This is a genomic window from Allobosea sp. UC22_33 (assembly GCF_042700715.1).
Lineage (GTDB): Bacteria > Pseudomonadota > Alphaproteobacteria > Rhizobiales > Beijerinckiaceae > Allobosea.
In genome coordinates this window covers 4531521-4643903 of sequence record NZ_CP170556.1, presented here as the reverse complement: position 1 = coordinate 4643903, position 112383 = coordinate 4531521, and the positions used below count along the sequence as shown (strand labels likewise).

110 protein-coding genes, 1 tRNA gene and 2 pseudogenes (2 of these 113 running past the window's edge) are annotated in these 112383 nt (G+C 67.4%); 58 read left to right on the top strand and 55 right to left on the bottom strand.

Annotation, left to right across the window (positions count from 1 at the left end; all coding sequences use genetic code 11):
- The 6 genes from ACFJGT_RS22470 to ACFJGT_RS22445 form a co-directional block, all read left to right on the top strand.
- Positions 1-625: the 3' portion of a CobW family GTP-binding protein gene (locus tag ACFJGT_RS22470; protein ID WP_377842707.1), read on the top strand. 338 nt of this gene lie to the left of the window's left edge; the window shows 625 of its 963 coding nt (coding positions 339-963); its start codon lies beyond the left edge, outside the window; it ends in the stop codon at positions 623-625.
- A 14-nt stretch (positions 626-639) separates the two neighbouring features.
- A complete protein-coding gene (locus tag ACFJGT_RS22465; protein ID WP_377842704.1) occupies positions 640-1650 on the top strand; it encodes a WD40 repeat domain-containing protein in 1011 nt (336 codons plus the stop codon).
- 5 nt (positions 1651-1655) lie between these two features.
- Positions 1656-1943 (top strand): hypothetical protein, encoded by a 288-nt coding sequence (locus ACFJGT_RS22460; RefSeq protein WP_377842701.1) that lies wholly within the window; start codon positions 1656-1658, stop codon positions 1941-1943.
- 110 nt (positions 1944-2053) lie between these two features.
- Complete coding sequence (locus tag ACFJGT_RS22455; protein WP_377849045.1) at positions 2054-3868, top strand: glucan ABC transporter ATP-binding protein/ permease; 1815 nt, start codon at positions 2054-2056, stop codon at positions 3866-3868.
- Positions 3869-3990: 122 nt separating this feature from the next.
- Positions 3991-5103 (top strand): calcium:proton antiporter, encoded by a 1113-nt coding sequence (locus ACFJGT_RS22450; RefSeq protein ID WP_377842699.1) that lies wholly within the window; start codon positions 3991-3993, stop codon positions 5101-5103.
- A gap of 101 nt (positions 5104-5204) precedes the next feature.
- Complete coding sequence (locus ACFJGT_RS22445) at positions 5205-5540, top strand: DUF1330 domain-containing protein (RefSeq protein ID WP_377842697.1); 336 nt, start codon at positions 5205-5207, stop codon at positions 5538-5540.
- Positions 5541-5546: 6 nt separating this feature from the next.
- Here the strand turns inward: ACFJGT_RS22445 and aroB are convergent, their stop codons facing one another.
- Positions 5547-6686 carry a 3-dehydroquinate synthase gene (gene aroB, locus ACFJGT_RS22440; RefSeq protein ID WP_377842695.1) on the bottom strand — a complete coding sequence of 380 codons (1140 nt, stop codon included), beginning with the start codon at positions 6684-6686 and terminating at the stop codon, positions 5547-5549.
- The gene (locus ACFJGT_RS22435; protein WP_377842692.1) at positions 6683-7282 is read right to left on the bottom strand and encodes a shikimate kinase; all 600 of its coding nucleotides are present in this window, start codon (positions 7280-7282) and stop codon (positions 6683-6685) included. The genes aroB and ACFJGT_RS22435 overlap by 4 nt, the downstream gene beginning before the upstream one ends.
- A gap of 177 nt (positions 7283-7459) precedes the next feature.
- On the opposite strand from ACFJGT_RS22435, the gene ACFJGT_RS22430 reads away from it, so the two are divergent.
- Together ACFJGT_RS22430 and ACFJGT_RS22425 are read left to right on the top strand one after the other, a co-directional pair.
- The gene (locus tag ACFJGT_RS22430) at positions 7460-7606 is read left to right on the top strand and encodes a histidine kinase (protein ID WP_377842690.1); all 147 of its coding nucleotides are present in this window, start codon (positions 7460-7462) and stop codon (positions 7604-7606) included.
- On the top strand, positions 7603-8532 hold the full coding sequence (locus ACFJGT_RS22425) for a site-specific tyrosine recombinase XerD (protein WP_377842688.1): 930 nt from the start codon (positions 7603-7605) through the stop codon (positions 8530-8532). Before ACFJGT_RS22430 ends, ACFJGT_RS22425 begins: the two co-directional genes overlap by 4 nt.
- A 150-nt stretch (positions 8533-8682) precedes the next feature.
- Here ACFJGT_RS22425 and ACFJGT_RS22420 read toward each other — a convergent pair whose 3' ends face one another.
- Entirely contained in the window at positions 8683-9381 is a 699-nt protein-coding gene (locus ACFJGT_RS22420; protein ID WP_377842685.1) for a carbonic anhydrase, read from the bottom strand.
- A 246-nt stretch (positions 9382-9627) separates the two neighbouring features.
- Here ACFJGT_RS22420 and ACFJGT_RS22415 point away from each other — a divergent pair, with 246 nt between their 5' ends.
- The 3 genes from ACFJGT_RS22415 to ACFJGT_RS22405 are packed head-to-tail and all read left to right on the top strand — an operon-like array spanning position 9628 to position 12750.
- The gene (locus ACFJGT_RS22415) at positions 9628-11121 is read left to right on the top strand and encodes an amidase (protein WP_377842683.1); all 1494 of its coding nucleotides are present in this window, start codon (positions 9628-9630) and stop codon (positions 11119-11121) included.
- Positions 11122-11165: 44 nt separating this feature from the next.
- Positions 11166-12425 (top strand): ABC transporter substrate-binding protein, encoded by a 1260-nt coding sequence (locus ACFJGT_RS22410; RefSeq protein WP_377842680.1) that lies wholly within the window; start codon positions 11166-11168, stop codon positions 12423-12425.
- Positions 12352-12750 (top strand): hypothetical protein, encoded by a 399-nt coding sequence (locus ACFJGT_RS22405; protein ID WP_377842678.1) that lies wholly within the window; start codon positions 12352-12354, stop codon positions 12748-12750. The genes ACFJGT_RS22410 and ACFJGT_RS22405 overlap by 74 nt, the downstream gene beginning before the upstream one ends.
- A 48-nt stretch (positions 12751-12798) precedes the next feature.
- On the opposite strand, the gene ACFJGT_RS22400 is transcribed toward ACFJGT_RS22405, so the two are convergent.
- Positions 12799-14394: a gamma-glutamyltransferase gene (locus ACFJGT_RS22400; protein ID WP_377842675.1), complete on the bottom strand. Its 1596-nt coding sequence runs from the start codon at positions 14392-14394 to the stop codon at positions 12799-12801.
- Positions 14395-14604: 210 nt separating this feature from the next.
- Entirely contained in the window at positions 14605-14895 is a 291-nt protein-coding gene (locus tag ACFJGT_RS22395; RefSeq protein ID WP_377842672.1) for a YggT family protein, read from the bottom strand.
- A gap of 119 nt (positions 14896-15014) precedes the next feature.
- Between ACFJGT_RS22395 and ACFJGT_RS22390 the strand changes: the two genes are divergently transcribed.
- Positions 15015-15090: transfer RNA gene (locus ACFJGT_RS22390), tRNA-Ala, on the top strand.
- A gap of 95 nt (positions 15091-15185) precedes the next feature.
- Here ACFJGT_RS22390 and ACFJGT_RS22385 read toward each other — a convergent pair.
- A complete protein-coding gene (locus ACFJGT_RS22385) occupies positions 15186-16256 on the bottom strand; it encodes an Ldh family oxidoreductase (protein ID WP_377842670.1) in 1071 nt (356 codons plus the stop codon).
- Between the two features lie 74 nt (positions 16257-16330).
- Positions 16331-17342, bottom strand: a pseudogene (locus ACFJGT_RS22380) (amino acid ABC transporter substrate-binding protein).
- A gap of 183 nt (positions 17343-17525) precedes the next feature.
- Between ACFJGT_RS22380 and ACFJGT_RS22375 the strand changes: the two are divergent.
- Genes ACFJGT_RS22375 through ACFJGT_RS22365 form a run of 3 tightly spaced genes read left to right on the top strand, consistent with a single transcriptional unit; the run spans position 17526 to position 20207 of the window.
- On the top strand, positions 17526-18326 hold the full coding sequence (locus tag ACFJGT_RS22375; RefSeq protein ID WP_377842668.1) for an HpcH/HpaI aldolase/citrate lyase family protein: 801 nt from the start codon (positions 17526-17528) through the stop codon (positions 18324-18326).
- A gap of 13 nt (positions 18327-18339) precedes the next feature.
- Positions 18340-19263, top strand: coding sequence for a hypothetical protein (locus tag ACFJGT_RS22370; RefSeq protein WP_377842665.1), 924 nt, complete (start codon positions 18340-18342; stop codon positions 19261-19263).
- An 11-nt stretch (positions 19264-19274) separates the two neighbouring features.
- A complete protein-coding gene (locus ACFJGT_RS22365) occupies positions 19275-20207 on the top strand; it encodes a DUF6282 family protein (protein WP_377842662.1) in 933 nt (310 codons plus the stop codon).
- Positions 20208-20272: 65 nt separating this feature from the next.
- On the opposite strand, the gene ACFJGT_RS22360 is transcribed toward ACFJGT_RS22365, so the two are convergent.
- The 5 genes from ACFJGT_RS22360 to ACFJGT_RS22340 form a co-directional block, all read right to left on the bottom strand.
- On the bottom strand, positions 20273-21259 hold the full coding sequence (locus ACFJGT_RS22360) for a Bug family tripartite tricarboxylate transporter substrate binding protein (RefSeq protein WP_377842658.1): 987 nt from the start codon (positions 21257-21259) through the stop codon (positions 20273-20275).
- A gap of 84 nt (positions 21260-21343) precedes the next feature.
- Entirely contained in the window at positions 21344-22147 is an 804-nt protein-coding gene (locus ACFJGT_RS22355) for a DNA-binding transcriptional regulator (RefSeq protein ID WP_377842655.1), read from the bottom strand.
- A gap of 91 nt (positions 22148-22238) precedes the next feature.
- Positions 22239-23222, bottom strand: coding sequence for an NAD(P)H-quinone oxidoreductase (locus tag ACFJGT_RS22350; protein WP_377842652.1), 984 nt, complete (start codon positions 23220-23222; stop codon positions 22239-22241).
- Positions 23219-23860: a fumarate hydratase C-terminal domain-containing protein gene (locus tag ACFJGT_RS22345; RefSeq protein WP_377842649.1), complete on the bottom strand. Its 642-nt coding sequence runs from the start codon at positions 23858-23860 to the stop codon at positions 23219-23221. The genes ACFJGT_RS22350 and ACFJGT_RS22345 overlap by 4 nt, the downstream gene beginning before the upstream one ends.
- Complete coding sequence (locus ACFJGT_RS22340) at positions 23857-24726, bottom strand: fumarate hydratase (protein WP_377842645.1); 870 nt, start codon at positions 24724-24726, stop codon at positions 23857-23859. Before ACFJGT_RS22340 ends, ACFJGT_RS22345 begins: the two co-directional genes overlap by 4 nt.
- Positions 24727-24960: 234 nt before the next feature.
- On the opposite strand from ACFJGT_RS22340, the gene ACFJGT_RS22335 reads away from it, so the two are divergent.
- Entirely contained in the window at positions 24961-26406 is a 1446-nt protein-coding gene (locus ACFJGT_RS22335) for an aromatic amino acid lyase (RefSeq protein ID WP_377842642.1), read from the top strand.
- A 4-nt stretch (positions 26407-26410) separates the two neighbouring features.
- Here the strand turns inward: ACFJGT_RS22335 and ACFJGT_RS22330 are convergent, their stop codons facing one another.
- Positions 26411-27094, bottom strand: a complete 684-nt coding sequence (locus tag ACFJGT_RS22330; protein ID WP_377842638.1) for a GntR family transcriptional regulator — start codon at positions 27092-27094, stop codon at positions 26411-26413.
- 321 nt (positions 27095-27415) lie between these two features.
- On the opposite strand from ACFJGT_RS22330, the gene ACFJGT_RS22325 reads away from it, so the two are divergent.
- The 10 genes from ACFJGT_RS22325 to ACFJGT_RS22280 are packed head-to-tail and all read left to right on the top strand — an operon-like array spanning position 27416 to position 38752.
- Positions 27416-28948: an ABC transporter substrate-binding protein gene (locus ACFJGT_RS22325; protein WP_377842635.1), complete on the top strand. Its 1533-nt coding sequence runs from the start codon at positions 27416-27418 to the stop codon at positions 28946-28948.
- Entirely contained in the window at positions 28945-30717 is a 1773-nt protein-coding gene (locus tag ACFJGT_RS22320; protein WP_377842632.1) for an ABC transporter permease subunit, read from the top strand. The genes ACFJGT_RS22325 and ACFJGT_RS22320 overlap by 4 nt, the downstream gene beginning before the upstream one ends.
- A gap of 33 nt (positions 30718-30750) precedes the next feature.
- Positions 30751-31575 (top strand): creatininase family protein, encoded by an 825-nt coding sequence (locus ACFJGT_RS22315; protein WP_377842629.1) that lies wholly within the window; start codon positions 30751-30753, stop codon positions 31573-31575.
- 53 nt (positions 31576-31628) lie between these two features.
- The gene (locus ACFJGT_RS22310; RefSeq protein WP_377842626.1) at positions 31629-32684 is read left to right on the top strand and encodes an extracellular solute-binding protein; all 1056 of its coding nucleotides are present in this window, start codon (positions 31629-31631) and stop codon (positions 32682-32684) included.
- Between the two features lie 10 nt (positions 32685-32694).
- Complete coding sequence (locus tag ACFJGT_RS22305; RefSeq protein ID WP_377842623.1) at positions 32695-33744, top strand: ABC transporter ATP-binding protein; 1050 nt, start codon at positions 32695-32697, stop codon at positions 33742-33744.
- Positions 33741-34583: an ABC transporter permease gene (locus ACFJGT_RS22300; RefSeq protein ID WP_377842621.1), complete on the top strand. Its 843-nt coding sequence runs from the start codon at positions 33741-33743 to the stop codon at positions 34581-34583. The genes ACFJGT_RS22305 and ACFJGT_RS22300 overlap by 4 nt, the downstream gene beginning before the upstream one ends.
- Positions 34580-35368 (top strand): ABC transporter permease, encoded by a 789-nt coding sequence (locus ACFJGT_RS22295; RefSeq protein ID WP_377842619.1) that lies wholly within the window; start codon positions 34580-34582, stop codon positions 35366-35368. The genes ACFJGT_RS22300 and ACFJGT_RS22295 overlap by 4 nt, the downstream gene beginning before the upstream one ends.
- A gap of 12 nt (positions 35369-35380) precedes the next feature.
- On the top strand, positions 35381-36061 hold the full coding sequence (locus ACFJGT_RS22290) for an RraA family protein (protein WP_377842616.1): 681 nt from the start codon (positions 35381-35383) through the stop codon (positions 36059-36061).
- Between the two features lie 11 nt (positions 36062-36072).
- Entirely contained in the window at positions 36073-37749 is a 1677-nt protein-coding gene (locus tag ACFJGT_RS22285; protein WP_377842613.1) for a cephalosporin acylase I, read from the top strand.
- 37 nt (positions 37750-37786) lie between these two features.
- A complete protein-coding gene (locus ACFJGT_RS22280; protein WP_377842610.1) occupies positions 37787-38752 on the top strand; it encodes a phosphoglycerate dehydrogenase in 966 nt (321 codons plus the stop codon).
- Between the two features lie 21 nt (positions 38753-38773).
- On the opposite strand, the gene ACFJGT_RS22275 is transcribed toward ACFJGT_RS22280, so the two are convergent.
- The 6 genes from ACFJGT_RS22275 to pobA all read right to left on the bottom strand — a co-directional run bounded on the left by ACFJGT_RS22275 (position 38774) and on the right by pobA (position 44682).
- On the bottom strand, positions 38774-39490 hold the full coding sequence (locus tag ACFJGT_RS22275; protein WP_377842607.1) for an ABC transporter ATP-binding protein: 717 nt from the start codon (positions 39488-39490) through the stop codon (positions 38774-38776).
- Entirely contained in the window at positions 39477-40235 is a 759-nt protein-coding gene (locus tag ACFJGT_RS22270; RefSeq protein ID WP_377842604.1) for an ABC transporter ATP-binding protein, read from the bottom strand. The genes ACFJGT_RS22275 and ACFJGT_RS22270 overlap by 14 nt, the downstream gene beginning before the upstream one ends.
- Positions 40232-41239 (bottom strand): branched-chain amino acid ABC transporter permease, encoded by a 1008-nt coding sequence (locus tag ACFJGT_RS22265; protein WP_377842601.1) that lies wholly within the window; start codon positions 41237-41239, stop codon positions 40232-40234. Before ACFJGT_RS22265 ends, ACFJGT_RS22270 begins: the two co-directional genes overlap by 4 nt.
- A 1-nt stretch (position 41240) precedes the next feature.
- Positions 41241-42104: a branched-chain amino acid ABC transporter permease gene (locus ACFJGT_RS22260; RefSeq protein ID WP_377842597.1), complete on the bottom strand. Its 864-nt coding sequence runs from the start codon at positions 42102-42104 to the stop codon at positions 41241-41243.
- Positions 42105-42177: 73 nt separating this feature from the next.
- A complete protein-coding gene (locus ACFJGT_RS22255; protein ID WP_377842594.1) occupies positions 42178-43371 on the bottom strand; it encodes an ABC transporter substrate-binding protein in 1194 nt (397 codons plus the stop codon).
- A gap of 138 nt (positions 43372-43509) precedes the next feature.
- Positions 43510-44682 carry a 4-hydroxybenzoate 3-monooxygenase gene (gene pobA, locus ACFJGT_RS22250; protein ID WP_377842591.1) on the bottom strand — a complete coding sequence of 391 codons (1173 nt, stop codon included), beginning with the start codon at positions 44680-44682 and terminating at the stop codon, positions 43510-43512.
- A gap of 131 nt (positions 44683-44813) precedes the next feature.
- Between pobA and ACFJGT_RS22245 the strand changes: the two genes are divergently transcribed.
- Positions 44814-45689 (top strand): helix-turn-helix domain-containing protein, encoded by an 876-nt coding sequence (locus ACFJGT_RS22245; RefSeq protein WP_377842588.1) that lies wholly within the window; start codon positions 44814-44816, stop codon positions 45687-45689.
- A 6-nt stretch (positions 45690-45695) separates the two neighbouring features.
- Here ACFJGT_RS22245 and pcaD read toward each other — a convergent pair whose 3' ends face one another.
- The 5 genes from pcaD to ACFJGT_RS22220 form a co-directional block, all read right to left on the bottom strand.
- The gene (gene pcaD, locus ACFJGT_RS22240) at positions 45696-46877 is read right to left on the bottom strand and encodes a 3-oxoadipate enol-lactonase (protein WP_377842585.1); all 1182 of its coding nucleotides are present in this window, start codon (positions 46875-46877) and stop codon (positions 45696-45698) included.
- A gap of 10 nt (positions 46878-46887) precedes the next feature.
- Positions 46888-47985 (bottom strand): lyase family protein, encoded by a 1098-nt coding sequence (locus ACFJGT_RS22235; protein WP_377842582.1) that lies wholly within the window; start codon positions 47983-47985, stop codon positions 46888-46890.
- A gap of 38 nt (positions 47986-48023) precedes the next feature.
- A complete protein-coding gene (locus ACFJGT_RS22230; protein ID WP_377842580.1) occupies positions 48024-48686 on the bottom strand; it encodes a 3-oxoacid CoA-transferase subunit B in 663 nt (220 codons plus the stop codon).
- Positions 48686-49396, bottom strand: a complete 711-nt coding sequence (locus ACFJGT_RS22225; protein WP_377842578.1) for a CoA transferase subunit A — start codon at positions 49394-49396, stop codon at positions 48686-48688. The genes ACFJGT_RS22230 and ACFJGT_RS22225 overlap by 1 nt, the downstream gene beginning before the upstream one ends.
- Before the next feature lie 184 nt (positions 49397-49580).
- Positions 49581-50015 carry a PACE efflux transporter gene (locus tag ACFJGT_RS22220; RefSeq protein ID WP_377849044.1) on the bottom strand — a complete coding sequence of 145 codons (435 nt, stop codon included), beginning with the start codon at positions 50013-50015 and terminating at the stop codon, positions 49581-49583.
- Between the two features lie 94 nt (positions 50016-50109).
- Between ACFJGT_RS22220 and ACFJGT_RS22215 the strand changes: the two genes are divergently transcribed.
- Positions 50110-50997: a LysR family transcriptional regulator gene (locus ACFJGT_RS22215; protein WP_377842576.1), complete on the top strand. Its 888-nt coding sequence runs from the start codon at positions 50110-50112 to the stop codon at positions 50995-50997.
- 12 nt (positions 50998-51009) lie between these two features.
- Here the strand turns inward: ACFJGT_RS22215 and ACFJGT_RS22210 are convergent, their stop codons facing one another.
- Positions 51010-51882, bottom strand: a complete 873-nt coding sequence (locus ACFJGT_RS22210) for a MurR/RpiR family transcriptional regulator (RefSeq protein ID WP_377842573.1) — start codon at positions 51880-51882, stop codon at positions 51010-51012.
- Between the two features lie 96 nt (positions 51883-51978).
- Between ACFJGT_RS22210 and ACFJGT_RS22205 the strand changes: the two genes are divergently transcribed.
- From ACFJGT_RS22205 to ACFJGT_RS22170, 8 genes are all read left to right on the top strand, one after another.
- Positions 51979-53592 (top strand): ABC transporter substrate-binding protein, encoded by a 1614-nt coding sequence (locus ACFJGT_RS22205; RefSeq protein WP_377842571.1) that lies wholly within the window; start codon positions 51979-51981, stop codon positions 53590-53592.
- 84 nt (positions 53593-53676) lie between these two features.
- Positions 53677-54654 carry an ABC transporter permease gene (locus ACFJGT_RS22200; protein WP_377842569.1) on the top strand — a complete coding sequence of 326 codons (978 nt, stop codon included), beginning with the start codon at positions 53677-53679 and terminating at the stop codon, positions 54652-54654.
- Positions 54651-55559: an ABC transporter permease gene (locus tag ACFJGT_RS22195; protein ID WP_377842567.1), complete on the top strand. Its 909-nt coding sequence runs from the start codon at positions 54651-54653 to the stop codon at positions 55557-55559. The genes ACFJGT_RS22200 and ACFJGT_RS22195 overlap by 4 nt, the downstream gene beginning before the upstream one ends.
- A complete protein-coding gene (locus ACFJGT_RS22190) occupies positions 55556-56536 on the top strand; it encodes an ABC transporter ATP-binding protein (protein WP_377842565.1) in 981 nt (326 codons plus the stop codon). The genes ACFJGT_RS22195 and ACFJGT_RS22190 overlap by 4 nt, the downstream gene beginning before the upstream one ends.
- On the top strand, positions 56533-57564 hold the full coding sequence (locus tag ACFJGT_RS22185) for an ABC transporter ATP-binding protein (RefSeq protein WP_377842562.1): 1032 nt from the start codon (positions 56533-56535) through the stop codon (positions 57562-57564). The genes ACFJGT_RS22190 and ACFJGT_RS22185 overlap by 4 nt, the downstream gene beginning before the upstream one ends.
- Positions 57561-58436, top strand: coding sequence for an alpha/beta hydrolase (locus ACFJGT_RS22180; RefSeq protein ID WP_377842559.1), 876 nt, complete (start codon positions 57561-57563; stop codon positions 58434-58436). The genes ACFJGT_RS22185 and ACFJGT_RS22180 overlap by 4 nt, the downstream gene beginning before the upstream one ends.
- 198 nt (positions 58437-58634) lie before the next feature.
- Positions 58635-59276, top strand: a complete 642-nt coding sequence (locus ACFJGT_RS22175; protein ID WP_377842556.1) for an outer membrane protein — start codon at positions 58635-58637, stop codon at positions 59274-59276.
- 167 nt (positions 59277-59443) lie between these two features.
- Positions 59444-60127 carry a response regulator transcription factor gene (locus tag ACFJGT_RS22170; protein WP_377842550.1) on the top strand — a complete coding sequence of 228 codons (684 nt, stop codon included), beginning with the start codon at positions 59444-59446 and terminating at the stop codon, positions 60125-60127.
- A gap of 210 nt (positions 60128-60337) precedes the next feature.
- On the opposite strand, the gene ACFJGT_RS22165 is transcribed toward ACFJGT_RS22170, so the two are convergent.
- On the bottom strand, positions 60338-61666 hold the full coding sequence (locus ACFJGT_RS22165; RefSeq protein ID WP_377842547.1) for a sensor histidine kinase: 1329 nt from the start codon (positions 61664-61666) through the stop codon (positions 60338-60340).
- Positions 61667-61852: 186 nt separating this feature from the next.
- Between ACFJGT_RS22165 and ACFJGT_RS22160 the strand changes: the two genes are divergently transcribed.
- Positions 61853-62530: an EipA family protein gene (locus tag ACFJGT_RS22160; RefSeq protein ID WP_377842544.1), complete on the top strand. Its 678-nt coding sequence runs from the start codon at positions 61853-61855 to the stop codon at positions 62528-62530.
- 14 nt (positions 62531-62544) lie between these two features.
- On the opposite strand, the gene ACFJGT_RS22155 is transcribed toward ACFJGT_RS22160, so the two are convergent.
- From ACFJGT_RS22155 to ACFJGT_RS22140, 4 genes and pseudogenes are all read right to left on the bottom strand, one after another.
- Positions 62545-63006 carry a lysophospholipid acyltransferase family protein gene (locus ACFJGT_RS22155; RefSeq protein ID WP_377849043.1) on the bottom strand — a complete coding sequence of 154 codons (462 nt, stop codon included), beginning with the start codon at positions 63004-63006 and terminating at the stop codon, positions 62545-62547.
- Between the two features lie 328 nt (positions 63007-63334).
- Positions 63335-64459 (bottom strand): amino acid ABC transporter permease, encoded by a 1125-nt coding sequence (locus tag ACFJGT_RS22150; RefSeq protein ID WP_377842541.1) that lies wholly within the window; start codon positions 64457-64459, stop codon positions 63335-63337.
- A gap of 1 nt (position 64460) precedes the next feature.
- Entirely contained in the window at positions 64461-65633 is a 1173-nt protein-coding gene (locus ACFJGT_RS22145; protein ID WP_377842537.1) for an amino acid ABC transporter permease, read from the bottom strand.
- 84 nt (positions 65634-65717) lie between these two features.
- Positions 65718-66739 (bottom strand): annotated as a pseudogene (locus ACFJGT_RS22140) (amino acid ABC transporter substrate-binding protein).
- Positions 66740-66943: 204 nt separating this feature from the next.
- Here ACFJGT_RS22140 and ACFJGT_RS22135 point away from each other — a divergent pair.
- From ACFJGT_RS22135 to ACFJGT_RS22055, 17 genes are all read left to right on the top strand, one after another.
- Positions 66944-68482: a sensor histidine kinase gene (locus ACFJGT_RS22135; protein ID WP_377842534.1), complete on the top strand. Its 1539-nt coding sequence runs from the start codon at positions 66944-66946 to the stop codon at positions 68480-68482.
- Positions 68479-69084, top strand: a complete 606-nt coding sequence (locus ACFJGT_RS22130; RefSeq protein WP_377842531.1) for a response regulator transcription factor — start codon at positions 68479-68481, stop codon at positions 69082-69084. The genes ACFJGT_RS22135 and ACFJGT_RS22130 overlap by 4 nt, the downstream gene beginning before the upstream one ends.
- A gap of 123 nt (positions 69085-69207) precedes the next feature.
- Complete coding sequence (locus ACFJGT_RS22125; RefSeq protein ID WP_377842528.1) at positions 69208-69699, top strand: heme-binding protein; 492 nt, start codon at positions 69208-69210, stop codon at positions 69697-69699.
- A gap of 83 nt (positions 69700-69782) precedes the next feature.
- Positions 69783-70472 (top strand): ankyrin repeat domain-containing protein, encoded by a 690-nt coding sequence (locus ACFJGT_RS22120; RefSeq protein ID WP_377842525.1) that lies wholly within the window; start codon positions 69783-69785, stop codon positions 70470-70472.
- A gap of 141 nt (positions 70473-70613) precedes the next feature.
- Complete coding sequence (locus ACFJGT_RS22115; protein WP_377842523.1) at positions 70614-71393, top strand: sulfite exporter TauE/SafE family protein; 780 nt, start codon at positions 70614-70616, stop codon at positions 71391-71393.
- A 96-nt stretch (positions 71394-71489) separates the two neighbouring features.
- Complete coding sequence (locus tag ACFJGT_RS22110; protein WP_377842520.1) at positions 71490-72272, top strand: DeoR/GlpR family DNA-binding transcription regulator; 783 nt, start codon at positions 71490-71492, stop codon at positions 72270-72272.
- A 122-nt stretch (positions 72273-72394) separates the two neighbouring features.
- On the top strand, positions 72395-73384 hold the full coding sequence (phnD, locus tag ACFJGT_RS22105; RefSeq protein WP_377842517.1) for a phosphate/phosphite/phosphonate ABC transporter substrate-binding protein: 990 nt from the start codon (positions 72395-72397) through the stop codon (positions 73382-73384).
- Between the two features lie 38 nt (positions 73385-73422).
- Positions 73423-74241 carry a phosphonate ABC transporter ATP-binding protein gene (gene phnC, locus ACFJGT_RS22100; protein WP_377849042.1) on the top strand — a complete coding sequence of 273 codons (819 nt, stop codon included), beginning with the start codon at positions 73423-73425 and terminating at the stop codon, positions 74239-74241.
- The gene (gene phnE, locus ACFJGT_RS22095) at positions 74238-75044 is read left to right on the top strand and encodes a phosphonate ABC transporter, permease protein PhnE (protein WP_377842512.1); all 807 of its coding nucleotides are present in this window, start codon (positions 74238-74240) and stop codon (positions 75042-75044) included. Before phnC ends, phnE (ACFJGT_RS22095) begins: the two co-directional genes overlap by 4 nt.
- A complete protein-coding gene (phnE, locus tag ACFJGT_RS22090) occupies positions 75041-75871 on the top strand; it encodes a phosphonate ABC transporter, permease protein PhnE (protein WP_377842509.1) in 831 nt (276 codons plus the stop codon). The genes phnE (ACFJGT_RS22095) and phnE (ACFJGT_RS22090) overlap by 4 nt, the downstream gene beginning before the upstream one ends.
- A gap of 4 nt (positions 75872-75875) precedes the next feature.
- The gene (locus ACFJGT_RS22085) at positions 75876-76754 is read left to right on the top strand and encodes a TIGR01459 family HAD-type hydrolase (protein ID WP_377842506.1); all 879 of its coding nucleotides are present in this window, start codon (positions 75876-75878) and stop codon (positions 76752-76754) included.
- A 197-nt stretch (positions 76755-76951) separates the two neighbouring features.
- A complete protein-coding gene (locus ACFJGT_RS22080; RefSeq protein WP_377842503.1) occupies positions 76952-77713 on the top strand; it encodes a GntR family transcriptional regulator in 762 nt (253 codons plus the stop codon).
- Positions 77714-77732: 19 nt separating this feature from the next.
- A complete protein-coding gene (locus ACFJGT_RS22075) occupies positions 77733-78710 on the top strand; it encodes a 2-hydroxyacid dehydrogenase (RefSeq protein WP_377842501.1) in 978 nt (325 codons plus the stop codon).
- Positions 78711-78798: 88 nt separating this feature from the next.
- Positions 78799-79602: a transporter substrate-binding domain-containing protein gene (locus ACFJGT_RS22070; RefSeq protein ID WP_377842498.1), complete on the top strand. Its 804-nt coding sequence runs from the start codon at positions 78799-78801 to the stop codon at positions 79600-79602.
- A 140-nt stretch (positions 79603-79742) separates the two neighbouring features.
- Positions 79743-80402, top strand: a complete 660-nt coding sequence (locus ACFJGT_RS22065) for an amino acid ABC transporter permease (RefSeq protein ID WP_377849041.1) — start codon at positions 79743-79745, stop codon at positions 80400-80402.
- Complete coding sequence (locus ACFJGT_RS22060) at positions 80402-81055, top strand: amino acid ABC transporter permease (protein WP_377842495.1); 654 nt, start codon at positions 80402-80404, stop codon at positions 81053-81055. Before ACFJGT_RS22065 ends, ACFJGT_RS22060 begins: the two co-directional genes overlap by 1 nt.
- Positions 81036-81767, top strand: coding sequence for an amino acid ABC transporter ATP-binding protein (locus tag ACFJGT_RS22055; RefSeq protein WP_377842491.1), 732 nt, complete (start codon positions 81036-81038; stop codon positions 81765-81767). Before ACFJGT_RS22060 ends, ACFJGT_RS22055 begins: the two co-directional genes overlap by 20 nt.
- Positions 81768-81792: 25 nt before the next feature.
- On the opposite strand, the gene ACFJGT_RS22050 is transcribed toward ACFJGT_RS22055, so the two are convergent.
- From ACFJGT_RS22050 to ACFJGT_RS21990, 13 genes are all read right to left on the bottom strand, one after another.
- The gene (locus ACFJGT_RS22050) at positions 81793-82179 is read right to left on the bottom strand and encodes a RidA family protein (protein ID WP_377842487.1); all 387 of its coding nucleotides are present in this window, start codon (positions 82177-82179) and stop codon (positions 81793-81795) included.
- Between the two features lie 34 nt (positions 82180-82213).
- Entirely contained in the window at positions 82214-83014 is an 801-nt protein-coding gene (locus ACFJGT_RS22045; RefSeq protein ID WP_377842483.1) for a creatininase family protein, read from the bottom strand.
- Positions 83015-83024: 10 nt separating this feature from the next.
- Complete coding sequence (locus ACFJGT_RS22040) at positions 83025-84710, bottom strand: ABC transporter permease subunit (RefSeq protein WP_377842480.1); 1686 nt, start codon at positions 84708-84710, stop codon at positions 83025-83027.
- Complete coding sequence (locus ACFJGT_RS22035; protein ID WP_377842476.1) at positions 84707-85750, bottom strand: PotD/PotF family extracellular solute-binding protein; 1044 nt, start codon at positions 85748-85750, stop codon at positions 84707-84709. The genes ACFJGT_RS22040 and ACFJGT_RS22035 overlap by 4 nt, the downstream gene beginning before the upstream one ends.
- Positions 85751-85764: 14 nt before the next feature.
- Positions 85765-86796 (bottom strand): ABC transporter ATP-binding protein, encoded by a 1032-nt coding sequence (locus ACFJGT_RS22030; protein WP_377842472.1) that lies wholly within the window; start codon positions 86794-86796, stop codon positions 85765-85767.
- Positions 86797-86937: 141 nt separating this feature from the next.
- The gene (locus ACFJGT_RS22025) at positions 86938-87927 is read right to left on the bottom strand and encodes a LysR family transcriptional regulator (protein ID WP_377842469.1); all 990 of its coding nucleotides are present in this window, start codon (positions 87925-87927) and stop codon (positions 86938-86940) included.
- Positions 87928-88042: 115 nt separating this feature from the next.
- Positions 88043-89068 carry an SIS domain-containing protein gene (locus tag ACFJGT_RS22020; protein WP_377842466.1) on the bottom strand — a complete coding sequence of 342 codons (1026 nt, stop codon included), beginning with the start codon at positions 89066-89068 and terminating at the stop codon, positions 88043-88045.
- A complete protein-coding gene (locus ACFJGT_RS22015) occupies positions 89061-90008 on the bottom strand; it encodes a carbohydrate kinase family protein (protein ID WP_377842463.1) in 948 nt (315 codons plus the stop codon). The genes ACFJGT_RS22020 and ACFJGT_RS22015 overlap by 8 nt, the downstream gene beginning before the upstream one ends.
- The gene (locus ACFJGT_RS22010; RefSeq protein WP_377842459.1) at positions 90005-91081 is read right to left on the bottom strand and encodes an ABC transporter ATP-binding protein; all 1077 of its coding nucleotides are present in this window, start codon (positions 91079-91081) and stop codon (positions 90005-90007) included. The genes ACFJGT_RS22015 and ACFJGT_RS22010 overlap by 4 nt, the downstream gene beginning before the upstream one ends.
- On the bottom strand, positions 91081-92595 hold the full coding sequence (locus ACFJGT_RS22005; protein WP_377842456.1) for an argininosuccinate lyase: 1515 nt from the start codon (positions 92593-92595) through the stop codon (positions 91081-91083). Before ACFJGT_RS22005 ends, ACFJGT_RS22010 begins: the two co-directional genes overlap by 1 nt.
- 5 nt (positions 92596-92600) lie before the next feature.
- Positions 92601-93440 carry a carbohydrate ABC transporter permease gene (locus ACFJGT_RS22000; protein WP_377842453.1) on the bottom strand — a complete coding sequence of 280 codons (840 nt, stop codon included), beginning with the start codon at positions 93438-93440 and terminating at the stop codon, positions 92601-92603.
- Entirely contained in the window at positions 93440-94381 is a 942-nt protein-coding gene (locus tag ACFJGT_RS21995) for a carbohydrate ABC transporter permease (protein ID WP_377842450.1), read from the bottom strand. Before ACFJGT_RS21995 ends, ACFJGT_RS22000 begins: the two co-directional genes overlap by 1 nt.
- Positions 94382-94412: 31 nt before the next feature.
- Complete coding sequence (locus ACFJGT_RS21990) at positions 94413-95672, bottom strand: extracellular solute-binding protein (RefSeq protein ID WP_377842447.1); 1260 nt, start codon at positions 95670-95672, stop codon at positions 94413-94415.
- A gap of 165 nt (positions 95673-95837) precedes the next feature.
- Here ACFJGT_RS21990 and ACFJGT_RS21985 point away from each other — a divergent pair, with 165 nt between their 5' ends.
- Positions 95838-97073 carry an ROK family protein gene (locus ACFJGT_RS21985; RefSeq protein WP_377842443.1) on the top strand — a complete coding sequence of 412 codons (1236 nt, stop codon included), beginning with the start codon at positions 95838-95840 and terminating at the stop codon, positions 97071-97073.
- 16 nt (positions 97074-97089) lie between these two features.
- Here the strand turns inward: ACFJGT_RS21985 and ACFJGT_RS21980 are convergent, their stop codons facing one another.
- The 10 genes from ACFJGT_RS21980 to ACFJGT_RS21935 all read right to left on the bottom strand — a co-directional run bounded on the left by ACFJGT_RS21980 (position 97090) and on the right by ACFJGT_RS21935 (position 106640).
- Positions 97090-98247: an acyl-CoA dehydrogenase family protein gene (locus ACFJGT_RS21980; protein ID WP_377842440.1), complete on the bottom strand. Its 1158-nt coding sequence runs from the start codon at positions 98245-98247 to the stop codon at positions 97090-97092.
- Positions 98248-98379: 132 nt separating this feature from the next.
- Positions 98380-98721 carry a Rid family hydrolase gene (locus tag ACFJGT_RS21975; RefSeq protein WP_113584410.1) on the bottom strand — a complete coding sequence of 114 codons (342 nt, stop codon included), beginning with the start codon at positions 98719-98721 and terminating at the stop codon, positions 98380-98382.
- A 22-nt stretch (positions 98722-98743) separates the two neighbouring features.
- Positions 98744-99871 (bottom strand): NAD(P)/FAD-dependent oxidoreductase, encoded by a 1128-nt coding sequence (locus ACFJGT_RS21970; protein ID WP_377842433.1) that lies wholly within the window; start codon positions 99869-99871, stop codon positions 98744-98746.
- Positions 99868-101322, bottom strand: coding sequence for an FAD-dependent oxidoreductase (locus ACFJGT_RS21965; RefSeq protein ID WP_377842429.1), 1455 nt, complete (start codon positions 101320-101322; stop codon positions 99868-99870). Before ACFJGT_RS21965 ends, ACFJGT_RS21970 begins: the two co-directional genes overlap by 4 nt.
- The gene (locus ACFJGT_RS21960) at positions 101319-101627 is read right to left on the bottom strand and encodes a (2Fe-2S)-binding protein (RefSeq protein WP_377842426.1); all 309 of its coding nucleotides are present in this window, start codon (positions 101625-101627) and stop codon (positions 101319-101321) included. Before ACFJGT_RS21960 ends, ACFJGT_RS21965 begins: the two co-directional genes overlap by 4 nt.
- Positions 101608-102735 carry an NAD(P)/FAD-dependent oxidoreductase gene (locus tag ACFJGT_RS21955; RefSeq protein WP_377842424.1) on the bottom strand — a complete coding sequence of 376 codons (1128 nt, stop codon included), beginning with the start codon at positions 102733-102735 and terminating at the stop codon, positions 101608-101610. Before ACFJGT_RS21955 ends, ACFJGT_RS21960 begins: the two co-directional genes overlap by 20 nt.
- 5 nt (positions 102736-102740) lie before the next feature.
- Complete coding sequence (locus ACFJGT_RS21950; protein WP_377842421.1) at positions 102741-103541, bottom strand: ABC transporter permease; 801 nt, start codon at positions 103539-103541, stop codon at positions 102741-102743.
- Positions 103538-104404, bottom strand: coding sequence for an ABC transporter permease (locus ACFJGT_RS21945; RefSeq protein ID WP_377842416.1), 867 nt, complete (start codon positions 104402-104404; stop codon positions 103538-103540). Before ACFJGT_RS21945 ends, ACFJGT_RS21950 begins: the two co-directional genes overlap by 4 nt.
- Positions 104401-105444 carry an ABC transporter ATP-binding protein gene (locus tag ACFJGT_RS21940; protein ID WP_377842411.1) on the bottom strand — a complete coding sequence of 348 codons (1044 nt, stop codon included), beginning with the start codon at positions 105442-105444 and terminating at the stop codon, positions 104401-104403. Before ACFJGT_RS21940 ends, ACFJGT_RS21945 begins: the two co-directional genes overlap by 4 nt.
- A 161-nt stretch (positions 105445-105605) precedes the next feature.
- Entirely contained in the window at positions 105606-106640 is a 1035-nt protein-coding gene (locus ACFJGT_RS21935; RefSeq protein ID WP_377842408.1) for an ABC transporter substrate-binding protein, read from the bottom strand.
- A gap of 122 nt (positions 106641-106762) precedes the next feature.
- Here ACFJGT_RS21935 and ACFJGT_RS21930 point away from each other — a divergent pair, with 122 nt between their 5' ends.
- On the top strand, positions 106763-107668 hold the full coding sequence (locus ACFJGT_RS21930) for a LysR substrate-binding domain-containing protein (RefSeq protein WP_377842405.1): 906 nt from the start codon (positions 106763-106765) through the stop codon (positions 107666-107668).
- A 201-nt stretch (positions 107669-107869) separates the two neighbouring features.
- On the opposite strand, the gene ACFJGT_RS21925 is transcribed toward ACFJGT_RS21930, so the two are convergent.
- Both ACFJGT_RS21925 and ACFJGT_RS21920 read right to left on the bottom strand, forming a co-directional pair.
- Positions 107870-109015, bottom strand: coding sequence for a glycosyltransferase (locus ACFJGT_RS21925; RefSeq protein WP_377842401.1), 1146 nt, complete (start codon positions 109013-109015; stop codon positions 107870-107872).
- Positions 109012-109614, bottom strand: coding sequence for a MarR family transcriptional regulator (locus ACFJGT_RS21920; protein WP_248311376.1), 603 nt, complete (start codon positions 109612-109614; stop codon positions 109012-109014). The genes ACFJGT_RS21925 and ACFJGT_RS21920 overlap by 4 nt, the downstream gene beginning before the upstream one ends.
- Before the next feature lie 327 nt (positions 109615-109941).
- Here ACFJGT_RS21920 and ACFJGT_RS21915 point away from each other — a divergent pair, with 327 nt between their 5' ends.
- Positions 109942-111696, top strand: coding sequence for a type I secretion system permease/ATPase (locus ACFJGT_RS21915; protein WP_377842395.1), 1755 nt, complete (start codon positions 109942-109944; stop codon positions 111694-111696).
- Positions 111693-112383, top strand: partial view of an HlyD family type I secretion periplasmic adaptor subunit gene (locus ACFJGT_RS21910; RefSeq protein WP_377842392.1) — the 5' portion only. 668 nt of this gene lie beyond the right edge of the window; 691 of the gene's 1359 nt are visible here — the first part of the coding sequence; its start codon is at positions 111693-111695; the stop codon falls past the right edge of the window. The genes ACFJGT_RS21915 and ACFJGT_RS21910 overlap by 4 nt, the downstream gene beginning before the upstream one ends.

The window sequence follows — 112383 nt, the reverse complement described above, 5'->3', positions numbered from 1 at the left end:
TGTCGGCGATGCCACTCGCCTCGACGCGGTCGTGACGGTCACCGACGCCAAGTGGCTGAAGGACCGTCTGAAGGATGCGCCGGAGGCGAAGAACCAGATCGCTTTCGCCGACGTCATCGTCCTCAACAAGACCGATCTCGTCACGGCGGAAGAGCTGGCCGATGTCGAGGCCGCGATCCGCGCCATCAACCCCTATGCCAAGCTGCACAAGGCCGAGCGCGCCAATGTCGATATCGCAGCCCTGCTCGACCGCAACGCCTTCGATCTCGACCGCATCCTCGACATCGAGCCGGATTTCCTTGAGGCCGGCCACCATCACCATCATGCCGAGGACGTGCGCTCGATCTCGCTGACGATTCCCGGCGATGTCGATCCCGAGAAGTTCATGCCGTGGATCAACGACCTCACCCAGATCCAGGGGCCGAACATCCTGCGTTCCAAGGGCATCCTGGCCTTCAAGAACGAGCCGCGCCGCTTCGTCTTCCAGGGCGTGCACATGATCCTGGACGGCGACCTGCAGCGCGACTGGAAGGATGGCGAGAGCCGCGAGAGCCGCCTCGTCTTCATCGGGCGCGATCTCAACGAGAATGAGCTGCGCAAGGGGTTTGAAGCCTGCGCGGCCTGAGTTAAAGCCGCGTTATGACGACGATGACCCCACCCGTCTCGCTGCGCGAGCATGTCACCCCGATCGCTGCCGAGACGCATGTCGTCGCGGTCCACTGGCTGAAGCAGGGGCTCGTGCTCGCGCTCGCTGACGGGCGCGTGTTGCGCTGGCGCGACGGTGCCCTTGTCGAGAGCGTCGAGGCCCATGCCGGCGGCATCCTCTGCGCCACCGGCGACGGCGAGCGCCTGATCACCGGCGGCGATGATGGACGTGTCGTCGCGACCGGCTTTGAAGGCGAGCCGGTCGAGATCGCGAAAGACCCGAAGCGCCGCTGGATCGACGCGATCACCCTGTCTCCGTCAGGCAATCTCGCCTGGAACACCGGCAAGACCGTGCAGGCCCGCGACGAGAAGGGCCGCGTCCGCACGCTGGACGCCGCGAGCACACCGCAAGGCCTCGTCTTCGCGCCGAAGGGCTATCGCCTTGCCATTGCCCAGATGAACGGGGTCTCGCTCTGGTATCCCAACACCGAGGCGAAGCCGGAATTCCTGGAATGGAAGGGCTCGCATCTCGACGTGGCCTGGTCGCCGGACGGACGCTTCGTCGTCTCCTCGATGCAGGAGAACGCGCTGCATGGCTGGAAGCTCGGCGACAAGCCCGGCCATATGCGGATGACCGGCTACCCGGCCAAGCCCCGCTCACTGTCCTGGTCGCATGACGGGCTCTGGCTGGCGTCGAGCGGCGCGGATGGCGCGATCGTCTGGCCGTTCCAGGGCGACGGCCCGCAGGGCAAGGCGCCGCGCGAATGTGGTGTGCGCCACGCTCGCGTCACGCGGGTGGCCTTCCATCCGGGCGCGCTGGTGCTGGCGATCGGCTATGACGATGGCTGCATCCTGATGGTGCGATTGACCGACGGCTCCGAATTGCTGGTGCGGCCGGCCTTGCGCGGCAGCGGCATCAGCGCCTTCGCCTGGGACAAGGCCGGCAAGCGGCTCGCCTTCGGCGCTGAGGACGGCGCGGCCGGCGTGCTCGTCCTGCCGAGCTGAGCGCGATGCGTTTCGGCCTCTTCGGCAAGCCTGAGACCCGCAAGGGCGGCGATGCGAAGGCCGAAGCCAAGGCCCTGGCCGAGCGCATGAAGGTTCAGGTCAGGGAGCTTCTCGGCCTGCCCGAGACGGCTGCGATCGCCGTCAACGAGATCATTTGCGCCGATCCCGCCTGTCCGGGCAGCGAGACGGTAATCCTGGTGATGAAGCCCGGCGAGAAGACCCGTGCCTACAAGCTGCAGATGGCGATGGCCGAGGTGACGGCGGAAGCGCTGGGGGAAGCTCTGCGGTCTTAGGGCTTGAAGCCGTTCGGCAGGGCCGGCCCGAGGCGAACATGGCGCGGCCCTCTTGATACCAGCTGGATGACCGCTTGCCGTGCGCGCCGGTTCGGCTAAAGCTCGTCGTGATGTCTCTGTTCTCGCTCTATGCCCGCGTCCTCGGTGAACTCGGTCCCGAAAGGCGATTGGGCATCATCCTGGCGCTGGCCAATATCGCCCTGGCTGCGGTCGCCTTCGCCGAGCCCATGCTGTTCGGCGCGTTGATCGATCGGCTGACCACGATCCAGACCTCGGGCGGGACGCTGACCTGGGCCAGCATAAACCTCCTGATCGCCGCCTGGGTCGGTTTCGGCCTTGCGAATATCGCGATCGGCGTCTTCGTTGCGCTGCATGCCGACAGGCTGGCTCATCGGGCGCGCCTGACCGTGATGGCGCGCTATTTCGAGCATGCGCTCACCTTGCCGCTCGCCTACCATACCCAGACCCATTCCGGCCGCGTGCTCAAAGTGATGCTCGACGGCACCAATGCGATGTGGGGCCTCTGGCTGTCCTTCTTCCGCGAGCATTGCGCCTCGGCCGTCGCGCTCTTCGTGCTGCTGCCCTTCACGATCTGGAAGAACTGGCAGCTCGGGCTGCTCTTGGTCGCGCTCGTGGTGCTGTTCGGCTCGCTGACCGCCTATGTGCTGCGCAAGACCGACCGCCTGCAGAGCAATGTCGAGGCCTATCACTCGAATCTGGCGGAGCGGGCCTCGGACGCGCTCGGCAACGTGCCGGTGATCCAGAGCTTCACCCGCATCGAGGCCGAGGTGCGCGGCCTGCGCTCGACCATTGCCAATGTGCTGGCGGCGCAGTTGCCGGTTCTGTCCTGGTGGGCGGTCGCCAATGTCGCGACGCGGGCCTCGGCGACGCTGACGGTGCTGCTGATCTTCATCGTCGGCACCTGGCTGCTGATGCACGGCCAGACCACGGTCGGCGAGATCGTCACCTTCATGGGCTTCGCCACCATGCTGGTCGGGCGTCTCGAGCAGATCGTCAGCTTCGTGAACTTCATCTTCATGCAGGCGCCGAAGATGCGGGAATTCTTCGAGGTGCTCGACACGCTGCCGAGCGTGCGCGACCAGCCCGGTGCCCGCGATCCCGGCCGGTTCGAAGGCGCCGTCGCCTTCGAGGACGTTTCCTTCTCCTATGACGGCAAGCGCGCGGCGGTGCGCGACGTCTCCTTCGCGGTGAGGCCCGGCGAGACCATCGCCGTGGTCGGCTCGACGGGTTCTGGCAAGTCGACGACGCTTGGCCTGCTGCACCGCGCCTTCGATCCGCAATCGGGCCGGATCACCGTCGACGGCACCGATATCCGCGACATCTCGCTGCTCTCGCTCCGGCGCAATATCGGCGTCGTCTTCCAAGAGCCGATGCTGTTCGCCCGCTCGATCCGTGAGAACCTGCTCGTCGGCAAGCCGGACGCGACCGATGCCGAGATGATGCAGGCATTGGAGCGTGCCCAGGCAGCCGAGGTGATGGCGCGCCAGGTCGACGGGCTCGACACCCTGGTCGGTGAGCGCGGCCGCACCCTTTCCGGCGGCGAGCGCCAGCGCTTCTCGATCGCGCGCGCGCTGCTCAAGAACCCGCCGGTGCTGATCCTCGACGAGGCGACCTCGGCTCTCGACGCCGCGACCGAGGTCAAGCTGCAGAAGGCACTGGAAGAGGTGATGAAGGGTCGCACCACCTTCGTCATCGCGCATCGGCTCGCGACGATCCGCAATGCCGATCGCATCCTCGTCTTCGAGCAAGGGCAGGTCGAGGAGATGGGCACGTTCGACGAGCTCGTGGCCAAGGGCGGGCGCTTCGCGGCGCTGGCGCGGGCGCAGTATCTCGTCAGCGACAAACCCGCGGTGTCTTCCGAGGAAACGGCGAGTCCGCTCGCGCAAAAAATTCTTCCGGGCTGACAAATCGCGCTTTTTGAGCCGAGCCGGGGATCGCGGGCGAGATAAGGCGTTGCGCCGATGTCGCCTTTCCCGCTTATTGGGCGGAAGCCTTTCCCGCCGCGATCCTCGAGTGACGACGAACGATGATGATGCTCCGCCTTGCCTGTGCCTGGGCCTCGGTTGCCGCTTTCCTGCTGTTCGGCGACACCGTGCTCGGCCAGCTCGGCGCGCCCCTGCCGTCGCTGCTGGTCTTCCTCTGGCTGATCGGCGTCATCATCTGGTCCGCCTTCGGCGTGGTCCATGAGGCCGAGGATATCGCCCATCGACTGGGCGAGCCTTACGGTACGCTGATCCTGACGCTCTCGATCGTGATCATCGAGGTGGCGCTGGTCGGCGCCGTCATGCTCGGCGCCAAGGGCGCGCCGACGCTCGGGCGCGATACGATGTTCGCGGTGCTGATGATCGTGCTCAACGGCGTCGTCGGCATCGGCCTGCTGATCGGCGGACTCCGGCATTTCCAGCAGCGCTACAACCTGAAGGGCGCCTCGTCCTATCTCGCTGTGATCATCCCGCTGACGGTGATCCCGCTGTTCCTGCCGAACTTCACGACATCGACGCCGGATGGCACGCTGACGCCGTTCCAGGCGGTCGCCTTCTCGATCTTCACCGTGCTGCTTTATGGCGCCTTCCTCATCCTGCAGACCGGGCGACACCGCGCCTTTTTCCACGAGCCGGAGCCGGAAGACGGCAAGCCGGCACTGGCCGCCAGCGAAGAGGGCCAAACGGCCTCGCCCTCCTCGATGCGGGAGGTGCTGCCCCATGTCGCGCTGCTGCTCGCCAATATCCTGCCGATCGTCATCCTGTCGAAGGGCCTTGCGGCCGTGCTGGATTTCGGCATCGCCAAGCTCGGGGCGCCGGCGGCACTCGGCGGCATCCTGATCGCGATGGTGGTGTTCACGCCGGAATGCATCGCGGCGCTGCGGGCGATCACCTCGAACCAGCTCCAGCGGGCGGTCAATCTCTGCCTGGGCGCGGCGGCCTCGACGCTCGGCATGACCGTGCCGGCCGTGCTGCTGATCGGCGTCTTCACCGGCCAGCCGGTCGTGCTCGGCCTCTCGGCGACCAATATGGTCATCGCGGCGATGACGCTGCTGCTTTCGACGCTGACCTTCACCGGTACCCGCACCACCATGCTGGAAGGTGCGGTGCATCTGGCGGTGTTCTTCGTCTTCATCGTGCTGGTGTTCAGCCCCTGACGGCTGGGCGATTACCCCCGTGGTAATCGACCCCATTCGCTTCACGCGTCATGGTCCTCCGCAACGTACGGCCTCCCGGCCGTCCAATGCAGGAGAGAACCATGACCGCCTATGCCATCGCCCATCTGCAGGACGTCCGTGTCGGCGCCGAGATCATCGACTACATTGCGCGTATCGACGGGACGCTTGCGCCCTATGACGGCCAGTTCCTGATCCACGGCGCGACCCCCGAAATCGTCGAGGGGCCGTGGTCGGGCGACCTCGTCATCATCGCCTTTCCCGACATGGAGCGGGCGCGCGCCTGGTACGATTCACCGGCCTATCGGGACATCCTGCCACTGCGGACGGAAAACTCGCGCGGCGTCACGATGCTCGTGAAGGGCGTGGAGCCCGGCTATCGCGCAAGCGACTTCCTGACCAAGCTCGGCCTTGGCTGAGCGGGCTCAGGTTGCGAGCTCGTCCTCGATGAAGCCGCGGACCTCCTCGGCCGGGACGCCCGGCGCGATGAAGCTCTTGCCGATGCCGCGGGCGAGGATGAAGGTCAGCACGCCGCGCTTGACCTTCTTGTCCTGCGCCATGGCGTTGACGATCTCCTCGGCGCTGCCGGCCCCGCCCGGCACCTGCTGCAAGCGGCTGGGCAGGCCGACATGGTCGAGATGACGCGAAACACGGCCGGCATCCTGCCCCGAGCACAGATCCAGCCTCTGCGAGAAACGGAAGGCCAGCGCCAGGCCGATCGCGACGGCCTCGCCATGGACGAGGCGGGCTGAATCGTAATGCGTCAGCCGCTCCAGCGCATGGGCGAAGGTGTGGCCGAGATTGAGCAGGGCGCGGTCGCCCTCCTCGCGCTCGTCGCGGGCGACGATGGCGGCCTTGGCCCGGCAGGAAACGGCGACGGCATGGTCGCGCTCAGGGCCGCCGGCAATGACGCGGCTCCAGTTGGCCTCGCACCAGTCGAAGAAGGCGGGATCGTCGATCAGCCCGTATTTGACCACCTCGGCATACCCGGCCTTGAACTCGCGCTCGCTCAGCGTGTCCAACAGGGCGGTATCGGCGATGACCAGCGCCGGCTGGTGGAAGGCGCCGATCAGGTTCTTGCCGTGAGGTGAGTTGATGCCGGTCTTGCCGCCGACCGAGGAATCGACCTGGGCGAGCAGGGTGGTCGGCACCTGTACGAAGCGCACGCCGCGCCGCAGCACTGCCGCCGCAAAGCCCGTGAGATCGCCGACGACGCCGCCGCCGAAGGCGATGATGAGGTCATTGCGCTCGATCTTGGCCGCCAGCAGCGCGTCGCAGAGGGCGACGAACTGGGCATAGGACTTGGACGCCTCGCCCGGCGGGATGGTGATGCGGGTCGCGGCGATGCCTTCCTGCTGCAGGCAGGTTTCGAAGGCTGCGCCATGCAGGCTCGCGACGCTCTCGTCGGTGACGAGCGCGGCCTTGGCGCCGGGCGCGAAGGCCGCGATCAGGGCCGCGGCCTCGCAGAGCTGGTGGCGCCCTATATGGATGTCGTAGCCGCGGCCTTCGAGCGCGACGGGGACGACGATGCGGGCGCCGGTCTTGTCGGTCGTGGTGGCGTTCATGATGCTGTCGCTCCGGGTGCCGGCGCGAGATAGTCGCCCAATGCGGCAATGGTTTCGCCGACCACGACTTCGTGAGGCTCGTCGCTCGACTGGATGGTGATGTCGGCCAGCGCGTAGATCGGCTCGCGCTCTGTCAGCATCCGGCGCAATGTCGCCTCCGGGTCGGCGGTCTGGAGCAGCGGCCTTTTCGCGTTCCGGCGGACGCGGCGCATCAGCACCTCGGGCTCGGCCTTGAGCCAGATGGAGATGCCGAGTTCCTTCACCCTCGCGCGCGTCTCGGCATTCATGAAGGCGCCGCCGCCGGTCGCCAGCACCAGCGGCGCTCGGGTCGTCAGCACGCGGCTGATGACGCGACGCTCGCCCTCGCGGAATTCGGCCTCGCCGCGCTGCGCGAAAATCTCGGGGATCGTCATATGCGCGGCCGTCTCGATCTCGGTATCGGCATCGACGAAGGGCAGGCCGAGCCGCCCTGCCAGCCGGCGGCCGACCGAGCTCTTGCCGGAGCCCATCATGCCGACGAGCACGATCGCGCGCACACCCAGAAGGGCGCGCAGATCGGTCGTGTCGGGAGCAGCGATGGTGGCGGCGGCGGTCATGACAATCTGTTCCTCGGCACGGCTGTAGCACCGGGCGCCCGCTGCGTCATGCCCCTGTCATGCGCTTTGCACGAGGCTGTGGCCGGCCGGCTCTTGCGCCGCCCGGCTGCGATCGGGGATAACGGGGCAGGTGCCGGGATCGCGCGCACCTCAAGCGATTGCGAGAGTCCGCCCGACGTGCCGACGCTGTTCCGTTTCCTGGCTTTCATAGGGATCATCGCCGGGCTGATCTTCGGGGGCATGATCGCGCTCGTCACCTTCATCCAGCCGGTCCAGCGCGAGATGATCGAGATCGTGCCACCGGCCAAATTGCAACCGAAATGAGCCGGCTCGCGCGCCAGCGTCTGAACGCCTTCCTCGACATGCTGGCGGCCGAGCGCGGCGCGGCGCGCAACACGCTCGACGCCTATGAGCGCGACATCGCGGATTACCTCGAATTCCTGGGCGGCAAGGTGCCGAGCGATGCCACGGCCGAGGATATCCGCGGCTGGCTCGCCGATCTCGCGGCGCGCGGGCTCAAGGCCTCCTCGGCGGCGCGGCGGCTTTCCGCCGTGCGCCAGTTCCACCGGTTCCTCTACACGGAAGGGCTTGCGGGCATCGATCCTTCGGCTGCCATTGCCGGGCCGCGGTTGGGCCGGCCCCTGCCCAAGGTGGTGACGGTGGCGGATGTCGACCGTTTGCTGGAGGTGGCGCGGGCCGCTTGTGAGCGGGAGGGCATCACCAAGGCTGTCCGGTTGAAGGCCCTGCGCATGCGCTGCCTCGTCGAGATGCTCTATGCCACCGGCCTGCGCGTTTCCGAACTGATCGCGCTGCCTCTGTCGGCCGCGACGACGCGCGAGCGCTTTCTGATCGTGCGCGGCAAGGGCGACAAGGAGCGATTGGTTCCGCTGAACGACGCGGCACGCCAGGCGGCACGCGACTGGCTGGAGGCGTTGAAGGAAACCGGAGCAGCGGACGGCCGCTGGCTGTTCCCCTCGGAGGGCGAGAGCGGGCACCTGACGCGGCAGGTCTTCGCGCGGGATCTCAAGTCACTGGCCGGGGCGGCCGGACTTTCGACGGCGGCCTTGAGTCCGCACGTCCTGCGCCATGCCTTCGCCAGCCACCTGCTCCAGAACGGCGCCGATCTTCGGGTCGTGCAGGAATTGCTCGGCCATGCCGATATCGCGACGACGCAGATCTACACCCACGTTCTCGACGAGCGCCTGAAGAGCATGGTGCGCGACCTTCATCCGCTGGCGGATGAGGGGTGAGGCGGGATGTCATCCCGTACGCGCTGCGGCACGCAGTGCTGCTGCGCAGATACGGGATCGTTTGCAGAAAAGGCGCCCTTTCCGGAGCACGGTCCCGTGTCTGCGCAGCAGCGTTTCACGCTGCAGCGCGCACGGGATGACGCGCCGAATTCAGGCTTCGGAGCAGCGGATCTGCTGGACGCGCTTGGGCATCTCGCCGACGGCAGGGATGAACTGGCCGGTTGCGTTGTCGAGGATCATCAGCACGCCGGTGGCGACGGCGAAATAGGCGCCGTGCAGATGCAGGCGACCCTTGCTCTCGAGGATCTGCACGCAAGGGAAGGTGCGGAGATTGGCGAGCGACTGCTGGATCGAGGCCAGTTCCAGCCGCTGCAGGTAGTCCTCGAAGTTCTCGTTGCGTCCGCGCCCGCCGGTGCGTTCGGCGGCCGGGCCGATCAGCGTGATCCACTTGCCGATGAAGTCACCCGGCGAGAGCGCCTGCTGGCTGTCGTCGGCGAAGGCACGGATGCCGCCGCAGCGGCCATGGCCGAGCACGACGATATGCTGCACCTTGAGCGCCTGGATGGCGTATTCGAGCGCCGCCGAGGTGCCGTGGAGCTGGTCGTCCGGCTGGAAGGGCGGCACGAGATTGGCGATGTTGCGCGCAACGAACATCTCGCCGGGGCGCGCATCGAAGATCACTTCCGGCGAAACGCGCGAGTCGCAGCAGCCGATCAGCATGATCTTCGGCGTCTGGCCGTTTTCGCCGAGCTCTTCGTAGCGGCTCTGCTCTCGGATGAAACGATCGTCGAGGAAGGAGCGATAGCCTTCCGTCAGGCGCTGCGGGAATGGCTCAGCAGGCTTGTCCATGGCTCCTGTGGAATAGGAATCCGACGGTTTCGTCAAGTCGATGTTGCGGTGCGGTATCGCGCAACCCGTCTGCCGGGCTTCGCCCAAGCGTCTTTTCAGCGGCCGGCAGGGCGTTCACGAACCCGCGCAGGGGGAAGGGGCCGCATGCGCCGCCGGGTCATGGACATCTCGGTCCCCTCGCCTAGTCTGCGTTGCCCCGTGCGGCATGGCGCTTGCGTGGGGCGAAGCGCAACGGAGACATCTGCCTTGACCGAACCCTGCGACCTCAGTGCCGTTGCCGCGCGTGCCCTCATCGGCGCCAAGAAGCTCTCCGCCCGCGAACTGCTCGACAGCTGCATCCGCCGCATGGATGCGATCGACCCCGCCGTGAACGCGATGGTCGCGCGCGACGACGACAAGGCGCGCAAGGATGCGCTTGCGGCCGACGAGGCGACGGCGCGCGGCGATGCGCTCGGGCCGCTGCACGGCCTGCCGATCGGCATCAAGGATCTCGAGAACACCGCCGGCCTGCGCACCACCTATGGCAGCGCGCTCTATCGCGATTTCGTGCCGAAGGAGGACCAGCTTATCGTCTCCTGCGTGCGCAAGGCCGGGGCGATCGTCGCAGGCAAGACCAACACGCCGGAATGGGGCGCGGGCGCCAATACCCGCAACGCCGTCTATGGCGCGACCGGCAACCCGTTCGATCCTTCGAAGAGCGCCGCCGGCTCGTCGGGCGGTTCGGGCGTCGTGCTGGCAACCAATATGGTGCCGCTCGCGACCGGCTCCGACACGGGCGGATCGCTGCGCAATCCGGCCGCTTTCAACGGGATCGTCGGCTTCCGCCCCACGCCCGGCCTCGTGCCCAGCGAGAAGCGCCAGCTCGGCTGGTCGCCGCTGCCGGTGCTCGGCCCGATGGCGCGCAATGTGCCCGATCTCTGCCTGCTGCTCTCCGCCATCGTCTCCGATAACGGAGCCGACCCGCTGGCGACGACGATCGATGGCCGGAGCGTGCGCCGTCCGGAGGATTTCGCCCGGCCCGAAGCGATCGATCTCGCCTCGCTCAAGGTGGCGCTGACCCCTGATTTCGGCTTCGCCCCGACCGAGCGCCTGATCCGCGACACGTTCTTCGACAAGACCAAGGCCTTCAGCCAACTCTTCCGGGCCGCCGAGGAAGCGACGCCGGATTGCGAGGGCACGGACGAGGTCTTCGAGATCCTGCGCGCGAGCAACTTCCTCGCCGCGCATCTCGACAAGGTCCGCGACACGCCGGACATGGTCGGGCCGAATGTCCGCGCCAATGTCGAGGAGGGGCTCGGCTATTCCGCGCTCGACGTCACCCGCGCGATGAAGCAGCAGACGGTGATCTACCAGCGCTGGCAGCGCTTCTTCGAGAATTACGACGTGATCCTGTCGCCGGCGGTGACGCTGAGCCCGCGGCCCTGGACCGAGCTCTTCCCGTCCGAGATCGACGGCAAGCCGACCCGGACCTATTTCCACTGGCTGGCGGCGGCCTATGCCGTCACCATCGTCGGGCATCCCGCGATCTCGCTGCCGGTCGGGCTCGACCGTAACGGCATGCCGTTCGGCCTGCAGATCGTCGGGCCGCGCGGCGGCGATGCCAAGGTTCTGGCGGTGGCGGCGGCGCTGGAAGCCGCGCTCGCGGGCGATCCGCTGACCGCCCGGCCGGTGCCGGATCTCGCCAGGCTCGCCAAGGCCCGGCCGCTCAGCGAGAGCCCGAACTTCATGGGCTTCGCCTGACGCTCGGACTGCATTCCAAACCAACCATAATGGGGAGACGAAGAATGAAGCGTCGTGATTTTCTGATGGGGACGGCTGCGCTTGGCCTGGCCGGCCCGGCTTTGCCGCGGCTGGCGGCGGCACAGGCCAGCACAACGGTGATGAAATTCGTGCCGCAGGCCAATTTGTCGGCGCTGGACCCGGTCTGGACCACAGCGACCGTCACCAACAACCACGGCTACTATGTTTTCGACATGCTCTACGGGGCGGACGAGAACCTGAAGCCGCAGCCGCAGATGGCGGAGGGGCACGAGGTTTCCGCCGATGGCAAGACCTGGCGCATCAAGCTGCGCGAAGGCCTGAGCTTCCATGACGGCACGCCGGTCAAGGCGGTCGACTGCGCCGCGAGCCTGAAACGCTGGACGCAGCGCGACCCCTATGGCCAGCTGCTCGGCCGCGCGGTCGAGGACTGGGCTGCGCCGGACGAGCGCACCGTCGAGATCAAGCTCAAGCGCCCCTTCCCGATGATGCTGGACTGCCTGGCGAAATCCGACCAGCCGCCGATCATCATGCCGGAGCGCCTCGCCAAGACCGACGCGAATACGCAGGTGACCGAGATGATGGGCTCGGGTCCCTACAAGTTCGTCGCGGCCGAGTATGTTTCGGGCAGCAAGGTCGTCTACGAGAAGTTCGAGGGCTACAAGCCGCGCTCTGAGCCGCCCAGCCGCAATGCCGGCGGCAAGGTCGCGCATTTCAAGCGGATCGAATGGAACATCCTGCCCGATCCGGCGACGGCCGGGGCGGCCCTGACGCGCGGCGAGGTGGACTGGTGGGAGCGTCCGCTCACCGACCTCCAGCCGATGCTGGCCGGTAACAAGGACATCAAGCAGGAGGTCATCGACAAGGCCGGCCGCGGCGCGGTCATTCGCCTCAATCATCTGCAGGCGCCCTTCAACAATCCGAAGGTGCGCGCCGCTGTCCGCATGGCGGTGAAGCAGGAAGATTACATGCGCGCCGCCCAGGGCGACGACACCACGCTCTGGCAGACCTGCCGCAGCCTGTGGTGGCGCGGGCACGCCCTATTACGACGGCGAGCAGGAAGACCTGATGCCGCAGAGCCTGGAGAAGGCGAAGGCGGCGCTCAAGGAATCCGGCTACAATGGCGAGAAGGTCGTCATCATCAACCCGACCGACTTCCCCGATATCGGCCCGCTCGGCGAGGTGACCTTCGAACTGCTCAAGCAGCTCGGCATGAATGTCGAGATGGCGGCGAGCGACTGGGGCACCGTCGTGCAGCGTCGCGGCAGCCGGGAGTCGACCGATAAGGGCGGCTGGAGCATCTTCCACACCACGGGCTCGGCAACGAGCTGGGGCAACCCGGCCATGTCGACGCTGGTGCGCGGGCAGGGCGACAAGGGCTGGTTCGGCTGGTGGAAGAGCGATGCGGCCGAGGCCCTGGCCGAGGAATGGCTCTACGCGCCCGACGAGGCCGCGCAGCGCAAGAGCGCCAAGGCGCTGGCCCGCTTGGCACTCGAAGAGGTCGCGACCATTCCGCTCGGCCAGTTCGTCAGCCGCACAGCCTATCGCAAGGACATGACCGGGATGCTCGCGGGCTCGGCGCCCTATCCTTGGGGCCTTAAACGAGGTTGAGCGCAGAACGATATGGAAAAGGGCGGCCTCACGGCCGCCCTTTTTGATTCAGCGCGTCGCGGCCACCGCCGCCGACCAGGGCGAGGCGGCGTCGCTCGATCCTTCGGCGCCGTTCCTGTCGACGCGGACGAAGTTCGGGCAGGCGAAATTGATCGGCAGCACGCTGTGCTCGACGATCGCGGTCGGGCCCGCCGTTTCCAGCGCGGCAAGTGTCTCGGCCGGCAGGCGCAGGTCGGCGCTGGCCGAATCCGGGCCGGAGACGTCGATGCGCGGCTGATGCGCGGTCGCCTCGGTGCCCATGTCGAAATCGAGCTGCCAGGCCAGCGTCTGGTAGACGCTGGCGAGGATGCGGCGCCCGCCGGAGGAGCCCATCGCCTGGCGCGGCCAGCCGCCATCCTTTGGCGTGACCACGACCGGGCACATGTTGCAGAGCGGGCGGGCGCCCGGCGCGATCGCATTGGCACTGCCGGGGCGCGGATCGAACCACATCATGCCGTTATTCATCAGCACGCCGGTCGAGGGCAGCACGACGCGGCTGCCCATCGAGGAGAGCAGCGTCGTGGTGACGGTGACGAGATTGCCCTCGCCATCGACCACGGTGAGATGGGTCGTGCAGGTGTCGCCCGGCTCCTTTGCGGTCACGGCGGCGCCGAGGCCGTCGAGCCTTTCCTTGTAGGCTTCGCGCATCACGCGCGAGAGCTGCGCGAACCAGGCGGCGGAGGGGCCGTCGCCGTCGAGCGGGGCATCGGCCATGCCGGCGACGACGCGTTCCAGCGTCGGCGCGGCGGTGAGTCCGCCCGCGGTATGGATGAGGTGGCTGCCGCGCCAGTCGATCGTCGGGGCCTCGCGGAGCTCGGCCTTGCAGTCCGCCAGGTCCTGGGCATCGACCACGCCGCCGGCTTCGGCGATATCCGCCACGATCCGGTTCGCGACATCGCCGCGATAGAAGTCGTCGAGCCCGGCTTTTGCCAGACGCTCGATCGTGTCACCGAGATTCCCCAGCTTCATGAAGCCCGGAATGCCCTGATAGGGCGGTACCGGCGGCAAGCCGCCCGGGAGGTAGATGCGCGCGCTCTCCGCATAGAGGCGCAGGACCGAGGCCGAGGAGGCGATCTTCAGCGTCGTGTACCAGTCGGCCGGCAGGCCGCGCTTGGCGAGCGCAATGGCCGGCGCGAGGATGTCAGCGAGCGGCAGCTTCGAGCCGAAGGCCTCCTTCAGCTTCTTGTAGCCCGCGACGGAGGAGGGCGTGACGAAGGAAAGGGGGCCGTGAATGTTGCGGTCGTCAACCACTTCCGGCCAGGTGAAGAGGTCTTTCTTCATCTCGCCGGTCAGGGGGTAGTCGGCTGGATCGGCGCGGCGCGGCGCGACCGGCCCGAAATCGACCACCTGCGCGCGGGTTTCGCCGGCCTTGAGCACGACGGCGAAGCCGATGCCGCCGAGCCCGCTGTTCCAGGGCTCGACCGCGGCCAGCGCGAAGCACGCGGCGACGGCGGCATCGGCGGCATTGCCGCCCTGTTCGAGGATCGCGGTTCCGGCTTCCGCAGCCTCACGGCTCTGCGAGACGACGACGCCGTGCTTGCCGCGCGCGGCAGGTTTGGTCAGAGCCCAGTTCTGGCTGCGATAGGGGGGGGCGGCAGCGGCCATGCGGAAACCTCTAGGCGTTGGCGAGGCGGCCATACTGCATGCCGGTCAATGCAAGGTCGAATGCGTCGTGACGGATCGCGGGTCGCGCCCGGCGCAGAGCGCGAATGGACCGCTACATGCCCGACCGGGCGCAGAGCGGCGATCCATCTCCCGGCTTTGGCATCGGGGCCTGCGAAAAGTGCATTCCACCTTTCGGCCCGATGTCACGCTCTAGAACACGTTGGGGTAGATGTAGCGGACGATCACGCTCTGAATGAAATAGATGATCAGCAGCAGGATGATCGGCGAGATATCGAGGCCGCCGAGATTGGGCAGGCGCTCGCGAATCGGCCGCAGCGCGGGTTCGGTGACGCGGTAGATCGCGTCCCAGACGGTGGAAACGAACTGATTGCGCGTATTGATGACGTTGAAGGCGATTAGCCAACTCAGCACTGCCGAGGCGATCAGAATCCACACATAGATCTGCAGGGCGAGCAGAACCACGTCGAGAACGGCACGCATCGATCTTCCTTTTAGGCCTGTCCGGAACGGTGACGCGGAATATCCCCTGCTTGCGCCACAATCAGATGGCGGAAGTGATTGACATCCACGCGACGCACAGCCTAGAAGGCCAGCGCCTTGGGGCTGTAGCTCAGATGGGAGAGCGCTGCAATCGCACTGCAGAGGTCAGGGGTTCGAATCCCCTCAGCTCCACCAAGGCTTTTCATCACATGACAGGTTCGCGGCATCTTTTGTGATGCGGTTTGGTTTGCGGCTTGACGTCGCGTGCGGTGTCGGTGCGCTCCAAGCGTCTATTTCACGCCAGCATCGGCAAGGGCTGCGGGGATCGTGACGCCGAGGCGGCGGGCGTGACTCCGGAGCGCTTCGAGCGTGTCCTCCCCTAGGGATGTGAGGCCGCCGAAACCTTGGCGCGCCTGGGCTGCCCGGTCGCCGGGGATGCGGATTGCCGGGGCTCCCGGAGCGATCCGCGAGGTTCGGACCCGGTCGGCCAGGCCCGATGCTGCCGCCTCGAATTCCGCACGCGGCCGCAACCCGTCGATCCGGATCGCCAGGAACAGGTTTGCGCTGTCATAGGGGCGGGCCATGTCGCCATAGAGCGGCTGCACGGCCTCGCCCATGCCGCCGCCGGAGAGGCCGCCAGCGATGAGGTCGATCATCAAAGCTAGGCCGAAGCCCTTGGCTCCGGCTGCCGGCAGGAGCGTGCCCTTGAGCGCCTCCAGCGCGTCACGCGTCGGCAGGCCCTGCGCCGTCTGCGCCCAGCCTTCCGGGATCGGCTCGCCTTGGCCGGCCGCGAGCCTGATCTTGCCCATGGCACCGGCACTCATCGCGAAATCGAGGACGATGGGTTCGCCTTTGGTGGGAACCGCGATCGCGAGGGGATTGTTGCCGACGACCGCCTCCATTCCGCCGGGGGCGGGCAGCATCGGTCGGGTATTCGCCATGACGATGCCGATCTGCCCGGAGAGCGCGATCCTGCGGGCGAAGCGCCCGGCGGCGCCGAAATGGAAGGCGTTGCGGACGGCGACCAGCGCGATTCCATGGGTATCGGCGCGGGCGATGGCGATTTCGCAGGCGGCTTCCGCCGTGACCTGTCCCAGCCCGTTCCCGGCATCGAGTGTCAGGCGCGCGCCTTGATCGATGGCGATCTCGCCGGTGGCGCTGGGATCGACGGAGCCGCCCGCGATCCGGGCGAGATACATCGGCAGATGCAGCAGGCCGTGCGAGGGGAGGCCTTCGCTGTCGGCGTCGACGAGGGCTTCGGCCACGATGGCGGCGTTCTCGGACGGTGCGCCGGCTGCTTCGAGCAACGCGATGGCGAAGCTTTTCAGGACTTCCGCCGAATAGGTGTTCGAGACCGCCATTGGATTGTCCTTGATGCAAAGACGCCCGGCACGAAGGCCGGGCGTGGTCTCGTCAGGATCGTTGAGATCGGCGCTCAGCGGATCGGCGGGGCGTATTGCAGGCCGCCCTGGGTCCAGAGCCGGTTGAGGCCGCGTGCGATGCCGAGCTTCGAGCCGGTGCCGACATTGCGCTCGTAGACCTCGCCGTAATTGCCGACCTGCTTGACGATCTGCTGCGCCCAATCCGGCTTCAGCCCCATGGACTCGCCGAAATTGCCGTTGCTGCCGAGCAGGCGTTGAACCTCGGGAGAGCCGCTGGTCTTGAGCCCGTCGGCATTGGCGGAGGTGACGCCGAGTTCCTCGGCCACAATCATGCTGTAGAGCGCCCAGCGCACGATGCTGGTCCAGGCCTCGTCGCCCTGGCGCACGACGGGGCCGAGCGGCTCCTTGGAGATCAGGTCGGGCAGGATGACGTATTCGGCCGGGTTGACCAGCTTCAGCCGATAGGCGGAGAGCGCCGAGACGTCGTTGCTGAACACGTCGCAACGGCCGGATTCGAAGGCTTTCGCGACCTGATCGCCGGCTTCGAAGGCGACGCCCTCGTATTTCATGCCGTTCGCCCGGAAATAGTCGGCGATGTTGAGTTCCGTCGTGGTGCCGGTGGGCACACAGACCGAGGCGCCGTTCAGGTCCTTGGCCGAGGTGATGTTCGCGGACTTGCGGACCATGAAGCCCTGGCCGTCGTAATAGCCGATACCGACATAGCGCAGGCCCATCTGGGTGTCGCGCCCGAGCGTCCATGTCGCCTGCCGGGACAGGACATCGATCTCGCTGGTCTGCAACGCGACGAAGCGGTCCTTGGGGCTGAGCGGGGTGAAGCGCACCTTCTTGGCGTCGCCAAGCACGGCGGCTGCGACCGCGCGGCAGATATCGACGTCGAAGCCGCCCCAGAAGTCCCTTCTCGTCCGGCACGGAGAAGCCGGCCACGCCTGGGCTGACGCCGCAGACCAGCTCGCCGCGCGCCCGGACGTTCTCGAGCGTGCCGGCGGCGGCGGGCAGGGCGGTGGCGGCGAGCAAGCCGGCGAGCAGCAGGAGGCGCTTCTTCATTGCGATGGCCTTTCAGACGGTACGATCCGCCGTTTCGTTGATCCCGGCGCGATCCTGTCGGCTTTCTGACCCAGGGGCAGGCTTGCGTCGATGCATTTCGCAACGTGAAACGCGGTCAATTCCGGCCACGCCCGGCTGCACCTATGCCCATCATTGCGGCCATCGAAACCGGCAGGTCGCAGCATGCAGACTCCCGCACCGAACAGCTTCCGCCAGCGCCTGCTCGATGGCGCCTTCCTGGCCGGGAGCTTCATCAAGACGCCGACCGCCCATGCGACCGAAATCCTCGGGGCTTCCGGCTACGACTTCATCGTCGTCGACCAAGAGCATGCGCCGTTCGACCGCAATACGACCGATATCGCGCTGCTGGCGGCGCGGGCCGCCCGCATCGCCGGCGTCGTCCGCGTGCCCACGCTCTCGGCGGATGCCATCCTCTCGGTGCTCGATTGCGGCGCCGAGGGCGTGCTCGCGCCCCACATCGCCACGGTCGAAGATGCCGAGGCGCTGGTCGCGGCCTGCCGTTATCGCGGCGGCAAGCGCGGGTTCTCGGGCGTCACCCGTGCCGGGCGCTATGGCGGCTCGAAGATGTGGGACCTCGTCGATGCCTCCGACGCGGCCGTCGCCACCATTGCGATGATCGAGGACCCCTCCGCGCTGGAGCGGATCGACGCGATCCTCGCTGTCGAGGGGCTCGATGCCGTCTTCATCGGCCGCGGCGATCTCACGGTTGCCTTCGGAGCCCCGACCCGCGATGCGCCGGTCGTGCGCGACGCGGTCGATGCGATCTTCCGGGCCGCGAAGGCCGCCGGCAAGCCGGTCTGCGTGATGACGGATAATGGCGAGGAATCCGCCGCGTTTGCCGAGCGTGGCGCCAGCGCCTTCATCCTCTCTTCGGACCAGGGTTTTCTGCGCAAGGCCGCGAGCGACACCCTCTCACAGATGCAGGCCGCCCGGAGCCGGGTCGAAGCCGCCGCCAAGCGATAGGAGAACCGCACCCGTGTCCAGCTATCCTTCCAGCGATCCGCGCTCGCAACTGGCGGCACAGCCCGCCGCCAAGGCGCCGGCGGTCAAGGCCTATGCCGGGGCCGATTATGCCCGCTTCTATGCTGAGGAACCGCAGCAGGCCGGCAATGGGTTCAAGACCTGGATGGCGCGGGGACAGAACTTCATCGTCGCCTATTCCGATGTCGAGGCCGGTGCTGCGCTGGAACGCCCGGCGCAGCCCGACGAATATTGCCTGATCCTGCCCGAGGAGACGCTCGGCGCAACGATCACGGCCGGCGGCGAGACGGTCGAGGTTGCCGGCCGCTCGATCGTTTTCATTCCGCCCGGCGCATCGAAGGTGACGGTGGCCGGGAAGGGGCGCCTGATCCGCATCTTCTCCAGCGTGGCTCCCGATCTCGCCGCCGCCTGCTCGAATGCGGCCTCCTACGCAGCACCCCATGCCAATGTCGCGCTGCTCCAGCCCTGGCCGGAGCCGCGTGGGGGCTGGAAGATCCGTTCCTACAGCCTCGATGTCGATGCCGGCGGCACTGGGCGCTTCGGCAGCATCTTCCGCTGCACGACGCTGATGGTGAACATGCTCGATCCGCGTTTCGGCCTGCGCGACATCACCACGCTCTCGCCGCACCACCACGACGATTTCGAGCAGGGCTCGCTCGTGATCGACGGCGGCTATATCCACGACATCCGCTGGCCCTGGACGCCGGACATGCGCATCTGGCGCGAGGACGAGCACGAGCTGATGGCGGCGCCCTCGCTCACCGTGATCCCGCCGCCGTCGATCCATACCTCGCGCTCGGTCCTGCCGGGCCTGAACCAGATGATCGACATCTTCTCCCCGCCCCGCCTGGATTTCTCGCTGAAGCCGGGCTGGGTCATCAACGCCGCGGATTATCCGATGCCCGGCGAAACCGCGTGAGGGCCACGGACATGACCGCTACCGCCACGAATACCGACGCGCGCAGCCGCCAGATCGCCGATCTCCTGGTCGGCGCCGTCGACCTGCACTGCCATAGCGGCCCGGCCGCGATGCCGCGCATCCTCGACCACCACGAGGCGATGCTGGACGCCGCCGCGGCCAAGTTCCGCGCTGTCGTCTACAAGGACCATTTCTACCTTGGCACCGCGCACGCGATCCTGCTGGAGAAGCTTGTGCCGAATACCGGCGTGAGGCTGTTCTCCGGCATCGCGCTGAACAACGCCTCAGGCGGCTTCAACCCGCATGCGGTCGATCATGCGATCAAGCTCGGCGGCAAGATCGTCTGGATGCCGACGCTCTCGGCCAAGAACCATATCGACGTGCTCGCTTCAGGCGCGGTGAAGACCTTCCCCAAGACCGCGCAGAAGATGCTCGATCCGATTCCGCTGACGGCCTTCGGCCCTGACGGCAAGCTGATCGACGAGGTCAAGCAGATCCTCGACCTGATCGCCGAGGGCGACATCATCCTGGCCGGGGGCCATCTCTCGACCCCGGAACTCTTCGCCGTGTTCGAAGAGGGCAAGGCCCGTGGCGTGAAGAAGCTGCTCGTCAATCACCCGACCTACATGGTCAACCATTGCAGCGACGCGGAAATCCGCCACCTCGTCGACCTCGGTGCGGTGATGGAGCATTCGATCTGCATGTTCGTCGAGGGCAAATCGAAGAAGTTCGATCTGCCGGAGTTGCGCCGGGTGATCGAGGTCGCCGGCGTCGAGAACACCGTGCTCTGCTCCGATCTCGGGCTTACCGGCTCGCCGCGCCCGGTCGACGGCTATCGCGAGATCGTCGGCCACCTGCTCGACCTGCAGTTCACCGAAGCCGAGATCAGGCGGATGACCGGCGGCCATGCGGCGGAACTGCTGGGGTTAGATCAGGCCGCCTGAGGGCGGAACGAAAACGGCCCGGATCGCTCCGGGCCGTTCTGCTTTGGGTTGTGATTGCTTCGCGCTCAATCGAGCGAAATCCCCGCGGCCTTGATCACATCGGCCCAGCGGGCGATCTCCATGGCCTGTGCCGTCCGCATCGCCTCCCCGTCGCCGCTGCGGGCGCGCACGCCGATCACGGCAAGCTTCTCGCGCCCCTCTGCGCTTTCGACATAGGCGCGGGTGATCGCGGCGAGGCGCGACACCACCGGCTCGGGCAGGCCCTTGGGGCCGACGAGGCCGAACCACCCCGTTGTGTTCACATCCGGCAGACCGGACTCCGCGACCGTCGGCACCTCCGGTAATTGCGGCGCGCGCTGGTCGCTGGTGACCGCCAGTCCGCGGATCGCGCCGCTTTTGACATGGGGGATGTAGGCGGGGATGAAGTCGATCGCGACATTGACGACACCGGCCAGCAGGTCCGTCGCCAGCGGCGCAGAGCCGCGATAGGGCACATGCGTCATCTGGAAACCGGCCTTACGCTGGATCAGCTCGCCGATCATGTGGCCCATCAGGCCGAAGCCGGGGCTGCCGAAGGTGAGCTTGCCGGGATTGGCCTTGCCGTAGGCGACGAGCTCCGCAAAGGACTTGACCGGCAGCGAAGGATGCACCGCGACGATGCCCTGGACGTCGCCGAGCACGGCGATCGGCGAAAAATCCGCGAGCGGATCGAAGTTCAGCGTCTTGTAGAGCAGCTTGTTGGTCGCCAGCGGCCCGGAGGACGAGAACATCAGGGTGTAGCCATCCGGCGCGGCCCTGACCACGCTGGTCGCGGCGATGTTGCCGCCGGCGCCGGTCTTGTTCTCGACGACGAAGCCCTGGCCGAGCTCGCCGCGCAGACGCTCGGCCAGAAGCCTGGCGACCACGTCGGTCGAGGCGCCGGCCGGGAAGGGCACGACGATATTGGTGGCGCGGCTGGGCCAGGTATCGGCGAAGGCCGACCGGCTGCCTACCAGGACGCTTGCCCCGGCGATCCCGGCCATGAATCCACGACGTGAGAGCTGTCGCTCCATTGAATGCTCCTCCCCACGGCGTCACTGCGGACGCGTTGGGCGAAGACTAGGCGCGCGCCGTCGCGCGGCTGCGGAAATGGGGCGTCATTTCTCACCTTGAAACGCGACGCCCATGGATTGCGAGAGCGCTTCCAATTGCGCCTCGATGCTGGCGGCGGCCTTCTTCAAGGGATGGATGATGCGCGCCTTGTCCTCGGGATTGGCGACGGCCGTACGGAAGAAGGTGACGCCGAAGGTCGCGAGCACCCGTTCGCCGAGTTTGATCGGGACCGCGATCGTCGCCGAGTTGCGTGGCTCGACGGCGGTGTCCCGCTCGGTATAGCCGCGCCAGCGGGCCTGCGCGATCAGGCGCTCGATATCCTCGTCAGTCAGGCTGCTGTTCTCGCTGTCGGGAGAAGCGCGCATCGCGGCGAGCAGCACCGCGCGCTCCTCATCCGGGCAGAAGGCGAGATAGGCGCGCCCGAGCGCCCGCCCGCCGAGGCTCAGGCGATAGCCGAGCGTGGCATGGAAGGGCGAGATCGGGCTGTCGGGAATCGTGCTGAAGCGGACGATCACCGCGTCGTAATCGAGCAGGCAGACGGTGCAGGGCCACTTGATCTGGCGGGTCAGCGCCGTCGCCCAGGGGCGCGCGGCCTCGATCACCATCGGCGCGCCGTGGAAGCCCGAACTCAGTTGCGTGACCTGGGAGGTGACGAGATAGCCGCGCATGCGCTCGTCGCGGGTGACGTAGCCGGCGTCGATCAACGTTTCCAGCAGGCGCACGATGGTCGGCTTCGGCAGCCCGGTGCGGCGATGCAGTTCGCCCACGGTCGCCGGGCTGGAGCGATTGACCTCGGTCAGCAGGCGCAGCGCCTTGAGGACGGATTGAACGGGCGCGAAGGAGAACACTCTGCAGGTCCGGCGTGACGGCGACTAAGGCCGACACTAGTGCAGAACCCGCAGCGCTTGCTTGCAGTTTTTCAGGTCGCGCCTGCGACACTCAGCCCGGCATGGTCAGGACGACCTTGCCGATCTGCTCGCCGGCATCCATCAATGCATGCGCGTCGCGGACATCGGCCCAGTCGAAGGTCGCGCAGATATGGCTGCGGATCCTGCCGTCGGCGAGCAGCGGCCAGGCATGTTCCAAGAGCTTTGCCGCGATCCGGCCCTTATAGGCGGCGTCACGCGGGCGCAGCGTCGAGCCGGTCAGGGTCAATCGGCGGCGGACGATGTTGCGGACATTGACCTCCGCCGTCTGGCCGAGATGGCTGGCGATCAGGACAACGCGCCCGTCCGGCGCGAGGAGGCCGAGCTGCTTTTCGGTATAGGGGCCGGCCTGCGCGTCGAGCACGACATCGACCTTTTCCTTGCCGATCGCGGCCTCGATCTCGGCGACCCAGTCGGCGCGGTAATCGACGGCATGGTCGGCGCCGATCTCTAGGCTGACCGCGCGCTTCTCGGCCGAGCCCGCGGTCGCGATCACGCGGGCGCCCCGCAACTGCTTGGCGAGCTGGATCGCCGCCATGCCGACGCCGCTGGTGCCGCCCTGGACCAGCAGGGTCTCGCCCTCGGCCAGCCGGCCGAGCCAGATCACGTTGTTCCAGGCGGTGAAGAAGACTTCCGGCAGCGCGGCCGCCTGCTCGAAGGAGAATCCATCGGGCAAGGGCAGGCATTGCGAAGCAGGCACCGCGCAGAACTCGGCATAGCCGCCCCCGTTCGCGAGCGCGCAGACGCTGTCGCCGACCTTCGGCCATGTCACGTCGGCGCCGACGGCCTCGACCACACCGGCAACGTCGAGGCCGGGCAGGTCGGTCGCGCCGGGCGGTGGCGGATAGAGCCCGCGGCGCTGCTGGATGTCGGGGCGGTTCACGCCGGCGGCGCGGACGCGGATCAGCGCGTCGTTCGGGCCGAGTTCGGGCCGCGGGCGCTCGCCGAATGCCAGGACCTCGGGGCCGCCCGGCCGGGTGATTTCGATCACTTTCATCGCGATGTCTCGTCGTTGCCCGTCATGGGGTGAAGCGATTGAAGGATGTCGGGCATCCGCTCGCGCGCCGAAGCCATGAGGCGCTCATAGATCGAATTGCCGTGGGCATCGATGGCGACGATGACGGGCCCTAAGCCGTCGAGCCGGATGCGGTTCAGGCGGAACTGCATGATCAGGTCGGTCCAGGCGCAATCGGTCACGGCCTGGACGCCCTGGCTCAGCAGGGCCGAGGCACCGCCGACGAAGGAGAAATAGACGCAGCCGACCTCGCGCATCGCCTCGACGCTGTCGCGGCCGAGCCCGCCCTTGCCGCCGGTCGCGCTGAGACCCAGCGTCCGGATCAAGGTCGGCATCAGGTGGTCGAAGCGGCTCGACGTTGTCGGGTTGACGTAGTGCAGCGGGCCGGGGCCGTTTGCTGCCTCCTCATAGCTCACGCCCATATGGAAGAAGGCGCCGCCGCGCAGCGGCAGGGGCAATTCGCGGCCGGCCGCCAGCTCCGCGACCATGCGCTTCTGCGTGGGCATGCCGACGGTCGCGACCGCGTCGCCGTCGAGCAGCACGACATCGCCGAGCTTCAGCGATCGCGCGTCTTCGCGGGACAGGGGCAGGGTGAGGCGTCGGAGCGACGGGGTCGTCATTCGATCCGCTCCACCACGCCGGAATTATGGATGCGGGCCCGCGTGCGCCGGTTGATCCAGCAGTTGAAGGAGACCGCGACGGGGGTGAAGCCATGGCCCGAGGCGTATTCGATATGGACGCCGAAAGTCGTGGTCGAGCCGCCGACGCCCATCGGGCCGAAACCCATCCGGTTGACCGCGCGGGTCAGGCGCTCCTCCATCTCGGCGACCATCTGCTCGGGATTGCGCTCGCCGAAGGGACGCAGCGTCGCGTCCTTGGAGAGCTTGGCGGCGTGGTCGAAGGTGCCGCCGATGCCGACGCCGATGACGACCGGCGGGCAATGCTGGCCGCCCGCGCGCAGGACGAGTTCGAGGATGCAGCGCTCGATCTCCTCCAGGCTCGGGCTGACCAGCGTCTCGATCGCGGCCCAGCGCCCGCCGCCGAGCGCCTTGGGCGCGCAGGTGATGTCGAGATAGTCGACATCACCGATCAGCTCGCAGGAGACCAGCGGCATGTCCTTGCCGTGGAAGCTGCGCTCGTTCGTCAGCGGGTTGGTGACGAAGCGCAGGAGCGGCGGCTGGATCGTGCGGACGAGATCGGCGAAGCCGTCGACGATGGCCTGGCGGATATCGCCCTCCATGCGCACGCCGGAGCCGATCTTGAGCGTGTATGAGGGCACGCCGGCATCCGAGCAGAGGAACTTGCCGGTCTGCTCGGCGCGCTCGGCGCTGTCGAGCATGAAGGCCAGCGTCTGGCGGGCCTGCGGCTCGGTTTCGGTCGCGAGCGCCTTGCGGAATTCGGCCTTGGAGGATTCCGGGATACGGCGCAGCGACCAATCGTAGAGATTGGCGGTGACCTCCTTGACCAGATCGTAGGTGATCGCCATGCGCTCAAATCCGTTGCGATGGCGCCAAACTAGCCGATCCCGAGGGACCAGTCGGGCCGGCATACATCATTTCAATCCATGAAATGAAAGCGCTTCCCGACCGCATGCGCGTGCTTCCCGGCCATCACGGAATCGGTCAGAGCTGCGGAGCGCATGCGCGCTGAAGAACGAGCCGGGCGAGGGGAGTTGTCCAAACGCCGTGCGGTCTTGCTGGGGACGGAATTGCCATGAGCCATGTCGCTATTACCCGGTTTCGATCTGACGATCGATGGGCTCGTCCGCATTGCGCGTGACAAGGCACAGGTTTCCGTCACGGCGGAGGCGGTCGAGCGGATGAAGGCGGCCCGCGCCGTCGTCGACAATGCCGTGGCGCGTGGCGAAAAGGTCTATGGCGTCACCACCAGCGTCGGCGCCAAGACCGGCGTGCCGCTGGCGCCGGAGCGGATCGGTGAGTTCAACCGCCGCCTGCTGCTGACCCATAATGTCGCGCATGGGCCGCTCGCCCCGCATGAGGCGGTGCGGGCGATGATGGCGGTGCTGCTCAACGCGATGGCGAGCGGGCGCCTCGGTGTCCGGCCGCTGCTGGCCGAACGGCTGGCCGCTGCGCTCAACGAGGATCGCGGGATCGACGTCCATATCTGGGGTTCGATGGGCCAGAGCGACATGGCGCCGATCACCGATCTGGCGCTGGCGCTCTACTCCGATATCGAATTGCAGGCCGGAGAGGCGCTGGCGATGCTGAATTCGAGCGCACTCGCGCTCGGCACGGCGGCTCTGGCCATGGCCGATCTCCGCGACGTTCTCGACCAGTGGAGCCTGATCGCGGCGCTGAGCATGGAGGGCTTCGCCGCCAACCCCTCGATAGTCTCGAACGCCGCCTTGCAGTCGCGCCCCTTCGCGGGGCTGAAGCGGCACGGCGAGCGCATCCGGGGCTATCTCGCGGGCAGCTACATCTTCGCCAAGGGCGGGCCTCGCCATCTGCAGGACCCGCTGAGTTTCCGCTCGCTGCCTTTGCTCCATGGCACGGCAGCCGACAGCATGGCCTTCGCCTATGGCCAGGTCGAGGCGGAGCTGAGCGCCAGCCAGAACAACCCGATCGTCTCGATCGAGGAGCAGGCGCTGGTCTCGGTCGCCAATTTCGACACGGTCTCGCTGTCGATGGCGCTCGACATCGCGCGGCTCGGCTTCGCGCCGGTGATGACGAGTTCGGCCGAGCGTGTCGCCAAGCAGGTCGATTCCTTCTGGTCGGGGCTCACCGTCGGGCTGATCGAGGAGGATGGCGTCGGCCTGCCCGGCTTCAACGGGCTGGCGCAGTTCCACAAGGCGATCACCTCCGAGGCGCGCCTCGCGACGATGCCCGTCGTGCATGAACTCGCCAGCTCCAGCCATTCCAACGGGAATCTCGACCGGGCCGGCATGGCCGGGCTTGCGGCCCGCAAGACGGGGGAGGTCGCGGCGCTCTGCCGGTCGATCGCTGCAGTCGAACTGATGGTCGCGGCGCAGGCGGTTGATATCCGCAAGGCGACGCCGCTCGGTGCCGTCACCGGCAAGCTTCACGCGCTGGTGCGCGAGGCGGTGCCCTTCGCGGCGGCGGGCGACCGCGTGCCCCATCTCGACCCGTTGCTGCGGCATCTCGGGGAACGGCGCGGCACGATCCAGGCCATGCTGGACCCAACCTGACGCGTCAGGTCTCGCCGGCCTGTTCCGGCAGCCGCGAGATCACGCCGACGATCGGGCGCAGGTGCTGCTCGAGGATCGCCAGCGCCTTCTCCTCATCCCATTCGGAGAGGGCGGCGACCAGGGCGTGATGCTCTTTGCTGATGCGCGCGACGCGGGTCGGGTCGGTGCTGATCGCCGTCATCGCGACGCGCTGCTGGCGGGCGCCGAGCGACTGGTAGAGGTCCGACATCACGACATTGCCGAGCGCGGCGATCATGACGAAATGGAACTCGCGGTTCAGTTCGACGCGGTTGAAGTAGTCGCCCTGCGGCAGGCGCTCCAGCTCGGCGAGGATCGCGTGCATATCGGCGGGAAGCGGCAGTTCCTCGCGGCAGATGCGGCGGATCGCATGGCTCTCGATCATGCGCCGGGCTTCGTAGAGGTCGAGCAGCTCCTGCGCCGTCACCTGCCTGACGAGGGCGCCGCGGCGCGGCAGGAGATCGATGAAGCGCTCGGCTTCGAGGCGGTGGAAGGCCTCGCGGACCGGCGTTCGCGACACGCCCAGCGCCGAGGAAATCTCCTCCTCCTCGATGAAGCAGCCGCCGAGGAAGCGGCCACGCAGGATCTGCTCACGTACGTAGAGATAGACCCGTTCCCGGGTCGGCTTTCCGCGCAAGGCAGCCAGCTCGTCCTGTTCGATCATGGCCATCGACAACGCGCCCCTTTCGCTCTTCCATAGGGCTTTCGAGAGTAGACAACAAAAAATCCGCCACGTATACATGACGCATCAAGAGCGCGGCTCATCTGTTCGTCTACAGTGAAGCCGTGCCGGGGAACCGCATGACCGTGCACGCCACCATCATGACAGAGAGCCGGAAACCGGGCCGATCGGCCGGGTTCGCGGGGCCTTGTCGGATCGCTGGCGCGGTTATTGCTCGCGTCCGCCCGGCTCCGCCCTTCCCGCCATCGACGGGACGCGACAGGGCATAAAGCCCGCGGACAGCCGGACCCAGCAGCAGAGGATCAGCCGATGACCATCTCTCGCCGTTCCGTCCTTGGTGCCGGTCTTGCCGGCCCGCTGCTGGCCTCGCCTTTCCTGATCCGGCCCGCAAGCGCGCAACGCGCCGCGGGCATCATCCGCTACGGCCTCTCGGCGTTTCCGCCGAACCTGCAGCCCTGGGTCTCGACCGGCGCCTCGGCCGGCACCGTCAAGATGCTGATCAATCGCAGCCTTGTCTCCTACGATTCCAAGGGCGAGCTGCGCGGCGAGCTCGCCGAGTCCTGGTCGCGCGATCCCGAGGGCGCCTGGGTCTTCAAACTGCGCAAGGGCTGCGTTTTCCATAATGGCGAGCCGGTCACCGCCGACGACGTGAAATGGTCGATCGAGCAGATCGCCGGCGAGAAATCGACCGCCTATATGCGCACGCAGTTCCAGCTGATCGAGAAGGTCGAGATTCCCGATCCGCAGACGGTCCGCCTCGTCACCAAGGGGCCGCAGGCGACGCTGCCGAGCTGGTTCGCCAACTACAACACCTTCGTCATCTGGCGGAAATCCAACCCGAACGAGCCGATCGGCGCCGGCCCCTTCCGCCTGGTCGGGCAGGAGCGCGGCACCTCGGTGGAGCTGGCAGCCTTCGACAAGTTCTACAAGCCGGGCATCCCGAAGGCGAAGGGCATCAAGTTCATCGTCTATGCCGACGAGAACCTGCGCAATGCGGCGCTGATCTCGGGCGATGTCGACATGATCGAATACGTGCCCTGGCAGTCGATGGCGACGGTCGAGGCCGATCCGCGCCTGAAGCTCGACAACCAGGAGGGGCCGTTCATGGACGTGCTCTTCAACGGCTCCAAGCCGCCCTTCAACGACCCGCGCGTGCGCCGCGCCGTCGCCCATGCGGTGAAGCGCGAGGATATCGTCAAGGTCGCCTTCTTCGGGCGCGGCAAGCCGCTCGAAGGCGTGCCGATCGTCGAGGGCACGCCCTGGTACGACAAGGAGCTGGCGCATGGCTGGAATTACGATCCAGCGAAGGCCAAGGCGCTGCTGGCGGAAGCCGGCTTCGCCAACGGCTTCCAGACGACGCTGCTCGCCACCGCCCAGTTCGGCATGCACAAGGACACCGCCGAGATCGTCCAGCAATATCTCGCGGCCATCGGCATCCAGGCCGAGCTGCAACTGCCGGACTGGTCGACACGGGTGAGCCGCGGCACGCGCGGCCAGTACGACATGGCGATCCACGGCGTGTCCTCTGACAACAACGATCCGGACGGTCTGACCGTGGTGCTCGACACCTCGCTCTCGCCGACGCATGGGCGCTCCTTCAAGGTCGATGCGCCGCGCACGGTCGCCGCGCTCGCCAAGGGCCGGGCCGAGTTCGACCAGGCCAAGCGCGTCGAGATCTACAGGGAGATGCAGCGCGCCGCCCTGGAAGAGGTGCCGATGGTCGGCCTCGCGTGGCGCCAGCAGGGTTATGGCATGGACAAGAGCGTGCAGGGCTTCACCAACCTGCCCGGTGCGCTCTCGACCTCCTCCGGCAACATGCTCGAGGAGACGTATTTCGGATGAGCGCGGCCTGGCTCGGACGGCGGTTGATCATGACCCTGGCAATGGCCTGGGTCGTCGCGACGATCGTGTTCCTGGCGCTCCACATGGTGCCGGGCGATCCGGCCGAGCTGCTGCTTTCTACCTCCGGTGCCATGCCCGACCCGGCGACCGTGCAGGAATTGCGCGAGAAGCTTGGGCTCGACCGGCCGATCCTGGTCCAGTACGGCCATTTTCTCGCCGGTCTGGCGCGCGGCGATCTCGGCGCCTCGCTGATCGACGACTATCCCGTCATCCAGGAGATCGGGCTCCGGTTGCCGCGCACGCTGGAATTGATCCTGGCGGGAACGCTGATCGCGCTCGTGGTCGGCGTGCCCTCGGGTGTCTATGCCGCGGTCCATCGCGGCGGCACCTTCGACCGCGTCGCCTCCTGGATCACGGCGCTGCTACTGGCCGTGCCGGTCTTCGTCGTCGGCACGCTTCTGGTGCTGCTGCTGGCCCAGACGCTGCGGGTGATGCCGGCCGGCGGCTTCGTTCCGCTCACGCAAGACCCCGCGCAGCACTTCAAGCTCCTGACGCTGCCGGCCATCGCCATCGCCAAGGGGCTGGCGGCCGTGCTCTTCCGGATGACGCGGGCCGCGACGCTCGATGCGCTCGCGCATGACTATGTCCGCACCGCACGGGCCAAGGGCTTGTCGCCGCGACGGGTCCTCATCGTCCATGTGCTGCGCAACGCGCTGAACCCGGTCGTCACCGTGCTGGGTCTCCAGATGGGGACCTTGCTCGGCGGCACCGTGCTGGTCGAATACGTCTTCAACTGGCCGGGCCTGTCGACGCCGCTGCTGCGCGCCGTCGAGGGCCGCGACTATCCGATGGTGGTCGGCATCATCCTGACGATCTCGGTGCTGTTCCTGCTCATCAACCTTTCTCGTCGAACTGCTGCATGCGGCGATCGATCCACGGGTGCAGCACGGATGAAGCGGCGCGGCGTCAAGAAGCTCCTCCTGCCCGGTGGCGTGGTCGCGGCGATCCTGCTGATCGCCATCGCGGCGCCCCTTCTGCCGCTGCCCGATCCGGTGCGGCAGGATGTGGCGCGGCGCCTCGCCGGACCGATGGCAGGTTCCTGGCTCGGGCGCGACGAGTTCGGTCGCGACGTGCTCTCGCGACTGGTCTGGGGGGCCCGCACCAGCCTCTCCGTCGCTTTCGTCTCGGCAACCTTCGCCGGGCTCGTCGGCATCACGCTCGGGCTGATCGGCGGCTGGGCGCGGAGCTGGGGCGCTTTCCTGACGGTGCGCAGCGTCGAGATCATCATGTGCTTCCCGCCGGTGCTGCTGGCGCTGCTGGTCGTGACGCTGCTCGGACCCGGTGCGGCGACGCTGATCCTGGTGCTCTCCGTGCTCTACCTGCCCGGCTTCGCGCGGGTGACCTATGCCGAGGTGCTGGCGGTGAAGGGGCGGGACTATGTCGAGGCGACGCGGGCGCTCGGCGCCAGCCAGTCGCACCTGCTGTTCCGTACCGTGCTGCCCAATATTGCCGGGCCGCTGCTGGTGCAGTTCTCGCTCGCGGTTGCCGCCGCGGTGGTGATCGAGAGCGGCCTGTCCTTCCTGGGATTGGGCGTCGTGCCGCCGGCGCCGTCCTGGGGGCTGATGATCCGCGGCGCGCGCTCGACCATGGAGCAGGCGCCGCTGCTGCTGCTCTGGCCCTGCGCCGTGCTGACGCTGACCATTCTCGCGATGAACCTGCTCTGCGACGCGCTGCGCGACATTCTCGACCCGCGCACCAGCGAGCGCTGACGAACCAAGACGTTTCCAAGGAAGGACCAAGCCATGGCTACCAAGACCGATCCTCTCGTTCATATGGGCACCATCACGGGCGGGGAGGCGCGCGAGCTGCTGAAATCCAACCCCGTCATCCTGCTGCCGATGGGCAGCCATGAGGACCAGGGCCCGCATGCGCCGATGGGCGACTACCTGCTGGCCGAGAAGATCGCCGAGCTCGCAGCGCTGCAGGCGAGCAAGGCCGGCACGCGCACGCTGGTCGCGCCGGTGCTGCCCTATGGCGGCGCCGACTGGTTCGGCCCGATGATCGGCGGGATCGCCATCTCGCAGGGCACGCTGACGGCGGTGATCGCCGAAATGGTCGACTCGCTGCATCGCAACGGCCTGACCCGGATCATCGTGATCAATGGCCATGGCGGCAATGTCGGGCCGATCTCCGAGGTCGCGCGCGAACTCTACCAGCGCGAGCGCATCGTGCTGCCGAGCCTCTATCTCTGGCGCATCGCCTACGGCATGCTGCCGGGCATCGTCGGCGCCGAGAAGTCGGCGAAGGTCTCCGGCCATGGCGCCGATCCGCTGACCAGCCTCGGCCTGCACCTCTTCCCCGAGCTGATCCGCAAGGACTTCATCCCGGCCGGCAAGGCCATGAAGCGCGATCCCGTCCTCGACCTGCCCTTCACGGGCCTGGGCACCGCGAGCTTCGACGGCGCGGAGGTCGGAATGCCCAACGAGTACGACGAGGTCTATCATGACGGCGTCGGCAAGGGCGATCCGACGCTCTGCTCGGCCGAGACCGGAGAGCAGCTGGCTGAGAAGCTCAGCGATGTCTGCGCCCGCTTCATCGCTCATTTCGCGGCCAAAGTCCCGGCCTGAGCCGGCAGCGCGCCCATCAGCCGCCCGAGGCGGCGCCACAGCAGGAGATTGTCATGCTCACACGCCGCCTCGTCATCCAGTCCGGCCTCGCGACCATCGCGATGCCGGCCGTCCTGCGGGCCCAGACGCTCTCGGGGCAGATCACGCTGATGTCCTATGCGGGCATCTTCCAGGACAACTACACCAAGGCGGTGATCGAGCCGTTCCTGCAGGCGCATCCGGGCGTGAAGGTGAACTATGTGCCCGGCGGCACCTCGGCCCAGATGGTCGGGAGCGTCCGGGCCCAGAAGGCCGATCCGCAGACCGACGTCGCGATCATGGACGTCACCACCTCCAGCATCGGCAATCTCGAGGGACTGTTCGAGAAGCTCAGCCCCTCCGAGTTCCCGGTGCTGAACGAGCTTCTGCCTGAAGCGCGCGCGGCCGGCGGCGAGTTCGGCCCGGCCGTGACCTTCGATCATCTCGTCATCGTCCAGGACGCGGCGCTCAATCCCCAGATCGCCAAGCTCGCCGATCTCTGGCGCCCGGACCTCAAGGGCCATATCGCGCTGGCCGCCCCGCCGAACATCCAGGGCCTGGCGCTGACCGCGATGACAGAGAAGATGGAAGGCGGCGACTACCGCAAGTCGATCGACGCCGCGATGAAGAAGCTCAAGGAACTCGCGCCGGGCGTGAACACCTTCGATCCCAATCCGGACGGCTATTCGCTGATCCTGAACGGCGTCGCCAAGGTCGCGACCGGCTGGAACGCCCGCGCCCAGCTCTATTCCGACCAGACCAACGGCAAGATCAAGGCGCTGCTGCCCCCCGAAGGCTCGGTCTTCCAGGTCAACACCATCAACCTGACGGCCGGCTCGAAGAACCGCGCCGCGGCCGCCGCCTTCGTCGCGCATGCGCTGTCGCAGGACGCGCAGAAGGCCTTCACCGAGCGGATGTTCTACGCGCCGACCAACGCCAAGGCCGATGTCGACGCCAAGGCGCTGGCGCGCACCGCCGCCTCGCCGGAGAACCGCCAGCGGATGATACCGGTCGACTGGAACGAGGTCCTGAAGGTGCGCGACCAGTGGAACAACCGCTGGCGCCGCGAGGTCATCTCGGCGGCACGTTGAGCGGCAGGCGATGAAATATCTCGAACTCGCCGGGCTGCAGAAGCGCTACGGCAATTCCGTCGCGGTCGACGACGTCTCGCTCTCGGTCGAGCAGGGCGAATCCGTCGCGCTGCTCGGCGCCTCCGGCTGCGGCAAGACCACGACCCTGCGCATGCTCGCGGGGCTGATCGAGCCGAACAAGGGCACGATGACGCTCGACGGCAGCGAGATCACCCGGCTGCCGGCCCATAAGCGCAACATGGGCTATGTCTTCCAGTCCTATGCGCTGTTCCCGCATCTCTCGGTCGGGCGCAACATCGCCTTCGGCCTGGAGGAGCGCGGCGCCTCCCGCGCCGAGATCGACAAGCGTGTTCAGGAAGGGCTGGCGCTGGTCCGGCTCAGCGGGCTGGAGCAACGCCGCCCGAAGGAATTGTCCGGCGGCCAGCAGCAGCGCGTCGCCCTGGCCCGCGCGCTGGTGATCCAGCCTTCGGTTCTGCTGCTCGACGAATCCCTGTCCAATCTCGATGCCAAGCTGCGCGACGCGATGCGCCACGAGATCCGCTCGATCCAGCGCACGCTCGGCATCACCACGCTTTTCGTGACGCATGACCAGGTGGAGGCGCTGACCATGTGCGACCGGATCGCGGTGATGCATCGCGGCCGCATCGCCCAGATCGGCAATGCCGAGGATATCTACGACCGGCCGGCGACGCGCTTCGTGGCCGAGTTCGTCGGACGCGCCAATGTCCTGCCGCTGGCGCGCGACGCGCAGGGTCGCGCGACGGTCTGGGAACAGCCGGTGCCGGTCGAGCCCACTGAGAATGCCGATCTCTTCGTCCGGCCGCAGCGCATGCGCATCGTGCCGGTCTCCGAACCGGCGGGCGGCGATACAGCGCGGCTGACCGGTCGCGTGCTGCGCAGCGTCTTCGTCGGCGACCATGTCGAGGTGCTGGTGGAGGGCGCTGGCGGCCAGCTCACGGTCGAGATGCCATCGGGCTCGACGGCGCCGACCGAGGGGACCGAGGTCGCGGTCGTCTGGCCGCGGGCTGAAAGCCGCGTCTTCGCACGCGAGGCGACATGACCGCCTCGCGCCGCCTGCCATTGCTGCTGATCCCGGCGACGCTGCTTCTGCTCGTCGTCTATGTCTGGCCGTCGCTCGGACTGTTCCGCAACGCCTTCAACGAGGTCGGGCCGACGGGTGCGATGGTCGAGGCCTGGTCGCTGGCGACCGCGCGCGCGACCTTCCATGACAGCTTCACCTTCGAATTGACGCTGAACTCGCTCTGGCTCTCGGCGGTATCGACGCTGATCGCCTTATGCCTGGCCTATCCCGTCTCGCTCTTCCTGTTCCGCACCGATTCCCGTTTCCGCGGGCTGCTCGCGGTGGTCGCGATCATGCCGATGCTGGTTTCCGGCGTGGTGCGCGTCTTCGGCTGGCTCGCCATTCTGGGCGATCGCGGGCTGGTGAACACGACGCTGCAATCGCTCGGCCTGATCTCGACGCCGCTGAAGCTCGTCTTCAACTGGACCGGTGTCACCATCGGCCTCGCGGAAAGCATCATGCCCTATATGATCCTGGCGCTGCTCGCCGGCTTCGGCCGGCTCGACCGCACGCTGGAGGAGGCGGCGCGCTCGCTCGGCGCCTCGCCGTTCCGCACGTTCCGGCGCGTCACCCTGCCGCTCAGCCTGCCGGCGATCGCACTCGCGGCGGGCCTGGGCTTCGTGCTCTCAATGTCGGCCTATATCACGCCCAAGCTCCTCGGCGGCGGGCGCGTCTTCGTGCTGGCGACCGAGATCTTCGAGCAGGCGACGACCAATACCAACTGGCCGGTCGCGGCCGTGCTGGCGATCTACACGCTCGTCCTGCTGCTCGCGCTGCTGGTCGTCTCCAATCTGGTGGCGCGGAGGCTGCAGCGATGACCGGGGCGGGGCGCGTTCTCTCCAGCTTCGCGGCGCTGGTCTATGTGCTGATCCTGGCGCCGATCGTCGTCGTGGTCATGCTGTCCTTCTCGGCGGATAATTTCATCCTGTTCCCGCCGTCGGGCTATTCGCTGCGCTGGTTCAGGCAGCTTGCCGGCAACGGCCCCCTGCTGGCGGCTCTCTGGCTCAGCGTCCAGATCGCCGCGGTCGTGACCGTGCTGTCGCTCGCGGTCGGCGTGCCCGCGGCGCTCGCTCTGGCGAAGGGGCGTTTTCCCGGCAAGGATGCGCTGACCGGCTTCTTCCTGGCGCCGCTCCTGCTGCCCACGCTGATCACCGGCCTTGCGCTGCTGCTGTTCTTCTCGCCGCTCAGGCTGACCGCGACGCTGCCCGGCCTCGTGCTCGGCCATATGACGGTGACCGTGCCCTTCGTGATCCGGATGATGGCGACGGCGCTGGCCAACCTGCCGGATGATATCGAGGCGGCCGCCGCCACGCTCGGCGCCACGCCCTGGCGGGTGGTGCGGCGGGTGACGCTGCCCTTGGCAACGCCCGGACTGATCGCCTGCGCCTGCCTCTCCTTCCTGCTCTCCTTCGACGAGACGGTGATCTCTCTGTTCATCGCCGGCCCGCGCGCCTCGACCCTGCCGGTCGAGATGGTGCGCTATGTCGAAGGGCGCACCGATCCGCTCATCGCGGCCCTGTCCGTGGTGCTCATCGTCGCGACGCTTGCCGTCGTTCTCGTGGTCGAACGCCTCGTCGGCGTCGCCCGTGCCGTAGGAAAGTAGGAGAACCAGTCCATGCCCGATTACCGCATCGAAGCCATGCCCGAGCAGCTGCCGGCGGCGCTGGTCGAGAAGCTGCAGAAGGTCGAGACCGCGACCATCGGCCATTCCCAGCACTGGGGCTTCATGGATCGCGGCATCCAGCCGCTGCTGCGCGGCAAGCGCATCGCCGCGGCGGCGGTGACGCTGGCGATCCCCGGTCAGGATTCGACCCTGCTGCATCACGCGCTCGGCCTGCTGCGCCCCGGCGACATCCTCGTCGTCGACCGGCTCGGCGACGACAAGCACGCCTGCTGGGGCGGCGGTGTCACGGTCGCGGCCAAGGCTGCCGGCGCGGTCGGCGGCATCGTCGACGGCCCCTGCACCGACCTCACCGAGATCGAGGATTCCGACTTCCCGATGTGGTGCCGCGGCATGTCGCCGATCACGACAAGGCTCTACAATCTCGGCGGCACGCTGAACCTGCCGATCTCCTGCGGCAATGTCCCGGTCAAGGCCGGCGACGTCATCCTCGCCGACGAATCCGGCGTGCTGGTCCTGCCGCGCGCCGAGGCCGAGGCGATCGCCGACGCGGCAATAGCCCGGCAGGAGCGCGGCGAGAAGACGCAAGGCCGGGTGAAGGCGGGCGAGAAGCTCGGCGACATCTCCGGCGCGACCAAGATGGTGCTCGACGCCATCGCCGCGGCGAAGGGCTGACGAGGCCGGCCATGAACGCTCCCGTCTCCGTCCCGCGCGTCGCCGATTTCACCTGCGAGAAGAAGCCGGCAACCGGCTCGCGCGGCATGGTCGTCACCAACCATCCGCTCGCTTCGGCGGCCGGCGCGCAGATCCTGCTCGCCGGCGGCAACGCCATTGATGCGGCCGTCGCCTCGCTCTTCGCGCTGACGGTGGCCGAGCCGATGATGGTCGGCATTCTCGGCGGGGGCCTGAGCCATATCCGGCTCGCCGACGGGCGCCATGTCGTGATCGACAATCTCTCGACCGCGCCGGGCAAGGCGACGGCCGACATGTACGAGTGCCTCTCCGACGAGATCGGCAAGCAGCGCGACACGCGCGACCGCGAGAACGTCGTCGGGGCCAAGGCTGTCGCGGTTCCCGGCGCGCTCAAGGGCTGGTGCGAGGCGCTCGCGCGCTTCGGCACGCTGACGCTCGCCGATGTGCTGCAACCGGCGATCGGGCTGGCGGAGCGCGGCTTCGTGGTCACGCCCTATCTCTCGAACTGCATCACCGACAATACAGCCGACCTCGCCCGCGATCCCGGACTTGCGGCGATGCTGCTGCCGGGCGGGCAGCCACTCCAGCCGGGCATGCGGCTCGTCCAGTCGGACTATGCCGCGAGCCTGAAATTGATCGCGGCGGAGGGCCCGGACGCGCTCTATGGCGGGAAGCTCGGGCGGGCGCTGACCGACTACATGGCGAAAAATGGCGGACTGATCGATCAGGCCGATCTCGCGAACTACAAGATCGAACTGCGCGAGCCGATCCGCGGCTCCTATCGCGGCTACGAGATCATCGGCCCGCCGCCGCCCTCGTCCTCGGGCGTGCACATCGCGCAGATGCTCAACATCCTCGAAGGCTACGATATCGGCGCGCTCGGCTTCGGCTCGACCGATGCCGTGCATCTGCTGGCCGAGGCGCTGAAGATCGCCTTCGCCGACCGCGCCGTGGCGACCGCCGACCCGGCCTTCGTCAAGGTCCCGGTCGCGAAGCTGATCGACAAGGCCTATGCCGACGAGCGCCGCGCCCTGATCGAAATGGGGCAGGCGAAGAGCTGGACGGCTGGTTTGTCGGGCGGCGAGTCCGCCGATACGACCCATGTCACGGTCGCGGATGCGATGGGCAATGTCGTCAGCGCGACGCAGACGATCAACGGGCTGTTCGGCGCTTGCGTGCAGATCCCCGGCACGGGCATGATCGCCAACAACTACATGTACAATTTCGATCCGCATCCCGGCCGGGCGCTCTCGATCGCGCCGGGCAAGCGGGTCTTCACCTCGATGGCGCCGATGATGGCGGTGAAGGACGGCCGGCTCGCCTTCGCGCTCGGCCTGCCCGGTGCGTTGCGCATCTTCCCCTCGGCCTTGCAGGCGATCGTCAACCTGATCGACCACCGCATGAGCCTGCAGGAAGCCGTCGAGGCGCCGCGCGTCTGGACCGAAGGCGGCGTGCTCGAACTCGAGGAAGCCATCCCCGAGGCCGTGGCGCAGGCGCTGATCGCCCGCGGCCACAAGGTCGTGCGCTCGCCGCGCGTCGCTGGCGGCATGAACGCCATCGCCTTCAACCCGGACGGCACGCTGACTGGTGCCGCCTGCTGGCGCGCCGACGGCACGCCGGTCGCCATCTCCGGCGGACTTGCCCGCGCCGGCGCCCGCTTCACCATCTGACCCGATATCTCTTCCGATCCTGCGACTGGACCATCCCATGCCCGAGACCATCTGCCTCCTCGACATGACCACGCCCGAGCGGGCCGACCGCCTGCGCGAATTCCTGCCTGATGGCTTCGTTCTGACCCATGGCACCGCCCGTGGCGACGAGCACATGAAGCAGATCATCGCCGAGGCCGATTACGCGATTTCCGGCCAGGTCGGCGTCTCCGGCGATGTGCTGCGCGCCGCCAAGAAGCTGAAGCTCCTGCATAAATGGGGCGTCGGCTACGACAATATCGATATCGCCACCGCCAAGGAGCTCGGCATCAAGGTCGCGCGCACGACCGGCTCGAACGCTGTCGCCGTCTCCGAATTCGCTGTTGGCCTGATGATCTCGACGATGCGCCACATAGCCTATGGCAATGCCGAACTGAAGAAGGGCAATTGGCGCACCGGCCAGCTGCCGTCGGACACCTATACGCTCTCGGGCAAGACCGTCGGCATCGTCGGGCTCGGCGCGATCGGCAAGAATGTCGCGAAGCTGCTGAAGGGCTTCGGCTGCACCATCCTCTACAGCAAGCGCACCCCGCTCGATGCCGCCGAGGAGGCGTCTCTGGGCGTGAAGCATGCCTCGATGGAGGACATCCTGACCCAGGCCGATGTCGTCTCGCTGCATTGCCCGCTGACGCCGGAAACCAAGGACCTGATCGACCTTGCGGCGTTGAAAAAGATGAAGAAGACCGCGGTGCTGATCAATGTCGCGCGCGGCGGCGTCGTCAACGAGACCGATCTCGTCACGGCGCTGCGGGCGAAGGAGATCGCGGGCGCGGCGATGGATGTCTACGAGATCGAGCCGCTGCCGGCGGACAGCCAGCTCCTCACCCTCGACAACCTCGTGACCACGCCGCATCTCGCCGCCATGGCCTCCGATAATTTCGCGCCGGTGGTGAAGCGCATGTTCGCGAACATGCAGCACGTCTCGCGCGGCGAGCCGGTGCCGCCGCTCGATCTGGTGGTGTGAGCTAATGCCGGCGTCGGCGGCTCAGTGCAGCCCGCCGACGCCGATATAGCGTTCGAGTACATCGGCATCCGCGCGCAATGCGCCCGGCTTGCCCGACCAGACGATCCGGCCGCGCTCGAGGATGATGACGTCGTCGGCGAAGGCGAGCGCGCTCTCCAGCCGCTGCTCGACGAAGAGGATCGTCATCGCGCCGCTGGCGGCGAGGCGGCCGAACGCCTCCATCAGCATGTCGCAGATGACCGGAGCCAGACCCTCCAGCGGCTCGTCGAGCAGCAGTACGGAGGGCTGGCCGAGAATGGTGCGCGCCGTCGCCAGCATCTGCTGCTCGCCGCCGGAGAGTTGCGAGCCGAGATTGCGGCGCCGCTCCGCGAGACGCGGGAAGAGGGCGTAGGCCTCTTCGATCGCGCTGCGCGGACGGCCTTTCAGCCCGGCGAAGAGGTTCTCTTCCACCGTCAGGCCCTTGAAGATCTCGCGGGTCTGCGGGACGAGGCCGATGCCGCCATGGGCGCGGGCCGCCGTGCCGAGCGTGGTCACATCCTGCCCCGCGATGCTGATGCTGCCGGCGTAGCGGCGCGTCAGCCCCATCAGGCTCGCCATCAGCGTGGTCTTGCCCATGCCGTTGCGGCCGAGGATGGAGAGGCGCCCGCCGGCCGGCACCGCGAAGGAGACATCCTCCAGCACATGGGTCTGGCCGTAGCCGGCGCTGAGGTTGCGGACGTCGAGCTCAGCTGCCGGCATGGGCATAGCTCCCGAGATAGGCTTCGCGGACCTTGGCGTCCCTGGCGACCTCCGCCGGCAAGCCCTGGAAGATGAGCTCGCCCGCGGCCAGCACGACGACGCGCCTGGCGAAGCGGAAAACGAGGTCCATGTCGTGCTCGATCATCAGCACGGCGAGCGAGGCGGGCAGACTTGCCAGCGCCTCCTCGATGCGCGGCGTATCGCTGGAGGGCACGCCGGCCGCGGGTTCGTCGAGCAGCAGCACCTTGGGTCGCTGCGCCAATGCGATCGCGATTTCCAGCAGGCGCTGCTGGCCATAGGCGATCGTCGCGACCTTGCGGCGGGCGACCTCGGTGAGGCCCAGCGTGGCGAGGATTTCGGCCGCTTCGTCCGTGGCTGCGGAATCGCCATGGAACCGGGCGAGGATCCGTGTCGCGCGGCCGAGACGCTGCAGGATGGTCATGACGACATGCTCTTCCGGCGTCAGGTCCGGGAAGAGGCGGGTGACCTGGAAGGTGCGGACGAGGCCGCGGCGCACGCGCTTGACTGCACCCAGGCCTGTGATGTCCTCGCCCGCGAGATGGACTTGGCCCGCGCTCGGCGGAATGCGGCCGGTGACGAGGTTGACGAAGGTGGTCTTGCCGGCGCCGTTCGGGCCGATCAGGGCGAGGCGCTCGCCCTCATGCATCGTAAGCGAGATGTCGCTGTTGACCTTGAGCCCGCCGAACGCCTTGGAGAGGCCGGAGACTTCGAAGACCGGGCTCATCGGCCGGCTCCCCAGCGGTTGCGCGTCAGCAGGCGGGCGAGTTCGTCGAGCGTGCCGGAAAGCCCGCGCGGGGCGAAGAGCACGATCGCGATCAGCACGGCGCCGACCAGCGTCATCCAGTGGAACGGGTTGATCGCGGCGACGATATGCTCGAGCGCCATGAAGATTACCGTGCCGATCAGCGCGCCATAGAGATGGCCGATGCCGCCGAGCACCAGCATGACGAGAGCGTTCGCGGAAACCTCGAAGCTCACGCTGTCGAGCCCGACGACCTGCGTCGCGATGGCCGCGAGCGCGCCGCCCATGCCGGCCACGGTGCCGGAGATGACGAACATCTTGAGCAGGACCGGGAAGGCATAGATGCCGAGCGCGCTGATCCTGAGCGGGTCCTCCTTCAGGCCGCGGCAGATCATGCCGAAGGGCGAGCGCGTGACGAAGCGCAGCACGGCGAAGACGATCAGGAGCAGGCCGAGGCCGAAGAGATAGGCGCTGCGGCCCCAGAGATCGAACTCGAAGATGCCGAAGAGGGGGGCCGGGCTCATGCCGGAGAGGCCGTCGCTGCCCCCGGTGATCGAGGAGGCCTTGTTGGCGGCCTCGTGCAGGAGCTGGACGATGGCGATCGAGAGCACGAGCTGCGGCAGGCCATGGGCGCGCAGCATGATCGCGCCCATCAGGAGGCCCATGATGGCCCCCGCCGCGGCACCGATCAGGATGAGCAGGACGGGATCGGTGATGCCATGCACGCAGGCGATGCCGGCGGCATAGGCGCCTGCGCCATAGAGCGCGCCCTGGCCGAGCGAGGCGATGCCGCAATAGCCGACGATCAGGTCGAGCGAGAGCACGAGCAGCGCGACCGAGATCACGCGGGTCAGGAAGGCCAGGTTGTCGGGAAAGAGCCAGTAGCCGCCGAGGCCGACAAGCGCGATCAGGCCTAGACCGAGGAGATCGCGGCCGAGCGTGCGGCTTGCGGATGGGGCAGCGGGCAGGGGCGTCGCGAGTGCCATGCTACTGCGCCCGTCCCATCAGGCCGCGCGGGAAGGCGCAAACCACCAGGATCACCGCGAGATAGAAGAAGAAATTGCCGAAATCCGGCACGAGATAGCGCGCGGTGACGTCGATGGCGCCGAGCAGCAGGCAGGCGGCGAGCGCGCCGGGAATCGAGCCCGCGCCGCCGACGGAGACGACCACGAGGAAGGTCACCATGTAGCGCAGCGCGTAATAGGGCTCGATCGGCAGGAATTCGGCGCCGACCACGCCGCCGAAGGCTGCAAGCCCGATCGCCAGCGCGAAGCTCGCGGCATAGATGATCTCGGTGCGGATGCCGAGCGCGCGCGCCATCGGTGCGTTCTCGACCGCGGCACGCAGATGGATGCCGAAGCCGGTGCGCTCGATCAGGAACCATAGGCCCCCAGCGACGACGAGGCCGCTCGCGATGACGAAGAGCCGGTGGCCGGCGATGCTGCGGAAGCCGAGATCGACCGAGCGGGCGAGTTCTGCCGGCAGGGGTATCGTCTTCAGGGTCGGGCCGAAGAAGTAGTTGGTGATGCCGATGACGCAGAAGGTGATGCCGATCGTCATCAGCACCTGCGAAAGCTCGCTGCGGTCATAGATGCGGCGATAGAGCAGGCGCTCCAGCGGCACGGCGATGAGGACCGTGCCGATCATGGCGAGGACGATGCCGAAGGCATAGCCGAGGCCGAGATCGCGCGCCGCGTAGGAGGCGATATAGCCGCCGATCATGGCGAAGGCGCCATGCGCGAGATTCACCACCCGCATCAGGCCCATGGTCAGCGACAGGCCGATGCAGATGATGAACAGCGCCATGCCATAGGCCAGCGCGTCCACGGCGATGCTCAGCGCGGTCTGCATGTTCGCGGGCCTCGTCGAACGGGAGCAGGGGGCGGGAGCTTGATGCTCCCGCCGCGTTTCAGGCTTAAGGCCGTTACTTCGTCAGGCCGGAATCCTTCTGCTCCGGTACGCTGGCGATCTCCTTGTTGATCCAGCGGCCCTGCGCGTCCTTCGCGACTTCGCGCAGATAGATCGTCTGGGTGATGTGGCGGGTTTCGGGATCGATCTTGACCGGGCCGCGCGGGCTTTCCCAGCCGAGCCCCTTCACCGCCTCGACCGCTTTTTCGGCATCCTGCTTGCCGGCGGTGGCCGCGATCATCTTGGAGATCACGAACAGGCCGTCATAGGCGCCGACCGCCGGGAAGGAGAGGAGATCGGGCGCGCCGATCGCCTTTTCGCCCGCGGCGACGAAGCGCTTGTTGATCTCTGATTCATGCGAGACCGCATAGTGGAACGAGGTGATCAGGCCGGCCGCCGCCTCGCCCAAGGCCGGCAGGTCCGATTCCTGGGTCAGGTCGCCCGGCGCGAAGAGTTTCACGCCCGCCTTCTTCAGGCCGGTATCGCTAAAGGCCTTGACGAAGCCGAGCGTCGGCGGGCCCGACGGCAGGAAGGCGAAGACGCCCTCGGCCCCGGCATCGCGGATGCGCTGCATGATCGGGCTGAACTCGGTGGTGTTGAGGGGGATGCGGATCGCTTCCTTGACCTCGCCGCCGGCCGCCTCGATGGCCTTCTTGAAGGCGGTTTCGGCATCGACGCCCGGGCCGTAATCGCTGACGATCGAGACGAATTTCTTGACGCCGCGTTCCACCGCCGCCTTGCCGAGCGGTGTCGTGGTCTGAGAGAGGGTGAAGGAGGTGCGCACCACCAGCGGCGAGGAGGTCATGATCGCCGAGGTCGCGGCGTTGAAGATCACCAGCGGGACATTGCCCTGCTTCAGCAGCGGGGTGATCGCCATCGCGTCCGGCGTGAAATAGACGCCGCCGAGATACTGCACCTTGTCGCGCACGATCAGTTCCTGCGCCAGCGCGCGGGCCTGCTGCGGATTGGCCGTCGGCAGGTCGCGATAGACCAGCTCGATATCGTGGCCGGCGACGGTCTTGCCGTTCTGCGCCAGCCAGGCCTCAGCGCCGGCCTGGAAATTCTTGCCCTGCAGGGCGAAGGGGCCGGAGAACGGCCCGATGATGCCAACCTTGATCGTGTCCGCCATGGCGGAGGCACCGAGCGTGAGCGCCCCGGCGAGAGCCAGCGCGCCGGCCGGCAGCAATCTGTTCAGGAAACCCTTGGTCATTCCATCTCCTCCCGATCCTGCCTGCGATCCCGCAAATGCCTTGCGTGGGTCGAAGCTCTAGCTGCTCGGGCCGGTCGCCGCCATGGCGCCGGGCCTCTTGTTGTCACCAACGCAATTTTCTGCCGTGGGGCAATGCCCTCAATAAGGCAGGCCGACATAGTTCTCGGCGACGGCCGTCGCCGCCGCGCGCGAATGGACGAGGTAATCGAATTCCGCCTGCTGGATGCGCTGGTCGAAGCCGTCGCGCTCCGGAAAGCGATGCAGCAGGTTGGTCATCCACCAGGAGAAGCGCTCTGCCTTCCAGACGCGGGCGAGCGCGCGGGCCGAATAGCCGTCGAGCCCGGCCTGCGAGCCGTCGCGATAGTGCTCGCGGAAGGCGTCGAAGAGATAGCGGATATCGCTGGCGGCGAGGTTCAGACCCTTGGCGCCGGTCGGCGGCACGATATGGGCGGCGTCGCCAGCGAGGAAGAGCCGGCCGAAACGCATCGGCTCGGCGACGAAAGAGCGCAACGGCGCGATGCTCTTCTCCAGCGAGGGGCCGGTCTGCACGGCGTCGGCGATCTCTGTCGGCAGGCGGCGGCGCAACTCGTCGAAGAAGGCATCGTCCGACCAGTTCCCGACCTTCTCCTCCTGCGGGACCTGGACATAGTAGCGGCTGCGCTCGGACGAACGCATCGAGCAGAGCGCGAAGCCGCGCTCGTGATTGGCATAGACCAGTTCATGCGCGGCCGGCGGCCGGTCGACCAGCAGGCCGAGCCAGCCGAAGGGATAGACGCGCTCGAAATTCTGCACGGAATGTGCGGGGACCGAGGCGCGCGAGACGCCGTGATAGCCGTCGCAGCCGGCGATGAAATCGCAGCGCAACTCCTGGTCCTGCCCGTTCGCGCGGAAGGTCACGCGCGGTGCTGCGCCGTCGAAATCATGCAGCGTGACGTTCTCGGCCTCGTAGACCGTCGGGCGGCCCAGCGCTTGACGAGCCTCGATCAGGTCGCGCGTCACCTCGGTCTGACCGTAGACGGTGACCGTCCTGCCGCCGCTGAGGTCCTTGAGGTCGAGGCGGTGCAACGCGCCATGGAAGGCGAGCGAGAAGCCGTCATGGACGAGGCCTTCCTGATCGAGGCGCTCGCCGACGCCGGCTTCGTGCAGGAGATCGACCATGCCCTGTTCGAGCACGCCGGCGCGGATGCGCGAGAGCACGTAATCGGTGCTGCGCCGTTCTAGGATGACGTTGTCGATGCCGGCGCGCGACAGGAGCTGCCCGAGCAGCAATCCCGCGGGTCCGGCGCCGATGATGGCGACCTGCGTCCGCATTGTTCTTCTTTGCCTCCCGCAGAGCGATGGCTTGCACCGTTCGATCCGCGTGAGGAGGCTAAACCCTGAAACGCTGTTGACGGAATGGAGGAAACGCGCAGTGTCTTGGACAAATCGATCCCGAGGCCGGCATGCCCGCAACCATCGTCCCCGCCTATTGGCTCTATGGCGAGCGCCTGGCGGAACGCTTTCCCGATGCGCTCCATATCGAGCCGATCGTGGCGCGCAGCTCGCTGCATGGCTGGACGATCCAGCCGCACATGCATCACGACCTGTTCCAGTTCTTCCTGGTCACGCAAGGCGGAGGCCGGACGCGCGTGGACGGACGCGATCATCGCCTCGCGCCGGGGGCGGCGCTGCTGTTGCCGCCCTCGACCATCCATGAGTTCGCTTTCCTTGACGATACGGACGGCTTCGTCGCCAGCGCGGCGGCAACCTCGCTGAAGCGCCTGTTCGACAGCGAGCCGGAGGCGCGCGCGCTGCTCGGAGCGCCTGCGGTCTTGTCGATGGCCGAGGCGAGCCCGGAGATGGCGACGCTCGAAAGCCTGATGCAGCTCGCCATGCGCGAGTTTTCGGCGAACCTGCCGGCGCGGGAATTTTCGCTCGCCGCCTATGCCGATCTCATCGCCACCTGGTTCGTGCGCGCGATGCGCGGGGCGAGGACGCAGGGAGAGCCCGTCAAGGACCCGCGCGCCGGGCTCGTGCGCCGTTTCGTCGAGCGGGTCGAGACGCGCTTCCAGCATCACGATTCGCTTGAGGCTCACGCGCGCGAACTCGGCACCTCCGTGCCGCATCTCTCGCGCTCCTGCCGCGAACTGCTCGGCCGCTCCGCCGCGCGGGTGATCCAGGACCGGCTGATGATCGAAGCGCGGCGCGACCTCGTCTATACCGCGATGTCGATCTCGCAGATCTCGTTCCGGCTGGGCTTTGCCGATCCCGCCTATTTCTCGCGCTTCTTCGCCAAGCGGGCGGGGGTGTCGCCCTCGGACTATCGGGCGAAGGCCTGAGGTGGTTCAGCCGGCCGCCTCGATCTCCTTGATCACCGCGGCTGCCTCGGCGAAGGCGGTGTTGCCGGCTGGGACGCCGGCATAGATCGCCGTCTGCATCAGCACTTCCTTCAGATCGTCTTGCGTGAAGCCGCCGCGCGTCAGCCCCGCGCGGACATGCAGGCGGAATTCCTCCCAGCGGCCGAGGCTTGCGGTGATGGCGAGCACGAGCAGGCGGCGCGTACGATCATCGAGGCCAGGCCGGCTCCAGATCTCCTGCCAGGCGATGCGGGTGATCATCGCCTGGAACTCCGCGTTGAACGGGGTGCGATTGGCAAGCGAGCGGTCGACCCAGGCGTCGCCGAGCACGCGGCGGCGGTTCTTGAGGCCGGCTTCGAACAGGGCCTCCGCTGCGTCCTGCGTATCCGGGCCCGGCGCGAGGAAGGCGCGCAGGGCTCCAGCGAGAGCGGCGGGGGCTTCCAGCGGGGCGAGATGGGCGCAATCGAGCCGCTCAAGCGCAGCGCCGGGAATCGCGGCAATGAGGTTCTCGCCATGGCCGGTGAAGGGGGTCGAGGCGTCGCGCTCGCCGACTACGACCAGCGTCGGGCAGGCGATGGCTGGGATGCGGCTGATGAGCTCCATGTCGCGGATCGCGGCGCCGGCCCCGGCATAGCCTTCGCGGTTCATGGCGACGAGGTTGCGCCGGACGCTCTCCGTGACGGCGGGCTGCCCGGCGGTGAAGGCCGGCGAGAGGAAGCGCTGCATGGCGAGATCGGCGATCGCGGCCGTGCCCCCAGTGCGGACCTTGGTGATCCGGTCCTGCCAGGCCGCCTTGTCCATGGTCGCGGAGGTGCAGATCAGAGCCAGCGCCGAGACGCGCTCCGGCCGCGAGAGGGCGAGTTCCATCGCGATCATGCCGCCGAGCGAGACGCCGGCCACCGCGGCCTGCGCGATGCCGGCTGCGTCCATGACGGCGGCGACGTCGTCCGCCAGCATGGCGAGCGTGTAGTCGCCGTCCGGAGCATCGGAGGCGCCGTGACCGCGCGTGTCGAGGCGCAAGGTTCGGAACGAGCCGAGCAGGGCGGGCATGGCCGCGTCCCACAAGCCGAGATCGGTGCCGATCGAGTTCAGCAGAACGAGTGCCGGCCTGTCCTCGGTGCCTTCCAGCTTCCAGTAGATGCGGGCGCCGCTGCTCATCGCGAAAGGCATCGTGCGTTCCTCAGTCGTTCGGGGCGAGCAGCGCGGCAACCAGGGCCGCGCTCTCGCCGATATCGTTGCCAAGCCCGGCCGCCGCGAGATTGCGGGCGATGGCGGCCTCGTCGATCTCCAGCCCTTCGGCCACGGTCGCCATGGCCTCAGTCGCGCCGGCCGCGAGCAGGAAGAGATCGGCCAGCGCCGGGCCTTCCGCCTGCCAGCCGCCGAGGCCGCGCTCCTGCTCGGCCGGCAGGCCAGCGAGAATGCCGGCGACGAGGCCGGGGGCACGCAGGCTGGCGGAGAGTGCTATCTGGCAGCCCGTGGGATTGCGCTTATGGGCCATGGCGGAGGAGCCGCCGCGGCCGGGGATTGCGGGCTCGCGGGCCTCGGCGATGCCGCTCTGGGCCAAAAGCGAAACGTCGCGCGCCATCTTGCCGAGCGCGCCGATGACGATGGCGAGCGCCGTCGCGATACCGGCGATGCTGCCGCGGCGGGCATGCCAGGGTGGGGAGTCGGGCAGGCCAAGGGCTGCGGCGAGACGGGCGGACACGGCTGCTGCCTTACCGTCAAGGCCGGCGCGAGAGCCGGCCGCGCCGCCGAACTGCAGGACGGCACCCATTTCGACTTCGCGGGAGAGACGGATTGCGGCTTCCGAAATGCCAGCCTGCCAATGCGCGATGCGCAGGCCGAAACCGATCGGGAGCGCATCCTGCAGGAGGGTTCGGCCTATCGCAGGCGTTGCCGCATGACGCTGGGCGAGGGCGGCCAGCGCTGTCGTGATGCGGGCCAGCTCTGCGTCGAGCAGGCCGCCGGCAGCGCGGATCTGGCACGTCAGGATGGTGTCGGCGACATCCTGGCTGGTCGCACCCTTGTGCAGGGCCTTTGCGGCGTCGCCGCTCAGGGCGGCGCGCAAGCGCGCCACGAGCGGGATCGCCAGCGTGCCGGCGAGCGCCGCTTCCTCGGCCAGTTCGGCGGGATCGATCGCGATCGTGGCGCAGAGCGCGGCGATGGCTTCTGCCGCCTCAGTGCCAATCAGGCCCTCTGCCGCCTCGGCGCGTGCAAGCTCGGCCTCGAAGGCGAGGGCATGACGCAATGTGGCCGCGTCCGAGAACGCGGCCAGCATGGCTGGGGTCGTCGCCGGCCTTGCGCGGAGAAGGCCGCTCACGCTGCCTTTGCGAGGCTTGGCGCGACGCTGAAGGTGGCTTCCGTCTTTGCCTTGATCTCGTCGAGCGTGACGCCCGGTGCAATCTCGACCAGGGTCAGGCCGCCGCCATTGGCCTTGTCGCAGGTCATCACGCAGAGATCGGTGATGATCATGTCGACCACGCCCGCGCCGGTCAGCGGCAGCGAGCAGCGCTCCAGCACCTTGGATTCGCCCGCCTTGTTGGCGTGGTCCATCACGACGATGACCTTCTTGACGCCGGCGACGAGGTCCATCGCGCCGCCCATGCCCTTCACCATCTTGCCGGGGATGGTCCAGTTGGCGATGTCGCCGTTCGCCGCCACTTCCATGGCGCCGAGGATGGTCAGGTCGATATGGCCGCCGCGGATCATCGCGAAGCTATCGGCCGAGGAGAAGAAGCTCGAGCTCGGCAGCACCGTGATCGTCTGCTTGCCGGCATTGATCAGGTCGGGATCGGCCTCGCCCTCATAGGGGAAGGGGCCGATCCCGAGCAGGCCGTTCTCGGACTGCAAGGTGACGTCGACGCCCTCGGGGATATAGTTCGCCACGAGCGTCGGGATGCCGATGCCGAGATTGACGTAGAAGCCGTCCTTGAGCTCCTTGGCGGCGCGCGCGGCCACCTCCTCGCGGGTCCAGGCCATCAGGCTGCCTCCCTCTTGCGCTCGGTCAGCTTCTCGATGCGCTTCTCGTTGATCGTGCTCTTGATGACGCGGTCGACATAGATGCCGGGCGTGTGGATCGCCTCGGGATCGAGCGAGCCGACCGGGACGATCTCCTCGACCTCGGCCACGGTCACCTTGCCGGCGGTCGCCATGTTCGGATTGAAGTTCCGCGCGGTCTTCCGATAGACGAGATTGCCCGCGGTATCGGCCTTCCAGGCCTTGACGATCGCGACATCGGCGCGCAGCCAGGTCTCGCGGACATAGAGCTGCCCCTCGAATTCCTCGACCGGCTTGCCTTCAGCGACGACCGTGCCGACGCCGGTCTTGGTGTAGAAGGCCGGGATGCCGGCGCCGCCGGCGCGGATGCGCTCGGCCAGCGTGCCCTGCGGGTTCAGCTCCAGCTCCAGCTCGCCGGCGAGATATTGCTGCTCGAACAGCTTGTTCTCGCCGACATAGGACGCGATCATCTTCTTGATCTGGCGGGTCTGCAGCAGCATCCACAGGCCGAAGCCATCGGCGCCGGCATTGTTCGAGATCACGGTGATGTTCTTCACGCCGGAATCGCGAATCTGCGGGATCAGGCTCTCGGGATTGCCCGACAGGCCGAAGCCGCCCGACATGATCGTCATTCCGTCGAAAAGCAGCCCTTCGAGCGCGGCTGCCGGGCCGTCATAGATCTTTCCTGTCATCGTTCCTCCCAGGGCGCGGCCTGTTGCCGCGACATGCATTCGCGCCGGGACGGGCAAGCCGCCCCGGAGGTTCCGGGCGATCAGAATACGATCGTCCGCGAATGTCCATGGCTGCCGTAGCATAGACTGTCGGCTGCCGGGGAGGGCCTTGGGGGAGGGCGGTGGCGTCAGGCCGCGGGGAGCCTCAGGCGACGGCCAACTGCTGCTGCGCCGGGACGGGGAAGACCCGGTCATAGGCGAGATTGAAGAGGAAGGCGTAGACCACGTAGAAAACCACGATGGCGAGGTCCATCACGAAGGTCTCCCACAGGCCCATGCCGAGATACCAGGCCATCGGCGGCAGCAGCAGGACCAGCAATCCGCCCTCGAACAGCAGCGCATGCAGCACGCGCAGCTGCAGGCTCTTGCGGGTATGTCCGGCGAAGCGAAGCATCGCGTGGTCGAAGCCGAGATTGTAGACGAAGTTCCAGAGCGTCGCGACGGTGGCCGAGCCGACACCGATCACGCCCATATGGGTCGCCGGCAGGTTGAAGAGCATGGCGCCGCCGGGGATCACCAGCGCCAGCCCGATGATCTCGAACATCACCGTGTGGCGAACCCGATCGGGGAAGGAGCGCATGGACATCTAAAACACCTGTCGTTCTCGTTGACGCGCTGCTTTCTATCGCTAAATCTGGTTATCTAAAGTTAGATTATATCTGGATATCAGATAGATGAATCTCTCCTTCGAGCAGCTCGAGGCCTTCGTCGCGGCTGCCGAGCAGGGCTCCTTCTCGGCAGCGGGCCGGGCTTTGCGCAAGGCGCAGTCGGCGGTGAGCACGCAGGTCGCCAATCTGGAGGAGGATCTGGGTGTCGTTCTGTTCAGCCGGGCCGGGCGCAATCCGGTGCTGACCTTGGCGGGCGAGCGGCTGCTGCGCGAGGCGAAGGTGATCCTGGATCGCCGGGCGCATCTGATCGGCGTCGCCACGAGCTTCGAGAGCCTTGTCGAGACGCGGCTCGTCGTCGCCATCGACGAGCTCTATCCGGAGCATCTGCTGGGCGCGCTCTTCGCCGATTTCGCGCGGCATTTCCCGCATGTCGAACTGGAGCTGCTGTTTCCGCTGATGGAGGATGTCAGCCAGCTCGTCCTGGCCGGGCAGGCTGATATCGGCGTGATGTGGCGCCAGGAGGCGTTGCCACCGGAACTCGGCTTCCAGACGGTCGGCTGGGTGCCGATCAAGCTCGTCTGCGGCAAGGGCCATCCGCTGGCCGGCACGCGCGTCGACTGGGAGGATCTGAAGCGGCACCGCCAGATATTGGTTGCAGCGCGTGGCGACGGGCCGGAAAAGCAGCGCCTGCGCGTCGCGGCCGAGGTCTGGTGGGTCGAGAGTCACTGGGTGATCCTGCAACTGGTCAAGCAGGGCATCGGCTGGGCCTTCGTCTCCAGCTATGTCATCGCGCATTCGCCGGTGACGGCCGATCTCGTCACGCCCGATCTCCAGTTCGACGATTTCGACCTGCCGGTGGCGCTGGAGATGGTCTGGCACAAGCAGCGCCCCTGCGGGCCGGCGGCGCGCTGGCTGCGCGAGCGCTTCGCGGCGGCACGCATCGGAGCGGATTGAGCCTTCCGGCCGCTACTGGTGGAAGGTCCAGAGCAGGCTTTCGCTGAGCTCCTTGAGGGCCTCGACGGCATCCGGCCGTTCGCGTGCGACGGCGGCAATGAGCGCATCCGCCAGCGCGAAGACCGCGGTCGGCGAGTTCGGCAGCAGACGGCTGCGGGCGGGAGCGAACAGGGTGACGTCGGCGACGGGTGCGAGCGGCGAGGTCGGGCTGTCGGTCAGGGCGAGCAGCGAGGCGCCGCGCTTCTTGGCGAAGGTCGAAAGATCGAGCGTGGCACGGGAATAGCGCGGTACCGAGATCGCGACGACGAGATCGTCGGGCCGCGCCGACATCATGTGACGGATGGCGCGCTCCGGGCCGGTGCGCGATGACGCGAAGATCACGTCGGCATCGAGATAGAGAGCAAGCCCGTCCTCCAGGAAGGAGGCGACGTGGTGGCTGGCGCCCGAGGCCGCGATGAAGACGCGCGGCGCCTTCAGCAGCAGTTCGACAGCCTTGGTCACGGAAGCCTCGTCCAACCCATCGCGTGAGGCCTGGAGATTGGCGTTCTGGTCGGCGAGGGCCGCGGTGAAAGTCGCGAAGATCGAGCCGGCTGCGGAGCGGGCGCCGGCGAAGCTGTCGACCGGGTCATGGGCGAATTTCAGGGCGGCGGAGAGCCCCCCGCGGAATTCGCTGTAATTGGCGTAGCCGAGCGCCCTGACAAAGCGCGTCACCGTCGCGTTGGACGTGCCGCTGCCCTCGGCCAGCCCCTCAATCGTCATGGTCGCGACATCCAGCGGATGCTGCAGCACGAAATCGGCGGCGCGGCGATGGCCGCTGCTCAGCGACGGGTAGACCTGCGCGATCCGGTTCGAGAGATCCGTCGTCGGCTTCAGGCCCTGTGACATGCGCGGCTACCCGATTGACGTTCGAAAATTTTCATGTTTGCTACTAGACGAAAATAAAGCTGTCAAAAGCGGCTTCAACCGGGAGCGGACCCTATCATGCGTAAACCTGTTTTCCTTGCGGCTTTCGCGGCCGCCTGCCTCGCCGGCACGGCTGTCTCGGCGCAGACCCTGCGCATCGCTCTGTCATCCGAGCCGACGGCCGTCGATCCGCATTACCACGACCTCACCCCCAACAATGCGCTGGCCCAGCACATCTTCGACTCGCTGGTGCGCCAGGACGAGCAGCAGAAGCTGCATCCCAGCCTCGCGACCGCGTGGGAGAACGACGGCAAGAACCGCTGGACCTTCAAGCTGCGCGACGGCGTGAAGTTTACCAACGGCAAGCCCTTCACGGCCGAGGACGTCGTCTTCACCTTCTGCCGCACGCTGAAGAACGAGACCAAGGTCTCCGATTCCTTCGCCGACGTGACCGGCAATTTCGCCTCGGTCGAGACGCCCGACGCACAGACGCTGGTGATCAACACGAAGGAGCCCGAGCCGCTCCTGCCGAACCTGCTCTCGGCGCTTCCCATCCTCTCGGCCTCCATCGTCGAGCACGGCCCGATCAGCTACGACGTCGCCAAGAACTGTGGCGTGACCGGTCCGTGGCCGACCGTGACCGGCTTCAATGACGGCACGCTCGCCGTCGGCACCGGCCCCTACAAGCTGAAATCCTATGTCCGCGGTTCTGCGATCGAGCTCGAGCGCAACCCGACCTATTGGGGCAAGGCCGAGCCGTGGGCGACCGTGCGCCTGCTGCCCGTCACCAATGCCGGCCCGCGTCTCGCCGGCCTGCTCGCCGGCGACTACGACGTGATCGAGAACCCGGCGGCACGCGATCTCGGCCGGATCAAGGACGACAAGCGCTTCGGCCATGTCATCACCCCCTCGACCCGCGTCGTCTATTTCCAGCTCGACGTCGCCCGCGACCAGAGCCCCTTCGTCAAGTCCGAGGACGGCAAGAACCCGCTGAAGGACCTGCGCGTCCGCAAGGCGATGTCGCTCGCCATCAACCGCGACGCCATCGTCAAGCGCATCATGGACGGTGCCGCGGAGCCGGCCTACCAGTACCTGCCGACCGGCATGTTCGGCACGCGGGCGAATCCGCCGAAGCTGGCCTATGACCCGGCGCAGGCCAAGAAGCTGCTGGCCGAAGCCGGCTATCCCAAGGGCTTCCAGGTCACGCTCTCGACCACCAACGATCGCTATATCAACGACAGCCAGATCACCCAGGCCGTCGCGCAGTACCTGACCCAGGTCGGCATCAAGGCCGAGGTCGATGCGATGACCCGCGCGATCTACTTCCCGCGCCGCGCCAAGAAGGAATTCTCGGTGGCGATCGGCGGCTGGGGCTCCGGCACCGGCGAGGCAGCGTCGTTCCTGCGCCAGTGGCCGCCGACCCCGAACGAGGCCAAGACGATCGGCGGCTCGAACTATGGCGGCTACAAGAACGACCAGTTCGACAAGATCATCCGCGAGGCGATCTCGACTCTCGACGACGCCAAGCGCGCGTCGCTGCTGCAGGAAGCCGGCAAGATCGTCATCGACGACTACGCCTTCATCCCCCTGCACTTCGAAAGCGGGATCTGGGCCTTCAAGTCCGAGCTCGACGTCAAGGGCCGTGCCGACCAGTTCATGCTGGCGATGTCGGTGAAGCCGAAGGCCAAGTAAGTCGCCGGCCGACAGGCCATCGACAAGCCGGGCCGCCTCTCGCAGGGCGGCCCGCGAACCATTGAGCGGAGCCGGTCGAGCGTCATGAGCGCCTATGTCCTGCAGCGACTGATCCAGAGCGTGCTCGTGCTGCTCGCGGTCTCGGTCGTGGTGTTCTTCGCCGTCTACGGTATCGGCGATCCGATCGAGCTGCTCGTCTCGCCCTCGGCGAGTGCGGCCGAGCGCGAGGCGCTGGTCCGGCGGCTGGGTCTCGACCTGCCGGTCTGGCAGCAATATTTCGTCTTCATGGGCAATGCGCTGAAGGGCGATCTCGGCCGCTCCTTCGTGCATGGCGTGCCGGCGATCGAGCTCATCCTCGGCCGCCTGCCGGCGACGTTCGAGCTCGTGCTGCTCTCGATGACGCTCGCCATCGTCACCGGCGTGCCGCTGGGGCTCTATGCTGGACTCGATCAGGATAGCCGCCCCTCGCGCATCATCATGGGCTCAACCATCCTCGGCTTCTCGCTGCCGAGCTTCTGGAAGGGCATGATGCTGATCCTGCTCTTCGCGGTCGTGCTCGGCTGGCTGCCGACCGCCGGGCGTGGCGAGACGGTCTCGGTCCTGGGCATCCAGACCAGCCTGCTGACACGGGACGGGCTTAGCCATCTCGCCCTGCCGGCGATCAATCTCGCGATCCCCCAGATGGCCCTGATGATCCGGCTCGTCGCCGCCGGCACGACCGAGGCGATGACGCAGGACTACGTCAAATACGCGCGCGCCAAGGGCGTGAAGCCGCGCCGCGTCGTCGGCCGGCATGTGCTGCGCAACATCCTGATCCCGGTCGTCACCGTGGTCGGCATCGAATTCGGCAGCCTCGTCGCCTTCTCGACGATCACCGAGACGGTCTTCGCCTGGCCGGGCATGGGCAAGCTCCTGATCGACTCGGTCTACCAGCTCGATCGGCCGGTGGTCGTCGCCTATGTGCTGCTGGCGACGCTGCTCTTCGTCACCGTCAACTTCCTCGTCGACATTCTCTATGCCGCGCTCGACCCGCGGGTGAAGCTGACGGGAGATATGGCATGAACGCCCCAGCGAAAGCCCCGGCGATCCCGGATTATGCCGACACGCCGCTCCGCGAGAAGGTGCTGCGCCGCATCCGCAACCGGCCGACGACGCGTGGCGCCGCGATCCTGCTCGGCATCATGGTCGCGCTCGCCCTGCTCGCGCCCTTCATCGCGCCGCAGAACCCGCATGACCTCGCCGCGCTCAGCGTGATGGACAACCGCCTGCCGCCGGGCGAGACCGGCATGAACGGCATGACTTACTGGCTCGGCACGGATTCGCAGGGCCGCGACATGCTGAGCGCGATCCTCTACGGTTTGCGTACCAGCCTGATGGTCGGGCTCACCGCGACGCTCGGCGCGCTCTTCATCGGTATCTCCGCCGGGCTCGTGGCGGCGCAGTTCGGCGGCGTGGTCGATGCCGTGATCATGCGCGTCGTCGATTTCATGCTCGGCTTCCCCTCGATCCTGATCGCGCTCGTGCTGCTCGCCTCGATCGGGCGCGGGGTCGACAAGGTCATCCTCGCGATCGTCTTGGTGCAATGGGCGCAATATGCCCGGCTGATGCGCGCTTCCGCGCTGGTCGAGCGGCGCAAGGAATATATCGAGGCTGCGCTCAATTTCGGCCTGCCGACCCGGCACATCATGATCGCGCATCTGCTGCCGAACTCGGTCGGCTCCGTGCTGGTCGTCGCCTCGATCAGCATCGCCGGCGCGATCACGCTGGAGGCGACGCTGTCCTTCCTCGGCGTCGGCGTGCCGGTGACGCAGCCCTCGCTCGGCCTGCTGATCGCCAACGGCTTCGAGTTCCTGCTCTCCGGCGAATACTGGATCGCGGTCTTCCCCGGCATCGCGCTGGTGCTGCTGATCGGCTCGCTCAACCTCGTCGGCGACCGGCTGCGCCGCAGCTTCAATGTGCGCTCATGAGTGAACCCTTGCTCGATGTCCGCGGCTTGCGGACCGTCTTCCACGCACTCGACGGCGCCTGGCCCGCTGTCGACGGCGTCGATCTTAGCGTCTCGCGCGGCGAGGTGCTGGGCTTGGTCGGCGAATCCGGCTCCGGCAAGTCGGTGACCGGTTTCTCGCTGGTGCGCCTGATCGATCCGCCCGGCGAGATCGTCGCCGGCACGATCAGCTTCAGCGGAGAAGACCTGCGCGCCGCATCCGAGGAGCGTCTGCGCGACTTGCGGGGCGACCGCATCGCGATGATCTTCCAGGACCCGCTGATGACGCTCAACCCGGTGCTCAGCATCGGCGAGCAGATGAGCGAGGCGATCCTGGAGCATCGCGATTGCAGCCGCGAGGAAGCGCTCGGTGAAGCAGCCAAGGCGCTGGCCCGCGTCGGCATCTCCTCGCCGGAAGCGCGGCTCAAGCAGTTCCCGCACGAATTCTCCGGCGGCATGCGCCAGCGCGTCGCGATCGCGACCGCGCTGCTCAATGCGCCCGACCTGATCATAGCCGACGAGCCGACGACCGCGCTCGACGTCACCATCCAGAGCCAGATCCTGTTCGAGGTGCAGAAGCTCGCCCGCGAGACCGGCACGGCCGTGCTCTGGATCACGCATGACCTCGCCGTAGTAGCCGAACTCGCCGACCGGGTGGCGGTGATGTATGCCGGCCGCGTCGTAGAGATCGGGCCGGTTGACGAGGTGCTCGATCAGCCGCGCCATCCCTATACGCTCGGCCTGCTCCATTCCTCGGCCGCCAACGTTCTGCCTGGCGAGCGCCTGAACCAGATCGATGGCGTCGCCCCGCGTATCGATGCTCGGCCCAGCGGATGCCCGTTCCGGCCGCGCTGCCCGCGCGTCCAGCCGGTCTGTTCAGAGCGCGATCCTGAAACGACAGGCGAGGGCGCTCATCGCTTCCGCTGCCACAATCCGGTGCCGGTGGGAGAAGCGGCATGAGTGCTTCGACAAGTGCTTCGACGAGCGCCCCGATCATCGAGCTCAAGGGCATCACCAAGCATTTCCGCCGCAAGCCGACCTTGGCGGAACGCATCCTGATGGCGACCGGGCGCGGCAAGGCGCCGCCGGTGCTGCGCGCCGTCGACGGCATCGATCTCAGCGTCAAGCGCGGCGAGGTGCTCAGCCTCGTCGGCGAATCCGGCTGCGGCAAGTCCACGCTGGCGCGCGTCGTCACCGGCATCCTGAAGCCGACGACCGGCGAGGTGGTCTACGAGCAGCGGCCCGTGGTGGGGCTCAAGGGCCAGGAGCGGCTCGATTTCCTGCTGAAGGTCCAGATGATCTTCCAGGACCCTTACGCTTCGCTCGACCCGCGCATGAAGGTCAGCCGCATCGTCGGCGAGGCGCTCAGCGTTCACAAGCTGCTGCCGAAGGCTGAGATCGACGGGGCGGTCGACCAGGCGCTGAGCGAGGTCGGGCTCGATCTCGCCTATCGCGAGCGCTATCCGCACCAGTTCTCGGGCGGCCAGCGCCAGCGCATCGGCATCGCGCGGGCACTCGCCGTGAAGCCGGATTTCCTGGTCTGCGACGAGCCGGTCTCGGCGCTCGACGTCTCGATCCAGGCGCAGGTCATCAACCTGTTCATGGATGTGCGCGAGCGCCATGGCCTGACCTATCTCTTCGTCAGCCATGATCTCGGTCTCGTCCGCCATATCAGCGACCGCGTCGCGATCATGTATCTCGGCCGCATCGTCGAGGTCGGCACGGCGGCTGAGATCTTCGCCGAGCCGGCGCATCCCTATAGCGCGGCGCTGATCGCGGCGATCCCCTCGGCGGCGCGGCGCAAGCGCACCTTCCAGCCGCTCAAGGGCGAGTTGCCCTCTCCATTGGCGCCGCCGCCCGGCTGCCCGTTCCATCCGCGCTGCGACAAGGCGATGGCGGTTTGCCGCGAGGTCCGGCCGGTCCTCACCGAGGTCGCGCCCGGCCGCAGCGCCGCTTGCCATCTGCACAAGGCTCCGGAGGCCGCATGATCACGAAAACCCTGAACCCGCCGGTTGGGCGCAGCACGCTGCCCTTCATCGACGCGAGCCATCTGGACAAGCCGCTGGAGGTGAACTTCTACCGCCCGGCGCGGCACCAGCCGAACGATCCGGTCATCGTCGTGCAGCACGGCATGCTGCGCAATGGCGACGACTACCGCGATTTCTGGATCGATGCGGCCGAGAAGCACAACCTGCTGATCGTCGCGCCGACCTTCCCGAACGAGCCTTTTCCGAAGGCCGAGGGCTACAATAACGGGCTGGTGGTTTCGGCGGAGGGTACGATCGCGCCGCGCACCGAGTGGCTCTACGCGGTGCCCGGCCGCGTGCTCGATGCGCTGCGGGCCGCAGGCGTGATCGGCAAGCCGGTGATCCGCATCTTCGGGCATTCGGCCGGCGGCCAGTTCGTGCATCGCATGCTGGCGACGGAAGGCGGCGCGCTGTTCGAAGCGGCGATGGCCTCCAATCCCGGCTGGTACACCCTGCCGACGCCGGAGCGTCATTTCCCCGAAGGCCTCGGCGGGCTTGGGCTGGACGCGGCGGCGCTGACGCGCTGGCTCGCCTATCCGATGATCCTCTTCGCGGGAGACCGCGACATCGTCACCGACGATCCGAACCTGCCGGCGCAGCCCGAGGCGCTGGCGCAGGGGCCGCATCGCTATGGCCGCGCCCATTTCATGCTCGATTTCGGCAAGGCGGAAGCGGCGCGCCTCGGCGTGCCCTGCAACTGGCAACTGATCACGGTGGCCGGCATCGGCCATGACGGGGCGGCGATGTCGCGCGCGGCTGCGTCCTACTGGTTCGAGGGCGGCCGGATTCCGCCGGCCGAAGAGCTCGGCAAACAAGCCACTCCGGTTCTCTGATCGACTTCGATCAGGCCTCGCCCGTCTCGGGCGGGGCCTTTTTCGACATCGCCGCGCTCCGGCCGCCAGTGCCGCCGGAATGGGCAACCTTGCCGTAATCTTCGTCAGCAATCTGCGCATGCCGGCCCGCTCCGATCCACGGAGCCGAATCGGCTGGCAGATGTGTCGGCGGCGAGGAGCCCCCGCAAGGAGTCATCGATGTCTCGTATTCTTCCTCTGGCCGGCCTCGGCCTGATGGTCCTGTTCGCGTTGCCCGCACATGCGGCGGATCGTGCCCGGCAGCGGCCCCAGGAATGGCCGGCCTATTCGGCGCCGCGCGCCTATAACTGGAACGGCTTCTATGTCGGTGCCCATGCCGGCGGCGCCTTCGACCGCTTCAACGGCGTGAGCAAGAAGAGCCGCAACGAAATGCTGCTCGGCGGCCAGGTCGGCTACAACGTCCAGATGGGCACGATGCTGTTCGGCCTCGAAAGCGACATGTCGATGAACGGCTTCGGCAAGGGCTCGAAGCGCGGCGGCGGCACCTCTGCCGACATGCGCTATGTCGGGACGCTGAAGGCGCGCGCCGGTGTCACCTTCGATCGATTGCTGGTCTACGGCACGGGTGGTCTCGCCTATGGCAGCGTCAAGGCCAGCGACGGCCTCGTCTCCAAGACGCGCGGCAAGACCGGCTATGTCGTCGGCGCCGGCGCCGAATACGGCATCACCGACAATCTCTCCGCCAAGGTCGAATACAACTACGTCTCGCTCGGCAAGGACAATTTCCAGCTCGGCAACGGCCGCACGCGGGTGGGTGTCAACGAGCACCTGGTCAAGGCCGGCCTGAACTACCGGTTCTGATCGGCAAGGTTCCGGGCCGGCCCGTCAGCCGGCCCGGTGCGGGTTGCGGTATCGCGCGTGCGTCGCTGTCGCGCCGGCCGCAACCGGTCATGGGTGGAGCGTCATGTCTGGATTTGTCGCCCCTTCTCCGACATGACGTTCCATCCATGCATCACCACGGACGTGACATGCGCGCTTTGATTGTCGAGGACGAGCCGGAGCTCATGTCCTATCTCTCGCTGTTGCTCGGCAATGCGGGGATGGTCGTGGACCGCACGGATAGCGTGGAGACCGCACTCGCGGCCCTGCGGACGGCGCCGTTCGACATCGCCGTGGTCGACCGGCGCCTGCCCGATGGCGACGGGTTGTCGATCGTCAAGGCGATGGCCACGGCGGAGAACCGCCCGGCCTTCCTGATGCTGACGGCGCGCGACGCGAAGCCCGACGTGATCGAAGGGCTGAACGGCGGTGCCGACGATTATCTGGTCAAGCCGTTCGAGCCGGGCGAACTGATCGCACGAGTCCGCGTTCTCGCACGCCGGCGCAATCCCAAGCGTTCTCTTGTCCTCAGCGCCGGCAATCTCTCGCTCGACCTCGAAGGCCGCAATGCTTCGGTCGGAAAGGAGGCGCTCGACCTGCGCCGGCGCGAGGCGCTGATCCTCAAGGCATTGGTCCAGCGCACGGGCCGCGTCGTGACGCGCGACGTGCTGATCGAAGCGGTCTACGGCTTCGACGACCTGATCGAGTCGAACACGCTGGAAGCGCAGATCTCGCGGGTCCGGCGCAAGCTCCGCGATGCCGGCGCCGATGTCGAGATCACCTCCCTGCGCGGCATCGGCTATATCCTGAAGAAGGCCGAGCCGGCGCTTTAGCACATGGTTCGCACCGCGGTTGTCATTCCGGGGCGATCCGCAGGATCGAACCCGGAACCCACGACCGGGTGAGCCCGTCTGTCGCCAATTCGAAAGCGCCCACCCCGTCGTGGTTTCCGGGTTCTTCGCTGCGCGAAGCCCCGGAATGACAAGGGTGGTGCGAAGTCGCTGCGATCAGGCGTCGACAGCGTATCGCGTCGCTCAATCCAGCTACACGGTCCGGAAGGTCAACCGGATCGTCGTGCCGCCACCCTCCGTGTCGAGCAGATCGAGCGTGCCGCCATGGGCGGCCATGATGTCGCGCACGATCGTCAGGCCGAGCCCGGCGCCGGTCGAATGCGGCGACATCCGGTTGAACGGCTCGGTGACCTGCGCGCGCTTCGCGGCGGCGATGCCGATCCCATCGTCGCTGACCTCCAGCACGCTCCCGTCGATCACCTTGACCAGGATGGAGGAGCGCGCCTGCGCGTGGCGCAGCGCATTGTCGACGAGGTTGGCGAGCGCCGCGCGGGTGGTGGCCTCGTTGGCTGCGATCAGGACATCGCGCGGCCCTTCCTCTTCGAGTGCGATGCCGATGCCGTTGCTGAGCACGAGCGGGGCAAGATCGGCGAGCACGTCGCGGGCGAGCGCATTCAGCCGCAATGGCTCGAAGGGCAGCTCGGTGTTGTGCAGCCGGGCGAGCTGCAGCATCGAGGAGACGATGGTGGTGAGGCGGCTGACATCGGTCGTCAGCGCCAGGCGCTCGCCCTCGTCGGACAGCGAATCCACCTTGGTGCGCATCACCGCGAGCGGGGTGCGCAGTTCATGCGCGACATTGTTCATGAAGCGCCGCTGCACCTCCATATTGCCCGCGATCTGGTCCAGCGCCGAGTTCAGCGCCGTCGTCAGCGGCATCAATTCGACGGGTGTCTCCTCCGTCGGCAGCAGGCCGCGCGGCGCGCGCGGATCGATGCGGGCGGCGGCCTCGGCCGCGCTGCGCAGGCGGCTGGTGATATAGGACACCGACATGGCGATTGCCGCGGCGATCATGATCCCGAACACGACCGAGATCGCCGCGGCGGAACCTGCGATGGCACGCAGGAAATAGCCGAGGATGACGTCCCAGCCCGGCCGGCCGCCGCCGGTGGCGACGAGGATGCGGCTGCCGTCCTGCTCGGCGACATCGACCGAGAGCGCGTTGTCGCCGCCAACCCGCATCTGGGCCGCGATGGTCGGGCCGTCCAGCCGGATGTCGATCGGCAGGCCCGGCCGCAATTCTGGCGCATACTCGACGACGGAACGTCCATCGGAGACCAGATACCAGAGCAGCGGGCTGGCCTGCTCGATCTTGATCAGGCCCGGCGATTTCTCGACCTGCAGCGCCGCGCTGCCGGACGGGCGCACGCTTTGCCGAATGATCTGGGAGGTGACATCGTTGCGCAGGACGCCCGGGTCCTCGGTGATGAAGGTGAAGGCGAGCACGGCCGCGATGAAGGCGACGAACAGCACGATGCCGAGCAGCGTCAGCCGGATGGTGAGGGCGCGCGAGAGCGAGGTCATCGCCGGGCGCCCGTCAGCGGCCGCGCGCGTTTCGACGCAGGGGATATCGAAACGGTTTCAACGTTGCGGGTCGTCACGGAGCCTCTGTGCGGGTATGGCTTCTCGGGCCGGGGGCATCGCCCTGCCGGGCTCTGCATGGACCGTATCACCGTTGTCGTTCAACCCCCTCATGGACCGCCTCGCCTGATGCGTGCGCCGCGCGCCATGGCCGGACGATTCCGCCAGCGCCTGGCGCTGGCGGTTCTGCTCGCCGTCGCGCAGGTTCAGACGCCGGTCTTCGCGCAAGGCGTTCCCCAGCGAGACGATATCAGGCCCGGCCAATTGCCGACCGCGTCGCGCCATGACATCGCCAGGCTGGTCGATGGTGTGTTCGACACCGCGTCCAAGACGGTGAGCGTGCCGATCGAGCGCTCGCTGGCGCTGTTCGGCGAACCGAACGCCTATATCGTCGGCGGCGAGCTCAGCGGGTCTTTCGTGGTCGGCGGGCGGCATGGCAGCGGCGAATTGCGGTTCTCGGACGGGATGCCGATGCCGGTGATCTGGTCGGCGCTCTCGGTCGGCATCGGGCTCGGTGCCGATTACGGGCGGGTGATCATGCTGGTCTACGGGCTCGACCGGCAGGAGGATGTGTTCGGCACCTATACCAGCCTCGGCGGCAGCGCGCATTTCCTTGCCGGCGCGAATGCGACCATCCTCGCCTCCAGCCGGGCGCGGATCGTGCTGATCTCGTCCGGCCTGGGCTTGAGACTTTCGGGAGACCTTAGCCGGATTCGGATCGAGCCCGGCGGCGAGCCGGAGACGCTGCGCCCGCCCGCCGATATCTGCGGGGCGCCCGGCGGCTGCGCGCCGCCCGGCCGGCGCTGAGGCCGCGCGCAGGATCAGCGTTCGCGGCCGATATTGCGTTGAGCGACGGCATGGAGCTCGTCGAGGCGCTCCGAAATATCCATGGCGATCAGGCCGACCTCGCGGGTATCGGCGGCGCGGCGGACATAGAGCGGCTCGGACCAGAGGACGCAGCCGCGCCCGAAGGGCAGGGCGATGCTGGCGCGATCCCAGTTGTCGAGGTCGACACGCGCGCTGGTGACGGCCGCGAAGAGATAGATCGGTCTGCCGGTCACGCGGGCGAGCTGGACGGCGCCCTTGCCGGCGATGCGGGCAACCTTCGGCACATCGGCGGTGAGCATCAGGCTCGTGCCCTGGCGCAATGCGTCGCGCATCTCGAAGAAGGCCGGGACGGAGCGTTTCGCCATGATCTTTGCCGGGCTCTGCGTGCCGGAGCCGCGGATGCTGCGGAAGCCGGCGCGCTCGACCACAGAGCTGACGACCGCCCCGTCGAAAATGGAGTGAGGTCAGGACCGCGACGCGCGACGCCCCTTCCAGGGCGGCAAGGGTCAGCATCTGCTGGCCATGCCAGGTCAGGGCGATGAAGGGCTCGCGGTTGCGCTCCCAGGGCCGGGCGCCGGGAATGACCGGCTTGAAGCGCGTCGTCCGCTTGATCAGGTCGAGATAGGCGTGCAGGGCGCGGCCGGCGAGAGCCGCCGACCGGTCTGGGTTGAAGAGCATCGTCCGATCTCCACGATGAGAATCATCGGGAGTGGTCGGCGCGGCGGCTTGCTGGAACATTGCGCGGGCGCGAAAACGCCCATGAAATGGCCCCAAAGGCCCTTGTCAGTGCCGTCCGTGGCTGTGATCGGTCTTCAGGCGCCGTTCGATGAAGCGGCTATAGGAGCCCATGCCATAGCTGAACACGGCATAGACCAGCGCCGCGAAGATATAGCCCTCCAGCACCGCGATGCCCTGCCAGACCGGATCGCGCATCGCCGAGCGGACCGTGTCGAGGAAATCGAGCAGGCCGATGATGGTGACCAGCGTCGTGTCCTGGAAGAAGCCGATGAAGATGTTGACCAGCGGCGGGATGACGATCTTCAGCGCCTGCGGCAGCACGATCTTGCGCATCGACAGCCAGTAGCCGAGGCCGAGCGAAGCGGCCGCCTCGTGCTGGCCCTTTGGCACCGCCTGCAGGCCGCCGCGCACGGTCTCGGCGATATAGGCGCCGGCGAAGATGATGATCGCGACCTGGGCCCGCAGCAATTTGTCGATGGTCACGCCATCCGGCATGAACAGCGGCAGCATCACCGAGGCCATGAACAGGATCGAGACCAGCGGCACGCCCCGCACCATCTCGATGAAGACGACGGCGATGACCTGGATCGCGGGCAGCTTCGAGGAACGCGCCAGGGCCAGAAGCACGCCAAGGATGAAGCCGAAGGCGAGCCCGACCGAGGAGAGCATGAAAGAGAGCGGCAGGCCGCCCCAGTTTGTGGTGTTGACCACGCTGAGACCGAAGACCCCGCCATACATCAGCACGCCGCAGATGACGACGACGGCTAGCCAGAGCCAGAGCAGCCGGCGCGACCAGAAGCGCGGGATCATCGAGTAGATCATCGCGCCCAGGAAGAGCAGCACCGCCAGCGCCGGCCGCCAGTGTTCGTCATAGGGGAAGAAGCCGAAGATCATGAAGCGCAGCTTGGCCGCCAGGAAGGGCCAGCAGGCGCCGGCGCCGGCCGCGGCCTTGCAGGTCTGCGGCCCGCCCTCGACGATGGCGCGGGTGACGAGCCAGCCCCAGGCGCCGGTGACGAGCCGGTAGATCAGCCAGAGGCAGGCGAAGGTGACGACGGCATTGAGGGGCGAGCCGATATAGGGCTTGAGCAACGCGAACCAGCTGCGCGCCGGCCGCACCGGCCGTTCATCGGGGATGGCGGCGAGCGTGTTGAGCTGAGCGGTGTCGGTCATCTCAACGCTCCACCAGCGCGACGCGGGCGTTGTACCAGTTCATCAGCATGGAGATCGTGATCGACATGCCCAGATAGACCAGCATGAAGATCGCGATGCCCTCGATCGCCTGCCCGGTCTGGTTCATCGTCGTGTTGGAGACCATGACGAGATCGGGATAGCCGATGGCGATGGCGAGCGACGAGTTCTTGAAGGTCGAGAGGTAGGAGCTGGTCAATGGCGGGATGATCACGCGCAGCGCCTGCGGCAGCACGACGAGCCGCATGGTCTGGCGGTCATGCAGGCCGACCGCGCGCGCCGCCTCCCATTGGCCGCGCCCGACCGAGAGGATGCCGGCGCGCACGATCTCGGCGATGCCGGCCGAGGCAGAGAGAGCGAGCCCGACCAGCAGCGCGGTGAACTCGGGCGTGACCTGCAGGCCGCCGGTGATGCGGAAGCGCCCCTTCTCCGGCCAGTTCACCGCCATCTCGGGCTGGAAGACGAGCATGGCGAGAAGCGGCGGGATCACGAGCGCGAGCAGGACGAAGGGCCAGGCCATGCGGCTCTGGCCGGTGGCGACACGCTTGCGGCGGAAGGACGAGGCGATGACACAGGCGATGACGATGCCGAGCACGACGCCGGCCAGCACACCGGTATGGGCCGGCGACCAGCGCAGCGAGGGCACGATCAGGCCGCCATTGCTGAGGAAGACATCGGGCAGAATCTGCCAGGCGTCGCGCACCGGCGGGAAGACCGCGACGATGAGCGCGTACCAGAGGAAGAGATAGAGCAGCAGCGGCACGTTGCGCAGCGCCTCGACATAGAGCAGCGCCAGCGTCGAGAGCAGCGGGTTGCGCGACAGCCGGGCGATGCCGACGACGAGGCCGAGCACGCTCGAGATGATGACGGCGAAGACCGAGACCCAGATCGTGTTGAGCAGGCCGACCAGGATGGCGCGGCCATAGGTGTCGCCGGAATCGTAGGAGATGAAGGACTGGCTGATGACGAAGCCGGCCGGTCGCGACAGATAGTCGAAGCCGGTCGCGATGTTCTGAGCCGCCAGCTTCCGCGAGACGGTGCCGAAGAGATAGAGGCCGATGCCGACGACGAGCGCGACCGCGACGACCTGATAGAGCACGGCGCGGACGCGCACGTCATAGAGCAGCCGCACCGGGCTGGAATCGGAGATGGCCATCGGGCTGTTCCGGGCTGGGGACGCATCGGCCGCGCGGCGGCCGATGGTCTCAGGTCAATCGAGGGAACGCACGTCAGGCAGAGTTCACCGGAAGGGCGGGGAGTAGATCAGGCCACCCTTGTTCCAGAGCTGGTTGGGGCCGCGGCTGAGGCCGAGCGGGGTCTTCTCGCCGAGATGGCGCTCGAAGAGCTCGCCGTAATTGCCGAGCTGCTTGATGGCGTTATAGGCCCATTTGTTGTCGATGTTCAGCATCTTGCCGAGGTCGCCGTTGACGCCGAGCAGGCGCTGGACCTCGGGGTCCTTGCTCTTCAGCTGTTCGTCGATATTGCCCTTGGTGATGCCGGATTCCTCGGCCGCGATCAGGGCGTTGACCGTCCAGGAGACGATGTCGCGCCAGTTGCTGTCGTTCTGGCGGACGACGGGAGCGAGCGGCTCCTTCGAGATCGTCTCGGCAGGATCACGTATTGCTTCGGGTCGTTGGCGATGGCGCGCACCGAGGCGAGGTCCGAGCGGTCGGTGGTGATGACGTCGCAGCGGCCGGAGAAGAAGGCATTGCGCCATTCGTCGGGATTCTCGAAGACGACCGCCTCGTACTTGATGTTGCGCGGTTTGAAATAGTCTTCGAGGTTCTGCAGCGTCGTCGTGCCCGGCAGGATGCAGACCGCCGACTGGGAGAGTTCGGCCGCGCTCTTCACGCCGAGCTTGCTCGAGACCATCAGGCCCTGGCCGTCATAGAAGACGACCGGCGCGAAATCGAGGCCGAGCGAGGTGTCGCGCGAGAAGGTCATCGTGGTCTGGCGCGAGAGCAGGTCGACCTCGCCCGATTGCAGGCCCTGGAAGCGGACATTGGTGTTCAGCGGAACGAAATCGACCTTGTCCGGCACGCCGAAGACGGCGGAGGAGACGGCGCGGCAGACATCGGCGTCGAAGCCCTGGCGGACGCCCTTGTCGTCGGCGTAGGAGAAGCCCGGGGCCGTCGGGGAGACGCCGCAGAGCACCTTGCCGCGCTTCCTGACGGCTTCGAGCGTCGCCTGCGCCGAGGCCGGCGCGGCGTAGAGGGAAAAGGCCGCAGCGGCGAGACCGAATGCGACCAGTTTACTGAACATCTTGGACATAGGCGTTTCCCCTTGTGCGTGCCTGTCATCGGCGCGTCGAAAGCGAGCCTATTGGGGCGTGATGGCGTCCGCAAGAGCGTTGCAGGCGTCCGCCGCGCAGGATTTTCGATCCTCGCGTCACAGCACGTGAGCTTCGTCCGGCAGTGACGGCTTGCCCCCTTCGCTGTAGGCTTGGTTCGAAACCGGATGAAATCCTTGACACCGCGCCTCGCCCCTTTCCTGCTGCTGTGGGTTCCGCTGGCACTGGCCGGGCTGGGGCTCGGCGCGGTCGTCGAGTTCGTGCGCGCGGGCGATGCGCTCCAGCGCGAGGGAACGACGCTGCACCGTGTCGTCTCGCAGCGCGTCGAGCAGCATGACGCACATCTCACCAGCCTCGCCGCGGTGCTCGCCAGCTCGAACGCGGAATCGGCGAGCTTCCGGGCGGTGGTCGAGGCGATGCAGCGCTTCTATCCGCGCATCGCCGCCGTGGAGTTGATCGAGACCGTCTCGACCGGCGGCATGCCGCCCAGTCTCGCCGATTTCGATCCGGCGACCTTGTCGGCGCGGGTGACCGCGCTGGCGCCGGGCCAGGCCGTCACACTCGCGAGCCGCTCGGGGAGCCCGTTCTATGCGCTGGTGAAGCGCGTGCCGGATGTCGGCCATGGGCCGCGGGCGCTGGTACTGGTCATCGATGCCAAGCTCCTGACCGAGCCGGAGGGCGGCTTGCCCGGGGATGCCGCGCTGAAACTGAGCGACGCTTCGGGGACTGCGATCGTCCAGCATGACTGGCCGCTCGTGCAAGGCACGCCGATCCCGGAACTTTCCTTCGCGAAGGCACTGGGGAGCCGGTCGCAGCCGTTGGTGCTGGAGCTGGCGCGGCGGCCGGCCTTGGCCGAGCTGTTGCCGCCGGGGCTGCTTTTCGGCTGGCCGATCGCTGCGGGTCTTGGCCTGTTCCTGCTGCTGGCGGTGCTGCGCGAGCGGCGCGCCGGCCGGCGCGCGCGCGAGGCGGTGCGCCTGCACGAGCATGACGCGCGGCTTGCCCATGCGATGCGGGTCAACACGGTCGGCGAGATGGCTTCCGGCATCGCCCATGAGATCACCCAGCCCCTGACCGCGATCCTGAGCCAGAGCCAGGCGGGCTTGCGGCTGGCCCGGTCGGGGGAGGCGGCACCCGGCGAGCTCACCGGCGTGCTCGAGGCCAATGTCCGGCACGCGCGCCGGGCCGGCGAGATTCTCGAACGGCTGCGGGCCTATGTGACGCGGCGCGAGCCGCAGCGGCAGCCGCAGAGCCTCAACCGGATCGTCCGCAATGTGGTCGAGCTCATCCAGCGCGACCTGCAGGAGCGGGAGGTCGCGTTGCGGTTGGACCTGAGCGAGCCAGGGCTGCAGGCGCTGCTCGACCGCGTCTCGATCGAGCAGGTCGTGCATAATCTCGTCCGCAATGCGGCCGAGGCCGTCGAGGCCATGCCGGCCGGGCGGCGCGAGATCGTGCTGGCCACGCGGCTCGTCGACGGCGAGGCGGAGATCACGGTGGCGGATGACGGGCCGGGCATCGCCGAGGCGGACATGGCCCGCCTGTTCGAGCCGTTCTTCACCACCAAGAGCAGCGGCATGGGGCTCGGCCTGCCGCTTTGCGAGCGCCTGGTCGAGGCGGCCGGCGGGCGGATCGCCGCGCGCAACGGGTCCGAGCGCGGCGCGGTCTTCAGCGTGCGCTTTCCGGCGCTGGCGAGCGAGCTCGGGATGGCGGCGGAATGAAGCCCGCGCCACGGATCGTCTACCTGATCGACGACGATTTCGATGTGCGCGATGCGCTCGTGCTGCTCCTGCGTACGATGGGCTTCGCGCCGCGGCCCTTTGCCGGCGTGCAACCCTTTCTCGACCGACCCGATCCGCGACGGGACGGCTGCCTCGTCGCCGATATCCGTATGCCCGGCACCTCCGGTCTGCAATTGTTGGAGCGCATGGCCAATGAGGCCGGCGGCATGCCCACGGTGATGATCACCGGCCATGGCGATGTCGCCGCCTGCCGACGCGCCTTCAAGGCCGGCGCGGTCGATTTCCTGACCAAGCCGATCGACGAGCAGGTGCTGTTGGAGGCAGTCGAGGCGGCTTTCGCCGCGCTCGATCAGCGCAACCAGGCCGAGGCGGTGCGTGCCGGGCGCGACGCGCTCAAGGCGAAGCTGACCCAGCGCGAGCGCGAGATTCTCGATCTCGTCGCCGAGGGGTTGTCGACAAAGGAGATCGCGCGGGCGCTCGATGTCTCGCCGCGGACCGTGGAGACACACCGCGCCAACATCGCCGAGAAGCTCGGGGCAGGGTCCGTCGCGGAGATGGTCCGCTTCGCGCTGGAGGGATAGGGCGCGGCTCTCCGTAGAACTACCGAGAAGGCTCCGGCACCGCACCGATCAAAACGTCCGACGGGACCGGCTAATTTGCGGTCATCGAGCTTACGGCTCGCCCTCGCATTTCCCGGAGAGATCATGACCCAGATCCGTTTCGCCGCCGCTGCCGTTGTGCTCGCGCTCGTTCCGGCCGCTGCCGGCGCCCAGGTCCTGCAGGAGCGCAACATGCCGCTCGCCATCGCCCAGGAAATCGCCCAGGCGACCGTCGAGGCCTGCACGGCCAAGAACTTCAACGTCACCGCGACGGTCGTCGACCGTGCCGGCGTCACCCGCGCCGTGCTTCGTGCCGACCGGGCTGGCCCGCACACCGTCGCGGCCAGCCGCGACAAGGCCTTCACCTCGGCCTCGGCCCGCAATGCCACCGCAGCGATGGCCGAAGGCGTCGAGAAGAACCCGGCCCAGCGCAACGTGGCCGCGATCGAGGGCTTCCTGCTGCTCGGCGGCGGCGTGCCGGTCAAGGTTGGCGACGAGGTGATCGGTGCCGTCGGCGTCGGTGGTGCTCCGAACGGCCTGATCGACGAGGAGTGCGCCAATGCCGGCATCGAGAAGGTGAAGGCCAAGCTCCGCTGAGCCCGGGCCACGGATGAAACAAGGCAGGCGGCTGCGGAAGCGGCCGCCTGTTTCGTTGCATATTCGCATAAGGGAGCGCCGCGATGGCGAGGATGTTGCTGATTGCCGTAGCCCTGATCGCGGCCAGCCTGACCGGACGAGCCGTCGCGCAGACGCCGCCCGATGCGGCCGAACTCGCCGCCTATCGCGGCCTGCATGCCGCGGCGGCTTCGGGCGATGTCGCGGCGATCCGCAAGCTCGCGGGAGCAGGCGAGGGGCTCGATCAGCGCGACGGCAACGGCCGTGCGCCGCTGCATGTCGCCGCCTTCCGCGGCCAGGTCGAGGCGATCCGCGCGCTGATCGGCGCCGGTGCGGACCCCGGGCTGTTCGACAACCAGCGCTATGACGCGGTCACCATCGTCTCCGTTACCGACGATGTTCCGGCGCTGAGGGCCTTGCTGGCTTCCGGCGCCTCGGCCAAGCTCACCACCAGCCGCTATGACGGGACGGCGCTGATCGCCGCCGCGCATCTCGGCCATGACGGCATCGTCCGCGAACTGATCAAGGCGGGGGCGCCGCTCGACCATGTCAACAATCTCGGCTGGACCGCCTTGATCGAGGCCGTGATCCTCGGCGATGGCGGCAAGCGCCATGTCGAGACCGTGCGGGCGCTGGTTGCGGCCGGTGCCAACCGCGATCTCGCGGACAACCAGCGCGTCACGCCGCTGCGGCATGCCCGTGCGCGCGGATATGCCGCCATTGTCGCGTTGCTGGAGGCAGGTGCTCCTCGCTGAGGCCATGCCCCGCGCCTGCGCGCGGAAGCCGCCGTCCGCTGCTTCGACTTTACGCAAAACCGCCACGCAGTTTTGCCGGAATCGCTCTAGGCAGAGGGCTCGGCCGCACCCATAGGGCGATGGCCAATGCGAGGGGGCTCCATGACGATCGCCGGCTTGCTGGAGCCGTTCAGCACGGGACAGGTTTCGGCCTGCATCCTCGTTGTCTTCCTGACGGCGATCATGCGGGGCTATACCGGCTTCGGCTTCGCGCTGGTGGCCGTGCCGCTGCTCGCGCTGATTGCCGATCCCGTCACCGCGGTGCCGATGGTGCTGCTGCTCGAAGTGGCCGGCAGCCTGCAATTGCTGCCGGGCCTGTGGCGCTCGGCGCATCTGCGCTCGGTGATGCTGCTTGTCGGCGGCGCCCTGCTGGCGACGCCGATCGGGCTCTATGGCCTCGCCGCCCTGCCGGCCGACGTGATGCGCCTGATCATCGCGCTCGTGGTGCTCGCGACGACCTGCGCGCTCGCTGCCGGGCTGAAGGCAAGCCGCGAGCCGGGCGCGCCCGCAACCTTCGGCGTCGGCATCGTCTCCGGCCTGCTCAACGGCGCTGCCGCGATGAGCGGCCCGCCCGTCGTGCTGTTCTACCTCAACGCCCAGACGGCGATGCATGTCGGGCGTGCTTCGATCATCCTGTATTTCCTGTTGTCGGACACGGTCGCGATCGGCTTCGCGGGCGCGTCCGGGCTTTTGGGCGCTTCCACGGCTGTGCTGGCGGCAGTGACCATCCCCGCGCTCTTCGTCGGGCAGATGATCGGGACGCGGCTGTTCCGCTCCGCCTTGCAGCGCCATTATCGCATCGTCGCGATCGTGATCCTGCTCGCGGTCAGCGGCTTCGCCATCGCGCAGTCCGTCCATGCGCTTTGGGGGAGCGGCAGCTAGGGCGGTCCCGGCCGCTTGCATTTCGGGCCAGGCGGCTATCATACGCGCGTGGCCGGGCGGCCTTCCCGCGCCCGGCACGTCTGGCACGGACATGCGATGGGCCCTTCCGCTCCCGATACCGAGACCCTGACCCCGCGCCAGCGGCAGATCCTCGACCTCGTGCAGGATCTCGGCTTCACCACGATCGAGACATTGGCCGAGCGCTTCGGAGTCTCGGCGCAGACGGTGCGCCGGGAGATCATCCGCCTGCAGGCCGGCAATTTCCTGCAGCGCTTCCATGGCGGGGCCGGGCTCGCCTCCGGCGGCATCCGCTCGGCTTATGCCCAGAAGCTGACGGTCTCGCCGCGCGGCAAGGAGCGGATCGGCGCTGCGGTGGCGCGCATCGTGCCGCCCGGTGCCTCGGTCTTCCTCGATGTCGGCACCACGGTCGAGGCGGCGGCCCGGGCGCTGATCAACAAGCCCGGCCTCAGGGTGGTGACGGCGAGCGTCTCGGTCGCCCAGATCTTCTGCAGCCATGGCGTCTTCGACGTGGTGGTGACCGGCGGCACGACGCGCGGCGCCAATGGCTCGCTCGTCGGGCAGGCCGCGATCGCGAGCATCATGGGCTTCCGCTTCGATTACGCCATCATCGGCCTCGGCGGCTTCGACGATGACGGCGCGCCGATGGATTTCGACCTTGAGAAGATCGCGGTCCGGCAAGCCGCAATGGGCCGCGCCCGGCAGAGCCTGGCGCTGGCTGACCATACCAAGTTCGAGCAGACCGGCACGGCCCGGATCGCGCCGCCCGAGGCGCTGAGCCTCGTCGTCGTCGATGCCGAGCCGACCCTGCGCCTGCGCGCAAGCTGGGAGCGCAGCGCTACGCGCTGGCTCGTGGCCTGAAGCGACTTTTCCTCCTGCCAAATCTTTAGCCGGCACCCTTGCGTCGGTGATCGCTTTTGATCAGGATGGAAGAAATCTTACACGAGCGCCGTCAGGGCGCCGCCGCTTCCAGGGAGGTTGCCATGCTGCGCGCCAAGATCGCGTCCCTTTGCCTGCTTGCTTTCGGGATCGGGCTCGCCGGCCCCGCCCAGGCGCAGGATTGCGCCAATCGCGGGACGCTCGATGCCCGCTATTGCGACGCCAATCGCGACCTGCTCGCCGATACGCCGACCGATGCGGCGAAGCAGAAGGACCCGGACACGCTGATCTTCTCCTACACGCCGGTGGAGGATCCGTCGGTCTACGAGAACGTCTTCGCCGATTTCCTCGCCCATCTCAGCAAGGCGACCGGCAAGAAGATCAAATGGTTCGGCGCGGAATCCTATGCCGCGCAGGTCGAGGCGATGCGCTCGGGCCGCCTCCATATCGCCGGCGTCGCCAGTGGCCCCACGCCCTTCGCGGTCAATCTCGCCGGCTTCGTGCCGATCGTCGCGATGGCCAAGAAGGACGATTCGATCGGCTATACGCTGCAATTGATCGTGCCGAAGGACTCGCCGATCAAGACCATCGCCGATCTCAAGGGCAAGCGCGTCGCCCATGTCGCGCCGTCCTCGAACTCCGGCGATACCGCGCCGCGCATCCTGTTCAAGGAGAAGGGCATCGTGCCCGGCAAGGACTACGAGGTGCTTTATTCCGGCAAGCACGACAACTCGATCATGGGCGTGGTCAACAAGGACTACGACGCCGCGCCGGTCGCCTCCAGCGTGGTCGAGCGCATGGCGGATCGCGGCATGTTCAAGCGCGACGATATCCGCATCGTCTATGAATCGAGCCCGTTCCCGCGCACGGCCTTCGGCCTCGCGCATGACCTCAAGCCCGAGCTGCAGGCCAAGATCAAGCAGGCCTTCCTGAGTTTCGACTTCCTGAATTCCGGCCTCGCCAAGGAGTTCAAGGACACCAAGGGCTTCAAGGAGCTGAGCTACAAGGATGCTTGGGGCGACATCATCCTGATCCAGAGGGATAGCGGCATCACCTATACCCAGGACGGCCTCTCGAAGCTGAAGGGCGATTGATGTCGGCTGTTTCTGGGGCTGCGGCCGGCGGCGCTCCGCTGCTGGCCGTCGCGGGGCTGGCCAAGGTCTATCCGACCGGCAAGAAGGCGCTGGGCGGGGTCGATGTCGTCATCGATCGGCCGCAGCTCGTGGCGGTGATCGGGTCGTCCGGCGCCGGCAAGAGCACCTTCATCCGCTGCATCAACCGGCTGGTCGAGCCGACCGCCGGCAGCGTCAGGCTCAATGGCGAAGATATCGTCGCGCTCGACCGCAAGGGCCTGCGCGCGGCCCGGCGCCGGATCGGCATGATCTTCCAGGAATATAACCTGGTCGAGCGGCTCAGCGTCATGCAGAACGTGCTTTCGGGGCGGCTCGGCTATACCGGCCTCTTCGCCTCGCTGCGCTACCGCTTCCCGCCCGAGGATATCCAGGCCGCCTTCGCGCTGCTCGATCGCGTCGGGCTCGACGGCTATCACAACCAGCGGGCGGATGCGCTCTCCGGCGGCCAGCGCCAGCGCGTCGGCATCGCACGCGCCCTGATGCAGCGGCCGGACCTGCTGCTGCTGGACGAGCCGACCGCGAGCCTCGATCCCAAGACCTCGCGCCAGATCATGCGGCTCGTGCGCGAGCTTGTCGCCGAGCGCCAGACCCCGGCGATCATCAATATCCACGACGTCGCGCTCGCCCGTGCCCATGCCGACCGCATCATCGGCATGAAGGACGGGCTGATCGTCTTCGACGCCGAGGCCTCCGCCCTGACCGATGCGGCGCTGACCCGGATCTATGGCGAGGAGGATTGGTCGACCCCGCAGGACGAGGACGACGAGGCCCCCGCCGCGCCGGCAATCGCCACAGCACAGGTCGGCGCGTTGTCATGACGACGGCTGCCGCTTCCTATCCCAGCCGCTGGCGCGCGCCGAGCATCTTCGGCAGCCCCGGCCGGCGGCTCGCCTTCTGGGCGCTGGTCTGCGCCTATCTGGTCTGGTCGCTCTCGACGCTCAATGTCGACACAGCCCGGATGCTGGCGGGCCTGCCGCGCGCCTGGAATATCCTGGCTCGGATGATGCCGCCCGATTTCAGCCGCTGGGAACTTCTGCTCACTGGCATGGTCGAGAGCGTCCAGATCGCCATCGCCGCGACGATCATCGGTGCGGTCCTGTCGATTCCGATCGGCATCGCTGCTTCGGCCAATCTCTCGCCAAAGCCGCTCTATCTGCTGGCGCGCGGCTTCATCGTGACGGGCCGGACCTTCCACGAGGTGATCATCGCGATCTTCTTCGTCAAGCTTTTCGGGTTCGGGCCGGTGGCGGGCTTGCTGACGCTCGCCTTCTCCTCGGCGATCTTCCTCGGCAAGATGCTGGCCGAGGACATCGAGAACATGAAGCCCGGCCCGGTCGAGGCGATCCGTGCGACCGGCGCGAGCTTCGGCCAGACCTTCTTCTACGCGGTGGTGCCGCAGGTTCTCGTCAAGACGCTGGGCGTGCTGATCTACCGGCTCGATTCCAATCTCCGGCACTCGACCGTGATCGGCATCGTCGGCGCCGGCGGCATCGGCCAGACGCTCTCGGCCTCGTTCTCGCGCTACGATTTCGACTTCGCCAGCGCGATCCTGCTGACGATCGCGGCGATGGTCGCCTTCGGCGAATGGTTCAGCGACTGGGCCCGGCGGAGGCTGAGATGACGGTGCATCAGCTCCCGCAGGACCGCGCTCCATTGCGCCGCTATCCCGACCAGTGGGAACGCTATTCGCTGCGCGAGCGCATCGTGCAGTGGATCTGGCTCGGTGGCATCGCCATCGCCGCCGCCTGGTCGGTCTCGGCGCTCGATATCGAATGGGCCTTCTTCGCCGATGCCCATGAGCAGGCGGCCGACCTGATCTCGCGGATGTGGCCGCCGCGCTGGACCTATCTGCCGCGCATCGTCCAGCCGCTGATCGAGACGCTGCATATCGCGACCTTGGGCACGATGATCGCCATCGTCTTCGCCCTGCCGGTCGCCTTCCTCGCCGCCCGCAACACCACCTACAACCAGGCGACCTGGCTGATCGGCCGGGCCATGCTGGTCATGTCGCGCTCGATCAACACGGTGATCTGGGGCCTCCTCTTCGTCGCGATCTTCGGGCCGGGGCCGGTCGCCGGCATCTGCGCGGTCGCGGCGCGCTCGATCGGCTTCATCGCCAAGCTCGTCGCCGAAGCGATCGAGGAGGTCGATGCCGGCCAGATCGAAGCGGTGGAATCGACCGGGGCCAGCACCTTGCAGGTCTATGGCGTCGCGATCCTCCCGCAGATCCTGCCCGTGCTGATCGGCACCTCGATCTATCGCTGGGACATCAATGTGCGGGAATCGAGCGTGCTCGGCTTCGTCGGCGCCGGCGGCATCGGGCTCCTGCTCTACGCTTCGATCAACCAGTTCGCCTGGTCGCAGGCGATCGTGATCCTGATCGCCATCCTCGGCATCGTCATCATCAGCGAGGCGCTCTCGGCTTATGTCCGCTCCCGCATTGTCTGAACCGTTGGCCGAGACCGCCTTTCCCGGCGGCCTGTCCGCCCTCGTCGACCGCTATGACGGCTTCCTGCTCGACCAATGGGGCGTGCTGCATGACGGCACGCGGCCCTATCCCGACGCTGTCGCCTGCCTCGAACGCCTGCGGGCGGCCGGCAAGGCCGTGATCATCCTCTCCAATTCGGGGCGGAGCGGGCGCGACAACGAGGCCGTGCTCGCCGGCATGGGCTTTCCCCGCCATCTCTATGACCGGGTGGCGTCGGCGGGTGACGATGCGCGAGAGGCGCTGCTGGAACGCGCCGAGCCGGCCTATCGCGATCTCGGCGCGCGCTGCCTGCTGCTGGCGCGGCCGGGCGAGGATCGTCTGGCTGCCGGGCTCGGGCTGACGCTGGTGGAGACGCCGGAGGCCGCCGATTTCCTGTTCGTGATGAGCATGGACCCCGACAGCCAGTCGGTCGCGGGCTGGAAGCCGGTACTGGAGCAGGCCTTGCAGTACGGCCTGCCGATGGTCTGCGGCAATCCCGACCGCTACCGCGTCCATGCCGACGGCACGCTGCACGAGGCGCCGGGGTTGGCCGCGCTGATCTACGAGGAGATGGGCGGGACGGTGCATTACCACGGCAAGCCGCATCCGCGGATCTACCGGAGCTGCCTGCGCTATCTGGACCGCCCGGCCGAGCGCCTGCTCGCCATCGGGGATTCGCTGGAGCATGACGTTGCGGGCGCGGCGGGGGCCGGAATCGACGTCGCCTTCATCGCGGGCGGTATTCATCGCGGCGATCTCGACTGGACGGCAGACGGCAAGGTCGATCCCGAAAGCTGCCGGCGGCTGTTCGCGCGGGAAGGCTTGCAACCGCGCTACGGTCTGTCCTGGTTCGCCTGGGGCTGATCCGGGCGGGCCAATGTCGACCCGTTCGTCGCCGTCCCGCCTGAGAAGGCGTGGCGCACCCGCTTGTTCCACGGCGTCCGCATCGCAGGTTGTTGAATGGCGATCGGAGAAATCATCCTCTTGTAAAATTTCACAACATGTCTACGCTTCCACCCAACGGGCGCCGATCAAGAGCGTCCTTGTGGAGGAAACCGGGAATGGCGCGCAACGCGGCCCAGCCCCGCGAGGTCGAGACGGACGAGGCATCTGCGCCGAAGCGGCGCAATCGCGTCAACCTGTTCGAACTCGCCTATGAGCGCATCGAGGCGCTGCTGATCACCTGCGAATTGCCGCCGGGGCGCTTCCTTTCGCTGCAGGACCTCCAGGACATGACCGGCTACGGTCGCACGCCGGTCCACCATGCCGTCAACCGTCTGGCGGCGGATACGCTGATCGTCGTCCGCCCGCGGCATGGCCTCCAGGTCGCGCCGATCGATCTGGCACGGGAGCGCGTGCTGCTGCAGCTGCGCCGTGATCTCGAGCGCTTCGTCATCGGGCTGGCGGCCGAGAGGGCCGGGCCCTCCCATCGCAACCAGATCCTGCATATCGAGCGCCTGCTGCGTGAGCGCCGCGACAGTCTGAGCCTGGCCGATTTCAACACGCTCGACCGCCGGATCGACGAGACCGTGCTGGCGGCTGCGGCCGAGCCCTTCCTCCAGCACACGCTGCGCCCGCTGCACACGATCTTCCGGCGCATCGGCTTCATCTATCACAGCGCGATGCCGCAGCGGGTCGGCCTCGCGGTTTCGATCGACCATCATATCGCGGTGCTGAACGCCATCGCGGCGCGCCGGGCGGACGAGGCCGTCGCCGCCTCGGATGCGCTGATCGGTTTCGTGGACGCCATGTTCGACGAACTGGAAGCGGCGATCGACCCATCCCTGCTGGATTGCAGGGTCGAGCCGCTGCTGAAGACCTGACGGAAGGGATTACCGGACCATGCGCATTGTCTTCCATGGCGAGAACGCCGCCTCCTTCAGCCACGGCTTCGCCGGGCTGGTCGGCGACGAGGCCGAAATCCGGCTCCTGCCCGATCATCTCGAAGGAGGGGCCGACCAGAAAGCCTATGCCGAGGCCGAGGTCATCGTCGGCGTGAAGTTCGATGCCAGCCTGCCCCAGCCCGCCGGGCTCAAGCTGTTCCATGTGCCGGGCGCCGGCTACGACATGGTCGACCTCGGCGCGTTGCCGGCGTCCGCTGCCGTCTGCAACTGCTTCGGCCATGAGCAGGCGATCGCGGAATATGTGATGGCGGCGCTGCTGGCCCGCAACGTTCCGCTCGCCGATGCCGATCGGCGCCTGCGCCAGGGCGACTGGGCCTATTGGGCCGGAGCGCCCGAGCGCGTCCATGGCGAGATCGCCGGCCAGACCATCGGCCTTCTCGGCTTCGGCCATATCGGCAAGGCGATCACGGCGCGGGCCAAGGCCTTCGAGATGAAGGTCCATGTCGCCAATCGCAGCGCCGTGCCGGCTTCGCCGCTGGTCGACCGCGCCTTCACGCTCGACCAGCTCGCGGAATTCTGCGGCTCGGTCGATGTCGTCGTCGTCTCCGTACCGTTCACCGCGGAGACCAAGGGTATCGTCGGCGCGGACGCCTTCGCGGCGATGCGGCCGGGCGCGGTCGTGATCAATGTCGGGCGCGGCCCGACCATCGACGAGCAGGCGCTGTATGATGCGCTGAAAGCCGGCCGGATCGGCGGGGCCGTCATCGACACCTGGTATCGCTACCCCAGCGCTGGGGACAGCAATCCCTTGCCCGCAAATCTGCCTTTCCACGAGCTTTCAAACGTTTTAATGACGCCGCACATGTCCGGATGGACGAGCGGCACGATCAGCCGCCGGCAGGGGGTCATTGCCGACAACATCAAGCGCCGCTTCGGCGGCGAGCCGCTCGTCAATGTCGTGCGCGCGAGCGCCTGACACGACGACAGGAACGACGTTCTTCCCGAACCGGCCACAAGAAGCCGGGCCATGACAAGCGGCACTGCCGCAGCAGAGGAGACACCAGGTGAAACTGCTCAAGCATCTCAAGATTGCCGGCATGGCTCTCGCGCTCGGCGCCGGCATGCTCGCCGCCGGCCAGGCCTCGGCCCAGACGGTCACCGACATCATCAAGCGCGGCTCGGTGAAGATCGGCGTGCTGATCGGCGCGCCGCCTTACGGTTCGGTCGATTCCCAGGGCAACGCGATCGGCTATGACGCCGACGTCATCGCGCTGATCGGCAAATATCTCGGCGTGAAGGTCGAGATGGTGCAGTTGACGCCGCCGGCCCGCATCCCGGCGCTGGAAGCCAACAAGGTCGACTTCCTCGTCGCCACGCTGGCGCCCACGCCCGAGCGTGCCAAGGCGGTGATGTTCTCGATCCCCTACAGCGCCTTCCAGACCGGCATCTACGCCAAGAAGGGCGTCGCCATCAAAACCTGGGCGGACCTGAAGGGCAAGAAAGTCGGCGTCAACCGCGGTTCCAGCGTCGAGCGCGAGTTCACCAGCCGCGAGAAGGAGCTGAACCTCACCATCCTGCGCTTCGAGGACGACGCCACCACCATGCAGGCTCTGTTCTCCGGCCAGGTCGAGGCGATCGCCGGCCCGGACGCCCAGGCCAATGCGGCCATGAAGGCGCGCGGCGAGACCGAGACCGAGCTCAAGTTCGTCTTCGGCGTGCAGCCGAATTCGATGACCATGCGCAAGGACGCCTATGAATTGCGCCAGTGGCTCAACAACTTCATCTACTACGTCAAGCAGAACGGCGAGCTCGACGCGATCGCCCAGAAGTGGGTCGGCAGCTCGCTGCCACCGCTTCCGACCTTCTGATCGGACGTTCCGATCGGGTTTTCCGATCGGATCCGCTGATGTCCCGGCGCGCCATTTGAACGCGCCGGCGACCCCTCGTCGACCTTTCCGGACGAAGGAGCGCGCCGTTGCTCTTCCAAGACGTCTTTTCCAAATGGCCGATGATCCTCAATGGGGTCTGGCTCACGATCGCGCTGTCCTTCGTCGCGATCGGGCTCGGCCTCGTGCTGGCGACGGCGATGACCGCGCTGCGCAGCCTCGCCGGGAGCTGGGCCGGCTATATCGTCGACGCCTATGTCGAGCTGATGCGCAACACGCCGTTCCTGGTGCAGCTCTTCATGATCTTCTTCGGGCTGCCGCAGCTCGGCATCCGGCTGAACGGGCTCGAAGCCTCGGTGCTGGCGATGACGCTCAACCTTGCCGCCTATGCGACCGAGATCATCCGCGCCGGCGTCGACTCCATTCATAAATCGCAGATCGAGGCCGGGCTCGCGCTCGCCATGACCAAGTGGCAGGTGCTGAAGCATGTCGTGCTGCAGCCGGCCTTCGCCCGGGTCTGGCCGGCGCTGTCGAGCCAGTTCGTGCTGATGATGCTGGCCTCCAGCATCTGCTCCTTCGTCTCGGTGCAGGAACTGTCCGGCACGGCGGCGATCATCGAGCAGGACACGTTCCGCTCGTTCGAGACCTATATCGTCGTCACCGTGCTCTATCTGGTGCTGGCGCTCTCCTTCAAACTCTTCCTGAACTGGCTCGGCCGGAGGCTCTTCCCGCAGGTGTCGGGCCTCGCCCGTCTCACCGAAGCGCATGGGGAGGCCGCCTGATGCAGACCTTCGGTTGGCCCGAGGCCCTCTTCATCCTGCGCTCCGCCGGCTGGACGCTGGCGCTGACGGCGATCGCCTTCTTCATCGGCAGCATCATCGGCGGCGCCTTCGCGATCATGCGCCTGTCGCGGCTGCGCTGGCTGCGCCGCTTCGCATCGGGCTACATCCTGGTGATCCAGTCGATCCCGGTGCTGATGGTGCTGTTCATGAGCTATTACGGGCTCTCGGCTCTCGGCATCGAACTGCCGCCCTTCCTCGCGGCCTCGGCCTCGCTGTCGATCTACGTCTCGGCCTATCTCGCCGAGATCTGGCGCGGCTCGATCGAATCCGTGCCGCGCCAGCAATGGGAGGCCTCGGCCTCGCTGGCGCATACGACGGCGCAGACCTACCGCCATGTCATCCTGCCGCAGGCGGTGCGCATCTCGCTGCCGCCGACGGTCGGCTTCCTGGTCCAGCTCGTGAAGAACACCTCGATCGTGCAGGTCGTCGGCTTCGTCGACCTGATGCGCGCCGGCATGCTGGTCAACAACGCGACCTACCAGGCCTTCCAGATCTTCACCCTCGTCGGGGCGATCTATTTCGCGATCTGCTTCCCGCTCTCCCGGCTCAGCCGCCATCTCGAAAAGGTGATGAATGCCAGCCGTTCTCATTGAAGGCATCCACAAGCGCTTCGGTTCGCTGGAGGTGCTGAAAGGCGTCTCGCTCAGCGTCGATGCCGGACAGGTCGTCGCGATCATCGGCCGCTCGGGCTCGGGCAAGTCGACCCTGCTGCGCTGCATCAACGGGCTCGAGACCTTCCATGCCGGGACGATCGAGGTCGCCGGCCACATGCTGACGCAGGACCCGACGAAGCTGCGCGAATTGCGCAAGGATGTCGGCATCGTCTTCCAGAGCTACAACCTGTTCCCGCATCTCACCGTGGGGCAGAACATCATGCTCTCGCCGCGCATCACCAAGAACGTGCCGCAGGCGCAGGCTATGGCGCTGGCCAAGGACGTGCTGGCGCAGGTCGGGCTTTCCGAGAAGTTCGACAGCTATCCCGACAACCTCTCCGGTGGCCAGCAGCAGCGCGTCGCGATCGCCCGTTCGCTGGCGATGCAGCCCAAGGTGATGCTGTTCGACGAGGTGACCTCGGCGCTCGACCCGGAGCTGACCGGCGAGGTTCTGCTAGTCATGGAGAAGCTCGCCAAGGGCGGCATGACCATGCTGCTGGTGACGCACGAGATGAATTTCGCGCGGACCGTCGCGGACAGGACCATCTTCATGCACCAGGGGCTGATCTGGGAGAGCGGGCCGTCGAAGGAGCTCTTCGCCAATCCGCAGACGCCGGAGCTCGCCAATTTCGTCAAGGCCGGCGCTCACTGAGCGCACGGCAGGAGGTCGGGCCGGCTCAGTAGACGGCCGTCGCCTCGACTTCGACCAGGAATTCCGGCCGGCTGAAGCCGGAGACGATCACCAGCGTCGAGGCCGGCTTGACCGGGCAATCGGCCAACGCCTCGTCGCGCGCTTTCATATAGGCCGGCATATGCTGGCGGTCGGTGACGAAGGCGTTGAGACGCACCACATTCGCCATCGACAGGCCGCCCTCGCGCAGGATCGCGGCGATGCTCTCGAAGCAGATGCGGGCCTGCTCGCCGGCGTCCTCGGGGACGCTGCCGTCCGGTGCCACGCCGAGTTGGCCGGAGGTGACGAGAACGCCCTCCGCCGCGGCTTTCACGCCGTGGGAATACTGGCCGAAGGGCGGATAGAGCGAAGCGGGCGCAAGCGGCTGTGTCATGAGCTGGTGATCCGGAAGCGTATCGGGCGGGTTGTTACCATGCAGGCCGGGTACTGAGCGAGGCGAGCGGGAAGCGCTCGATCTCGGCGAGGAGTTCGGCGAGCCGGTCGACGGCATAATCCAGCGTCGCCTCGCCTTTCGCCGCGGTCGCGAGCGTGGCATCGCCGCAGGCGCCGGCGGCGTGGAGATCCTGCGCCTGCCAACCCGGCTTGGCGCCGCCGCCAAGCGCGATATGGCGGAACTGGCCGTCCCAATCCGTGGTGGCCGGGCGGAAATCCTGAGCCTTCTCCATCACGACATTGGGTGCGTCCAGCGCCAGCATGACCGAGGTTTCCATGTCGCCGGCATGGATGCCGTGGCGCATCTCGTGGTCGGAATAGAGCCCCTCGGGCATGCCGAGGCCGAACCAGCTGACGCTGAAGACCAGCATGTTGTGCCGGACGCGCAATTCGCGCGCGACGATGTCCATCGTGCTGATATTGCCGCCATGGCTGTTGAGCAGCACCATCTTGCGCACGCCGGACGCGGCGACGCAGGCGCCGATCTCGCACCACATCGCGATCAGCGTCGCGGCCGAATGGGTCAGCGTGCCCGGATAGCGGGCATGCTCGTTGCTCTTGCCGATCGACTGGCGCGGCAGGAACAGCACGGGGCTTTCCTCCGGCAGCTTGCGGGCGAGGCGCTCGACGACGCCGCCGACCACCGCGGCATCGACCGAGAGCGGCAGATGCGGGCCGTGCTGCTCGGTGGCGCCGACCGGCAGGACGGCGATCAGCTTGCCGTGGTCGAGCCGCGAGAAGGCCTCGCTGGTATAGTCGGACCAGTAGCGTTTCACGGTTCTCTCCTCAGCGGGCATAGAGCTTGTCGAGCCGCACCACGCGCCCGACCAGCCAGAGCGTCACGACGGTCGCGACGATCAGCAGGGCCGAGATGGCATGGGCGGTGGGTTCGAGCGTGGTCGCTTCCGAATAGATCCGGACCGGCAGCGTGGTCATGCGCGCCGTGGTCAAGAAGCTTGTCACGGTAACCTCGCCGAAGCTCATCAGGAAGCCGATGACGCCGGCCGCGAACAGGCCAGGCGCCAGCGCCGGCAGCGTGACCAGCAGGAAACGGCGGACCGGGCCGGCGCCGAGGCTATCCGCCGCCTCCTCCTGCGTCCGGTCGAGCGCCTGCACCGAGGTGGTGAGCAGGGCGATGACGAAGGGCAGGACGATGACGACATGGATGCCGACGAGGCCGAGGAAGGCGGGAATCGCGACATAGACCTGCAGCAGCTTGAGCATGCCGACGCCGATGACGATCTGCGGCAGGGAGAGCGGCAGGAGCCAGAAGGCGAGCAGCGCCCCGCGCCCCGCGAAGGGATAGCGGGCGAGGGCGAAGGCGGCCGGCGTCGCCAGCGCCAGCGCGACCAGCACCGAGACCACGGCAAGCTGCAGCGAGACCAGGAAGGAGGCGGTATAGGAGCCGCCGAACAGGACCTGCTCGTACCATTTCCAGGTGAAGCCGCGGAAGCCGGCGGCCGTCGCCAGGGGTACGTCGTTGACGCTCTGGATGACGACGAGGCCGAGCGGCAGCAGCAGCAGGCCGATGCTCGCCGCCAGCAGCAGGCGCGACAGGGCGGGCCCCAGCGTTTCGGCGAGCGCGACGAACCAGCCGGGCAGGGAGACGGGCTCGCCCGGCCTGTCGGCGCGCCAGGGCATCGCCCGGTTCAGCCCCCAGGTGCAGAGCCCGGCGAAGATCAGTCCGGCCAGGGTCACGACGATCGCTAGCGCCGAGGCGAGCGGGGCGTTGAGATTGGCGACCGCCTCCTGCATCACCAGCATGCCGATGGTCATGACCTTCTTGCCGCCGAGCAGCGTCGCCGAGACATAGGCCGTGGTCGACATCAGGAAGACGATGACGGTGCCCGAGCGCAGGCCGGGCAGGGAGAGCGGCAGGTCGACCGTGAGGAAGCGCACGGCCGGGCCGGCGCCGAGGCTTTCGGCGGCTTCATGGACGCGCGGCGAGGTGCTCTGCATGGTGTCGTAGAGCGCGATCACCATGAAGGGCATGAAGACCTGCGCCAGCCCGACGACGACCGCGCCATGGGTGAACAGCATGCGGTTGGCGGTCGGCAGGCCGACGAGCCTGAGCGCGCTGTTGATCAATCCCTCCGGCGAGAGCAGCAGCATCACGCCGAGCGAGCGCACGACCACATTGGTCAGGAGGGGAATGAGGATCACGGCGAAGGCGAGCGCGCGCCACTGCACCGGCATCCGGGCCAGCCAATAGGCCAGCGGGTAGCCGAGCACGGCCGAGATCGCCGTGGTGGCGAGGCCGATCAGGATGGTTTCGTTGAGGACCTTGAAATAGAAGCCGTCGCCGGCGATCTCGGCGAACTGAGCGAGCGACAGCGGCTGGATCAGCGACGCGAACGGGTCGCCGCCCGCCTGGAGCGAGAGCAGGACCACCACCGCCAGCGGGGCGGCGAAGGCGAGCAGCAACCAGAGCGTGACCGGCGCGGAGAGCGCCGGTCCTTTCCAGCCGGTCATCCGGCGATCTCGCGGTCGATCTTGCGCTGCCAGGCCGCACGGTTGGCGTTGATATAGGCCCAGTCGAAATCGACCATCTTGGCGATGTCGTCGCCGGCCAGCACCTTGCCCTTGAGATCGGCGGGAATGGTGATGTTGCGCACGGTCGGCGAGTAGTAGATCTCGCGGGCGAAGGCGAGCATGCAGGGCTCGGAGAGATGGAGGTTGATCCACTCCTCGGCCAGGACCTGGTTGCGGGTGCCCTCGGTGATGCAGCCGACATTCATCGAGATGGCCTGGCCCTCGACCGGGTCGGCGATGACGATGTTGGGGTTCTTGGTCTCGGCGTATTTGCGGGTGAAGGAGGCGAACTCGACGCCGATGTCGCAGATGCCCTGGTCGAACATGTCGTAGAGCTGGACCTGGCTCGAATGGATCGCGGCGAAGGGCTTCAGCTGCTTCACCTTCTGGATCACCATGTCGAAATCCTTCTCGGTTCCGCCGAAGGTCCGCGCCGTCATCATCAGCGCGGCGATGCCCTCGGTGCCGAGGCCTTCGGGCCAGCTCACCCGGCCCTTCCACTCGTCGTTCCAGATATCCTTCCAGGAGGTGACCGGCTTCTTCGCCTTGCGGCCGTCATAGACGATGGTGCAGGGGTTGAAGGCGACGCCATAGCCGCCGATCCTGGCGGGCTCGTAGAGATGCTCGTATTGCGGCACGGCCTTGCTCGGCGCCTGCGTGACCTTGGCCTGCAGCGCCTCGCGGCTCTCGTAGATGTTGAGATAGATGACGTCGAAGCTCGGCCGGCCGCGCTCGGCATAGGCGCGGGCGCGGCGCTCCAGCGTGTTGCCGAGGACATAGCTGACCTTGCAGCCGTATTTCTCGACGAGCGGCTTCTCGACATGCTCGCGCACGATGCGCTCCTGCGCGCCGCCCCAGATGCCGACGACGAGCTCGTCGCCCTTCTTCGGCTGGGCGCGCACCGGCGTGATGAAATGCACGGGGGCAGTGAGGCCGGCGCCGAGCACCAGCTTGTTGAAGGTCCTGCGGGAAGGCGTCACGGCTGGCACTCCTGTCAGATGAAGGTGGCGCCGCCGGGCAGCGCGACGACGCTGCCGGGGGCACCAACGGGCGGGGGCGGCATATCGGAAGGCAGGATCAGGCGGATCGTGCCGGCCTCGCTGGCGAGATCGACCTCGAAGCTCTCACCGAGATAGGCGACCGACGCGATCGTGCCGGAGACGCGCAAGGGTCCCTGCGGCTTGTCGGAGAGGCGCAGGCGCGAGGCGCGCAGGACGAGGCGCCCGACGCCGTTCGGCGCGAGCTCGCAGGTCAGGCCCGGCGCATGGAACAGGCCGTCCTTCGTGCTGCCCGCGATCACCGTGCGGGCACCGAGGAAGGTGGCGGAGAATTCCGAGGTCGGGGCGTCGCAGAGCTGGCGAGGCGTGCCGAGTTCGCGGATGACGCCCTTCTCCATCACGGCGACGCGGTCCGACATGGCCAGCGCCTCCTGCTGGTCATGGGTGACGAAGATCGTGGTGATGCCGAGGCGCTGCTGCAGCGAGCGGATCTCGTTGCGCATATCGGCGCGCAGATTGGCATCAAGATTGGAGAGCGGCTCGTCGAGCAGAAGCACTTCCGGCTCGACCACGAGCGCGCGGGCGAGGGCGACGCGCTGCTGCTGGCCGCCCGAGAGCTGGGAAGGATAGCGCTCGGCGAAGCTGCCGAGCCCGACCGTCTCCATGGCGGCCCGTGCCCGCTCACGCCAAACCTGCTTCGGCAGGCGACGCATGCGGAGGCCGAAGCCGATATTGTCGAGCACGGTCAGGTGAGGAAAGAGCGCGTAGGACTGGAAGACCACCCCGATATTGCGCTGATAGGGCTTGCGATGGGTGATGTCGCGGCCCGCCAGCAGCACGCGCCCGCCCGTCGTCGGCACGAAGCCCGCGATCATCCGCAGTGTCGTCGACTTGCCGCAGCCGGAAGGGCCGAGCAGGGAGAGAAGCTCCCCCTTGCCGATCGCGAGCGAGAGCCGGTCGACCGCGAGCGCCCCGCCATAGCTGGCGCTCAGGGCTTCCAAGGTGAGATAGCCGGGGTCGCTCGTCATCGGCCCGCTTCGATCAGCAGTTGGCTCGGCATGGTCCCCGTCCCGTCCGTGGCCGCCTGGATATTCAGATTGCCCGCACTATGCGACGTAGCCGGCGCAACAGGAAGCTTATGGCGGATTATGGTCGGTATATCGCCTGGCTTATGCTGCGGGCACCGCCTCGCGGCGCGGCGCCTCGTAAGAGAGGTCGTTCAGCGCGTGGTCGAAGCGCCTCGCCTCCTGCCGGATCAGGTTGCGCAACCACTGATTGGGCCGGCTGGCATGGGCGCGCTCATGCCATTGCATGTAGAGCTGCATCTCGCCGAACTCGCGTGGCGCCGGCACGACCGTCAGTTCGCCGAAGCCGGCCGTCTCGGCGATGTAGTCGGCATAGGGCTTGGCGGTGCTGAAGACGAGATCGGTCCGGCGCAGCAATTGCGGGATCTGGGCGTATTCGGGCACGGTGACGCCGACGCGCCGGCGCAGGCCCAGTTGCGCCAGCGGGGCGTCTATCGGGCTATAGGCGGCATTGGCGATCGGCGTCGGCGAGACATGGTCGTATTTCATGTATTCGCCGAGATCGATCCGGGACAGGCGCGCGAGCGGATGGTCCTTCCGCATCACGCAGGCGATGCTGCAATGGAGCAGGGTGCTGGAGCGCAGGTTGCCGGGCGGAGCGAGCCAGCTGCCGATGACGAGGTCGGTCCGATCGCCGAGTTCGCCGGCAAGATCGGTGCGCTCGGTCGGGGCAAAGAAGTCGACGCAGACGCCGGGCGCCTCCGCGCGGATGCTCGCCACCACAGCCGGGATCAGGAAGGCGCCGAAACAGTTCATGGTGGCGACGCGCAGGCGCAATTCCGCGGTCGCAGGGTCGAAATCCCGGCCGGCTTCCGTGGCCTCGGTGAGCTGCCCGAGCACGGCTTCGAGCAAGGCCTGGATTTCGCGCCCGCGCTCGGTCGTGACCCAGCGCTGGCCAGAGCGGACGAGGAGCGGATCGCCGAACACGGCGCGCGCCCGCTTGAGGCTGAGGCTGACTGCCGGCTGGCTGTGGCCGAGCAGAGCCGCCACCCGCGACACGTTTTTCTCCTTCAGCAGGAGATAGGTCGCGCGCAGCAGGCGGACATCGATATTCGGATCAAGGCCCTGGTACATCGGGGCATTCCTTCCGGGCGGGGGAGCCCGGACGGAAACTACGTGCCGAGGCCGCCCTGCGGAAGTCACGCAGGCGCCGGGGTTGCCCTGCTCTGCAGGGAGGCGACGCGCGCTTTCAGAGCGTCTGCGTGACCTTGCGCAGATGCGGCGGGCGGTCTGGGTCGAGCCCGCGCGCTGCCGCGAGCGCTGCAATGGCGCCATAGAAGGCGCGGGCCTGGAGCAGGGGCATCAGCACGGCCGGGCTCTCGGCCGGCACGGGCAGGGCGATACCGGGTGCGGCGTCCGAACCGGCATAAGCGACCTCCGCGCCCAGCCCGGCGAAGTTGCGGGCGACGGAGAGCGTGCTTTCGCTGCCTTCGTCGGCGGGATCGAGCACCAATGCCGGGAATCCCGACCCGACCAGAGCGAGGGGGCCGTGCAACACCTCGGCGGCGCTGAAAGCCTCGGCATGGATGCGGCAGGTCTCCTTGAACTTCAGCGCCATTTCCTGAGCGATGCCGAGACCGAGCCCGCGACCGATGACATAGAGGCTCGTCGCCTCCTTGAGGCGCAGGAGATAGGGCGACCAGTCGCAGAGCCCGGCTTGCCTGAGCAATTCTGGCGACCTGACAAGAGCATCAGCGAGGCTCCGCTCGCTGCTCCAGGCCGCGGCGAGATGGAGCAGGGCGATGCCGGTGGCGAGGAAGCTCTTGGTCGCGGCGACGCTGGTCTCGGGGCCAGCGGCGAGAGGCAGGGCGACATCGACCAGCCCGGCCAGCGGCGAGTCCATGTCGTTGATCAGGCCGACCGTCAGCGCGCCGCCGCGCTTGGCCGTCTCGGTCAATTGCAGCGCGTCTGGACTGCGGCCGGATTGCGAGGCGGCGATGAAGACGGCGCCGGAAAGATCGAGCTCTTCGCGGTAGACCGAGGCGAGGCTCGGGCCCAGCGAGGCGACCGGCAGGCCAAGCGTGCGCTCCAGCAGGTATTTGCCATAGGTCATGGCGTGGTCGGAGGAGCCGCGGGCGCAGGTCGCGATGAAGGCGGGCTTGCGCCGGCGGAGCTGTTCGCCGAGCTGCGCCATCGCGCCGGCATTGGCCGAGATCTGGCGGGCGGCGACCTCGGCTGCTTCCGCAGCCTCGCGGGTAAGAAGGGCTTCAGGCATCGATCCGCTCATGGCAGCGCAGCAGGTTCCGGCTCATCGCGTCGACATCGGCGGGGTGGAGCCGCGTTCCGGCGCCACCGACGGAGCGCACGGAGAGCGTGCCGCAAGTGATACCCTCCGCCAAAGCCCGCTCCGGGGCACGCCCGGCGAGCCAGGCGGCGAGGAAACCCGCATTGAAGGCGTCGCCTGCACCGGTCGTGTCGAGAACCGGCCCGCCCTCGGGCGCCGGTAAGGCGAGCGTGGTATCGCGTTGAAAGAGGCGGGCGCCGTTGGCGCCGTCCTTGACGACCACGACGGGGAAATGGCGGGCGAGGTGGTTGCCGGCCTGATCCAGATCCTCGCACTTCGCGATCGCGCGCGCTTCCACGGCATTGGGCAGGAAGATGTCGGCGCCCGCGGCACGCTCGATCAGGTCCGGCCGGCGGATCCAGTCGTCGTCCCAGCTCGGATCGAGCGAGACGGTCAGGCCGGCGCGCTTGGCGCGATCGATCAGGTCGGGGATTTCGGCGAGGGTCGCGAATTCGGCGATGTGGAGATGACGCGCGGCCCGTTCGGCAAGGGCTGCGTCGAGCGTCGCCGGGCGGGCACTGCCGGCACGGCGCGAGAGGAAGGCGCGCTCGCCATCCTGCACCATCACGACGGTCGGCTGTGGGCCGGCTTCGGCCGCGCGTTCGAGCCAGCGCAGATCGACGCCGCTTTCCGCCAGTGCCGGCGCCAGCGTGCCGGAGAGCGGGTCCGTGCCGATGCGGGCGAGGAGGCCGGCCGGCGTTCCGAGGGCTGCGAGATGGGCTGCCGTAATGAAGCCGCCGCCGCCCGGCACGATCGCGACGGTCTCGGCGAACCGCTCCTCGCCGAGGCGCGGCATCGCGTCGAGCCCGCGGAAGACGATGTCGCAATAGAGCCGGCCGATGCTGAGGACGAGGTCGCGCCCGGCGCTCATAGGGCGCGCTCGGTCGCCGCGTCGAACAGGCGCAGCGCGTCGATGCCGGCGCCGAGGCGGACGTCGTGGCCGACGACCGGCGGCGCTTTGGCCGGGGCCGAGGCGAGGATCAAGCCATCGCCATGCTCGACATGGACGAAAGTCTCGGACCCCAGCGGCTCGACCACCGCGACCTTGCCGGTGAGGACGAGATCGGCGTTGTCGCCGGGCGCGAGCACGCGCAACTCCTGCGGGCGGACGCCGACCAGCACCTCGGCGGGGAGCGGCGCCGGACGAGGCGGCAGGGCGATGGTGTTGCCCGCTAGTTCCAGCTTCGCTTTGCCCTCGGCGGTGATTGTCTTGGCCGGCAGGATGTTCATCGTCGGCGAGCCGATGAAGCGGGCGGTGAAGACGTCCGCCGGCTTCTCGTAGAGCTCCATCGGCGCGCCGACCTGGAGGATGCGGCCGTCGCGCATCACCACGATCCGGTCGGCCAGCGTCATCGCCTCGACCTGATCATGGGTGACGAAGACGATGGTGCGGCCGAGCCGCTGGTGCAGGCGCTTGATCTCCAGCCGCATCTGGGCGCGCAACTGCGCGTCGAGATTGGAGAGCGGCTCATCGAACAGGAAGGCGGCGGGGTCGCGCACCATGGCGCGACCGATGGCGACGCGCTGGCGCTGGCCGCCGGACAACGCCGAGGGCTTGCGTTCGAGCAGCGGCTCGAGGCCGAGGATGCGGGCGGTCTCCTCGATCCGGCGGCGCTTCTCGGCCTTGTCGAGCTTGGCCGTATAGAGGCCGAAGCCGATATTCTCGGCGACGCTCATATGCGGGTAGATCGCGTAGTTCTGGAACACCATGGCGATGTTCCGCTCCTTCGGCTCCAGCCGGTTCACGGGCCGGTCGGCGATCGTGATGGTGCCGCCGTCGATCTCCTCGAGACCGGCGATCATGCGCAAAGTCGTCGACTTGCCGCAGCCGGACGGGCCGACGAAGACGACGAATTCGCCGTCCTCGATCGTCAGGTCGATGCCGTGGACGACCTGCGTCTTGCCGTAGCGCTTGACCAGCCCCTGAAGCTCGATACCCGCCATCAGGCTGCTCCCATCAGATCCGCGAAGGCGGCGTCGAGTTCATGGCGCGCGGAAGCTTCGCGCGCGGCGGTCGCGGTCGCGGCAAGGCCGGCCGCCACCAGCACGCCGCGATAGCCGGCGAAGGCGGCGGCAAGAGCCTGCGGCCCCGGCCCGCCGAAACGTTCGCGCACCGCGACGAAATGCTCGGGCGAGACGGCCTCGGCAAAGGCGGCCTCGTTCAATTGCGGTTCGCGGCCGGCATGTTCCCGGAAGGCCTTGCGGAAGGGCGCGTAGCCGTCGCGCGGCAGGTCGCCATCGGCGGCGACCACGGCGCGCGCGACATCGGCGGCGATCTCATGGGCGGTGCGGAAGGAGAGGCCTTCCGAACGGACCAGCGTGTCGGCGAGCTCGGTGATGGTGATGCAGGAGCGGCGGATGTTCTCAGCCACGCGGCGTCCGTCGACCTGGAGCGCCGGCAGCAGCGCCGCGAGCAGGCCGAGCACGCGCTCGCCCGTCGCGAAGGCCTGATAGCCGGCCTCGTTGGTTTCGCCTTCGGCGTCGTTCATGTCGGTGAAGGGCGTGTTGTGGACGATATCCCTGACCATCCGGGCGCGTGCCATCGCCTGCGAGGAGAGGTGGCGCAGATGCTCGATCGGAACGGGATTGCGCTTCTGCGGCATGATCGAGGAGATCTGCACGAAGGCATTAGGCACATAGAGCTGGCCGACCTCGAAGGCGGTCCAGACCTGCAGATCCTGGATCAGGCGGCCGAGATGCAGGAAGACGAGTTCCAGCGCGCTATAGGTCGCGGTGAGGTAGTCGATCGCGGCGATGCAGCCATAGGAGTTCTGGAGGGGTGCCGCGAAGCCGAGCAGATGCGCGACGCGGGCGCGGTCCAGCGGGAAGCCCGAGGTGGTGATCGCCGCCGCGCCCATCGGCGAGAGATCAAGCAGGGCGCGCGCCTGCACCAGCCGCTCATGGTCGCGCAGCATCACCTCGATCGCGGCCGAAAGGTAATGGCCGAAGGTGGTCGGCTGCGCCGGCTGGCCATGGGTATAGGCGACGATCAGCGTCGCCTTTTCGCGCTCGGCGAGGTCGAGCGTCGCGGTGATCAGGGCGCGCAGAAGGCCGGCCATATGGTCGAGCCGCGGCTTGAGCGCGAGCTTGAACAGGGTGTGGTCGATATCGTTGCGCGAGCGGCCGGTATGGAGGCGCCCGGCATCGTCGGCCGGCAGGCGCTTCTTCAGCTCGGCCTCGATCAGGAAGAAATAATCCTCGACCGTGCCGTCATAGCGCAGCGCCGCGGGGTCGATCTCGGCATCGATGGCGTCGAGCGCGCGGGCGATGCGGCCGGCTGTCGCGCGCGGCAGGATGCCGGCCTCGGCGAGCATGACGAGATGGGCGCGGTCGATGGCGCGGAAGCTCTGGACGTGATGCGTCTTCGCTCCGTCGAAGAGCGGACGCAGCACGGTCTCGTTGTAGACGGGATCGGGAAAGACGGACGTGTCGGCCGTCCGCGGATCGGTTTTCGTCATGGCAATCAGCCCTTGAGACCGGCGAGGACCACGCCGCGCACGATATAGCGCTGGAGCAGCAGGAAGACGGTCAGCGTCGGCAGGGTGGCGAGCGCCGCGCCCGTCATGATCAATTCCCACTGGACTTGCGATTCCACCGCGAAGCTCGTGAGGCCGACCGGCAAGGTGTAGAGCTCCTTGGAGGTCGTCACGATCAGCGGCCAGATGAAGGCGGTCCAGTTGCTGAGGAAGGTGAAGATCGCCAGCGCCGAGAGCGCCGGCGTCACCAGCGGCAGGGCGATGCGCCAGAAGATCGCGAATTCGTTGAGGCCGTCGATGCGGGCGGCTTCGAGGAAGTCGTTCGGCACGGTCTCGAAGAACTGCTTCATCAGGAAGGTGCCGAAAGCGGTCATCATGCCCGGGAACATGATGCCCCAGTAGCTGTCGAGCCAGCCGAAGTTCTTGGCCATGACGTACCAGGGAATGACCAGCATCTCGGTCGGGATCATCAGCGTCGAGAGGATGGCGATGAAGACGAGATAGCGGCCGCGGAACTGGAACTTCGCCAGGGTGTAGCCGACGAGGCTGTCGAAGAAGACGTTGGAAAGCGTCACCGCGACCGCGATGCCGAAGGAATTGGCGAACCAGCGCAGGAAGCGGCCGTCCGAGAGCACGGTCACGTAGTTGCCGAGCGTCGGATGGGCCGGAAAGAAGGCGAGATCGTAGATCTCGGAGGAATCCTTCAGCGAGGTCGCGAACATGAAGACGAGCGGCGTCACCATCAGCAGGCCGCCGCCAAAGAGCAGCAGCCAGGCGATGATGCGGCCGGGCTCGATGCGCAGGGCCATGGGGGAGGCGGCGCTCATCAGCGGTCTTTCAGCAGCCGGAGCTGCAGCAGCGAGACCACGAGCAGCACGAGGAAGAGCACGACGGTCTGGGCCGCGGCATAGCCCATGTCGAAGGAGGAGAAGGCCGTCTGGTAGATCATCAGAACGAGCGGCTTGGTCGCGTTGAGCGGGCCGCCGGGGTCGCTGCTCGTCTGGCTGGTCATGTTGTAGACCTGATCGAAGATGCGCAGGAAGCCGATCGAGGAGAAGACGACGAGGAAGACGATCGTCGGCTTGAGCAGCGGCAGGGTGATGCGCCGCAGGATCGTCCCGTTCGAGACGCCGTCGATGCGGGCGGCCTCGTAATAGGTGTTCGGAATGGCGCGCAGGCCGGCCATGAAGATCACGACCTGGAAGCCGAGCCCGGCCCAGATTGCGGGGGCGAGAACGGCGGGCAGCGATTGCGTCGTCGAGCGCAGGAAGGGCTGCTGGGCGATGCCGATGCCGGCGAGCAGATTGTTGAACAGGCCAATCGGGACCGGCTGGTAGAACCAGCGCCAGACCCAGGCCATTGCCGCCGCCGTCGTCAGGAAGGGCAGGAAGTACATTGCTCGGATGAAGCCGTGCAGGAAGCGCACGCGGTCGAGATGATAGGCGATGGTGAAGGCGAGCAGCAGGCTGATCGGCGTGCCCAGCAGCAGGTAGAGCGCCGTGTTGCCGAAGACCTTCCAGAACACCGGATCGGCGAGGAGGCGCTTGAAGTTGGCGAGCCCGACAAAGGACGGCTTGGTCAGGAGGTTCCAGTTGGTGGTGGAAATCCAGAAGGCTTCCAGCGTCGGATAGAAGCGCACCACCGCATAGAACAGCACCGGCACTGCCAGGAAGGACCAGGCCCAGAGGACCTGTTTCTGGCGCATGCCGAGGCCCGAGAAGAAACGGGCGCCGGACCGTGCATCGACACGAGACGAAGAGGCGTTCATCGCGACAATCCGATCCGACGCTCGACCAACATCACTTCTTGTAGAAGCGGTCGAGGATGGGCTGCTCGGCCTTGGCGGCCTCGGCGAGGGCGGCCTTGGCGTCCTGGTTCTGCAGGAGCACGCGGTTGAGCATGTCGAGCGAGACCTGGCGCTGGGCCAGCTCGTCGACGAAGACCGTGGCGTGCGAGTAGCTGAGCGCCTTGAGGAACGGCCCATAGACCGGGTGGTTCAGGTTCTTCTCGGTCTCGGCCGCTTCCTTGCGGGCCGGCAACTCGCCGACGGTTTCGAGCCAGAGCTGCATCGCCTCGGGCGTGGTGACGAAGGCGAGGAACTTCTTGGCCGCCTCCAGTTTCGGGCCGGTCGGCTTGGTGGTGATGGCGTTGACCCAGTAGCTGGCAAAGTTCGCCTTCTTGCCGTCGGCCGAGGCCGGAAGCTCGGCGACGCCCCATTCGAAGGCCTTGATGCCGCCGAAGGCGCCGAGGCGGAAGGAGCCGTCGATCGTCATCGCGGCGCGGCCGGCGCGGAAGGCGGCCTGGCCCTCGTCCATGAAGCCGACCTGGCCGACCTTGTGGACGCGCTGGAGATCGGCATACCAGTTCAGCGACTTGGCACCGGCCTCGCTGTCATAGGTCACCTTCTTGTTGTCGTCGCTATAGGGCGCGCCGCCGTTCTGGCGCAGCAGCGTCTCGCGCCACCAATGGTAGTCCTGGCCGGGGAAGTCGAGCGTGATGCCGGCGGAGAGCATGTTGCCGGCGCCGTCGCGCTTGGTCGTCTTCTTGGCGAAATCGAGCAGTTCGTCGACGGTCTTCGGCGGCGTATTGGGGTCGAGCCCGGCCTCCTGGAAGAGCTTCTTGTTGTAGAACAGCGCGAGCGAGCGCACGGCCGTCGGCAGCGCGTAATACTCGCCGTCGCGCTTCATCGCCGAGACGATCGGATAGAATTCCTTCTCGATCGCGGCGGGCGGAAAGGCATCGCGCGGCAGCGGCTGGATGAACTTGGCGCCGACGAAATTGTCGAGCCAGCCATAGAAAAGCTGCACGACGTCCGGGCCCTGGCCGGCCGGCATCGCCGCGGCGATCTTGGTCTGGTAGTCGGCATAGGGGAAGGTGGTCTGCTTGACCTTGATATTCGGGTTGGCGGCCTCGAAGCGCTTGATCAGCTCGGTCATCGCCTTGACGCGCGCGTCGAAGACATACTGCCAGTATTCGATCTCGACGGTCTGCGCCTTCGCGCCGGCGACCGCGCCGACCGAGACCATCAGACCCAACAGCATCCCGCGTAGACCGCGCATGACCCTCTCCCCTGATTTCGTCGTCCTCCGTCCCTGCCGGCGGACGGCATTCGGGAGGCTCGCCGATATCGTCGTCTCGCCGGCCCGCGGCTGTCAATCGATTAATTCACTTGAGTTGGATTAATTGCCGGAGCAGGCTGTGCGCCCGATCCCTTGCGACCGCCTATGCCGAACCGTCCCGTCCCTCCCTCCCGCAGCGTCGCCGTCGGCACTAATCCCGAGCGGACGCGCAGCCATAACCGCCGCGTGGTGCTGGAAACCGTGCGCCAGCACGGGCAGCTCGGCCGCTCCGACATCGCGGTGCTGACCAAGCTCACGGCACAGGCGGTCTCCAACATCGTCGCCGAGCTGGTCGAAGAGGGCTTTCTCACCGAGCTCGGCCGGCGCCGCACGGCGCGGGGCCAGCCGCCGGTGGAATTCGCCGTCAACCCCGAGGGCGGGATGACGGCGGGCATGGAGATCGCGGCGGATCACGTCACCACGGTTCTCGTCGACCTCGCCGGACGGGTCCGGGCGCAGCGTATCGCTCCACTCGCGGACACGACGGTCGCTGGCGTGCAGAACACGGCTGCGGCGGAGCTGGCGGCGGTCAGGCGCGAGCATGGATTGCCCGAGCGCCTGCTCGGCTGCGGCGTCGTGATGCCCGGCCCCTTCGAGATCGAGGGCATGAATTCGGTCGGCACCTCGCCCTTGCCGGGCTGGGCCGGGCAGGATGCGGCGCAACTGCTGCAGGACGTTCTCAACACGCCTGTCGTGATCGAGAACGACGCCAATGCGGCCGCCGTCGGCGAGCATCTCCATGGCTTAGGCCGCAACCTGCGCCATTTCTGCCAGATCTATTTCGGCGCGGGCCTGGGTCTCGGCGTCATCGTCGCCGGCCAGCCCTATCGCGGCGCCTTCGGCAATGCCGGCGAGATCGGCCATATCCCGGTGGTCCGCGACGGGCGCGCCTGCGCCTGTGGCGGGCATGGCTGCCTCGAACGCTACGCCTCCTTCCATGCGCTGGCGGAGACATTGCGCGAGGCCGGCGTCGCGGGCGCCGGGCCGGATGAGGTCGCGCGCCTGCATGCGCAAGGGCATCCCGCCTTGTCCGGCTGGATCGCGGAGGCGGCCGGGCTGCTGGCCCCTGTCGTGACGATGTTGGAGAACCTGTTCGATCCGGAGACGGTGATCCTCGGTGGCGAGATGCCGGATACGGTGATCGACGCGCTGATCGCGGCGATGGTACCTCTGCCGATCTCGGTGGCGAACCGTCCGGGACGGACGATCCCGCGCGTCCAGCGCGGCGGGACCGGGCGCCTGACGGCCGCGCTCGGCGCGGCGGCGCTGCCCTTGCTCGACACGATGACGCCGAAGCTCGATCGCGTCAGCCTGACGCCGGATGCACTTGTTTTGGAGTGAGAGCGTCCAGCCGCCGTCAGTAGGAGCGCGGCATGCCCAGGACATGCTCGGCGAGATAGGACAGGATCAGGTTCGTCGAGATCGGCGCGACCTGATAGAGCCGCGTCTCCCGGAACTTGCGCTCGACATCGTATTCCTCGGCGAAGCCGAAACCGCCATGCGTCTGCACGCAGGCATTGGCGGCTTCGAAAGAGGCGTCCGCCGCCAGCATCTTGGCCATATTGGCCTCGGCGCCCGGATTGGCGCCGGCCTCGTAGAGGCGGATCGCCTCGCGCACCATCAGTTCGGCGGCGCGCATGTTGGCGTAAGCCCTGGCGATCGGGAATTGGATGCCCTGGTTCTGGCCGATCGGCCGGCCGAAGACCTGGCGCTCCCTGGCATAGGCGGAGGCCTTGTCGATGAACCATTTGGCGTCGCCGACGCATTCGGCCGCGATCAGGATGCGCTCGGCATTCATGCCCGAGAGGATGTAGCGGAAGCCCTTGCCCTCCTCGCCGACGAGGTTCTCGGCCGGGACCTTCACATTGTCGAAGAAGACCTCGGTGGTGGCGTGGTTCATCATCGTGCGGATCGGCCGGATCGTGAGGCCGTCCTTCAGCGCCTCGCGCATGTCGAGGATGAAGACCGAGAGCCCGTCGGTGCGCTTGGCGACCTGGTCGCGCGGCGTGGTGCGGGCGAGCAGCAGCATCAGGTCGGATTGCGCGGCGCGGCTGGTCCAGATCTTCTGGCCGTTGACGATGTAATGATCGCCTTCGCGGCGGGCGGTGGTGCGCAAGGCGGTGGTGTCGGTGCCGCTGGTCGGCTCGGTGACGCCGAAGGCCTGCAGGCGCAGTTCGCCCGAGGCGATCCTGGGCAGGTAGCGCTGCTTCTGGTTCTCGGTGCCATGGCGCAGCACGGTGCCCATCACATACATCTGGGCGTGGCAGGCGGCGCCATTGCAGCCCTGGCGCTGGATTTCCTCCATGATGACCGCGGCGGCCGAAAGCGTGAGGCCGGCCCCGCCATAGGCCTCGGGGATCAGCGCCGAGAGGAAGCCGCTTTCGGTGAGCGCCGTCACGAACTCCGTCGGATAGGCCATCTCGCGATCGAGCTTGCGCCAGTATTCGCCCGGGAAATCGGCGCAGAGCCTGGCGACGGCGTCGCGGATCTCGGAATGGTCGGAAGCGTGCTGCATGCTGGTCTCGAGGCTGTCGTCAGATGACGACCCTATGCCAGCGTCCGGAGGTTGGGCACCCCCGTTCATGCTTTCGGAGGATGGACTACAGGCGCGACATTGCGCCTGTAGCCTCGTCATCTGCCGAGCCGCTCAGCGCGAGGCGGTGACCACGATCTCGATCAGCGGGCCGCCGAGATCGGCGACGCCGACCGTGGCGCGGGTCGGCATGTCCTCGCCGAAGAAGCTGGTCCAGACCGCGTCCATCTCCTTCTTCAGCGTGAGATCGGTCACGAAGATCTGGGCGGCGACGATCGCCTTGCGATCGAGCCCGACCTCGCCGAGATAGCCCTCGATCTTGCCGAGGATGTTCTGGGTCTGCGGGCCCATGCCCTGCTTGGTGTCGTCGGCGACGACGCCGCCGACGAAGGCGAGGTTGCCGGTCTCGACGACGCGGTTCTGGATGGGGGTGCGGATGGAGCGCTTGATGGCCATGGGTCTTCTCCTGTGTTGAAGCTCAGTCGGTGGTGGCGAAACGGGCGATGCCGAGCCCGTCGATCGGTACGTTGGAGCGGCCGGTCGCGATGATCTCGGCCATCACGGCGCCGGCGCCGGGGCCGAGCTGGAAGCCATGGGCCGAGAAGCCGAACTGGTGATAGACGCCCTCGTGCCGGGCGCTCTTGCCGAAGACCGGCAGGTCGTCCGGCATGCGCGCCTCGATGCCGGCCCAGGCGCGCACGATCGGCGCGCCGCGCATGATCGGGAAGAGGTCCCAGACCGTGCCGGCGCTGATCGCGAGCTTGCGCCAGTCGAGCAGTGTGACGTTCTCGTCGCGCAAGGGCGTTCCGAGATGGCCGCCGCCGATCAGCACCGTGCCGTTGTCGAACTGCTTGAAGGAGAGTTTTCGCCCGCGCAGGATCACCACCGGCTTGATGAAGGCTGGCAGCGGCGCCGTGATCATCAGCATCGGCGCGATGACCGAGAGGGGCACGGGCTCACCGAGATCGCTGGCGATGCGGTCGGCCCAGGCTCCGGCAGCGTTGACGATGCGGGGTGCGAGGAAGGCGCCGGCATCGGTGACGACGCGCCAGTTTGGTCCGTCCTGCTCGACCTTGGTCACGCGCACGCCTTCGCGGATGGTGGCGCCGAGGCTCTCGGCCTTGCGCTTGAAGGCCTGTGTGGCGCGCAAGGGGATCGCGGCACCGTCGCGGCGCGAGATCACGCCGCCTGGGCAAGTCTCGGAGACGGCGGGGACGATCTCGCGCAATTCCTTGGCGTCGATCATCTCCTCATGATGGAAGCCGCGCAGCGTCAGGTCGGCGACGCGGGCGCGGCACCCCTCCAGATCGGCCTCGTCCTCGGCGACCAGCACCTGCCCGTCGCTGGTGAAGCCGCAATCGTCGTCGACCAGCTCGGCTATATTGTGCCAGAGCGCCATCGAGGCGTTGGAGAGCGGGATTTCCGCGACATGGCGGGCGAGCTGACGCACGCCGCCGGCATTGACGCCGGAGGCATGACGGCCGGCATGGTCCTTCTCGATCAGGATGACCGAGAGACCCCGCATGGCGCAATGCAGGGCGGTTGAGCAGCCATGGATGCCGCCGCCGATGACGATGACATCGGCGCTGCGGGCCTCCCTGGTCATCGGACGACCGCCTTCACTGAAGCTTCAGTCTGCGGCAGGGCCGCCAGCTCGGCCAGCGTCACGGGCTTCACAGGCGGACGCAAGCGGTAATAGCCGGTTTCGGCCGGGGTGATGCCGCGCGTTTCGGCGATCAGCTCGACCACGGTCGGGCCGCAGAGGCGGCCCTGGCAAGGCCCCATGCCGCAGCGCAGGAAGGCCTTCATCTGGTTGGGGCCGGTGACGCCGAGGCGGCTGGCCGCGTCGCGGATCTGGCCCGCCGTGACCTCCTCGCAGCGGCAGACGATGGTCTCGTCCTTCGGCGGCGCCAGGAATTGCGGCGCCGGCTTGTAGAGCAGGTCGAGGAAACGCCGGCCGCGCAGCTTCTTCTCCAGTTCGGCGCGGATCGGCGCGGCCTGCCGGTCGCGCTCGGCCTCGTTCAATTTGCCGAGCCGCGATGCTGCGCCGAAGGCGGCGATCTCGCCGCGGAGCGCCGCGCTTTCCGCGCCACCGATACCGGCGCCGTCCCCGGCGATGGCGATGCCCGGCACGGTCGAGGCGAACCAGGCATCGACGCGCGGCACCCAGGCATGCTGCTCCCCATCGAAATCATGGGCGCAGCCGGCGGCGTTGGAGAAGTTGACGCTGGGTATGACGCCTTGGTGCAGCAGGAGCGTCTCGCAGGCGATGGTGCCGGTGCGGCCGCCCTGCTCGAACTGGACCGTTGCCAGCTTCCCTTCGCCGGTCGCCGTTAGGCTGGTCACCCCGGAGACGAAGCGGAGCTTGCGCCGCGCGGCCAGCATCAGCTTCAGGCCCTTGGCGAGATAGGGCGAGCGTAGGAAGTCCGGGATGGCACCGAGCGACTTGGACCAATTGGCCGACGGCGTCGTGTCGAGCACCGCGGCGATCTGGCAGCCGGCGGCCGCGAGCTGGCCTGCCAGCAGGTAGAGCAGCGGGCCGCATCCGGCGATGACCGTGCGCCCCGACGGAATGGCGCCAGCGGACTTGAGCGCGATCTGGGCGGCGCCGGCCGTCATCACGCCGGGCAGGGTCCAGCCGGGGATCGGGAAGGGGCGTTCCTGCGCGCCAGTGGCGAGGATGACCTGCTTGGCGCCGATGATGCGCGCCTTGCCGTCGACGGAGAGGCCGAGCTCGAAAGTGCCGGGCGCGGTCTCGTCCGGGCCGATCGACCAGACGGTGCAGCGGGGGGCGTAGGCACCTTTCGAGCGCTCGAAGCGCGCGACGATGTCGGCGCCGCGCCAGTAGTCATCGCCGAGGATGGCGCGGTTCTTCACCGGCGTCGTGGTGACGGCGCGGTAGATCTGGCCGCCGGGCGCCGGGTTCTCGTCGGCAAGCAGGACGGAGAGGCCGAGCTCGGCGGCACGCGCTGCGGCGGAGAGGCCGGCCGGGCCGGCGCCGACGACGAGGAGATCATAGCTCTCGACGAGCTGTTCGATGCTGGCGATCGGAGTCATTCCGCGGCCTCCGTGAGATGGCGGCGGCCATGCTGGGTCTCGATGCGCATGCCCTCCGCGAGCGGCACGAGGCAGCCTTGCCGGTTGCCGATTCCGTCGATGACGACGAGGCAGTCGAAGCAGACGCCCATCAAGCAATAGGGCGCGCGGGGGGTGTCGGAGACCGGCGTCTCGCGGCAGGCGGTGATGCCGTTGACGAGCAGGGCCGCGGCGACCGTGTCGCCGGCGCGGGCCGTCAGCGGCTGGCCGTCGAAGGTGAAGCTCAGCTCCGCGCGCGCGGCAAGGTCAGCTATGGGCCGGAACATGGAACCTCCGTGCGGTGAAGCTCGCGACGCTCTCTGGCAAGTTGCCGGCGAGGATCGCGGGAGCGAGCGTCAGGACATGGTTGGCGGCGAGCGTCACGCCGGAATGGCAAGTGACGACGAACGCGCCGGGATGGGTCTGCGACTGGTCGTAGATCGGAAAGCCGTCGGGGCTCATCACGCGTAGCGCCGACCAGGTGCGGACGACGTTCAGGCCGGTGAGGCGCGGAAACATCTTCACCGCCCGCTCCGCCATGGTCGAGAGGATCGGCTGGCCGACGACGGTGTCGAAGCCGCGGTCCTCCTGGCTGTCGCCGATCATCACGCCGCCCTCGTCGGTCTGGCGCACCGTGACCATCGGGTTGTGCAGGAAGGGTTCGGTCTTCTCGGTGACGATGATCTGGCCCTTGCTCGGCTTCACCGGCGCGTCGAGTCCGACCATCGGGGCGAGGCGCGCATTGCCGAGCCCGGCGCAGAGCACGACCTTCCCGGCGCGCAGCTCGCCCCAGGGGCCGGTGATGGCGAAGCCGCCATCCTTGGGCACGATGCTCTCGACAGGGCTGTTCGGGCGGTAGTCGACGCCGCGCCTCACCGTCGCCTCGCGCAGCGCCCGAAACAGCTTCAGCGAATTCACATGGCCGTCGAGTGGGGAATAGAGCGAGCCGACCACATCCTTGCCGATCGCGGGCAGGCGCCGCTTCGTCTCGGCATGGTCGAGCACTTCGTATGGGAAATCGGTCAGCGGCCGGCTGTTATGAAGACGGCGCATCGCATCGACGCGCTTGTCGAGCTCCTCCTCCGAGAGGCAGAGCATGAAGCCGCCGGGCTGGCTATGGGCGACGTCGATCCCGGTCTCGCCGGCCAGAGAAGCGGCCAGCTGGTGCCAGCTATCGGCGGAGCGGCGCGACCAGAGCGCGTAATCGGGCATGCCGAAGCCCTTGGACTGCACCCAGACCAACGCGAAATTGCCGCGCGAGGCCCGGAAGGCTGTGTCGCCTTCGTCGAGGATCGCGACCTTGGCGCCGTTGCGGGCGAGGCCGAGCGCGATGGCGCCGCCGACCACGCCGCCGCCGATCACGGCGACATCGGGTTCTCTAGGAGGAGTGGGCACGGGGTTCAGCCTTTTCCGGTTCCGACGAACAGCCGGTCGAGCCCGAAGAGCCTGTCCAGCGCCATCAGCAGGATGGCGGTCAGGGCGATCAGGCAGGCGGAGACGGCTGCGATGAGCGGGTCGATATTGTCCTGGATGTAGAGGAACATCCGGACGGGAAGTGTGGTGGTGGCGGGCGAGGCGATGAAGACGGTCATCGTCACCTCGTCGAAGGAGTTGATCGCGGCGAGCAGCCAGCCCGAGACGACGCCCGGCAGGATCAGCGGCAGCGTCACGCGACGGAAGACCACGGCCGGGCTCGCGCCGAGCGAGATCGCGGCATGCTCGATGCGCCGGTCGATGCCGTAGGAGGCGGCCAGCACGAGCCTGAGCGCAAAGGGGATGATCACGATGATATGGCTCAGCACCAGCCCGAGGAAGGTCCCGGAGAGGCCGATCTGCGTGAAGAAGCGCAGGAAGGCGATGCCCAGCACGACATGGGGGACCATCAGCGGCGACATGAACAGGGCCGTCATCGCCTCGCGGCCGGGGAAGCGGTAGCGGGCGATGGCAAGGGCTGCCGGCACGGCGAGCCCGATCGCGACGGTAGAGGACAGCGCCGCGAGCCAGAGCGAGTCGCGGAAGGCGCGCAGGAATTCGGGATAATCGAGGATCGCCCTGAACCAGCGCAGGCTCCAGACCCGCCCGGGTAGCGAGAGATAGCCCTCCGGCGTGAAGGCGACGAGGCAGACCACCGCCAGCGGCGCCAGCATGAAGACGACGAAGAGCGTGTGGAACAGGATCGCGAGGGGGCCGTTGCGGCTCATTCGAACACCTGCGAGTAGCGGCGCTCGACCAGCCGGTTGGTACCGACGGTGAGGATGACCAGCGCGGCGAGCAGCAACACGGCAACGGCGGCGCCGAGCGGCCAGTTCAGCGTATTCAGGAATTCGTCATAAGCCAGCGTCGCCGCGACCTTGAGCCGCCTGCCTCCGATGATGGCGGGCGTGGCGAAGGCGCTCGCGGCCAGCGCGAAGACGATGATCGAGCCCGAGAGGATGCCCGGCACGATCTGCGGCAGGATCACGCGCCGCCAGATCGTCAGGCGGGAAGCGCCGAGCGAGAGCGCGGCATTCTCGATCTGCGGATCGAGCCGCTGTAGCGAGGCCCAGACCGCGAGGATCATCAGCGGGATCAGCACATGGACGAGCGCGATCACCACGCCGGTTTCGGTGAACATGAATTCGAGCGGCTGGCCGATCAGGCCGAGCGCCATCAGCCCTCGATTGACCAGCCCGTTCGAGCCGAGCAGCAGCGCCCAGCCGAGCGTGCGCGCCACGACCGAGACCAGCAAGGGCCCGAGGATCGCGAGCAGGCAGAGGCCGCGCCAGGCCGGCGCCATGCGGTTGAGGATATAGGCCTCGGGCACCCCGATCAGGGTCGCGAACAGCGTCACCAGTACCGAGATGCGCAAGGTGCGCAGGAAGACTTCGAGGAAATAGCCGTCGCTGAAGATCTCGCGGAAATTCTTCAGCGTGAACTCGGCGACGATGCCCTTGTATTGGCCCCAGTCGTAGAACGCGAGCAGCACAGTCATGCCGAGCGGAATGATGACGAGGGCGAGGAAGACGGCGAGCGCCGGGCCGGTCAGCCAGTAGGGCGTTGCGCGGGCGGAGGCGTCAGGGCTCATAAGCCTATACCCTCCGCAAGCAGCGCGGCGTCGCCGGGGCCGAAGCTCAGCTTCACGCTCTCGCCTTCGCTGGGGACAGGCCTGCCGTCATTGTGCCGGATCAGCGTGACCGGGCCGGCGGTGCTTTCCGCCGTCAATAGCCAATGCGCGCCCTGGAAGATGCGGGAGGTGATGCGAGCGCTGAAACCCGGTGCGCCATCAGCCGCGAAGCCGAGGCGTTCGGGGCGGACTGCGATGCGCAGCGCGCCAGAGGTGGCGCCGGCGAGCGGTACGGACAAGGTTTCGATCGCGACACGGCCGCTTCCGTCACCGGTTGCCGTCAGGACATTGGTCTTCCCGAGGAAATTCGCGACGAAGGCGGTGTCGGGCGCGCCATAGACGGCATCAGGCGCACCGATCTGCTCGACGCGGCCTTTGTTCATCACGACGATGCGGTCGGACAGTGCCATCGCCTCGTGCTGGTCGTGGGTGACGAGGATCGTGGTGGTGCCGATCGAGCGCTGGATCTGGCGCAGCTCCCCTTGCATCTCCTCGCGCAGCTTGGCGTCGAGATTGGAGAGGGGCTCGTCGAGCAGCAGCAGCGAGGGCCTGATCACCAGCGCACGGGCGAGCGCGACACGCTGCTGCTGACCGCCCGACATCCGGCGGGGATAGCGATCCTCGAAGCCCTTGAGCCCGACCAGCGCCATCGCCTCCAGCGTGCGCTTCTCGCGTTCCGCCTTCTCGATGCCGCGCATTTCCAGGCCGAAGGCGATGTTCTGCGCCACGGTCATATGCGGAAAGAGGGCATAGCTCTGGAAGACGATGCCGAGGCCGCGCTTGTTGGGCGCGACGCCACCGAGATCGGCGCCGTCGAGCAGGATGCGGCCGCGATCGACCGGCACGAAGCCGGCGATCATCTGCAGCGTCGTGGTCTTGCCGCAGCCGGAAGGGCCGAGCAGCGAGATGAACTCGCCGCGGGCGACCGAAAGGTCGAGCCCCTCGACGGCAACCGCCGTGCCGTAGGACTTGCCGAGGCCTTCGAGAACGAGATGGGACATGGATTACTTGCTGGCCTCGTGACTGAGGGCGCGGAAACTCCTCCGTCATCCCGGGCTTGCCCCGGGATCCATCGAAGGGCGTTGCACTTTACGATGGATCCCGGCGCTTCGCTTCGCTGCGGCCGGGATGACGAGGAGGTTCTTGCGGAAAGCGGAAGGTCTTACCGCTCGACCTCCCGATTCCAGCGGCGGGTCCATTCCTCGCGCTTGGCGTTTGCGACATCCCAGTCGACGGCCTTGAGCGCCTTGACCTCGTCGCCATAGGGCAGACCCTTCCGTTCTTCCGGCGTGAGCGTCACCGTCACGTTGGCTGGGCCGAAGCCGGCGCCGGTCGCCATCACCTTCTGGATCGCGGGCGAGAGCATGAACTGGATGAAGGCATTGGCCTCGGCGGCGTTCTTCGAGCCCTCGACCGGGCAGGCGGCGGAGCCGAGCGCGAAGCCGCCCTCCTTCGGATAGACGAATTCGACCGGGAAGCCGGTATCGGCGAAGGCCTTGACGCGGCCCGAGCCCCAGACGCCGAGCACGGCCTGGCCGTTCTGGAAGAGTTCGGTCATCTTCGCCGGCGAGGGCTCATAGGCGACGATGTTCGGGTTGATGTCCTTCTTGAAGGCCTCGAAGCCCGGCTCGATGTTGGTCTCGCCGCCGCCGCCGATCTGCGCGAAGGCGATCAGCGCGTGCAGGCCATAGGTATTGTTGATCGGCGGGCTGACGATCTTCTTGCCGTAGGTCTTCGACTTCAGGTCGTTCCACGAGGTCGGGGCCGGCCATTTGTTCTCGTCGAAGACCTTCTTGTTGTAGAACAGGCCGGTGCCGACGAGACCGAGCCCCACGCCCTTGTTCGACTTGAACTTCATCACCGGCGCCACGTCCTTGTAGACGGGGCCGTCGGTCAGCGTGGCGCAGAAGCCGAGCGCCACCGCCTGATAGGCCGGGCCGTCATCGACGATCGCGACGTCGATCTGCTGATTGCCCTTCTGGGCCTGCAGCTTGGCGAGCGTGTCGGTCGAATTGCCGGCGACGTACTCGACCTTGACGTTGGCCTGCTTCTCGAAGGCCGGGATGACCTCCTTGCGCATGGTCTGCTCGTAGGAGCCGCCATAGCCGGCGACATAAAGCGTCTTCTGCTGGGCGAAAGCGGCGGAGCCGGCGAGCGCGGTTCCGGTAACCAGAGCGAATGTGATGGCGAGCTTCACGGTATCCCCTCCTCGTTTTCGAGTGATGCCGTTAGGTTCGGGGCTGTTTTGGAACTGGTCAAATCGAATGTTTCGCGCAATCCATGCCGAAATGTTATGTTCGGTTCGAGTGCGGATCGACCATGCTGAACCCGCGCCAGATCGAGGCTTTCCGGACGGTGATCGTGACCGGCGGCATCACTGCGGCGGCGCAGGCGCTGAACGTCACGCAGCCGGCGGTGACGCGATTGATCCAGGATTTGCAATACGCGCTCGGTCTGCCGCTGTTCGTGAAGCGCGGCGCGAGGTTGGTGCCGACGAGCGAGGCGCTGTCGCTCTACCGCGAGGTCGAGCGTCAGTTCGTCGGGCTGGAGCGGATCGAGAATGCGGCCCGCAACCTGCGCGAGGGGCGGGCCGGTTCGCTGCGGGTCGCGGCGCTGCCAGCCTTCAATGTCGGCTTCCTGCCGCGGGTGGTCGGCGGCTATCTCAAGCAGAGGCCCGATCTGGAGATCGCGATCTACGGCAGCATTTCATCGCAGGTCGTGGACTGGGTGACGTCCGGCTTCTGCGAACTCGGCTTCGCGCAGCTTCCCCTCGACTTTCCCGGGATCGATATCGAGATCCTGCCGGCGATGGCGCCGGTTGCCGTGCTGCCGACCGGGCACAGGCTGGCCGCCAAGGACGTGCTGGCGCCGGAGGATTTCGTCGACGAACCGTTCATCTCGCTCGAGCAGTCGACGCAATTGCGCTACCGCATCGACGCCCTCTTCTCGGCCCATCGCGTCGCCCGCCAGACCCGTGTGGAGACGCCGCTGTCGATGATCGCCTGCGGGCTCGTCGCCGCGGGCGCGGGGCTTTCGGTGGTCGATCCGTTCACGGCGGAAGAATATCGCGGCAAGGGTGTCGAGGTGCGGCCGCTCAAGCCGTCGGTGACCTACGACATCGCGATCATCTGGGGCGCCGGCCGCTTCCGTTCCGCGGTCGCACAGGATTTCGCCGAGACGGTTCGGGTCGCGGCGCTGAATTTCGCGGAAACCGTTGCCGGTTGATAGCGCCTTGTTGGGTCAGGTTCAGCCTCGGAGCCCGCTTTGTCATTCCGGGGCTTCGCGTAGCGAAGAACCCGGAACCCACGACCGGGTGAGCCGGCTGCAAACAGGCGCAGAATGTCTCGCCCAGTCGTGGATTCCGGGTTCGCGCCTTCGGCGCGCCCCGGAATGACAGCTCGGCCACCAACCACCAAGCAGGCGCCCCTAATCCCCGAACTGATGGATCCAGCCGGTCTGTCTGATGATGCAGCGGTTGCGCTCGTAACCGGCGATGACGGTGTCTCGTGCGGCGCGGCGGAGCGGTCGCATAAGCGTTGGACCCGACAGGGCGTCTCCGATGCGTTCCGCCAATGCTTCCGCGTCGTGAAAGGGAGCGAGCAAGCCGTTGACCCCGTCGCGGATCACTTCCTTCACCGGCTCGGTGTCGGAGCCGACGATGAGGCAGCCGCAGGCCATCGCCTCCAGCAGCGACCAGGACAGCACGAAGGGGACGGTGAGATAGACATGGACGGCCGAGACCTGGAACAGCCGGATCAGGTTCTCATAGGCCAGCCAGGGAATATGGAGGATGCGGTCGCCGAGCGCGGTCTCAGCGCACATCGCCTCGCGCCAGTTCTTGCCGTCGGAACGGGGGCGGCCATAGCCCGGGCCGTCGCCGCCGACCACGACGAAGAGTGCGTCAGGGTGCCGCTCTGCGAGAATGGCCGCTGCGCGCATGAATTCGGGATAGCCGCGATAGGGATCGAGATCGCGCGCGACGAAGGTGACGACCGGCATGCCCGTTTTCAGTATCCGGCCGTCGGGAAGAAGGAAGGCCGCCTCGGCATCTGGCCGGCAGACGCTGGTGTCGATGCCGTCATGGCAGACGGCGATGCGCTGGCGATAGGCCGCCGGATATTGCCGGCGCTGCCATTGCGTCGGCGCATAGGCGGCATCCAGCGTATCAAGGGCGAGGAGCTGGGCCGCGTTGCGCATCCGCACGCGCTGGCGATCGGCCGGGAGAATCGGCTCGTCGCTGCCGAAATCGAGGTCAGAGTCGGTGCTGCGATGGTAATATTCGCAATAGCCGATCAGCGCCGCGTCGGGCAGCGCGTCACGCGCGAAGAGCATGCCGCCCCAGCCCATATGACCGAGGACGACATCGGGCGGGTCGCTGCGGTTCAGGCGCTCCATCAACCGTGCCACCGCCTCCCCGGTGCGCAAGTGATATTCGGTCGCCGCAAGCGCGGGGTGCTGGGTCGCGGTCTCGTTGACCGCATAGGCGAGCTGGCGCACGCCCGGCGCCTCCTGCGCCGGGCGTTCCGTGATTAGCGTGACCTCGACGCCTTCGGCGACGAGGCTGCCGATCAAAGCAGCGAATTGACCAGATCCTGCGCGATGAACGAATAGGACATGCATGATGCGAGCAGCACTCCGCCGTAGCGGAGCGCGTCGTTCCACCACTGTTCGAGTTGGCGCAGGGTTTCGTGCGTCGTGTTGAGGTCGGTCTCGCGGTTGCTCTCCAGCCGCTGGCCGAACTGGCTGGCCTCGTCGAGCAGCCGCAACCGCTCGCACAGCATCTGCCCCTTCAGCGAAAGCGAGATGCGAGCCTGCCGGCGATCACGCGGCGAAGCTCCACGGTCGAGATAGCCGTTCTCGACGAGCTGCTTGAGATTATAGGACGCGTTCGAGCCACCATAGTGGCCGCGGTCCAGCAGATCGCGCACGGCGATCTCGCCTTGTCCGATCGTCATCAGCACCATCACCTGCGATGGCGAGATGTCGTCGATGCCGAGCTTGGTCAGCTCAAGCCGGAGATAATCCAGGAAGCGCCGGCTGACCCGCTCGATCACCCGCGCCAGATCAAAAGGGGAAATTCGGCGATCGGGGGCCTCGTCGAGGACACCGGAACCATTCGCCGGATGGTGGCCGTTCAAGGAACTGCCTGTGAATTGCTCGCCGCCGCGCAATTTGAAGTGCATTCCTTACCCCGCCTGATCGAAAATTAAACAATCCATCCGTTTGTCTCCTGTCGTATCGGGAAGCCTATAGGCAAAGCACATGCCATCTACGTTAGCTAATAGATAAGATTGTAGTAATCTTCAGATGGATGGAAACTAGTTCGAAATTCAAAATTTCTCATAGTATGGCCTTATTTGCTTCCATCCGATTCGACGAGTTAGACTTCTAATCTGTCATAATCTTGACACTCCCTCCATGTCTCATTGTAGGGCCGATGACGGGGCTTTCCCCATAATTCTCTCGGACCTCAGATTCCCTCATTCGCGGAGCCTTGCATGAAGGCGGTGAAGCCGGCGCCTGACGCCTTGATCCGGAATCTCCAGCGCTCCTTCGTCGGCGGCCTGAGCTATGCGGCGTTCCTCAGCCTGTGCGTGAACCTGCTGCTGCTGACCGTCCCGCTGTTCATGATGCAGGTGCAGGACCGGGTGACCGTCAGCCGCAGCTACGACACGCTGACGATGCTGCTGGTGATCGCGGTGGGGGCGCTCGTGCTCTATGGCGTGATCGAGTTCATCCGCTCGCTGACCTTCCAGGCGATGGCGAGCATCTTCGCGCGCAGGCTCAATCTGCCGGCTTTGCAGGCGGCGGTGAGCGCCTCGCTCGAGCAGGGCTCGGGGCAGGCCACGCAGGCGATTCGCGATCTCAACGATATCCGCTTCTTCATCGCGAGTTCGGCGATCGCCACGCCTCTGGAAGCCATCTGGTCGCCTGTCTTCCTGGCTGTTCTCTTCGCGCTTCATCCAGCCTACGGGCTGGTCGGCCTCGCCTCGCTGATCATCCTGCTGCTGCTCGGCGTGCTTTCGGACATGCTGACCCGCCGCATCCTCAAGGACGCCAACGAGGCCGGCGTCGCCAGCATCAACGAGGTCGGCGCCAGCCTGCGCCATGCCGAGACGATCGAGGCGATGGGCATGCTGCCGGCGCTGTCCAAACGTTGGCGCGGCCAGCAGCTGGCGATGATCGAGCAGCTCGACATGGGGACGCGGCGCGGCAAGTTCATCGCGGCGGTGACTCGCTCCTCGCGGATGACGATGCAGCTCGCGGTCTACGCCACCGGCGCCGTCCTGATCATCCGCAACGAGGTGACGGCAGGCACGCTGATGGCCGCGAGCATCCTGCTCGGCCGCCTGCTGGCGCCATTCGATTCGATGATCACCGACTGGCGGCAATGGGTTCTGTCCGCCGCGGCCTGGAAGCGCGTGCGCGAGCTGGTGCTGAGCCGCAGCTCGCAGCGCCAGACCGTGCCGACGCCGCCCTGCCAGGGCGATCTCGTGATCGACCGCGTGATCTATGCGCCCGCGGGGCAGGAGCAGACGGTCATCAAGAGCGTCTCCTTCACGCTCTCGCCGGGCGAGGTGCTCGGCGTGGTCGGCCCCTCCGGCGCCGGCAAATCGACCCTCGCGCGTCTGCTCGTCGGCGTGCTCAAGCCCAATGTCGGCGGCGTCTATCTCGACGGGCACAGCACCTATCTGTGGGAGCGCGGCTCCTTCGGCGCGATGGTCGGCTACCTCCCGCAATCGGTCTCGCTGCTCAACGGCACGATCGCCGAGAATATCGCCCGCATGCGCGAGCCCGACCCGCATGCCATCCTGGAGGCGGCGCGCATCGCCGGCGTGCACGAGCTGATCGGCCGCCTGCCGCTCGGCTACGACACCAATGTCGCCGACAGCGATTTCAATCTCTCCGGCGGCCAGCGCCAGCGCATCGGCCTGGCGCGCGCGCTCTACGGCATGCCGCGCCTGATCGTGCTCGACGAGCCCAATGCCAATCTGGATGCCGAGGGCGAGCAGAGCCTGATCCGCGCCATCGCGGCGGCGCGCGAGAGCGGCGCCATCGTCGTGCTCATCGCGCATCGCCCCTCAGTGATGCAGGTCGTCGACAAGCTGCTCGTGCTGCGCGAGGGCCGCGTGCAGCAGTTCGGGCCGCGCGGCGAGATCGCCGGCATGATCACGCCGGGCGGCCGGGTCGAGCTCGATCCGGCTGCCAAGGCTCCGGCGGCTCCGGCCCAGGTGCGCGAGGTGAAGGCATGACCGGAAACTCCCTGATCAAGCGCCGCGAGCATTCGCTGACGATCCAGGGCGACGTGGTCGATGTCGATGACGAGCGGGCGCCGAGCCTGCGCAATCTCGTGCTGGCCGGCGTCGCCGCAATCGGCGTCGGCTTCGGCGGTTTCGGCGCCTGGGCGGTGACGGCGCGGCTCGACAACGCCGCGGTCGCCAGCGGCATCGTCGCCGTCGACAGCAAGCGCAAGACCGTTAGCCACCTTGAAGGCGGCATCCTCAAGACCCTGCTCAAGGCCGAGGGCGAGCGCGTCGCGAGAGGCGAACCGCTGCTGCGGCTGGAGGATGCGCGCCAGCGCGCGGAGTTGCAGCAATTGCAGGCCAAGCGCATCGGGCTGGAAGCCAAGCTCGCGCGCCTACGGGCCGAGCAGACCAGCGCCGCGGAGATCGCGTTTCCCGCCGATATCGCGCAAATGACCTCGCCGATCGCCCGCGAGGTGCTGCGGTCGGAGCAGGGCCTGTTCAAATCCCGTGCCCAGGTTCATGGCGGCAAGGTCCATATCCAGCAGCGCGTGATCGAGCAGCATCAGGCGGAATCGGATGCGCTGAAGGCCCAGATCGACGCCACCGTCCAGCAGCGCTCACTGATCGACGAGGAGGTCAGGATCATGGCCGAGCTCTACGAGAAGCGCTACGCCAAGCGCAGCCAGCTCGTCG

Coding starts and splice junctions, on each gene's coding strand:
- ACFJGT_RS22465 (WP_377842704.1), top strand. CDS start 640: ATGACGACGATGACCCCACCCGTCTCGCTGCGCGAGCATGTCACCCCG.
- ACFJGT_RS22460 (WP_377842701.1), top strand. CDS start 1,656: ATGCGTTTCGGCCTCTTCGGCAAGCCTGAGACCCGCAAGGGCGGCGAT.
- ACFJGT_RS22455 (WP_377849045.1), top strand. CDS start 2,054: ATGTCTCTGTTCTCGCTCTATGCCCGCGTCCTCGGTGAACTCGGTCCC.
- ACFJGT_RS22450 (WP_377842699.1), top strand. CDS start 3,991: ATGATGATGCTCCGCCTTGCCTGTGCCTGGGCCTCGGTTGCCGCTTTC.
- ACFJGT_RS22445 (WP_377842697.1), top strand. CDS start 5,205: ATGACCGCCTATGCCATCGCCCATCTGCAGGACGTCCGTGTCGGCGCC.
- aroB (WP_377842695.1), bottom strand. CDS start 6,686: ATGAACGCCACCACGACCGACAAGACCGGCGCCCGCATCGTCGTCCCC.
- ACFJGT_RS22435 (WP_377842692.1), bottom strand. CDS start 7,282: ATGACCGCCGCCGCCACCATCGCTGCTCCCGACACGACCGATCTGCGC.
- ACFJGT_RS22425 (WP_377842688.1), top strand. CDS start 7,603: ATGAGCCGGCTCGCGCGCCAGCGTCTGAACGCCTTCCTCGACATGCTG.
- ACFJGT_RS22420 (WP_377842685.1), bottom strand. CDS start 9,381: ATGGACAAGCCTGCTGAGCCATTCCCGCAGCGCCTGACGGAAGGCTAT.
- ACFJGT_RS22410 (WP_377842680.1), top strand. CDS start 11,166: ATGAAGCGTCGTGATTTTCTGATGGGGACGGCTGCGCTTGGCCTGGCC.
- ACFJGT_RS22405 (WP_377842678.1), top strand. CDS start 12,352: ATGAATGTCGAGATGGCGGCGAGCGACTGGGGCACCGTCGTGCAGCGT.
- ACFJGT_RS22400 (WP_377842675.1), bottom strand. CDS start 14,394: ATGGCCGCTGCCGCCCCCCCCTATCGCAGCCAGAACTGGGCTCTGACC.
- ACFJGT_RS22395 (WP_377842672.1), bottom strand. CDS start 14,895: ATGCGTGCCGTTCTCGACGTGGTTCTGCTCGCCCTGCAGATCTATGTG.
- ACFJGT_RS22385 (WP_377842670.1), bottom strand. CDS start 16,256: ATGGCGGTCTCGAACACCTATTCGGCGGAAGTCCTGAAAAGCTTCGCC.
- ACFJGT_RS22375 (WP_377842668.1), top strand. CDS start 17,526: ATGCAGACTCCCGCACCGAACAGCTTCCGCCAGCGCCTGCTCGATGGC.
- ACFJGT_RS22365 (WP_377842662.1), top strand. CDS start 19,275: ATGACCGCTACCGCCACGAATACCGACGCGCGCAGCCGCCAGATCGCC.
- ACFJGT_RS22360 (WP_377842658.1), bottom strand. CDS start 21,259: ATGGAGCGACAGCTCTCACGTCGTGGATTCATGGCCGGGATCGCCGGG.
- ACFJGT_RS22350 (WP_377842652.1), bottom strand. CDS start 23,222: ATGAAAGTGATCGAAATCACCCGGCCGGGCGGCCCCGAGGTCCTGGCA.
- ACFJGT_RS22345 (WP_377842649.1), bottom strand. CDS start 23,860: ATGACGACCCCGTCGCTCCGACGCCTCACCCTGCCCCTGTCCCGCGAA.
- ACFJGT_RS22340 (WP_377842645.1), bottom strand. CDS start 24,726: ATGGCGATCACCTACGATCTGGTCAAGGAGGTCACCGCCAATCTCTAC.
- ACFJGT_RS22335 (WP_377842642.1), top strand. CDS start 24,961: ATGTCGCTATTACCCGGTTTCGATCTGACGATCGATGGGCTCGTCCGC.
- ACFJGT_RS22330 (WP_377842638.1), bottom strand. CDS start 27,094: ATGGCCATGATCGAACAGGACGAGCTGGCTGCCTTGCGCGGAAAGCCG.
- ACFJGT_RS22325 (WP_377842635.1), top strand. CDS start 27,416: ATGACCATCTCTCGCCGTTCCGTCCTTGGTGCCGGTCTTGCCGGCCCG.
- ACFJGT_RS22320 (WP_377842632.1), top strand. CDS start 28,945: ATGAGCGCGGCCTGGCTCGGACGGCGGTTGATCATGACCCTGGCAATG.
- ACFJGT_RS22315 (WP_377842629.1), top strand. CDS start 30,751: ATGGCTACCAAGACCGATCCTCTCGTTCATATGGGCACCATCACGGGC.
- ACFJGT_RS22310 (WP_377842626.1), top strand. CDS start 31,629: ATGCTCACACGCCGCCTCGTCATCCAGTCCGGCCTCGCGACCATCGCG.
- ACFJGT_RS22305 (WP_377842623.1), top strand. CDS start 32,695: ATGAAATATCTCGAACTCGCCGGGCTGCAGAAGCGCTACGGCAATTCC.
- ACFJGT_RS22300 (WP_377842621.1), top strand. CDS start 33,741: ATGACCGCCTCGCGCCGCCTGCCATTGCTGCTGATCCCGGCGACGCTG.
- ACFJGT_RS22295 (WP_377842619.1), top strand. CDS start 34,580: ATGACCGGGGCGGGGCGCGTTCTCTCCAGCTTCGCGGCGCTGGTCTAT.
- ACFJGT_RS22290 (WP_377842616.1), top strand. CDS start 35,381: ATGCCCGATTACCGCATCGAAGCCATGCCCGAGCAGCTGCCGGCGGCG.
- ACFJGT_RS22285 (WP_377842613.1), top strand. CDS start 36,073: ATGAACGCTCCCGTCTCCGTCCCGCGCGTCGCCGATTTCACCTGCGAG.
- ACFJGT_RS22280 (WP_377842610.1), top strand. CDS start 37,787: ATGCCCGAGACCATCTGCCTCCTCGACATGACCACGCCCGAGCGGGCC.
- ACFJGT_RS22275 (WP_377842607.1), bottom strand. CDS start 39,490: ATGCCGGCAGCTGAGCTCGACGTCCGCAACCTCAGCGCCGGCTACGGC.
- ACFJGT_RS22270 (WP_377842604.1), bottom strand. CDS start 40,235: ATGAGCCCGGTCTTCGAAGTCTCCGGCCTCTCCAAGGCGTTCGGCGGG.
- ACFJGT_RS22265 (WP_377842601.1), bottom strand. CDS start 41,239: ATGGCACTCGCGACGCCCCTGCCCGCTGCCCCATCCGCAAGCCGCACG.
- ACFJGT_RS22260 (WP_377842597.1), bottom strand. CDS start 42,104: ATGCAGACCGCGCTGAGCATCGCCGTGGACGCGCTGGCCTATGGCATG.
- ACFJGT_RS22255 (WP_377842594.1), bottom strand. CDS start 43,371: ATGACCAAGGGTTTCCTGAACAGATTGCTGCCGGCCGGCGCGCTGGCT.
- pobA (WP_377842591.1), bottom strand. CDS start 44,682: ATGCGGACGCAGGTCGCCATCATCGGCGCCGGACCCGCGGGATTGCTG.
- ACFJGT_RS22245 (WP_377842588.1), top strand. CDS start 44,814: ATGCCCGCAACCATCGTCCCCGCCTATTGGCTCTATGGCGAGCGCCTG.
- pcaD (WP_377842585.1), bottom strand. CDS start 46,877: ATGCCTTTCGCGATGAGCAGCGGCGCCCGCATCTACTGGAAGCTGGAA.
- ACFJGT_RS22235 (WP_377842582.1), bottom strand. CDS start 47,985: ATGCTGGCCGCGTTCTCGGACGCGGCCACATTGCGTCATGCCCTCGCC.
- ACFJGT_RS22230 (WP_377842580.1), bottom strand. CDS start 48,686: ATGGCCTGGACCCGCGAGGAGGTGGCCGCGCGCGCCGCCAAGGAGCTC.
- ACFJGT_RS22225 (WP_377842578.1), bottom strand. CDS start 49,396: ATGACAGGAAAGATCTATGACGGCCCGGCAGCCGCGCTCGAAGGGCTG.
- ACFJGT_RS22220 (WP_377849044.1), bottom strand. CDS start 50,015: ATGCGCTCCTTCCCCGATCGGGTTCGCCACACGGTGATGTTCGAGATC.
- ACFJGT_RS22215 (WP_377842576.1), top strand. CDS start 50,110: ATGAATCTCTCCTTCGAGCAGCTCGAGGCCTTCGTCGCGGCTGCCGAG.
- ACFJGT_RS22210 (WP_377842573.1), bottom strand. CDS start 51,882: ATGTCACAGGGCCTGAAGCCGACGACGGATCTCTCGAACCGGATCGCG.
- ACFJGT_RS22205 (WP_377842571.1), top strand. CDS start 51,979: ATGCGTAAACCTGTTTTCCTTGCGGCTTTCGCGGCCGCCTGCCTCGCC.
- ACFJGT_RS22200 (WP_377842569.1), top strand. CDS start 53,677: ATGAGCGCCTATGTCCTGCAGCGACTGATCCAGAGCGTGCTCGTGCTG.
- ACFJGT_RS22195 (WP_377842567.1), top strand. CDS start 54,651: ATGAACGCCCCAGCGAAAGCCCCGGCGATCCCGGATTATGCCGACACG.
- ACFJGT_RS22190 (WP_377842565.1), top strand. CDS start 55,556: ATGAGTGAACCCTTGCTCGATGTCCGCGGCTTGCGGACCGTCTTCCAC.
- ACFJGT_RS22185 (WP_377842562.1), top strand. CDS start 56,533: ATGAGTGCTTCGACAAGTGCTTCGACGAGCGCCCCGATCATCGAGCTC.
- ACFJGT_RS22180 (WP_377842559.1), top strand. CDS start 57,561: ATGATCACGAAAACCCTGAACCCGCCGGTTGGGCGCAGCACGCTGCCC.
- ACFJGT_RS22175 (WP_377842556.1), top strand. CDS start 58,635: ATGTCTCGTATTCTTCCTCTGGCCGGCCTCGGCCTGATGGTCCTGTTC.
- ACFJGT_RS22170 (WP_377842550.1), top strand. CDS start 59,444: ATGCGCGCTTTGATTGTCGAGGACGAGCCGGAGCTCATGTCCTATCTC.
- ACFJGT_RS22165 (WP_377842547.1), bottom strand. CDS start 61,666: ATGACCTCGCTCTCGCGCGCCCTCACCATCCGGCTGACGCTGCTCGGC.
- ACFJGT_RS22160 (WP_377842544.1), top strand. CDS start 61,853: ATGCGTGCGCCGCGCGCCATGGCCGGACGATTCCGCCAGCGCCTGGCG.
- ACFJGT_RS22150 (WP_377842541.1), bottom strand. CDS start 64,459: ATGACCGACACCGCTCAGCTCAACACGCTCGCCGCCATCCCCGATGAA.
- ACFJGT_RS22145 (WP_377842537.1), bottom strand. CDS start 65,633: ATGGCCATCTCCGATTCCAGCCCGGTGCGGCTGCTCTATGACGTGCGC.
- ACFJGT_RS22130 (WP_377842531.1), top strand. CDS start 68,479: ATGAAGCCCGCGCCACGGATCGTCTACCTGATCGACGACGATTTCGAT.
- ACFJGT_RS22125 (WP_377842528.1), top strand. CDS start 69,208: ATGACCCAGATCCGTTTCGCCGCCGCTGCCGTTGTGCTCGCGCTCGTT.
- ACFJGT_RS22120 (WP_377842525.1), top strand. CDS start 69,783: ATGGCGAGGATGTTGCTGATTGCCGTAGCCCTGATCGCGGCCAGCCTG.
- ACFJGT_RS22115 (WP_377842523.1), top strand. CDS start 70,614: ATGACGATCGCCGGCTTGCTGGAGCCGTTCAGCACGGGACAGGTTTCG.
- ACFJGT_RS22110 (WP_377842520.1), top strand. CDS start 71,490: ATGGGCCCTTCCGCTCCCGATACCGAGACCCTGACCCCGCGCCAGCGG.
- phnD (WP_377842517.1), top strand. CDS start 72,395: ATGCTGCGCGCCAAGATCGCGTCCCTTTGCCTGCTTGCTTTCGGGATC.
- phnE (WP_377842512.1), top strand. CDS start 74,238: ATGACGACGGCTGCCGCTTCCTATCCCAGCCGCTGGCGCGCGCCGAGC.
- phnE (WP_377842509.1), top strand. CDS start 75,041: ATGACGGTGCATCAGCTCCCGCAGGACCGCGCTCCATTGCGCCGCTAT.
- ACFJGT_RS22080 (WP_377842503.1), top strand. CDS start 76,952: ATGGCGCGCAACGCGGCCCAGCCCCGCGAGGTCGAGACGGACGAGGCA.
- ACFJGT_RS22075 (WP_377842501.1), top strand. CDS start 77,733: ATGCGCATTGTCTTCCATGGCGAGAACGCCGCCTCCTTCAGCCACGGC.
- ACFJGT_RS22065 (WP_377849041.1), top strand. CDS start 79,743: ATGATCCTCAATGGGGTCTGGCTCACGATCGCGCTGTCCTTCGTCGCG.
- ACFJGT_RS22060 (WP_377842495.1), top strand. CDS start 80,402: ATGCAGACCTTCGGTTGGCCCGAGGCCCTCTTCATCCTGCGCTCCGCC.
- ACFJGT_RS22055 (WP_377842491.1), top strand. CDS start 81,036: ATGCCAGCCGTTCTCATTGAAGGCATCCACAAGCGCTTCGGTTCGCTG.
- ACFJGT_RS22050 (WP_377842487.1), bottom strand. CDS start 82,179: ATGACACAGCCGCTTGCGCCCGCTTCGCTCTATCCGCCCTTCGGCCAG.
- ACFJGT_RS22040 (WP_377842480.1), bottom strand. CDS start 84,710: ATGACCGGCTGGAAAGGACCGGCGCTCTCCGCGCCGGTCACGCTCTGG.
- ACFJGT_RS22030 (WP_377842472.1), bottom strand. CDS start 86,796: ATGACGAGCGACCCCGGCTATCTCACCTTGGAAGCCCTGAGCGCCAGC.
- ACFJGT_RS22025 (WP_377842469.1), bottom strand. CDS start 87,927: ATGTACCAGGGCCTTGATCCGAATATCGATGTCCGCCTGCTGCGCGCG.
- ACFJGT_RS22020 (WP_377842466.1), bottom strand. CDS start 89,068: ATGCCTGAAGCCCTTCTTACCCGCGAGGCTGCGGAAGCAGCCGAGGTC.
- ACFJGT_RS22015 (WP_377842463.1), bottom strand. CDS start 90,008: ATGAGCGCCGGGCGCGACCTCGTCCTCAGCATCGGCCGGCTCTATTGC.
- ACFJGT_RS22010 (WP_377842459.1), bottom strand. CDS start 91,081: ATGGCGGGTATCGAGCTTCAGGGGCTGGTCAAGCGCTACGGCAAGACG.
- ACFJGT_RS22005 (WP_377842456.1), bottom strand. CDS start 92,595: ATGACGAAAACCGATCCGCGGACGGCCGACACGTCCGTCTTTCCCGAT.
- ACFJGT_RS22000 (WP_377842453.1), bottom strand. CDS start 93,440: ATGAGCGCCGCCTCCCCCATGGCCCTGCGCATCGAGCCCGGCCGCATC.
- ACFJGT_RS21995 (WP_377842450.1), bottom strand. CDS start 94,381: ATGAACGCCTCTTCGTCTCGTGTCGATGCACGGTCCGGCGCCCGTTTC.
- ACFJGT_RS21990 (WP_377842447.1), bottom strand. CDS start 95,672: ATGCGCGGTCTACGCGGGATGCTGTTGGGTCTGATGGTCTCGGTCGGC.
- ACFJGT_RS21985 (WP_377842443.1), top strand. CDS start 95,838: ATGCCGAACCGTCCCGTCCCTCCCTCCCGCAGCGTCGCCGTCGGCACT.
- ACFJGT_RS21980 (WP_377842440.1), bottom strand. CDS start 98,247: ATGCAGCACGCTTCCGACCATTCCGAGATCCGCGACGCCGTCGCCAGG.
- ACFJGT_RS21975 (WP_113584410.1), bottom strand. CDS start 98,721: ATGGCCATCAAGCGCTCCATCCGCACCCCCATCCAGAACCGCGTCGTC.
- ACFJGT_RS21970 (WP_377842433.1), bottom strand. CDS start 99,871: ATGACCAGGGAGGCCCGCAGCGCCGATGTCATCGTCATCGGCGGCGGC.
- ACFJGT_RS21965 (WP_377842429.1), bottom strand. CDS start 101,322: ATGACTCCGATCGCCAGCATCGAACAGCTCGTCGAGAGCTATGATCTC.
- ACFJGT_RS21960 (WP_377842426.1), bottom strand. CDS start 101,627: ATGTTCCGGCCCATAGCTGACCTTGCCGCGCGCGCGGAGCTGAGCTTC.
- ACFJGT_RS21950 (WP_377842421.1), bottom strand. CDS start 103,541: ATGAGCCGCAACGGCCCCCTCGCGATCCTGTTCCACACGCTCTTCGTC.
- ACFJGT_RS21945 (WP_377842416.1), bottom strand. CDS start 104,404: ATGAGCCCTGACGCCTCCGCCCGCGCAACGCCCTACTGGCTGACCGGC.
- ACFJGT_RS21940 (WP_377842411.1), bottom strand. CDS start 105,444: ATGTCCCATCTCGTTCTCGAAGGCCTCGGCAAGTCCTACGGCACGGCG.
- ACFJGT_RS21930 (WP_377842405.1), top strand. CDS start 106,763: ATGCTGAACCCGCGCCAGATCGAGGCTTTCCGGACGGTGATCGTGACC.
- ACFJGT_RS21915 (WP_377842395.1), top strand. CDS start 109,942: ATGAAGGCGGTGAAGCCGGCGCCTGACGCCTTGATCCGGAATCTCCAG.